Here is a 110,211-nt window from a genome sequence, read left to right as displayed (position 1 = left end):
ATACCGGCGACGACACGGGTCGTACAGATGGAACCGGGGCCCACGCCGACCTTGATGCCGTCGACACCGGCGTCGATCAGGGCCTGGGCGCCGTCGCGGGTGGCGACGTTGCCGCCGATCACGTCGACGCCGACGCTGGACTTGATCTTCGACATCCAGCTCAGCGCGTTGCTGTTGTGGCCGTGCGAGGTGTCGACGACGAGGAAGTCCACTCCGGCCTCGGCGAGCGCCTGGGCGCGCTCCAGGGCCTCGGGGCTGGCGCCGACGGCGGCACCGACGAGCAGGCGGCCCTCGGCGTCCTTGGCGGCGTTCGGGTACTTCTCCGCCTTGACGAAGTCCTTGACGGTGATCAGGCCCTTGAGGACGCCCGCCTCGTCGACGAGGGGAAGCTTCTCGATCTTGTGGCGGCGCAGCAGTTCCATGGCGTCGGTGCCGGAGATGCCGACCTGGCCGGTGACCAGCGGCATCGGCGTCATGACCTCGCGCACCTGGCGGCCGCGGTCCGACTCGAAGGCCATGTCACGGTTGGTGACGATGCCGAGGAGCTTGCCCGCCGGGTCGGTGACCGGGACGCCGCTGATGCGGAACTTGGCGCAGAGCGCGTCCGCCTCGGCGAGGGTCGCCTCCGGGTGCACGGTGATGGGGTCGGTGACCATGCCGGACTCGGACCGCTTCACCAGGTCGACCTGGTTGACCTGGTCCTCGACGGAGAGGTTGCGGTGCAGCACGCCGACGCCGCCGAGGCGGGCCATCGCGATCGCCATGCGGGACTCGGTCACCTTGTCCATGGCGGCCGAGAGCAGCGGGATGTTGACCCGGACGTTGCGGGAGATGCGGGACGAGGTGTCGACCGCGTTGGGGAGCACCTCGGACGCTCCCGGCAGCAGCAGCACGTCGTCGTAGGTCAGCCCGAGCGTCGCGAATTTGTCGGGCACTCCGTCGACGTTTGCAGTCATGACACCTTCCCCAAATGGCCTTGATCGGTGCGGATGTCCATGCTAACGGGAAGCAAGGGTCGCGAATTCCACGGATTCCACGGCTCGGATCCGCTCCGGGCTTCGTATGTTCGTACGGAAACGGCGCGCCGCCCGTTCAGGAAGGCGCCCCTGTCCAGCGCGCCCTACTGCTCGGCCAGCGCCCGCAGTCTGCTCAGCGCCCGGTGCTGGGCCACACGGACCGCACCGGGTGACATTCCCAACATCTGACCCGTCTCCTCCGCCGTCAACCCCACGGCGATGCGCAGCAGCAGCAGCTCGCGCTGGTTCTCGGGGAGGTTGGCCAGCAGTTTCTTGGCCCATTCGGCGTCACTGCTGAGCAGCGCCCGCTCCTCGGGGCCGAGCGAGTCGTCCGGCCGCTCGGGCATCTCGTCCGAGGGGACGGCCGTGGAGCCGGGGTGGCGCATCGCGGCGCGCTGCAGGTCGGCGACCTTGTGCGCGGCGATGGCGAAGACGAACGCCTCGAAGGGGCGCCCGGTGTCGCGGTAGCGCGGCAGGGCCAGCAGCACGGCTACGCAGACCTCCTGCGCGAGGTCCTCCACGAAGTGCCGGGCGTCGCCCGGCAGCCGGGACAACCGGGTGCGGCAGTAGCGCAGGGCCAGCGGGTGGACATGGGCGAGCAGGTCGTGCGTGGCCTGCTCGTCCCCTTCGACGGCACTGTGGACGAGCGCACCGATCGCCCCATGGGGATGAGCCGCCTCGTCGTCACGCATCGGTCCATGGTGCACTGGCGCCGTTGGATCCGTGGCATCGCGCTGGTTGTTGTGCACCGAAGCGTTATGAGCAGGTGCGCCGGAACCCATACCCTGCGCCCTCCCCTTCCGCTCGACCGACTCGTCCCCGAGAGACTCCACATCTCAAGGATGCGGCATCCGCGCCGAAACGAGCAGCGGGTACCGAGTGGACTGCGTGACCGACGTCCGCGACCGCGCCCCTGAAGGGGCGCGGGACGGTGTCACCATGCGGCTACCGCCGCGTGGGCGCGACCAGCCACGAACAGCCCGCACACAGCAACGGCCCGCAGGACCGAGCTCTCAGCGAACCAGACCCCAGCGAAACCCGAGCGCCACCGCGTGCGCCCGGTCCGAAGCCCCGAGCTTCTTGAACAGCCGCCGAGCGTGCGTCTTCACGGTGTCCTCGGACAGGAACAGCTCCCGCCCGATCTCCGCGTTGGACCGCCCGTGGCTCATCCCTTCGAGCACCTGGATCTCACGCGCGGTGAGCGTGGGCGCCGCGCCCATCTCCGCCGACCGCAGCCGGCGCGGCGCGAGCCGCCAGGTCGGGTCGGCCAGTGCCTGGGTCACCGTGGCCCGCAACTCCGCGCGCGAGGCGTCCTTGTGGAGGTAGCCCCGCGCGCCGGCGGCGACCGCGAGGGCGACCCCGTCGAGGTCCTCCGCGACGGTCAGCATGATGATGCGCGCACCGGGGTCCGCGGACAGCAGCCGCCGCACGGTCTCGACGCCGCCCAGTCCGGGCATGCGTACGTCCATCAGAATCAGGTCCGAACGGTCCGCGCCCCAGCGGCGGAGGACTTCCTCGCCGTTGGCCGCGGTCGTCACGCGCTCGACGCCGGGCACGGTCGCGACCGCGCGGCGGAGCGCCTCTCGGGCAAGCGGGGAGTCGTCGCAGACGAGGACGGATGTCATGGCCGCCCTCCGCAGCTGATGCACGTCACCTTGAGCCTCCAGGCTGGTACGAAATCGTCACCTGAGCGGTCGACCGACTCGGACGCCTGCCCGAGCACTTGTTGCTTCAACCGCCTCCGCACTCTCAACGACGGTCACCCGAAAGAGTTACGGGGCTGTGCACTGTCTTCGGCACTCTACGTGAGGGCGCGGACACGGTGCAGACATGCACGGCGAACCCACAACGTTTCATCACAACCCATACCCCATTCAGACCCTTTTCTTCCCATTTCCCGGTGTCTGAGGCTAGATTCGCAATGAGTCATATTTTCATCTCCTTAGATCGTAGATGTACGGTCGTGGACACCGTATCCGCCCAGAACGGCTACAAGGGGTCACGCAATGGCAGATTTCTCCCGCCTTCCCGGACCGAACGCGGACCTGTGGGACTGGCAGCTCCTGGCCGCCTGCCGCGGGGTGGACAGCTCGCTCTTCTTCCATCCGGAGGGCGAGCGCGGTGCGGCCCGGAGTGCTCGCGAGAACTCGGCCAAGGAGGTCTGCATGAGGTGCCCGGTGCGCGCGCAGTGCGCGGCGCACGCGCTCGCGGTGAGAGAGCCGTACGGCGTGTGGGGCGGGCTGACCGAGGACGAGCGCGAGGAGCTCATGGGGCGGGCGCGGCACCGGCTGGTGTCCGCGTCATCCGTCGGGAGCGGCGCATCGAACAGTTGAAGGAACGTTTCTCCAGGAAGGGCACGCGCACGCGTGCCCTTCCTGCTATGTCCGGCCCGCCGCGACCGCGAGCTGCTCCAGCGTCGCCGCCACCGCCGGCACCCGGGCCAGGTCGGGCAGGGTGAGCGCGACGATCTCCCGCCGGACCGGCGGTTCCAGCGTCACCGTGCGCGCGCCCCGTGGCCGTACGGACTCGACCGCGAGCTGCGGCAGGACGGCCACGCCGAGGCCCGCGCCCACCAGGCCGACCACCGCCGGGTAGTCGTCGGTCGCGAAGTCGATGCGGGGCGTGAAGCCGGCGCTCTCGCACACCTCGACCAACTGGCCGCGACAGCGCGGGCATCCGGCGATCCACGACTCCCCGGCGAGCTCCCCGATGGCGACCGACCCCGCGCGCGCGAGCCGGTGCCGCTCCGGTACGAGGGCGACGAGCCGGTCGGTCAGCAGGGGCCGTACGACGAGGTCGTCCCACTCGTCGCCGCCCGCGGCCCCCTCGTAGCGGAAGGCGAGCGCGAGGTCGCAGTCGCCCTCCCTCAACAGGCCGACGGAGTGCGGGGGTTCGGCCTCCTCCAGGGAGACCCGGGTGCCGGGGTGGGCGGCGCGCAGGGCGGCGAGGGCGGTGGGGACGAGGGTGGAGCTGCCGCTGGGGAAGGAGACGAGCCGGACCCGCCCGGCCCGCAGCCCGGCGATGGCGGCGACCTCCTCCTCCGCTGCCGTGAGGCCCGCGAGGATCCCGGAGGCGTGCCGCACCAGGGCCTGGCCCGCCTGGGTCAGGCGCATCTCCCGTCCGCCGCGGACGAGCAACGGCGTGCCCACGGAGGTCTCCAGGGCCTTCATCTGCTGGCTGACGGCGGGCTGGGTGCAGCCCAGCTCGCGGCCCGCGGCGGAGAAGGAGCCGGTGGCGGCGACGGCACGCAGGACACGGAGATGACGGGCCTCGATCACCCCTTGAGGATAAGCCGTGCTTTGACCTCGCGCCGAATAATGCGTGGCGCCTTTGGGTGCCGGTGTCCTACCGTGCCGCCATGAAGCTTCTGTCGGTGAATCTCGGTCGCGAGAAGGCCGTTTCGTACACGGACAACCCGGAGGGCGTCACCGGTATCGACAAGCGGCCGGTCGACGGGCCCGTGCGGGTGGCGGCGCCGGGCCCCAAGGGCATCGGCGGGAGCGCGCTCGCCGGGGACGCGGTGTGCAAGAAGAAGCACCACGGCGGCGACGACCAGGCGGTGTACGCGATGGCGCGCGAGGACCTGGACGCGTGGGAGGGCGAGCTGGGCCGCGCGCTGGCCGACGGCGCCTTCGGCGAGAACCTCACGACCGAGGGCATCGACGTCTCCGGCGCGCTGATCGGCGAACGCTGGCGCATAGGACCCGACGTGGTGCTGGAGATCACCAGCGCGCGCATCCCGTGCGGGACCTTCCAGGGCCACATGGGCGAGCCGCGCTGGGTCAAGCGGTTCACGCGGAAGGGCGCGCCGGGCGCGTATCTGCGGGTGATCCAGCCGGGCGAGATCCGTGCCGGGGACCCGGTCGAGATCGTGCACCGGCCGGACCACGAGGTGACGGTCGCCCTCGCGTTCCGGGCGATGACCACCGAACGGCCGCTCCAGCCACGGCTGTTGGCGGCGGGTGACGCGCTCCATCCGGAGCTGCGGAAGTCGGCGCTCGACTATGTGGAGAAGCACGGCGCCTGACGGGCCCCGGGCAAGCGGACGCTGTCGGTCCCGGTCATTAACCTTGCGCCATGACAACGGCATTGATTACGGGATCGACCGCGGGCATCGGTGCCGCGTTCGCACGACGGCTGGCGGCTGACGGGCACAACCTGGTGCTGGTGGCCCGCGACACCAAGCGGCTCCAGGACCAGGCGACCGAACTCCACGACCGGCACGGCATCGAGGCCGAGGTCCTCACCGCCGACCTCGCCACGGACCCCGGCATCGAGGCGGTCGCCGCCCGCCTCGCCGACCGCAGGTCCCCCGTCGACCTCCTCGTCAACAACGCCGGCTTCGGCAACAAGGGCCGCTATCTCGACGTCTCCATGGCCGACGAGCTGAAGATGCTCAAGGTGCACTGCGAGGCGGTGCTGCGTCTGACGTCGGCGGCGACGGAGGCGATGCGGGAGCGGGGCCGGGGCGGTGTCGTCAACGTCGCGTCGGTGGCGGCCTTCGTGCCGCGCGGGACGTACGGCGCCTCGAAGGCGTGGGTCGTGCAGTTCACGCAGGGCGCGGCGAAGGATCTGGCGGGCAGCGGGGTCCGTCTGATGGCCCTGTGCCCGGGGTTCGTGCGGACCGAGTTCCACCAGCGGGCCGGGATGGGCACGGACAACATCCCCGGCTGGATGTGGCTGGATGCGGACAAGCTGGTCGCCGCGGCCCTGACCGACCTGTCCCACGGCAAGACCCTGTCGATCCCGGACCCGCGGTACAAGGCCCTCATGGGGTTGGTGAAGGTGGCGCCGCGGGGGCTGCTGGGCGGGATCACGTCGAGGACGGGACGCAAGTACGGGCCGCAGTAGGGCCCGAAAAGGCGGACAATGGTGCTGTTCGAACCGGACCCAGGGGGGCCGGAGGTGATCGCGTATGACGTTCGTACAGCTCATCGACTGCAGGACCAGCCGTTTCGAGGAGATGAACCGGCTGATGGACACCTGGGTCGAGCAGACCAAGGGGAAGCGGACCGCGACGCACGCGGTGGTGGGCAAGGACCGGTCCGACACGTCGCACTTCGTCGAGATCGTGGAGTTCCCGTCGTACGAGGAGGCGATGCGGAACTCGGGGCTGCCGGAGACGGGGCGGATCTTCGAGGACATGGTCGCCCTGTGCGAGGAGACGCCCACCTTCACGGATCTGGACGTGGTGCGGGACGAGCAGCTCAACCCGGCGACCTCACGGCAGTTCTTCGAGCGGGCCGGGCGGTCCGAGACGGACGCCGTGTTCGAAGGGTTCTCCGACGACTACCTGGAGCATGTCCCGGGCAGCCCCGGCGACGTGGACCTGGAGGGTTCGCGCCAGGTGTATGCCGAGTGGAGCCAGGCCTTCGATCTCGCCTTCCGGGTCGAGGACCAGATCGCCCAGGGCGACCAGGTGTGCACCCGCTGGACCCTGGCCGGCCGGCACAAGGGCGACTTCCTCGGAATTCCGGCGACCGGCCAGAACATCACCATGACCGGCACCACCTGGCACCGGTTCCGGGACGGGATGATCTGCGAGGGCTGGTGGCAGTACGACCGGGCCGGGCTGCTGGAACAGCTGGGAGTGCTCGGGGAGTGACCCGCGAAGGGGAAGTGACCCGCAAGGGGGAAGTGACCCGCGAAGGGGAAGGGCCCCGGTCCGGCACGCGTGTGCGGATCGGGGCCCTTTGCGAGCGATGAGGCTCAGTGGGAGTGGCCGTGGCTGTGACCACCGGCGGCCGGCTCCTCCTCTTCCTTCTTCTCGACGACCAGGGTCTCGGTCGTCAGGAGGAGGGAGGCGATGGAGGCGGCGTTCTCCAGGGCGGAGCGGGTGACCTTGACCGGGTCGATGACGCCGGCCTTGACCAGGTCGCCGTACTCACCGGTCGCGGCGTTGAAGCCCTGGCCCTTGTCGAGCTCGGCGACCTTGGAGGTGATGACGTAGCCCTCCAGGCCGGCGTTCTCGGCGATCCAGCGCAGCGGCTCGACGACGGCCTTGCGGACCACGGAGACGCCGGTGGCCTCGTCGCCGGTCTTGCCCAGACCGCCTTCGAGCACCTTGGCGGCGTGGACCAGAGCGGAGCCACCACCGGAGACGATGCCCTCCTCGACCGCGGCGCGGGTCGCGGAGATGGCGTCCTCCAGACGGTGCTTCTTCTCCTTCAGCTCCACCTCGGTGGCGGCGCCGACCTTGATCACGCACACGCCGCCGGCCAGCTTCGCGAGGCGCTCCTGGAGCTTCTCGCGGTCCCAGTCGGAGTCGGTGTTCTCGATCTCGGCCTTGATCTGGGCGACGCGACCCTGGACGGCGGCGGAGTCACCGGCGCCGTCGACGATCGTGGTGTCGTCCTTGGTGACGGTGACGCGGCGGGCGGAGCCCAGCACCTCGAGGCCGACCTGGTCGAGCTTGAGGCCGACCTCCTCGGAGATGACCTCGGCGCCGGTCAGCGTCGCCATGTCCTGCAGCATCGCCTTGCGGCGGTCACCGAAGCCGGGGGCCTTGACGGCGACCGCGTTGAAGGTGCCGCGGATCTTGTTGACGACCAGGGTCGACAGGGCCTCGCCCTCGACGTCCTCGGCGATGATCAGCAGCGGCTTGGAGGCGCCCGCCTGGATGACCTTCTCGAGGAGCGGCAGCAGGTCCTGGATCGAGGAGATCTTGCCCTGGTTGATCAGGATGTACGGGTCGTCGAGGACGGCCTCCATACGCTCCTGGTCGGAGACCATGTACGGCGACAGGTAGCCCTTGTCGAAGGCCATGCCCTCGGTGAAGTCGAGCTCCAGACCGAAGGTGTTGGACTCCTCGACGGTGATGACACCGTCCTTGCCGACCTTGTCCATCGCCTCGGCGATGAGCTCGCCGACCTGGCTGTCCTGGGCGGACAGACCGGCGACGGCGGCGATGTCGGACTTCTCGTCGATCGGGCGGGCGGTCGCGAGGAGCTCCTCGGACACGGCCTTGACCGCGGCGTCGATGCCCTTCTTCAGGGCGGCCGGGGAGGCACCCGCGGCGACGTTCTTCAGGCCCTCGCGGACCAGCGCCTGGGCGAGCACGGTGGCGGTGGTGGTGCCGTCACCCGCGATGTCGTTGGTCTTGGTCGCCACCTCCTTCACCAGCTGGGCACCGAGGTTCTCGTACGGGTCCTCGATCTCGACCTCGCGGGCGATCGTGACACCGTCGTTGGTGATGGTGGGAGCGCCGAACTTCTTGTCGATGACGACGTTGCGGCCCTTGGGACCGATCGTCACCTTGACCGTGTCGGCAAGCTTGTTGACGCCGCGCTCGAGGGCGCGACGGGCGTCCTCGTCGAACTTCAGGATCTTCGCCATGGGAGCGTGAGCCCTCTCGGAAATCTAGGTGAAAAGAGACTGCGCCCCGGGCGCCCGGCTTGTTAGTGGTCGCGGGGGCCAGGGGCGCAGCTCAGAGAAATGCTGGGGTGAATTACTTCTCGATGATCGCGAGCACGTCGCGGGCCGAGAGGACGAGGTACTCCTCGCCGTTGTACTTCACCTCGGTGCCGCCGTACTTGCTGTACAGCACGATGTCGCCGGTCTGGACGTCGAGCGGCAGGCGCTCGCCGTTCTCGAAGCGGCCCGGGCCCACGGCCAGGACGACGCCCTCCTGGGGCTTCTCCTTGGCGGTGTCCGGGATGACCAGGCCAGAGGCGGTGGTCTGCTCGGCGTCGAGCGGCTGGACCACAATGCGGTCCTCGAGCGGCTTGATGGCAACCTTGGAGCTGGTGGTCGTCACGATCCGACCTCCCCCTTCGGAGATCTCACGGGGTTAACTGTCTGAGGTGGCGACCAGGTGGATCCGTCGTCGCGGGTGCCGGACCTGCCCGTCGCTGTGTTGGCACTCTCCAGGGGGGAGTGCCAGACCCGAGACTATGACTGCGATTAGCACTCGGTCAAGCGGAGTGCCAATCGCGTCTCCGGCGGGGGCAGCCGGGGGCCCTACAGATAGTCCTCCAGCCGCCCCACCGTCAGCCCCCCGCGCTGGATCTCGCGCAGCACCCTCGTCGTCCGTTCCGTCAGGGTCGGTCCCGTCGTCTCGCCCGACGCCACCGAGACGATGTCGCCCGCTCGCAGTGGCCGCTCCGGCGTGCCGTCCTGTGCCGTCACGCTCCACAGCACCAGCGCCGAGAGCCCGCAGTCGGCCGCCGCGCGCAGGGTCGTGCGGTCGTACGTGCCGTAGGGCGGCCGGAACAGGCGCGGCCGGATGCCGAAGCGGGAGCGCACCTTCTCCTGCTGGCCGCAGATCTCGGCGCGCTGGCCGGGGTACGGCAGGCCGCGCAGCGCGGGGTGGTCCAGGGTGTGGTTCTCGATGCTCGCGCCGACCGACTGGAGGTGCGCGAAGTGGCCGTACCCGGGGCCGACGACGCTGTCCGTGAGGAACATGCTGACGGGCAGCCGCAGTTCACGGACCAGGTCGACGAAGCGCGGGTCCTTCTCGGCGCCGTCGTCGTAGGTGAGGAAGACGACCTTGTCGGACGTCGGCACCCGCTTCACGACCGGTGGCAGACCCCCGGGAACCGCCGTCGTGCGCGCCGGCACCCGCGGGGGCGCGGGCAGCGGGTCCGTCAGGCCCCAGTGGCGGTACGGCCGGCCGTCCGTCCTCGCCGGGCCGTACGACCCCACCCGCTGGGCCGCCTTCATGCCCAGCCGTTCGATGGGGTCGACGGACTGGGCGCAGCCGGCGAGGAGTACGACGGCCAGCCCCGCGGCGGCCAGGGTCCGCGGTCTCACAGGTAGTCCTCGAGGCGTGCGACGGCGTACCCCTCGGCCGTGACCTTGGCCAGGAAGCGGCGGACCATGTCGGGCATGGTGCCCTTCCAGTCCTCGCGGCCCCGGAAGTGGCTGAGCACGATGTCGCCGGGATGGATCCTCTGATCCTCCTCGCGGTACTCCCAGTGGTCGACGAAGACCTCCTCGTTCCAGATCGGCGCGTACCTGATGCCGCAGGACTTCGCCGCGCGCAGGGTGTCCCCGTTGTAGTTGCCGTAGGGCGGCCGGAAGAGCGCGGGCCGTGTGCCGTAGTGCTTCTCGATGACGTCCTGCATCCCGCAGATCTCGCGCTTCTGGCGGGCGTACGACAGTCCCGGCAGGTAGGGGTGGTGGAGGGTGTGGTTGTCGAGCACGACCCCCCGGTCCCGCATCGTCCGGAAGTAGCCGTAGTCGTCCTTGACCAGGTAGTCGCTGAGGAAGGCGGTGTACGGGATCTTCAGCTCGCTCATCATCCGCAGGAACGCGGGGTCCTTCTCGGCGCCGTCGTCGATGGTGAGGAAGACGATCTTCTGCTCGGTGGGGATCGTGGTGAAGACCGGCGGCAGCCCCTTCTCCTCGTGGCCGTCGACCTCGAAGCCGTCGCGGGTGGTGATGCGGGGCTTGGTCACGGGCGCGGGCGGGGCCGTCAGCGGGGCCTGCTTCAGGCCCCACCGTCTGGCGGCGGCCAACCTGGTCTGCTCGGCGCGGAGTCTGGCGGCCCGGATGACGGTCTTGTCGGCCTGGAGTTCGGCGGCGGGGGCCGGTGGTGCCTTGAGGGGCGGCCGCGGGCGTACGTCGGTCCCGGCCGGGCGGGCGCAGCCGGAGAGCAGGGCGGCCACGGCCAGCAGGACGAGCCCGCCGCGGATCGGCACCACCAACGCACCGTTTTTGTAGTTTTGTCCTACTGTTCCCATGGGCCCGGATCCTCGCAGGTCACGGCCTCGCGCCCGGGCCGACACCGCCGCCGGAAGCGGACCGTCCACCGACTGGCCCACAATGACCCGGTGAACGACCTCGCCCCCCTCCTCACCCCCGAGGGCCGTGCCCTCCTCGACGAAGTGCGCGGCACCGCCCCCGCCGACGAACTCGCCGTCGCCACCCGGCTGCGCCGTGAGCACCCCGCCGAACTGGTCTCCGCGGCGCTCGGCCAGGCCCGGCTGCGGCAGCGGGCGGCGGCGAAGTTCGGAGCCGAGGACGCGGGGCGGATGTTCTTCACGCCGAACGGGGTGGAGCAGTCGACGCGGGCGAGCGTGGCCGCCTACCGGGCCGAGCGGCTGCGGGCCCTGGGCGTCACCTCCGTCGCGGACCTGTGCTGCGGGATCGGCGGGGACGCGATCGCGCTGGCCCGGGCCGGGATCCGGGTCCTCGCGGTGGACCGGGACCCGCTGACGGCGGCGGCCGCGCGGGCCAACGCGGACGCGCTGGGGCTCGCCGGCCTGATCGACGTACGGGAGGCGGACGTCACGGAGGTCGACACGGCCTCGTACGACGCCGTGTTCGTGGATCCGGCGAGGCGGGGCGGGCGTGGCCGCATCTTCGATCCGGAGGCCTACTCGCCGCCGCTGTCCTGGGCCGTGCGGGCGGCTCTCCGGGCCCCGCACGCCGCGTTGAAGGTCGCGCCCGGCATTCCGCACGAGGCGGTGCCCGCGCAGGCCGAGGCGGAGTGGATCTCCGACGGCGGGGACGTGAAGGAGGCGGTGCTGTGGTTCGGCACCGCGCCGGGGGCGGTCCGGGCGACCCTTCTGCCAGGACCGCGCACGCTGCTCGGGCGGGGCCTGCCCGACCCCGAAGTCCGTTCCGTGGGGCCGTACTTGTACGAGCCCGACGGCGCCGTCATCCGCGCCCATCTGGTCGCCGAGGTGGCCGAGGAGGTCGGGGGCGGTCTGATCGACCCGACGATCGCCTACGTCACCGCCGACGCGCTGCACGCGACCCCGTACGCCACGGCCTACGAGATCACCGACCGGCTCCCCTTCAACGTGAAGAAGTTGAAGGCGCTGCTGCGGGAGCGCGAGGTCGGGATCCTGACCGTGAAGAAGCGGGGGTCGGCCGTGGAGCCGGAGGAGCTGCGGCGCAAGGCCCTGCCCAAGCCGCAGGGGCCGCACTCGGCGACCGTGTTCCTGACCCGGGTCGCGGGGGCGCCGACCATGCTGATCGGCGCCCCCGCGCGGGCCGTCACGGGTGCCGGACCGTCCTGACCACGCTCACTGGCCGCACTCCCGTGCCCGGTCCAGGAGCAGCTCCCGCTCCCGTTCGTTGCGGGTCAGCGCGGCCGCCCGTTCGAACTCGGCCCGTGCCTCCGTCGTACGGCCGAGGCGGGCGAGGAGGTCGCCGCGCACGCTGGGGAGCAAGTGGTAGTCGAGCAGGGCGGGTTCGTCGGTGAGCGCGTCGGCGATCTCCAGGGCCGGGCCGGGGCCCTCGGCCATCGAGACCGCGACCGCGCGGTTGAGTTCGACGACCGGGGACGGGGTGCGGGCGGCGAGCAGGGCGTAGAGGGTGGCGATGGCCGGCCAGTCGGTCTCCTCGTAGGAGTACGCGTGCGCGTGGCAGGCGGCGATGGTGGCCTGGAGGACGTAGGGGCCGGGGGCGCCGGCGGCCGTGGCCTCGGCGCGGCCCAGGGCCTTGATGCCGCGGGCGATGAGCATGCGGTTCCAGCGGCTGCGGTTCTGGTCCTTGAGGAGGACGGCTTCGCCGCGCGGTCCGGTGCGGGCGGCCGTGCGGGACGCCTGGAACTCCAACAGGGCCGCCAGGCCGTGCACTTCGGGTTCCTTGGGCATGAGGGCGGACAGCAGCCGGGCCAGCCGCAGGGCGTCCTCGCAGAGGGAGGGGCGCAGCCAGTCGTCGCCCGCGGTGGCCGCGTACCCCTCGTTGAAGATCAGGTAGATGACGTCGAGCACCGAGCCGAGGCGGGCCTCGCGGTCGGGGCCGTAGGGCACCTCGAAGGCGATGTTCCTGGTGGCGAGGGTCCGCTTGGCGCGCACGATGCGCTGGGCGACCGTCGACTCCGGGACGAGGAAGGCGCGGGCGATCTCCGGGGTGGTCAGACCGCCGAGCAGGCGCAGGGTCAGGGCGGTACGGGCCTCCGCCGACAGCACCGGGTGACAGGTGGTGAAGACGAGCCTGAGCAGGTCGTCGTCGATGTCCTCGGGGTCGGACGGCTCCTCCGGCGGGGCGGTCTCCGTCAGGTCCCGCCCGATCTCGGCCAGCTTGCGGGCGTAGTTCTCCCGGCGGCGGACCAGGTCCACGGCCCGGCGCCGCGCGATGGCCGTCAGCCAGGCGCCCGGGTTGTCGGGGACGCCGTCGCGCGGCCACTGCTCCAGGGCGGCGACCAGGGCGTCCTGCGCGAGTTCCTCGGCGATGCCGACGTCCCGGACGACCCGGGTGACACCGGCGATGATGCGCGGCGACTCCATGCGGAAGACGGTCTCGACGACGGTCTCCACGGAGGTGCGGGCGTCGGTGTTGGGGGGCTGCGAGGTGGTCACAGCCCCCATTCGACACCGGTACGGCCGTACAGCCAAGGAAGACGGCCCGGCCCCCGGCCCCGGCCCCCTCGGCCCCCCTCGGCTCAGCCCTCCGCGATCTCCCGCACCTCGCAGGTGACCGTCCAGTGCTCCTCGTGCACCTTCAGGAAGCGCTTGGTCCACTCGATCGCCTCGGCCATGTCCTTGGCCTGGACGATCGCGTAGCCCCCGACGACCTCCTTCGCCTCGGTGAAGGGCCCGTCGGTCACCGACAGCTGCCCCTTCTCCCACCGCACCCGCGCGCCCTGCGCGGTCGGCGTGAGCCCCGCGGTGTCGAGCAGCACCCCGGCCTTCGTCATCTCCTCGATGAGCTCGCCCATGCGCTGCATCAAGGCGTCGCTGGGGCCCTCGGCGGGGGCGGTCTTCTCGTCGATCTGGACCATCGACAGGTAACGCGGCATGGTGACTCCTCGGTCGCTGCGGGCCGGTCCTTCCCGGCCTCTCACCAGTGCGTCGACCGGGAGAGGCCGGGATCGACAGACCCCGCGGATTTCTTCGGAGATTTTTTCCCGGCCCCTCAAGCATGGGCCTGACCTGCTACGACAGCGAGCCGCCGAAGAACGGCCGCTCGACCGGCGCCCCGACCGTGCGGGGTCCGAAGGTGAACGCCGCGTCCGTCACGATGCCGGCCGGGCGCCCGCGCAGCGACCAGACCGCGCCTTGGGCGTTCTCGCGGGGCGCCGCCGCGGCGAGGTCCGCGTAGCCGTTCCCGTTGATGTCGAGCAGGCTGACCGACCCACCGAAGGTGTCGTTCGCCTCCACGGCCCCCGGGACGCCCTCGGTGTCCTGGGTGAAGCCCTGGGAGCCCTTGCCGGTCAGGCCGCCGCGGCTGCCGTAGAGGACGTTGACCATGCCCGCCGCGTCCTTCTCGCCGAGCTTCTCGCCGGGCGAGCCCACGGCCACGTCGGCGTACCCGTCGCCGTTGACGTCACGGGCGGCCACCGCGTCGCCGAAACGGTCCTCCTCCTCCGTGGCGCCGGAGACCCCCTCGGTGTCCTGGCTGTACGACTTCCAGGTCGACTCCGGCTTCAGACCGGAGGCCGAGCCGAGGGCCACGGTGACCGCGGACTGGTTCGGGACGCCCTGGACGACGTCGTCGTAGCCGTCGTGGTTGACGTCGCCGAAGGCCACCTGGCCGCTGCCATCGGGGCCGTCGGCATAGGTGAAGGCGCCTCCGGACGCGTTGGCCAGGTAGAGCTGGGAGCCGATGCCGCCGTCACCGGTGTAGACGGTCAGCGCGATGTCGTCGCGGCCGTCGCCGTTGACGTCCCCGGCGGCCGCGTACATCACGTCGAAGGGCTCCACCCTGGGCGAGCCGAAGTCCTGCGTGGCGGTCGGCTTCCCGGCCCTGGAGATCGGGCCCCGCCAGACGGTGGCCTCGGTGCCGAGCGGGTCGTCGCCCGGGGCACGGCCGCCGCGGAACAGGACCAGGTCCGGCCAGCTGTCGCCGTCGAAGTCGCCCGCCTGGGTGGTCGCCGCCGGCACGGAGACCCCGCCGGACAGGCCCTCCTTGGCGCCCCAGACGACGACCGCGTCCCGGTTCGAGTCCGCCTGTCCGATGATCAGGTCGGTGCGCCCGTCGCCGTCCAGGTCCCCCGTGGACAGCTGGTAGCCGAAGTTCTCGCCCTCGGCGGGAGCGCCCGGGATCCCGCTGGTGGAACGGCTGATGATGGTGCGGCGGTCCTTGGTCAGGCCGTGCGGGCCGCCGTACATGACGGTGACGTAGCCCGCCCCCCGCTTGCCGCCGACGGTGGCGATCGGGGCGCCGACGGCGAGGTCCTTGTAGCCGTCGCCGTTGAAGTCGTTCTGGACGGCCTTCGATTCGGCCGCCGCGGCGCTGCCGGCGAGGGCCGGAATCCCGCCGAGCGCGAGGACACCGGCGATCAGCGGCACGGACCAGGCTCTGTACGAACGCGAGTTGGACATCGGAATTCCCCCTGGTTACTGCAGTGTGGTCACCGCAACAGACACCACTGGACGCCCGCTGGTTGCAGCAGGCGTCCAGTTTTTCGGTGAACACGTCAGCGAAAGCCTCAGCGGAGCGACTCCCACAGCTCGCTCGCCGCCGGCTCCTTCGCCACCACCCGGTTGGGGTCGGAGGGTGCGGTCACCACCGGCATGGTCACGGTCTTCACCTGGTCGCTCGACAGGCCCTTCAGGCTCTCGCCGAGGCTCATCAGCTCGGTCAGGGAGTCGAGGCCGGTGTCGGTGGTGAGGCTGCCGGTGAGGGCGTCGGCGACGGAGTACAGCTTGGCCGGGCTGGTCAGGAGGTCGGTGGCGGAGATCTGCTCCAGCAGGGCCTTCACCAGCTTCTGCTGCAGGCCGATGCGGCCGAGGTCGCTGCCGTCGCCTATGCCGTGCCGGGTGCGGGCGAGCGCGAGGGCCGTTCTGCCGTCCAGGTGGTGGGGGCCGGCCTTCAGGTGCAGGTGGCTGTCGTCGTCGTCGATGTCCTCGTCGGTGGTGACGGTGACTCCGCCGACGGCGTTCACCAGCTTCGCGAAGCCGGAGAAGTCGATCTCGATGTAGTGGTCCATGCGGACGTTCGTGATCGACTCGACGGTCTTGACCGCGCACACCGGACCGCCCACCGCGTAGGCGCTGTTGAACATCGCGCCGTAGGCCACCGCCGTGGAGCCGCCGTCGGGCAGCGGGCACGACGGGCGGGTGACGAGGGTGTCGCGCGGGATGCTGGCCACGGTGGCCGAGGTGCGGCCCGCGTCGATGTGCACGACCATCGCGGTGTCGGACCGGGCCCCGGTGCTGCTGCCGCCGCCGAGCTCCTGGTTCTCCTTGCCGCTGCGCGAGTCGGAGCCGAGGACCAGGATGTTGACGGCCTCGGTGGGCAGCGGAGCCTCCTGCGAGGCGGAGGGGGCCGGGGTCACCTTGGCGGGACGGTTGTCACCGAGCGCGCTGTCGATGTCGACGCTCTTGATGTTGCTGTTGAGATGCCAGTACGCCCACCCGGCCACCGCGCACCCCGCGGCCAGCGCACCCGCCAGGGTGAGGCCGACGACCTTCAGCACTCTCGGCCGCCGGCCCACTCGTCTTCCCTCGTCGTCTCCGCTCACAGGGAGGAACATAAGTCCGAATTATTACGAGGAACGCCTCGCGGACAGCTTTCTTCGGAAAATCTCAGACTTCTAGCCCAGGGTCACGGCCGGTACCGGATTGCTCCCGTTCCATGAGCCGTTGAAGCCGAAGGTCACCGAGCCGCCGTCCGGCACGGTGCCGTTGTAGGAGGCGTCGGAGCAGCTGACCGCGGTGCCCGACTGGGTGCAGGTCGCGTTCCAGGCCTGGGTGATCCGCTGCCCGGCCCCGTACGTCCAGCCGACCTTCCACGACGACAGCGCGGCACCCGAGCAGGAGATCTTCACCTGGCCGGTGAAGCCGGTGTCCCACTGGCTGGTCACGCTGTAGGCCGCGCCGCACGCACCCGTCGGCGGCGGTGTGGTCGTCCCGCCGAGCGCCTCCGCGATCGCGTGGTACGCCGGTTTCGGTGCGTAGTTCTCGTCGTACGGCGTCGCCGCACCCTGTCCCGGGAAGGTGCTCGGGATCCAGGAGTCGGAGTCGGTGAAGCCCCACACGGTGACGCCGACGCAGCGGGCGACCGCCACGCAGGCGTTCATGACGGCCTTGTAGTCGGCGGCCTGCTGGGTCAGCTTCGCGCTGTCGGAGGGCAGCGTCATCCGGATGTCCAGCTCGGTGATCGCCACGTCCACGCCGAGGTCGGCGAAGCGCTGGATGTTCTGCTGGAGCGTCGAGGGCACCTGGCCGACGATGAGGTGGGCCTGGAGTCCGACACCGTCGATCGGGACGCCCTGCTGCTTGAGGGACTTGACCAGGTTGTACAGGGCCGTGCTCTTCGCGTTGACGCCCTCGACGTTGTAGTCGTTGATGTACAGCTTGGCGGCCGGGTCGGCGGCGCGGGCGGCGGTGAGGGCGCGGGCGATGTAGCCGGTGCCGAGGCCGTTGTACCAGAGGCTCTGGCGGTAGGTGCCGTCCTCGTTGAAGGGTTCGTTGACGACGTCCCAGGCGGCGAGCCGGCCCTTGTACCGGCCCACCTCCAGCGCGATGTGGTCGTCGAGGAGCTGGCCGAGCTGGGCCGCGGTCCAGGTGCCGTTGGTCAGCCAGCCGGGGTTCTGGCTGTGCCAGACCAGGGTGTGGCCGCGCACCTGCTGCCCGTGGGCCTCGGCGAAGTTCACGATCTGGTCGGCCTCGGCCCAGTTGTAGCTGCCGCGGTTCGGCTCGACCGAGCCCCACTTCATGGCGTTGCCGGGGGTCAGCGAGTTGAACTGCGTCCCGGCCAGGTCGCCGTAGGTGCCGGTGAGCTTGGAGCCGGTGACGGCCGTGCCGATGACCTTGCCCTTGGCGGCGGCGAGGTCACGGAGCGGGGTGTCGGCGGCGTGTGCGGCGGGCGCGGTGGCCAGGAGCGCGCCCAGGAGGAGGAGCGGTAAGCCGGTTCTCAGAGATCTCATGCGGGTGCCTCCGAAAGTTTCGGTCGTACAACCGATTGGCTTCGGAGGAGTGTGGGCGCAGGCATATCATCCGTCAAGGTCACCCACCCCGAGCGGCGCGGGGAACCGCGCGACCAGCCACGACGGCCCCGCACCCGCCCGACCACCCGACCCGGCACCCCCTAGACGCCCCGCCCGGGCCCAGCGCAGCGCCCCGTCAAGGTCACCCACCCCGAGCGGCGCGAGGAACCGCGCGACCAGCCACGACGGCCCCGCACCGCCCGACCACCCGACCCGGCACCCCCTAGACGCCCCGCCCGGGCCCAGCGCAGCGCCCCGTACTGCTCCGCACCACCAGGCTCGTGGCCAGCTCCACCCGTGTCGCCGCCGGGTCGTCCCCCTCCCGGCCCAGGTCGAGCACCAGCTTCGCCGCGGCCTCGGCCATCTCGGTCAGCGGCTGCCGTACGGTCGTCAGCGGCGGCCCCACCCACGGCGCCACCGGAAGGTCGTCGAACCCGACCACGCTCAGGTCCTCCGGGATGCGCAGCCCCAGCTCGCGCGCGGCCTCGTACAGGCCGAGCGCCTGGAGGTCGTTGCCCGCGAAGACGGCCGTGGGCCGGTCCGGGCGGCGCAGCAGTTCCAGGCCCTGCCGGTAGCCGGTCTCGTGATGGAAGTCGCCGGCCATGATCAGCTCGGGGTCGACGGGCAGTCCCGCCGTCTCCAGGGCGGCCCGGTAGCCGTCGATCCGGGCGCGGCTGCACATCATGCGGGACGGTCCGGTGATCGCGCCGATCCTGCGATGCCCGAGCTCGACCAGGTGCCGGGTCGCGGCGAGCCCGCCCTGCCAGTTGGTGGCACCGATGGAGGGCACATCGGCGCCCGGATCGCCGGCCGGGTCCATCACCACGAACGGGATCGACCTGCTGTTGAGCAGCGCGCGCTGGGAGCCGTCGAGCCCGGACAGCACGAGCACCACGCCGTGCGGGCGGCGGGCGGCGACCTGGTCGGCCCAGGTGCGCCCGGGCGTGAGCCGCCCCGCGCTCTCGCTCAGGACCACGCTCAGCCCGGCGTCGCGGGCCACGTTCTCCACCCCCCGGATGACCTCCATCGCCCACGCGCTCTCCAGCTCGTGGAAGACCAGGTCGATCAGGGGGGAGCGGCTGGCCTCGGCACGCCGGCGCCGGTAGCCGTGCGCGCGCAGCAGATCCTCGACGCGGGCGCGGGTCGCGGGCGCGACATCGGCCCGGCCGTTGAGGACCTTCGAAACTGTCGGCGCCGAAACGCCGGCTTCCCGGGCGATCTCGGCGAGCGTGGCGGTCTGCGGCGACCGTCCAGCCGTCGAGGAAGTCGGGGAAGTCGTCCGGGTTTCAGCGGGCTCCGGGGGTGTCATGGCGGCGATCGTATCCCTGCGCGACCTCTTGACGAACCCTCCTGACGGCTCTAGGTTCCCAAAACATTCGGATCTCACATCGAAACATTCGCGAAGGTCGTCGACCCGACAGTCGAGCCCGACAGGAGTTACATGACCACCGCGCCTTGGCGTGACCCCGCCCTGACCGCCTCCGCCCGCGTCGACGACCTCCTCTCCCGGATGACCCTGGAGGAGAAGACCGCCCAGCTCTACGGCGTGTGGGTGGGCGCCGGTACGGACGGGGACGGAGTCGCCCCCCTCCAGAGCGAGATGACCGCCGACTACGACTGGGACGAGCTGATCACCCGAGGACTGGGCCAGCTCACCCGCTCCTTCGGCACCGCCCCCGTGGACCCGGCGCTGGGCGCGCAGGCACTGGCCCGCGCCCAGCGCCGTATCGCCGAGGCGGGCCGATTCGGCATCCCGGCGCTCGCGCACGAGGAGTGCCTGGCCGGCTTCACCACCTGGGGGGCCACCGCCTATCCGGTCCCGCTCGCCTGGGGCGCGAGCTGGAACGCCGAACTGGTCGAGGAGATGGCCGGTGCCATCGGCCGCGACCTGCGCTCGGTCGGCGTCCACCAGGGTCTGGCCCCCGTCCTGGACGTCGTCCGCGACCCGCGCTGGGGACGGGTCGAGGAGACGATCGGCGAGGACCCGTACCTGGTGGGCACGATCGGCGCCGCCTATGTCCGGGGCCTGGAGTCGGCCGGGATCGTCGCCACGCTCAAACACTTCGCCGGGTACGCCGCCTCGGCCGGCGCCCGTAACCTCGCGCCCGTGCGGGCGGGGGTGCGGGAGTTCGCCGACATCACCCTGCCGCCCTTCGAGTTCGCCCTGCGCGAGGGCGGGGCCCGCTCGGTGATGGCCGCGTACACCGACACCGACGGCGTGCCGGCCTCCGCCGACCCCGGCCTGCTGACCGAACTGCTGCGCGAGCAGTGGGGGTTCACCGGCACGGTGGTCGCCGACTACTTCGGCGTCGGCTTCCTGCAGACCCAGCACCGCATCGCCGGCACCGAGGCGGGCGCGGCCCACGCGGCGCTCGCGGCGGGCCTGGACGTCGAGCTGCCGACGGTGAAGTGCTACGGCAAGCCGCTCATCGAGGCGGTCCGCGCGGGCGAGGTCCCCGAGACACTGATCGACCGGGCGGCCCGCCGGGTCCTGCTCCAGAAGTGCGAGCTGGGCCTCCTGGACGAGGACTGGAACCCGGAGCCCGCCGAGCGGATCGACCTCGACTCGACGGCCAACCGCGCCCTGGCCCGGCGCCTCGCCGAGGAGTCGGTGGTCCTCCTCGACAACCCGGACGGCCTGCTGCCGCTGGCCCCGGACACCCGGATCGCGGTCGTCGGCCCCCGCGCCGCCGACGCCCTGGCCATGCTGGGCTGCTACTCCTTCCCCTCCCACGTCCTCACCCACCACCCCGACATCCCGATGGGCATCGAGATCCCCACGGTCCTTCAGGCGCTGCGCGCCGAACTCCCCGACGCCAAGGTGACGTTCACCGAGGGCTGCGGGGTCGACGACCCGGACACCGGGGGCTTCGAGGAGGCGGTGGCCCGCACGGCCGAGGCAGACGTCTGCGTGGCGGTGCTCGGTGACCGGGCCGGCCTGTTCGGGCGGGGCACCTCGGGCGAGGGCTGCGACGTGACGGACCTGCGACTGCCCGGCGTCCAGGGCCAGTTGCTGGACTCCCTGGTCGCGACCGGTGTCCCGGTCGTCCTGGTCCTCCTCACCGGCCGCCCCTACGCGCTCGGCCGCTGGCACGGGCGGCTCGGCGCGGTCGTCCAGGCCTTCTTCCCCGGCGAGGAGGGCGGCCCGGCGGTCGCCGGAGTCCTCTCGGGCCGGGTGAACCCCTCGGGCCGTCTCCCGGTGAGCGTCCCGCAGGTGCCGGGCGGCCAGCCGTGGACCTACCTCCAGCCGCCGCTCGGCCTCGCGGGCGGCGCGAGCAACCTGGACCCGACCCCGCTGTACGCCTTCGGGCACGGGCGCTCCTACACGGAGTTCGTGTGGGAGGACTTCGAGGGCTCGGCACCACGGATCACCACCGAGGGCTCCTACGACCTCGCGCTGACCGTGCGCAACACGGGCGACCGCGCGGGCGCCGAGGTCGTCCAGCTGTATCTGCACGACCCGGTGGCCTCGGTGACCCGCCCGGACGTCCGCCTGATCGGCTACCAGCGGCTGGAGCTGGACCCGGGCGAGTCCCGTCGGGTGACCTTCCGTTTCCACGCGGAGCTGTCGGCCTTCACCGACCGCAAGGGCCGCCGGATCGTCGAACCGGGCGACCTGGAGCTACGGCTCTCGGCGTCGAGCGCGGAGGTCCGGCACACGGCACTGCTGCACGTCACGGGCCCGGTACGGGAGGTGGGCCCGGACCGACGGCTGCGCTGCGACACGGAGGTGTCGGGGACGGGCTGAGATCGGACGGGGTGAGTTCGGCGCGGACCGGGGTGAGTTCGGCGCGGACCGGGGTGACAGGTCCGCGCCCAGCTCAGCGCGCTCAGCTCGGCCCAAGGCCGCCCCGCCTCACTCCTCCCCCACCGACTCGAACCGCCACCGGTGCACGGCCCGGCCGGCCAAGTCCCCGTCCGGCTCCGGGAGTTCGGGCAGCTCGGCGTCGTAGGCCGCGTCCCACCACGTGATGACCAGGACGCGGTCCTCGGGCGCCCGGAACGTCTCGCGCCGCAACGGCCGTACGGGAAGCTCCTGATCGCGGGCCCAGGCGAGCAGTTCCTCGCCGCGGCCCTCGGCCGCCCGGGCCTCCCACATCAGCGCGACCGTCACGAGTACAGGTTCTCCTTGCTGACCTCGTGGACGTGGTCGTGGCCGGGCACGTGCGGGTCGGTCACCGGCAGGGAGGAGTCGGCGGAGAGGTCCCAGCTGGAGGCGGGGCGGTTGCGGGCCACCATCTCCGCGCCCAGCGCCGCGACCATCGCGCCGTTGTCGGTGCACAACTTGGGCCGGGGCACCCGGAGTCGGATACCCGCCGCCTCGCAGCGCTCCTGGGCCAGCACCCGCAGCCGCGAGTTCGCGGCCACGCCGCCGCCGATCATGAGGTGGTCGACGCCCTCGTCCTTGCAGGCCCGCACGGCCTTGCGGGTCAGCACGTCCACCACCGCCTCCTGGAAGGAGGCCGCCACGTCACGCACCGGCACCTCCTCGCCCGCGGCCCGCTTGGCCTCGATCCAGCGGGCCACCGCCGTCTTGAGGCCGGAGAAGGAGAAGTCGTACGCCGGATCCCGCGGCCCGGTCAGTCCGCGCGGGAACGCGATCGCCGACGGGTCGCCCTCGCGCGCGTACCGGTCGATGACCGGGCCGCCCGGGAAGCCGAGGTTCAGCACCCGGGCGATCTTGTCGAAGGCCTCGCCGGCCGCGTCGTCGATGGTCGCGCCCATGGGGCGGACGTCGGAGGTGATGTCCGAGGACAGCAGCAGGGACGAGTGCCCGCCGGACACCAGCAGCGCCATCGTCGGCTCGGGCAGCGCCCCGTGCTCCAGCTGGTCGACGCAGATGTGGGAGGCGAGGTGGTTGACGCCGTAGAGGGGCTTGCCGAGGGCGTAGGCGTAGGCCTTCGCGGCGGAGACCCCGACGAGCAGGGCGCCGGCGAGTCCGGGCCCGGCGGTCACGGCGATGCCGTCGAGGTCCCTCGCGGAGACACCGGCCTCCTTCAGGGCGCGCTCGATGGTCGGCACCATCGCCTCCAGGTGGGCCCTGCTGGCCACCTCCGGCACCACGCCACCGAACCGGGCGTGCTCGTCGACGCTGGACGCGATGGCGTCGGCCAGCAGGGTGGTGCCCCGGACGATGCCGACGCCGGTCTCGTCACAGGAGGTCTCGATGCCCAGGACAAGCGGTTCGTCAGCCATTGATCTCGGTTCCTCGTACGGAAGTTGAAGGGTCGGTGAGTCGCATCACCAGGGCGTCCACGTTGCCCGGCTGGTAGTAGCCGCGCCGGAACCCGATGGCCTCGAAGCCGAAGCGCTCGTAGAGCTTCTGGGCGCGGATGTTGTCGATCCGGCACTCCAGCATCACTTCGGCGCACTCGAAGGCGGTCGCGGCCCGCAGCAGCTCGGTCAGCAGGGTCGCCCCGAGTCCGGTGCCCCAGTGGTCGCGGGCGACGGCGATCGTCTGGACGTCGGCGAGCTCCCCGGCGGAGGCGAGGCCCGCGTACCCCACGATCCGCTCGCCCTCCTCGGCCACCACGAACCGCCGGGTGGCCTCGGGGCCGCGGGAGTGCGCGAGTTCGGACCAGAACATGCCCCGGGACCAGGCGTCCTCCGGGAAGAGGTCCTTCTCCAGCTCCAGGACGGGGTCGATGTCCCACCACCGCATCTCGCGCAGCACGGGGGTCACGGGTGTGGTCACTTGGGGGTGACCACCTTGTAGTTCTTGGGGACCTGCGCGTCCGGCCGCCGCAGGTACAGCGGCCGGGGGGCGGGCAGTTCCTCCCCTGCCGCGATCCGCTCGGCGGCGAGGGAGGCGAGCGCGGCGGCCGTGACGTGCTCGGGCTCGCGGGCGTCGGGGAAGGTGTCGGGGTAGAGCAGCGCCCCGGCGCCGACCGCGGGCAGCCCCCCGACCTGCTCGGCGATGTCGGCGGGCCGGTCGACGGCGGGGTCGCTCACGCGGGTGCGGGGGTCGGAGTAGGTGGCCCAGTAGACCTCCTTGCGCCGCGCGTCGGTCGCCACGACGAAGGGGCCCTCGTCGAGGCCGGCCGCGTAGGCGAGTCCGTCCAGGGTGCACATCCCGTGCACCGGGATTCCGAGGGCGAGCCCGAAGGTGTCGGCGGTCATGAGGCCGACGCGCAGACCGGTGTAGGGCCCGGGGCCGATGCCGACGACGATCCCGGTGACCGCGTCCAGCTTCACCCCCGCGTCCGCGAGCACCCGGTCGACGGCCGGCAACAACAGCTCCCCGTGCCGGCGCGCGTCCACCTGACGGAACGAGGCGACGACGTCCCGCCCGTCATGCAGGGCGACGGTCACGGCGGGGGTGGCGGTATCCAGAGCGAGCAAGAGCACGCAAACAGCCTACGGCTCCCGAGGGCCCGGGGCCGCCGCAGGCCGCACAGGGGCGCGGAACCGCACGCCCCGCCACGACGGCACGGCACAGGACCGACAACCTGCTACCGTCGCCACAAATCAGGACCAACCACTCAAGAGGTGAACCGGTGGCGCCCAGCAACGCGGCCTTCGTGACCGCCCTCACCACGGCGGCTCTCGCGACGGTCGGCTTCCTCGCCTACCAGGCCTCCGCGACGGCCCCCATCAGGGCGCACGCCGGCACTGCCCCGGCGGTCGTCACCTCGAAGGCCGCCCGCGACCACCGGAACCCCACCGCCCTGCCCCCGGGCTCCGGCACCGGGGCCCGCGTCGTGTACTCCCTGGACGGCAGCCGGGTCTGGCTCGTCGGCCCCGGCAACAGGGTCACCCGTACGTTCGAGGTCGTTTCGGGGAACATCCACCCCGCTCCCGGCACCTACACGGTCACTTCCCGCTCGAACGCGGTGACCGGCACCGACGGCACCCCCATCGAACACGTGGTCCGCTTCGCCGGCGTCGACGGCGTGGCGATCGGCTTCAGCGCGGCCGTGAAGGAGCCGGCCGCCCCCTCCCCCGACGCCACCCCCGTGCGGACGGGCGGCATCAGGGAGTCCCGCGCGGACGGCGACGCGATGTGGTCCTTCGCGACGATCGGCGCGAAGGTGGTCGTGATCCGCTGAGCCCGCCTCAGGCCGCTTTCGGACGCTCGGCGGCCGCCGGCGCCGTCCCCGGGTCGGGCAGCCGAGGCGGTGTCGAGACGGCCTCCGCCGCCGCGCAGGACGCCAGCAGATCGCGCATGGACACGCCGCCGACGAGCGCGTACGGCTGTGGCTGGGGCCGGTTCTCGGTGGCCGACATGGACGCCTCCTGGAGTTCGGGGGCGGGCGTGGTTAGGTAGACCTAACTACGGACTGGGTACCATGTGACCACGCACAAGACGCCGAACGCAATATCTTGCCGACGTCTTGTCGGAACGTTCACGGAAACGCGCGCGGGAGAGCGAAGCCGACGCTCAGGCCGTGAGCACGCCGAGGTCCGCGGCGGACCACCGCTCGCCGACCGGCGTCAGCGTCACGTGCCGCACCTCGTCGGTGGTGTCACCGACCGCGCGGTGGATCTGTACCTGGAGCCGGTCGTCGGTCAGGTCCTCGACCTTGCCCTCGCCCCACTCCACGACGATCACCGACTCGGGCAGCGACACGTCGAGATCGAGGTCCTCCATCTCGTCGAGCCCGCCGCCCAGGCGGTACGCGTCGACGTGGACGAGCGGCGGCCCGTCGCCCAGGGACGGGTGGACGCGGGCGATCACGAAGGTCGGCGAGGTCACGGCCCCCCGTACCCCGAGCCCCTCACCGAGTCCGCGGGTCAGCGTCGTCTTGCCCGCGCCGAGCTCTCCGCTGAGCATCACGAGGTCCCCCGCGCGCAGCAGCTTGGCGAGCTTCAGGCCCAGCTCGCGCATCTGCTCGGGGGAGGTGACGGTCAGCTCGGTCTCAACCGGGTTGCGCGGTACTGCTTCCATAACCGCCAACGGTAGCCCCTGCGGGCACGGCACCCGCGCGGGTGAGCAGGTCGGCGAGGCGGTCGGTGACCACTTCCGGGTGTTCCAGCATGACCAGGTGCCCGGCGTCCGGGACCAGCACCAGCTCCGCCTCCGGCAGCAGGGAGGCGATCGCCTCGCTGTGCTCGCTCGGCGTCACCATGTCCCCCACCCCGGCCAGGACGAGCACCGGCTTGTCCACGAAGTGGGCGAGGGCGGCGGTCTTGTCGTGGTTGTCGAACGCCGGGTAGTACTCGGCGACCACGTCGATCGGGGTGCCCTCGATCATCCGCTCGGCGAACCGGACGACGGCCGGGTCGACGTCCCGGGAGGCGAAGGAGTAGCGCTTGATGATCCCGGCGAACAGGTCGGCGGTGGCCCGCCGCCCCTTCTCCACCAGGTCGGCCCGCTGCCCGAGCGCCTTGAGCACGCCCGGCAGCACCCGCCGTACGGCGTTGACGCCCGCGACGGGCAGCCCGAAGTTGACCTCGCCGAGCCGCCCGGACGACGTGCCGACCAGAGCCACCGCGACCACCCGGTCGCGGATCAGTTCGGGGTACTGGTCGGCAAGCGCCATGACGGTCATCCCGCCCATGGAGTGCCCGACGAGCACGATCGGCCCCTCGGGCACGGCCGCGTCGATGACGGCCTTCAGGTCGCGTCCCAGCTGCTCGATGTCGACCGGCACCCCGTCCTGCACCTGCCGCGCACCCCGCCCGGACCGCCCGTGGCTGCGCTGGTCCCAGTGCACGGTCCGTACGACGCCCCGGAGCGCCGCGCGCTGGAAGTGCCAGGAGTCCTGGCTGAGGCAGTAGCCGTGGCTGAAGACGACGGTGACGGGGGCGGGGGCCTTGCGCCCGAACAGCCTGCGCCGGCGCGGCGACAGCGGGGGCACGGCCTGAGGGTCGACGTCGTCGACCTCGTAGTACAGCTCGGTGCCGTCGTCGGCGTACGCCTTGCCGGGGGTGCCCCGCAACGCGCCGTACGGGCCGGTCGAGTCGAGGGCGAGGCGGGCCTTCTGCCGCATCCCGCGTCCGACGGTGAGCCGCTCGATCGCCACCCCGGCCGCGGCTCCTGCGGCGACCACGCCTATCGCGGCGCCCGCGATGCCGGTCGCCCGGCGCCAGCCGCCACCCGCCGCCGCAGCGGAGGCGAGGGCCACCGAGGCGGCGGCGTCGACGACGGCCTCCGGACTGCTCTCGCTCACGTACCGCTCCTGTTCGCTGGTTCGGGTGACCGTCAGGTCATACCGGTGTCGCGGGACTCGCTGTTCTCGCACGCACTGTGCGGTTACCCCGCTTGTTCCTCATTCACGTAGACGCGCGGAACGCGCGTTCCGATGCGGGTCACGATTTCGTACGCGATGGTGCCCGCGGCCTGCGCCCAGTCCTCGGCGGTGGGCTCGCCCCGGTCGCCGGGGCCGAAGAGCACGGCCCGGGTGCCGGTGGCGGGCTCGTCGCCGCCGAGGTCCACGACGAACTGGTCCATGGCGATCCGTCCGGCGACCGTGCGCCACTTGCCGTCGACCAGCACGGGTCCGGCGCCGGAGGCGTGCCGCGGGATGCCGTCCGCGTAGCCGACGGGCACCAGGCCGAGGGTCGTGGCGCCCGGGGTGACGTAGTGATGGCCGTAGCTCACGCCATGGCCGCCCGGGACGCGCTTGACCAGCGCGATCGACGCCGACAGCGTCATCACCGGGCGCAGTCCGAAGTCGGCGGGGCCGCCGATCTCCGGGCTGGGCGAGATGCCGTAGACCGCGATCCCGGTCCGGACGAGGTCGAAGTGGCTCTCCGGGAGGGTGAGGGTGGCCGGCGAGTTGGCGATGTGCCGCACCTCGGGGCGCACGCCCCGGCCCTCGGCGTACGCCAGCATCTCCCGGAAGAGGGTGAGCTGGGCGGCGATCGAGGGGTGCCCGGGCTCGTCGGCGCAGGCGAAGTGCGACCAGAGGCCGGTGACCCGCAGGAGCCCTTCGGATTCCGCGCGCAGGGCCTCGGCGACCAGCTCGGCCCAGTCCTCGCCCGGCTGGCAGCCGCCCCGCCCGAGTCCGGTGTCGGCCTTGAGCTGCACGCGCGCGGGGAGGCCGGCCCGCCGGGCCGCCTCGGTGACCTCCCGGAGGGCCCACATGCCGCTGACGGAGACGTCGAGGTCGGCCTCGATCGCCTCCCGCCAGGGCCCGCCGGGCGTCCACAGCCAGCACATGATCCGCCCCGGCAGCCCCGCCTCCCGCAGCGCGAGGGCCTCCTCCGGGGTGGCGGTCCCGAGCCAGCCCGCGCCCGCCTCGACCGCGGCGCGGGCGCAGGGCACCGCGCCGTGGCCGTACGCGTCGGACTTGACCACGGCCATGAGGGCGGCCCCCGACGCGCGGGCGCGCAGGGCCCGCACATTGGCCCGCAGCGCGGCCAGGTCGATCTCGGCGCGGGCGCGCAGCGGTGCGGTCGGGGCGGTTGCTGTCTCGTTCATGGCGCCCCCAGTGTCTCAGAGGCGACTGACACCACCGGTGAGCGCGTCCCCAGGGACGCACACGCGCGCGTGTCAGAGGCTCAGACCGTGCCGGGCCAGATACTTCACGGGGTCGATGTCCGAACCGTACGGGCGCCGGGCGCGCACCTCGAAGTGCAGGTGCGGGCCGGTGGCGCGCCCGGTGGCGCCGCTGCTGCCGATGCGGGTGCCGGCCTTGACCTTGGCGCCGCGCGCGACCGAGATGCGGTTCAGATGGCCGTAGACCACATAGCGCCCGTCGCTCATCTTGAGCGTCACGGCCTTGCCGTACGACCCCGACCAGCTGGCCAGGACGACGACACCGGTGCCCACCGCGTACACCGGGGTGCCCTTCGGCACGGCAAGATCCACTCCGGTGTGGTATCCGACCAGCCAGTTTCCGCGCACCCGGTAACGCATCGTCACCCTGGCCCGTTTCCGGATCGGGCGACTCCATTTCGCTGGTGCGAGGGCGCGGTCGTCGACCTCGATGTCCTCGGCGGCCGCCAGCAGATCCTCGTATTCCGCGTCGTAGTCGCTGCCGCAGTTCCCGCCGGGCTCGTCCTTCAGCTCTTCCCCGGGCTCCTCCTTCACCTCTTCCTTTAAGGGATCAGGGTCGTCCCCGCGGAAACCGAGAACGGGACTCCCCAGAACAACTGCCGCGCCGCCCAGCAACTCTCGCCGGGTGGTGCCGTGTATGTGTGGCTCATCCATGCGGCCAGCGAAACATCGCCCTTTCGGCTCCGCATATTCGACCGACGGGTATTGGTCCCATCAGGTACTAGTTCGCCGTCACTGGTCCGTTTGCCGGGCGCGGCCCTGCGTTCTCCCGGTGCGTCAGGCGTCCGTCACGTCCCGCCAGGCCGCCGGTACCGCCTCGGCCACGTCGTGCGCCCCCACCGGCGCCCCGTCCGCCGCGAACCGTCCGGCGAGGCCGTGCAGGTACGCGCCCACGCTGCCGGCGTCCAGAGCGCTCAGCCCGGACGCGAGCAGGGACCCGGCGAGACCGGAGAGGACGTCCCCGCTGCCGGCGGTGGCCAGCCAGGCCGTACCGGTCGGGTTCACGCGTACGGCCCCGCCGCCGGAGTCCGCGACCAGCGTGGTCGACCCCTTGAGCAGCACGGTCGCGTCGTACCGCCCGGCAAGCTCCCGCGCGGAGGCGAGCCGCGACCCCTCGACCTCCTCGCGCGCCACCCCGAGCAGCGCGGCGGCCTCTCCGGCGTGCGGGGTCATGAGGGTCGGCGCGCTGCGCGCGCGTACGGCGTCCCGGTCGGCGAGCCGCAGCCCGTCCGCGTCGATCAGCACCGGCACGTCGGACGCCAGCACCTCGCCGACGGCCGAGGCGTCGTCCCCGGCCCCCGGTCCGACGACCCACGCCTGCACCCGCCCGGCGTGGGTCGGCCCCCGGTCGGAGACGAGCGTCTCGGGGAAACGGGCGATCACGGCGTCCGCGGCGGGCCCGACGTACCGTACGGCTCCGGCGCCGCCCCGCAGCGCCCCGTACACGGCGAGCACGGCGGCCCCCGGATACCGCGCGGACCCGGCGGCGATCCCGACGACTCCGCGCCGGTACTTGTCGCTCTCACCGGTCGGCACCGGCAACAGCCGCCGTACGTCGGCGTGTTGGAGCGCCTCCAGCTCGGCCTCCGCCGGAAGCGCGAGCCCGATGCCGACGAGCCGCACCGACCCGGCGTACTCCCGCGCGGGATCGACCAGCAGCCCCGGCTTGTGCGTCCCGAACGTGACGGTGACGTCGGCCCGCACGGCCGCCCCGCGCACCTCCCCGGTGTCGGCGTCGACCCCGCTCGGCAGATCCACGGCGACGACGGCGGCGCGGGACCGCTCGGCGACCTCGGCGAGCCGGGCCGCGTCGGGCCGCAGGCCGCCCTTGCCGCCGATGCCGACGATCCCGTCGAGGACGAGGTCGGCCTGCTCGATGAGCCGCTCGGCGCCGCGGGTCCCGGTGGCAGGCCCTCCGCCCCCTACGGCCCGCCCGTCGCCGTCCACGGCCCGTCCCCCGGCCCGCCGCAGCGCGGCCAGCCCGTCGGCGTGGGCCCGCTCGGGCGCGAGCAGCACGGCGGTGACCCCGGCGCCCCGCCGCGCCAGACGGGCACCGGCGAAGAGGGCGTCCCCGCCGTTGTCCCCGCTCCCGACGAGCAGCACGACCCGGCGGCCGTACACCCGCCCCAGCAGATCCGCGCAGGCCGCGGCGAGCCCGGCGGCCGCCCGCTGCATCAGCGCGCCCTCCGGAAGCCGCGCCATCAACTCCCGCTCGGCGGCCCTGACCGTCTCCACGTTGTACGCAGTACGCATGGGGTCGAGTCTGCCCCGTTTCGCTGCCGATCTGTCACTTGGAGCGGTTGCGACGGGGTCGCACGGCTGTCACGAGCGATCACTCCGCATGCGATCGGCACAGCATCACCCCGGCCACTACCGGACATCAGCGACGGCGTTTGACGTACATGACGCCGACGAAGATCGCGGCTGCGACGAACATGCCGATAGCCAGGTAAGGGGACCACGACGGGCCGTCGGGCCGGTCATTGGCGAGGCCGACGAGTGCAAGCATGCGCAGTCTCCCTGAGGCGTGTCAGAAGATACGGGTTCGCAAAATCGCAGAAAATGTTCGTCACCGCCGTCGACTGAAGACGCGGCAAGTGTCATGTCTTTCTCCTTGCGGTCCGCAGAAAGTAGGCGGCGGCCGCGATCAGGGCCGCTCCGGGGAGCAGGACGACGAGCCCACGGCCGGTGCTGCCGTTCACCAGGTCGCTGGTGCCTGCGACCGCCAGGAGGGCACCGCATATCAGAGCGATTATGGAGAACACCGTTACAGCCAATACACGCATTTCGCTCCATCGGAAGTGCCGGGGCGGAGGAGGGCGGCACCGTAGACGTATGTCGTGCCCGCGGCAGCTCCCGCGGCCACCGCCGAGCAGCCGGTGAAACCGGCACCGAGGGAGAGGCCGAGTGTGGCGAAAGTGCCCGCTGCCGCGCCGGCCATGCACAGGCTTTCCAGCCCGATGCCCATCATCATGCCCATCTTGGTGGCATTCGCTCCCTGCGTGTCACCTGTCGCCGTCTGGTAGGCCAAGGTGACCCAGTCGCCGATTCCGGTGACACCGCCGAAGCTGAAAAGCCCCGTCGGATCGCTGTTGTTGATGAAGTCGCCGCCCGCGTACAGGTACGGGTTCCTCTCCTGGCCGGAGAGGGTCGTAGTAGCGGGCGCCCATCTTGTACACGCCCGTGGGGTCGAGGTAGGCGCCGCTGTAGCGGAACGGCTGCGGGACCGCCTCGGTGGTGGTCCCTCGGGGCAGCCCCGTCGGGCCGTAGGCGTACGTGTGCGTGCGCTTGCCCGCGTCGTCGACCAGGCCGAGCACGTTGCCGGTGGCGTCGGTGAGGTAGTAGTAGGACTTCCCCCCAGTCGTCATGGAGTTCAACGTGCCCGCCGGTTCACGGATGAATCCGGTGTCGACGCCGTTCGTCGTCGTGGACGCCAGCCCCAGTGCCGTGTGGTGGAACCAGGTCGAACCCAGCTTGGTGCGCTCGGAGTTGTCGGTGCCGGCGTGGACCAGGTCGTAGGCGGTGCCGGCGACGGTGATGCCGGAGAGCTGGCTGTAGTCGGTCCAGGTCTCGTTCGTGCGCGCGGAGGCGGCCACGCGTCCGCCGGCTGTTTCGTTGCCGAGTTTGTCGTACGACCACGGCGTGGCCGAGCCGGTCTGGCCGGTCAGCTGGCTTGCGTCGTTGTAGGTGAAGACCGCGCTGGCGGGGCAGGTGGCGGCGGTGCCGTCCTGGGAGGTGAGGTTGCCTGCCTTGTCGAAGCAGTACAGCCAGGACGCCTTGCGGGTGCCGGCCGAACCGCACACTGAGGGCGTTTCGGCGAGCGCGGCCGCAGCCGCATCCCTGGTCGCGGCCGCCGCCCATCCCGTGGAGGACGTTCGCGCGATGACCGATCCGGAAAGACCCGGCGGGCCCCTCGCCCCGACCGTCCGCTGGGCCGGGCGGCTGCTGTGCTGGAGCCTGGCCGCCGCCATGGCCGCGGCCGCCGTCGACATCACCGTCTCGCCGCACACCGGCTGGTGGCACACGTTCTGGACGCTTCCCTGGGACCTCACCTGCGCGTCGGCCGTGGCCTGGGCCGTGCTCCGCGCCCGCGAGAAGTCGACCGGCGGCGGGGGTCATGACCCCCGGAGCGAACAGGACATCCACACGGACTGGGACCAGGCCGCCTGAGAGCTGCCGACGCAGGGCGGCGTCGGTGGTCACCCCTCCGCGATCACCACGGCCGACGCGACTCCTGCGTCATGGCTCAGCGACACGTGCCAGGACCGCACGCCCAGTTCGGCGGCGCGGGCGGCCACCGTGCCGGTGACCCGTAGCCGGGGCTGCCCGCTGTCCTCGACGTAGACCTCGGCGTCGGTCCAGTGGAGGCCGGCCGGAGCGCCGAGCGCCTTGGCCAGGGCCTCCTTCGCGGCGAAGCGGGCGGCGAGCGAGGCGACTCCCCGGCGCTCCCCGCTGGGCAGCGTCAGCTCGCTGTGCAGGAACAGCCGCCGCGCCATCCCCGGCGTACGCTCCAGCGACGCCGCGAACCGCTCGATCTCGGCAACGTCGATACCGACCCCGATGATGCTCATCCGGGCACTTTACGATCCGTCCGGGTCCTCGGCGAACAGGTCCTCGGCCCGCTCGACCGTCCGGGAACGCTCCAGCCAGGCGTCCATCCGGTCGAGGTCGGTGCAACTGGTGATGCGCTCACGCACGCTGTCCGTGACGGGGATGCCGCGCACTTCCAGGACGTAGAGGATCCCCTTGGCTTCGCCTTCCGTCCTGCCCTCCAGGTAGGCCGTCTCACGAACGGTTCCCCGGCCGGGGAAGTAGCTGACGAACGACATGATCCGATTCCATTTCTCTCCGGCTGGGGTCTTGCCCGGGGTGACTTCCAGGAAGTCGAAGAAGTATTCGGCGGTGTCGGGATCGGTCTCCCGGAGTTCCTCAAGAGCGCTGCTGATCGCTTCCAGTACGGCGTCGCAGTCGGGGTCGCGGGCGTGCGCCAACGCCGAGAGCACGGCCAGGGCGAGGTTCTTCGCCGCGGTCCTGGCATCCGTAATCACCGGCAGGTTGTCGGGCCCTGCGACCAGCGGATACACCCGCAGAGCCGTCCAGCCGCGCGTGCCGCAGTCGAAGGGGCCGGCTGACACCCAGCACCTCGAACACCGACCATGCGCGCAACGTAGGTTGATCAGCGACCGGCCCACCCGGAAACGCGGAGTACGTTCACCCTTTCGAGCCGCGCCGAAACGTTAGCGACCATGATCACGTCAGATGCACAGGCCGAGGAGACCGCTCACCGTGGAGTTCGAGAAGACCCGCACAGCCACCCGATACCTCTATCTCGCCCGGCACGGTGAGGCGTTGCCGGACGAGAGCGGGCTGACCCGGGCCGGCCGACAGCAGGCCACGCTGCTCGGCCGACGCCTCCAGGACATCCCCTTCACGGCCGTCCACCACGGTCCGCTGCCGCGAGCGGCGCAGACCGCCCGGCTGATCCACGACCAGCTCAAGAACGTCCCCCTGCTCGTCTCGGAGGTCGCCGGCGACTACGTTCCCCACGTCCCCCGGCGAGACGAACTCCCCGCCGAATCCGCCGACCACTACCTCCGCTTCCTCGCCGGCACCACCGACGAGGAACGGAAGCAGGGCGCCGTACTGGCCCGCCGGGCGCTCGACCTGTTCACCGGACCGGTGGACGGCGAGGAGGACCGGCACGAGCTGGTCGTCACCCACAACTTCCTCGTCGGCTGGCTCGTCCGGGACGCCATGTACGCCCCCACGTGGCGCTGGCTCGGCCTCAACCACGCCAACGCGGCGCTCACGGTCATCCGTTACGCCCCCGGCCGAGCCGCGTCCGTCCTCGTCTCCAACGACATGCGGCACCTGCCCGCCGAGCTGCGCTGGACAGGCTTCCCTCCCGAGGAACAGATCTGAGCCCGCCGGTCAGGCGGCGGCCAGCTCACACCACACGAACTTCCCCCGGTTACCGTGCCTGGCCAACGGCTGCCCCCCCCCCACAGATCGGCACACGCCTTCACCAACGCCAGCCCCCTCCCCTCCTCCACCTCCCCCAACAGATCCCACTCCCCCGGCGGCTCCGGAGGTTCGGGGTCCGCGTCCCACGCGCCGATCCGCAACACCCCCGCGGACCAGCGCACTCGCAGGGCAGCGGGGCCTTTCGTATGGCGTACGGCATTGGAGACCAGCTCCGCCGCGAGCAGCTCCGCGGTGTCGGTGAGGCGGATCAGGCCGTGCAGGGTGAGGATCAGGCGGAGGGTACGGCGGGCGACGGTGACGGCTCGGAGGTCGTTCGGGATGTGGAGCGTGTACTCCCAGGGGGCGCTTTCGGGCATGCGAAGAACTCCGTTCATGTGAGGGATCGTTGCAGCGACGTGCTTGCACATCGCGTTCACTACGTCACTGACGGTAGGGCTTTCATGTAATACATGGCAAGCCGATCCCGTAATCTGCCCCCGAACGAGCCACGTCAGCAGGCATGTTGAACCGAGGAGCAAACGATGGTGCTGAGGCGCGAACCGACCGCACGCCAGATGCGCCTGGGAGTCGAACTGCGGCGGCTCCGCGAGGGGGCCGGCCTCACCACCATCGAGGCGGCGGCGCTCCTCGGGGCGAACCGAGTCCAGATCACCCAGATCGAATCCGGACTCGCGGGCGTGAGCGACGAACGGCTGCGCCGCCTCGCATCCCACTACGACTGCACGGACCAGGAGTTCGTCGACGCCCTGGTCGCGATGGCCACGGACCGGACACGCGGCTGGTGGGAGGAGTACCGAGGTCAGTTGCCCAACTCGTTCCTGGACCTCGCCGAACTGGAACACCACGCCGCGTACCTGCACGAGGTGGCGATCCTGTACGTACCGGGACTGCTCCAGACGGAGACCTACGCCCGGGCCGTCTTCTCGGCCAGGGTTCCCGAACTCACCCATGACGAGCTGGAGTTGCGCGTCGAGCACCGGATGAGACGCCAGCAGATCACCCTCGCGTACGAGTCGGTGATCCACGAGTCGGCCCTGCGGATCAGGGTCAGTGACCGTGCCGCCTCCCGGGCCCAGCTCCGCAGGCTCCTCGAACTCTCCGAAGCGGAGAACATCACCCTTCGCGTGATCCCCTTCGACCTGGACGGCTTCGCCTCGGCCGCCAGCACCATGACGTACGCCGGTGGCCCCCTTCCCAGACTGGACACCGTGGTGCGTGACGTCCCCCACGGCTCGGCCTTCATCGACTCCGAGGCCCAACTCACCGCTTTTCGAACGCGCTTCCGTAAGGTGGAAGCCGTATCACTCGACCCCGGGCAGTCGCGCGACTTCGTCAACCGGCTGGCGAAAGAGCTGTGAGGCCTCCCATGGAGAACTGGCGGAAGTCGTCCTACTCAGGTCCGGACGACGGCAACAACTGCGTCGAGATCGCAACCCACCCCACCCACATATCCATCCGCGACTCCAAGACCCCCACCACCGCCACCCTCACCTTCCCCCCCGCCCCCTTCACCGCCTTCCTCGACGCCCTCAAGCGCACCCCCGACACCCGGTAACCCCGTACGACACCTGCACCGCGATATCGGATACCGCCGGTCGGCCGACTACTCCACCGTGACCGACTTCGCCAGGTTCCTCGGCTGGTCCACCTCATTGCCCCGGGCGGTCGCCAGCTCACACGCGAACACCTGCAAAGGCACCGTCGCCACCAGCGGCTGCAGCAGCGTCGGCGTGGCCGGGATCCGGATCAGATGGTCGGCGTACGGCACCACCGCCTCGTCCCCCTCCTCCGCGATGACGATCGTCCGCGCTCCCCGGGCCCGGATCTCCTGGATGTTGGACACGATCTTGTCGTGGATCACCGAGCGCCCCCGCGGCGAGGGCACGACCACCACGACCGGCAGGTCCTCCTCGATCAGCGCGATCGGCCCGTGCTTCAGCTCGCCCGCCGCGAAGCCCTCGGCGTGCATGTAGGCGAGTTCCTTCAGCTTCAGCGCGCCTTCGAGGGCCACCGGATAGCCGACGTGCCGTCCGAGGAACAGCACGGTGTTCTTGTCGGCCAGCGACCGCGCCAGCGCCCGCACCGGCTCCATCGTCTCCAGCACCCGCTCGACCTCGCCGGAGATGTGCGACAGGTCCCGGATCACGGCGGAGATCTCGTCGCCCCACTTGGTCCCGCGCACCTGCCCCAGGTACAGCGCCACCAGGTAACACGCCACGAGCTGCGTGAGGAACGCCTTCGTCGACGCGACGGCCACCTCGGGCCCGGCGTGCGTGTACAGCACGGCGTCCGACTCCCGGGGGATCGTCGACCCGTTGGTGTTGCAGATCGCGAGCACCTTGGACCCCTGCTCGCGGGCGTGCCGCAGCGCCATGAGCGTGTCCATGGTCTCCCCGGACTGGGAGATGGCGATGACGAGGGAGCGCGGTCCGAGGATCGGGTCCCGGTACCGGAATTCACTGGCCAGCTCCACCTCACACGGAATCCGGGTCCAGTGCTCGATGGCGTACTTGGCGATCATCCCCGCGTGGAAGGCCGTACCGCAGGCCACGATGACGACCTTGTCGATCTCCCGCAGCTCGGCGTCGGAGATCCGGACCTCGTCCAGCGTCAGGGAGCCGGCCGCGTCGATACGGCCGAGCAGCGTGTCGGCGACCGCCTTCGGCTGCTCGGCGATCTCCTTGAGCATGAAGTAGTCGTAGCCGCCCTTCTCGGCGGCGGAGGCGTCCCAGTCGATGTGGAACGAGCGGACGTCGGCCGGCCGGCCGTCGAAGCCGGTGACGGTCACGCCGTCCCTGCGCAGCTCCACGACCTGGTCCTGGCCGAGCTCGATCGCGGAGCGGGTGTGGGCGATGAAGGCCGCCACGTCCGAGGCCAGGAACGCCTCCCCCTCCCCCACGCCGACCACCAGCGGCGAGTTCCGGCGGGCGCCCACGACCACGTCCGGCTCGTCCGCGTGGACGGCCACCAGCGTGAACGCCCCCTCCAGCCGCCGGCACACCAGCCGCATGGCCTCCGCGAGGTCGGCGGTCGCTGAGAACTCCTCGGCGAGCAGGTGCGCCACCACCTCCGTGTCCGTCTCGGAGGCCAGCTCGTGCCCCCGCTCCTCCAGCTCGGCCCGCAGCGCGGCGAAGTTCTCGATGATCCCGTTGTGGACGACGGCGACCCGCCCGGCGTTGTCCAGATGCGGATGCGCGTTGGCGTCCGTCGGCCCGCCGTGCGTGGCCCACCGCGTGTGCCCGATGCCGGTCAGCCCCGTCGGCAACGGCCGGTCCACCAGCTCCTTCTCCAGATTGACCAGCTTCCCGGCCTTCTTCGCCGCCGCCAGCCCGCCGTCCGCCAGCACCGCGACACCTGCCGAGTCGTACCCCCGGTACTCCAGCCGCTTCAGCCCGGCCATCACCACATCGAGCGCCGACTGCGACCCCACGTATCCCACGATTCCGCACATGCGCGGCAGCCTAGGCGGCGAAGCCCACCCGATCACGGCACTTCGTGCCCGAATTCGGATATCGCGGCGGCGGAGAACGACCACCCCGACTCCGGTGACGCGCCGTCAGCAGACAACCAGTTTCAGTCAACTATTGGTGAAGGGGACATTCGGGCGCCGCACTCATCCGCGACGACTTTTCGACAACTACGGCAAGCTGCACTGGAAGTCGGGCACCAAGATCCCCAGCGGAATCGACCGGCCCGAGTTCGAGAGGTGGAAGACGGCGTACTGGAAGAACAGGGCGAAGGACTTCTCATGACGAAGGCTCTGCGGGCGGCTGATCAAGTGATCAGCCTTGTGCGTGACAACGAGGATCTGGCCCAGCACGGCACCGGCTGTCCTCCGGAGATGATCGCCCGAGCGGAAGCGGAGATGGCACTCGTCTTCCCGCCCTCCTATCGGCGGCTCATCGAGGAGTTCGGCACATGGGAGGTGCCGCCCGCCGAGTTCCTCGGCCTGTACCGGACACCTGCCGGAGGGGAGGAACTGCTGGGCACTCCCGCCCACACCCGGGAGGACCGGGCCGCGCTGGGGCTTCCCCAGCACTTCATGGTCGTCATGCATGACGACGTCTGGGGCATCGTCGTCCTCGACACCTCCCGGCCCGACGAGGACGGCGAGTACCCCGTCCTTGCCTGGAACCCGGGAGTGCTCGACGGCGGGCTCATGGAGAAGATCGCGGACAGCTACGGCGAGTTCGCCCTCACGGAATGCCGGCAGAACCTGAGCTGACCCGCTGCGGAGCAGACTCCGGCCAGGGGCCGCCCATCTCGATGGGCGGCCCCCTTCACGTGCCACAACGAGTGCCGTCGCCGAAGCCGACCAGGTGACGTGATCATGCCGAGGTGGTCCCTCAGAGCCCGACGTGACCCACCCCACCCCCCACCCCGTTCAAACTCCGTTAACAATGGACTGTGATCTCTCCGGTCTCCCCGATGCCCCGGAGCGCCCACCGGCACAAGCCGGAGGCGACTCCTTACGTCGATCTCACCCGCTCAGAGTGGAGTGCGCTGCGCGAGAAGACGCCCCTCCCGCTGAACGCCGAAGAGGTCGAGAAGCTGCGCGGCCTCGGTGACGTCATCGACCTCGACGAGGTGCGGGACATCTACCTCCCGCTGTCCCGGCTGCTGAACCTCTACGTCGGCGCCACGGAGGGTCTCAGGGGCGCCCTGAACACCTTCCTCGGCGAGCAGGGCTCCCAGTCGGGCACCCCGTTCGTCATAGGGGTCGCGGGATCGGTCGCCGTCGGGAAGTCCACCGTCGCCCGGCTCCTGCAGGCCCTGCTCTCCCGCTGGCCCGAGCATCCGCGCGTGGAGCTGGTCACGACCGACGGCTTCCTGCTGCCCACCCGGGAGCTTCAGGCCCGCGGGCTCATGTCGCGCAAGGGCTTCCCGGAGTCGTACGACCGCCGGGCCCTGACCCGTTTCGTCGCCGACATCAAGGCGGGCAAGGACGAGGTCACCGCCCCCGTCTACTCCCACCTGATCTACGACATCGTCCCGGACCAGCGGCTCACCGTGCGCCGCCCCGACATCCTGATCGTCGAGGGCCTCAACGTGCTGCAGCCCGCCCTGCCCGGCACGGACGGCCGCACCCGCGTCGGTCTCGCCGACTACTTCGACTTCAGCGTGTACGTCGACGCGAGCGCCGAGGACATCGAGCGCTGGTACCTCAGCCGGTTCAGGAAGCTCCGGCAGACCGCCTTCCAGAACCCCGACTCGTACTTCAGGAAGTACACCCAGGTCTCCGAGGAGGAGGCCGTCGACTACGCCCGCACCCTCTGGCGCACCATCAACAAGCCCAACCTGGTGGAGAACATCGCCCCCACCCGCGGCCGCGCCACCCTCGTCATCCGCAAGGGCCAGGACCACAAGGTGCGCAAGCTCAGCCTCCGCAAACTCTGAGCGTCCGGGCCTGTTAGAAAGGCGTCATGCTGCATCTGCGCCTGATCACCCCGGCCGACAAGACCGACGACGTGGTCCGACTGATCGAGGGGACGGTCGGCACCACGCACCTCGTCGTGATGCCGGGCACCGCCCGCAATCCGGAGGGCGACGTCGTGATGTGTGACGTGGCGCGCGAGGCGGGTGACGAACTCCTCACCGAACTCCAGGGGTTGGGCCTCGACAACACCGGCTCCATCGCGGTCGAGAACATCGACCTGTCCCTGTCGAAACGCGCCGACAAGGCCGAGGCGGAGGCTCCCGGCGAAGGGGCGGACGCGGTCCTGTGGGAGCACCTGACCGAGGCCACGCACGAGGAGTCGACGCTCTCGGCCACCTACCTCGCCTTCATCACCCTGGCCACGATGATCGCGGCCTGCGGTGTGGTGCTCGACAACGCGGTCCTCATCGTGGGCGCGATGGCCGTGGGCCCGGAGTTCGGCCCGCTCGCCGGCATCTCCACCTCGATAGTGCAGCGCGCCCCCCGCCTGGCCCTTCGCTCACTGATCGCGCTCCTGGTGGGCTTCGCCGTGGCCATGGCGGTGACCGTGGGCTTCAGCCTCTTCATGGACGCGCTGGACCTGTTCAGCAAGGACCTGCTGGAGGCCGACCGCCCCCAGACCGGCTTCGTCTACGCCCCCGACGCCTTCTCCTTCATCGTCGCCGTCCTGGCCGGCGCCGCCGGCACCCTCTCCCTGACCTCGGCGAAGTCCGGTGCCCTGGTGGGTGTGGCCATCTCGGTCACCACGGTTCCCGCGGCCGCCAACGCGGCGGTGGCCCTCAGCTACGGCGACACCAAGCAGACCTGGGGTTCGACGGAACAACTCCTCCTGAACCTCCTGGGCATCATCCTGGCGGGAACGGTGACCCTGCTGCTCCAGAAATGGGCCTGGCGGAAACGCACCTGACGCACAAGCCCACTCGGCACCCGGAGATCAGCCGAGCGCCGACTTCACCGCGCCGGCAACCGACCCCGAGCCTCCGCCGCCCCAAGTCCCCGCTCGACCTCCGACACCGCCGCGGCGCCCTCAGGGCGCAGGGCGCACCCCGCCCGCAACCGACCGAGCCTCCGTCGCCCCGAGCTCCCGCTCGGCCTCGGCCACCGCTACGGCGCCCTTGGGGCGCGGGGAACTGCGCGACCAGCCCCCCACGCACCCGCACTCGCCCCCGCAGATCAGCCCAGCGCCGACTTCACCGCGTCAGCCAGCCGCCCCGCAACGGACCGCGCCTGATCGATGTCCGCCGCCTCGACCATGACCCGGACCAACGGCTCGGTCCCCGACGGCCGCAGCAACACCCGCCCCGTCGCCCCGAGTTCACGCTCGGCCTCGGCCACCGCCGCCGAAAGCTCCGCGGACGTCGACACCCGGGAGCGGTCCACGTCAGGCACGTTGATCAGCACCTGCGGCAGCCGCTCCATCACGGCGGCCAGTTCCTTCAGCGACCGCCCGCTCTCCGCGACGCGCGCCGCCAGCATCAGCCCGGTCAGCGTCCCGTCCCCGGTGGTGGCGTGGTCCAGGATGATGACGTGCCCGGACTGCTCACCGCCGAGGGCGTACCCGTGCTCCTTCATCTCCTCGAGCACATACCGGTCACCGACGGCGGTCTGGACGAGCCGAAGGCCCTCCCGCTCCAGCGCCAGCTTGAACCCGAGGTTCGACATGACCGTCGCGACGACGGTGTCGGACCGCAGCGCCGACCGGTCTCTCATCGCCAGCGCGAGCACGGCCATGATCTGGTCGCCGTCGACTTCCTCACCGGTGTGGTCGACGGCCAGGCACCGGTCCGCGTCCCCGTCGTGCGCGATGCCGAAATCGGCCCCGTGCTCGACGACGGCGGTCTTCAGCAGGTCGAGATGTGTGGAGCCGCAGCCGTCGTTGATGTTGAGGCCGTCCGGCTGGGCACCGATGGTGATGACCTCGGCGCCGGCTCGCGAGAACGCCTCGGGCGACACCCGGGCGGCGGCGCCGTGCGCCTCGTCGAGGACGATCTTCAGCCCGTCGAGCCGGTTCGGCAGTACGGCGATCAGATGGGCCACGTACTTGTCGAAGCCCTCGGTGTACTCGCGGACCCGGCCGACGCCTCCGCCGGTCGGCCGCTCCCAGGGCTCGCCGCCCTTGTGCTCCTCGTAGACGGCCTCGATGCGCTCCTCCAGCTCGTCGTCGAGCTTGTGCCCGCCCCGCGCGAGGAACTTGATGCCGTTGTCGGGCATGGCGTTGTGGCTGGCGGAGAGCATGACACCGAGGTCGGCGCCGAGCACACCCGTGAGGTACGCCACCGCGGGCGTCGGCAGCACGCCGACCTTCAGGACGTCCACACCGGCGCTCGCGAGGCCCGCGACCACGGCGGCTTCCAGGAACTCCCCGGACGCACGCGGGTCCCGTCCGACCACGGCCGTCGGCCGGTGGCCCTGGAACGTACCCGCCTCGGCCAGCACGTGCGCCGCCGCGACGGAGAGACCGAGCGCCATCTCGGCCGTCAGATCCGCGTTGGCGACACCGCGTACGCCGTCCGTGCCGAAGAGTCGTCCCACTTGTCCTCCTGAGGAAGCGTCAGTTACGGAGATCATCCGATCACATGAGCCTTTGAGCGCCTTGTGCCGTTATACGCCCAGGGCTGTGATAAACGAACGCCCCGGCGGCACTGTGGCGTGCCGCCGGGGCGAACGGACGTACTGCTGACTCGCGGGAACGAGCAGGTACGAGCAGAACAGGCAGCGAAGATTAACGCTTGCTGTACTGCGGGGCCTTGCGGGCCTTCTTGAGACCGGCCTTCTTGCGCTCGACCGCACGGTCGTCGCGGCGGAGGAAGCCGGCCTTCTTGAGGGCGCCGCGGTTGTTGTCCACGTCGGCCTCGTTCAGCGCGCGGGCGACACCGAGACGGAGCGCACCGGCCTGGCCGGAGACACCGCCACCCGCGATGCGGGCGATGACGTCGTAGCGGCCCTCGAGCTCGAGCACCTTGAAGGGCTCGTTGACTTCCTGCTGGTGCACCTTGTTGGGGAAGTAGTCCTCAAGGGTGCGACCGTTGATCTTCCACTTGCCGGTGCCCGGGACGATCCGGACGCGGGCGATGGCGTTCTTGCGACGGCCCAGGCCGGCGGCCGGCTGCGGGTCGCCGAAGCGGGACGCCATGGACTCCGAGGTGTACTCGCCCTCGACGGGGACCTCGGACTCGGTGGTGTAGCTGTCGATGTCGACGATCTCTTCGCCCTCGACGGGCGTCTCGACGGTGGTCTCGGCCACGATGCTCCTCAGATTCTCTTCAGTCTTAGGGGGTGGCCGGACTTACTGCGCGACCTGGGTGATCTCGAACGGCACCGGCTGCTGCGCAGCGTGCGGGTGCTGGTCGCCCGAGTAGACCTTCAGCTTGCTGATCATCTGACGGCCCAGGCTGTTCTTGGGGATCATGCCCTTGATGGCCTTCTCGACGGCCTTCTCGGGGTTCTTCGCCAGCAGCTCGTCGTAGCGGACGGAGCGCAGACCACCCGGGTAACCGGAGTGGCGGTACGCCAGCTTCTGGGTCTTCTTGTTGCCGGACAGGTGAACCTTGTCGGCGTTGATGATGATGACGAAGTCGCCCATGTCCATGTGCGGGGCATAGGTCGGCTTGTGCTTGCCACGGAGGAGGTTCGCGGCAGTGGTAGCCAGACGGCCCAGGACGACGTCCTGAGCGTCAATGACGTGCCACTGGCGAGTCACATCGCCGGGCTTGGGGCTGTACGTACGCACTTCGCAGCCTTCTTCTTCAGTGGATGGGTGCTGACACATGGCATCACTGAAGCGATCGTGCAGCTGGGGACGACAATGGCCGGGACACTGCCCGTATGCCGCCCACTGGTAACTGCTCCAGGGAACCTAGGTAAAGGCCTCTCGCGATGAGAACGAGCGAGCCGATACACAACGAAGAAGCAGGATACCCGGGGTCGCACGGACGGGTCAAAACGAGGCCCGCACGGCACCGGTGCGGCCGAGATGTGCACGGGTGCCGGAAAGGTCCCACGGCCCAGTGTCCACAGGCCCGACAGCACCTCCCGTCCCCCGTCTAAGATGCGCCCCATGAGCTTTGGGCAGCAGGGGGGACCCCCGTCCCAGTGGGATCCCTGGAAACCGCAGTCACAGCAGCCGTGGGGCAGCGGCGGGGGCGAGCAGACTCCGGACTGGGCGGCGCTCGCCGAGGCCTCCGAGATCCGCAACAGACGGCGCCGGCTGTTCTTCATCGTCGGCGGCGCGCTCGCCACGGTCGCGATAGGCACCGCGGTGGCGATGGCCGTCGTGTCGGCGAACGGCAGCGACGAGGCGAACAAGCCGACGTCCTCGCTGTCGGCCGCCGCGATCCCCAGCGCGACCGGGACCGCACCGTCCTTCGCGCCGACCAGCGCCCCGCCGCCGCTGGACCCGAAGGACTTCATCGCCAGCAAGGCGAAGGACACGGCCCCGCTCGGCGCGCAGATCCTCTTCCCGGGCACGCAGCTGACCATGGGCTCGACCGTGTACAAGAAGGGCACGACCTCCGACACGAAGAACTGCGCCGCGGCCGACGCCGTCCAGGCGAGCCTGGGCAAGATCCTCAAGGCCAACGGCTGCACCCAGTTCATGCGGGTCAGCTACACCAAGGACGGCGTCTCGGTGACGGTCGGCGTGGCCGTCTTCGACACCGAGGCCCGGGCGACGAAGGCGAAGAGCCAGGTCAACACCAAGAAGGACATCGTCAAGTCGCTGTCCGGCGGCGCGGTCAAGCCCTTCTGCAACTCCGCGATCTGCCGCACGACCTCGAACTCCTACGGCCGCTACGCCTACTTCACCATCGCCGGCTTCGCCAGCGGCAAGAACGTCACGGAGAAGGACACCGCGGTCTTCGGCATCGGCGACAACCTGGCCGAGTTCACCTTCCGCCAGATCCACCGCCGCGGCGAGGCACAGGCCTCCGCGGCCGCGAGCGAGTGACCCGGCGCGCCGAGGCGCGCCGGGTCCGGTTCGTTCAGGGCAGCTCGCGGTTCAGGACCGCTCCCAGGAGCCGCTCAGGGCGGGCTCGGGATACGGCGCGACGGGCTCCGGCAGGCCGCCGGCCGCTTGCCGGGTCCCGGCCGTCCTGAAGACCCAGGTGCGGTAGGACCAGAAGCGGAAGAGCGTCGCCACGCCGATGCCGAGGAACTTGCTGACGTTGGTGGCCAGCGTGCCGTCCCAGCCGAGCCCGTAGGTCGTGGCGTACAGGACCGAGTTCTCGATGACCAGTCCGATCGCGCTGAAGAGCAGGAAGAGGGTCAGCTCCTTCCTGCGGCTGTTGCGGTCCTCCTCGGCCCGCTTGCGGTAGGCGAAGTACCGCAGGCCGAGATAGTTGCTGAGGATCGCGACGACCGTGGCGAGGACGCTCGCCCGGACGGTCTGCCAGTCCGTGGCGGTCCTGATGAGGTTGAAGACCGCGAGGTTGACCACGAAGCCCGAGGCCCCGACCATGCCGAACTTCGCGATCTCGCGGTACAGCTTCCCCCACCGGGAGGGAAGCGCGTGACGTCCGCTGCTCACCGGCACACTCAGCCCCGTCGGTTGCGCAGTCGCAGCCGTACCGGCATCACCGCTGACTCGATCTGCGTCGAGAGGTTCATCTTGGAGACGCCCTCGGTGCGCTCCTCGAAGCGGATCGGGATCTCCACCGCGCTGTGCCCGGCCCGTACGGCCTTGAACTTCAGCTCGACCTGGAAGCTGTAGCCGGCGCTGTCCAGGGTCGCGAGGTCGATGTCCCGCAGGGTGGCGGCCGACCAGAGATTGAAGCCCGCGGTGATGTCCCGGATCTTGGTGCCGAGCACGGTCCGGGCGTAGCGGTTGGCGAAGCGGGACAGCAGGACGCGGTGCCTGCCCCACTCCTCGTCCAGCGAGCCGCCCTCCACGTAACGGCTGCCGACGACCAGGCCGACCCCGGACGCCACCGCCGTACCGAGCATGCGTGGGACCGCTTCCACGGGGTGGCTGCCATCGGCGTCCATCTGGACGACGTACGCGGCGCCCTCGTCCAGCGCGGCGCTCATGCCGGCGACGTAGGCGCGCCCGAGCCCGTCCTTCTCGGTCCGGTGCAGCACGCTCATCCGGCGCCGCCCGTCCCAGTTGTACTTCTCGGCGAGCTCCTCGGCGATCCGGCCGGTCCCGTCCGGACTGGAGTCGTCCACGATCTTCAGGTGGAGCCCGTCGAGCGGCAGTTGGAGCACCGCCTCGGCCATTCTCGGCAGGTTGGCGGCTTCGTTGTACGTGGGCATCACCACGGTGACAGCCACGTCCGCCCCCACGTCGTACGTCATCTTCTCTTTCCCCTCCCCAATTGACTGCTCCCCCCGCCGGACGCGGGTCGTCCCGCGTCCGGAACCCAACTCAGGTGTGCACCTTGCGCTTCGCGGCGTCGTCCTCGTCCTTGGACGGGTCGTCCGTCGCGGCGCGTGTCCTTTCGAGGAGCACGAGCTGGAGGTATCGCAGCTTCCGGGTCTTCACGACCTTGAAGCTCTTCTGGATCGCGGTCGCCGTCGTCTTCGGCATGCCGCTGAACGGCTGCCCGTCGAGCGTCGTCGACACGAGCCACAGCCGGTCGGCCTTGGCCAGGCACCTCGCGGCATCCGGGCATTCGAGCGCGCCGAACGACCCCAGCTCCTGCGGAGTGCGGTACATCAGCACGTCGCGCGGGCGGCCGGCGTCGTCCCGCAGTTCGTAGTCCATGGCCCGGCGCTCGGACATCACACCGCTGAAGACGATGCCGTCGCCCTTCTTCTGCCCGGCCTCGACCAGCTGGGCGGCGCCGCGGAAATCGGGCTCGCCCAGAGCGTTCTGCCGGGTCTCACGGATCCCGGGCAGCGACTGGAAGGCGATCCCGGCGACCGCCGCCGCCACGAGCACCCAGCCGAGGCCCCGCCGCGCCGCCCCTCCGGTACCGGCCTTCGCCCCGGCCACCGGCCCGGCGATCCGGACCACGGCGACGGCCGCGAGCAGGACCCAGGCGGGCGCGGTGAACAGCAGATAGCGCGGCAGGAAGAGGTGCAGCTGCGCGGCGGTGGCGTAGGTCGCGAGCGGCGGCAGCACGATCCAGACGGCCAGCGGAAGGGCACGCCGTCCCGCGAAGAACAGCCCGAGCGCGCCGAGCGCCATGACCGGCACGGCCACCGCCCAGGACCCGAAGAGGTTCTTGGGGAAGTCGAGCAGGTCCTTCAGCACCGGGTTGTTCCAGGCGATCTGTCCGCTCTGCCCCGAGCCGGCGACGGCCATGGGAATGACGAAGCACAGGCCCAGCGTGCAGGCCGCGGCGTAGGCCCAGCCCACGATCTTGTCGCCGGACCGCCGGGCGATGAGGATCATCACCAGATGCGCGCCGAGGACGGCCATCGAGGCCAGGTGGCTCCAGCCGATCAGCGGCACCGACAGCGTGTAGGCGACCCACACCTTGAACGACGGCTTGTCCAGCGCCCTGGCGAGCAGCAGGGTCGACAGCAGCACCGCGGCCACCGCGAAGGCGTACGGGCGGATCTCCTGCCCGTACCGCGTGGTGACCGGCACGACGGCGAAGGCGAGCCCCGCGAGCAGTCCCGCCTGGGTGGTGAACAGCCGCCTCCCGAGCAGGGCGAGCAGACCCGCGGAGGCCGCCATGGCCACCGCGCCGGGGACGCGCATCGCGGTCGGGGAGTCGCCGGCGACGGCGCTCCAGAGGTGCATGAACACGTAGTACGGCGTGAACACGACGTCGATCGAGCGGATCAGCAGGCTCAGGTCGTGGAAGGACAGCGTGGCCGCCCACCAGGTGGCGTGTTCGTCGCGCCACAGCTCGCGGTCACCGATCCGGTGCAGGATCAGGGCGAAGGCGAGCGCCGTGGGCACCAGGAAGACCACCGCGGTGGCGAGCCGGCCGCCCTTCGGGCCCTCGGGTTCCTCGTCGGCCGGCGCGTCCGCGGGCGGCTGCGGGTCGACCGGTTCCGGAGCGGCGGGCTCGGGAGCGTAAGCACCCTGCGCGCCCGGATACCCGCCCGGATCGGCGTACTGACCGGAAGCGCCGTACGCGCCCGGCTCGGCGTAGGTGCCCTGGCCGCCGGCGTACGTGCCCTGCCCGGCGTAGGCGCCCTGCCCGGCGTAGGGATCGTGGCCGCCCGGGGCGTCGGGGTACCCGCCACCGTACGGAGTGGGGGCGTGGGGACTCATCGTTTCACCCAAATCCGGTAGGCGTGCTCTCCGCTGCTCGTGGTGTACGGGAACACGGCCGCCAGCCGGTAGTGGGAGTTGTTCTTCAACCCCTCCTTCACCGCTTCGTACGTCACCGGGCTGACATCGCCGTGCATCACGATCGCGTCGAACTTTCCGTCACGGACGGCCTGCCGGAACGCGTCGGGGCCGGTGTACTGCTTGCCGTCCTTGCCGCGGTAGTCCATGAAGTAGGAGTTCTGCCACTGCGTCCAGTTGGTCTTGTCCCGCAGGTAGTAGGCGGGGACCTCCTGCTCCTCGGCGAGGTAGGTGCCCTTCCTGTCGACGACCGTGCGCAGGTACGAGGTCATCTGCGTGGAGTCCGGGAAGCTGTACGCCCGCTGGGCCTGCACCATGCCGAACACCAGGGTGGCGACGTAGAGCAGGATCCCGAGCTGTGGATGCCGGAAGTGCGGGCCGACCAGGCGGGCCATGCCGAGGCCGGCCAGCGGAGCTGCGAAGAACAGTCCGAAGCCGACGTGCTTGTAGAGCGAGATCTCGGTGTGGAGGTGGATCTGGTAGGCGGGGGCGAGCAGCGCGGTACCGGTCAGCAGCACGCCGAGCGCGGCGCGCCGCCAGCGCCCCGAGGTCTCGCCGCCGACCCACGGCATCTCCCCCATCCGCGCGCGCAGCACATAGGCGATCGTGCCGCCGAGCGCGGCCAGGAAGACCAGCCCGCCCCACTCCGCGCTGTGCTGGAGCATCGTCGCCGCCGTGTCCGTGCCCTTCGCGCGGTCGGTGGTGGTGGAGCTGATGCCGCCCAGCGGACCGGAGAACCAGTAGCCGATCCCGAGCAGGGCCACGATGCCGGTGCCCAGCACCACACCACGGCCCAGTGCGCGGACGCCGCGGTGCCGATGCGCGGTGATCACCGCGAGAACCACCAGGGTCGGGAGGTACAGACCGGAGGCGTACTTCACGCCGAACGCCAGTGCGGCCGGCGGTGCCGCGAGCAGCACGGCCAGGGCCTTCATCCGGTCGGTGCGCACCACCGCCCAGGCGGACAGTGCGAGCAGGAAGATGGCGGCGGCGTCGTAGGTGGCGAAGTTGCCGAGCACCATCGTCGACTGGAGCACCGAGAAGAGCGCGGCGGCGCCGAGCGCGGCGCGCAGGTTGAACAGCCGCCGGGTCAGCGCGTACAGCAGCGCGGTGGCGCCCAGCATGAACAGCAGGCTGACCACGCGTACCCCGGCGAGGCCGAACTGGCTGTCCACGGCACCGGCGAGCACCGGGTACAGCTTGGGGTGGCCGGAGAAGTAGGCCGCGAAGTCCACCGGCAGTTTGGTGCCGTGCAGCAGGTTGGCCAGCTCGTAGTGGCCCGCCGCGATGTAGAGCGCCTCGTCCTGGAAGGCGGTCCCGGTCAGCCGCAGGGAGAGCCCCGCCTGCACGAGCAGAATGCACAGCAGCACCCCGCGCCCGAGCAGCTTGCTGCGCCGCGTGTCCACCGCCCACGACGACTCCGCGACGGGCGGCAGCGTGTAGCCGGGCTTGTGCGGCTCGGGCTCCACGGCCGCGGGGGCCGCCGGTTCGGGCTCGACGGCGGTGTAGGAGGCGTACGGGTCGAAGGGCGCGAAGGTGTCGTACGCCTGCTGGTCGGTGTACGAGGACGTCCGGTCGTGGACGTCGAAGCGCCAGCTGCCGGTCTCGGTGAAGTAGCCGGGCTGGTAGCCGCCGGCCTGTTCCTGGTCCGGTGAGTGGGCCGGCTGCGCCTGCTGCGCGTACTGCCTGAGGCTCTCGCGCTGCGCGTACCGCCGCCCGCTGTCGTCGGTGTGACCGTACTGCTGACCGTACGCGTATTCGTCATGGAGCTCTGGGTCGTCCGCCCACGTGGGCGTGGTCCGATCGCTCATGGCTTCTTCACATCGAATCCGAACTCCGGGTTCGCGGCCTGCTCCTTGAAGGTCTTCTCGGACAGCGGACCGCTGTTGATGCGCCAGTCCGTCTCCTTGTCGAAGTTGAACCAGACGAACCCGATGACGTCGTCGCGCTCGGCGGTCCCCTGGAAGAGGGACTTGATGTCGGCGGGCTTGCGCTCACCGGCCTGCGCGGCGGTCTCCGCGATGATGAACGGTTTCTTCGTGAAGGTACGGATCTGTGTCATCGTCGGCCCGTACAGCGTCTGGTACGTGCTCGGCCCGGTGGCCCCGTAGTAGCCGATGACCCCGACCCAGTCGACGTAGTCGTCGCCCGGCCAGTACGGCTTGAGCTTCACGTCCGGCACCGGGTGGGTGACGTTCGGGCTCCACACCCAGATGACCTGGGTGGCGCCCTCGTCGTCGAAGATGTCGTGGACGTGCTTGTACGCGGCGGTGAACTGGGCCGCGGTGGCCTTCTTGGTGCCCCACGGGTACCAGAAGCCGTTCATCTCGTGCGCGAAGCTGATCGCCACGGGCAGGTTCAGTTCCTTGACGGACTGCGCGTACTCGCGGATGTACGCGTCCTGCTTGCCCGAGGCGATGTCCTTCAGGCTCGTCTTGAACGGCTCCCAGGCGATGAACGCCACCGCGCCGTAGTCCCAGGAGTTCTGCACGAGCCGCTGCTCGTACTGGTCGCCCCAGGCCGAGTAGAACTCCATCAGGTTGGGCTTCTTGCCGGCCCGCCTGGCGAAGTCCTCGACGGACGCCATCTTGGCGGGGGCACCGTCTGCGGCCAGACCCAGGTACTTCTTCCTCGGGTCCAGCAGCGGCCGCACGTCGTACGGCGGCTCGGGCTTCGCCGACTCGGCGGCCTCGGCCGTGCCGGTGGCGGCCGGATCCTCGCCCTGGCCGCGCTCGTACTGGGCACGGCCCTCGTCGGAGAACGTGCTGCACCCGGCCGACAGCGCGCCGACGAGCAGCACGGCGGCCAGCGCCCGCACGGGACGCAGGGCTCGTACCTGGCGTACGGAGAAAGTCATGCGGTCGCTTCCTGCACTTCCTGGGCGTGCGGCTGGACGAGAACACGGCCGACGACCATGGCGTAGAAGAGGCCGGCGGACAGCATCAGCGCGAAGTCCGGCGGATAGAGGGTGAGCATGCGCCAGGCGGCGACGAGGATCCAGGCCACGGCGGTGCCGCCGGTCCAGAGGATCATGCAGTTCCAGTAGCGGCGCATGCCGTTCTTCTTGGCGCCCGCCGAACCGGTGGGCTTCCAGCCCATGGGCCGGCCCCGCAGCACGTCCCAGACGGCGAAGACGTGCGACCAGCCGTACATGACGCGGACGGCCCAGGCCTCCAGCCGGTACGGCGCCCGGTGCCAGAGCGGCAGCACCAGCGTGACGTAGGCGACGCTGGGCAGCACCCAGAGGGTGGCCTCGGCGCGCATCAGGTCCGGGCGGAGGATCATCAGGCCGAGCGGGATGAGCGGCGTGATGAAGGTGGCGAGCGCGGTCTGGAGGTAGTAGAGGAAGCCCGAGACGTAGCAGAGCCGCGTCTTGAACTTGAGGTCCATCTCCCAGAACCGCTTGCTGGTGAGCAGCTCCAGGGAGCCCATGCACCAGCGGTACTGCTGGTTGTGGAACGCGCCGGCCGTGTCCGGGCACACGCCGGCGGACAGGGCGACGGGCACGTAGCGCAGCTTCCAGCCCAGCGCCCGCAGATCGAAGCCGGTGTACATGTCCTCGGAGTGCTCGATCAGCGTGATGCCGCCGGTCTGCTCCAGGGCCGCGCGCCGGTAGATCGCGCACGAACCCACGCAGATGGACCCGTCATGGTCCTCACGGGAGGTCTGGACGGAGCGGTAGAACTGCTCCTGCACGGCGCCCGCGCCTCGCTCGATCCAGTTCTGCGCGTCGACGATGCGGAAGAACTGGGGCGACTGGACGATGGCGACCTTCTCGTCGTCGTCCATGTGCGGCAGCAGCTCGTCGAGCAGGTCGGCGCGGGGCGCGAAGTCGGCGTCCAGGATGAGGATGTGGTCGCCGTCGGTCTTCTCGAAGGCGTGATTGAGGTTGCCGGCCTTCTTGAACCAGCCGCGGTTGGGCCGCACCACGTAGTGGAACCCGAAGTCGGCGGCCATGGCCCCGACCTCGTCCTCGGCGGCGTCGTCGAGGACGTACGTCTTCACGACGCCCTGATAGCTGCCGGCCAGCCGGTTCACATGGACCCAGGTGTTGTGGAGCACCTCCAGGGGCTCTCCGCACACCGGCAGGAAGATGTCCACGCTCGGATACCTGGCGGGCCGCCACGCGCGGACGAGCTGCTTGTGCCGCTTGATGTCGAAGTCCTTGCTGAGCCCGTCGAGGTACAGCGAGATCAGGTAGTCGGCGACGACGAAGGCGAGCAGCGGCATGGTCAGCCAGAACCACGGGCTGGACGCGGTGAAGAGGAACTGGCTCACCGCGAGGCAGGCGAAGCTGATGAGCGAACCCGCTGTCAGCACCCACAGGTGACGGCGGGTGTAGGAGTACTTCTCGACGTCGTCCGGCGGCTGCGGCAGGAGGCCGTGGGTCTCCACGACCCGCCTGCGCCGACGGGAGCGCACGGAAGCATCGACTGCACTTGTCATCAAACCCCCCAGGGCCGGTCGGCCCTGCCTACCCCACGTATGTTCGGCCATCCCCATAAATCGAACTCTCGACCGGACCGCGAAAGCATAACCGGCTTTTCGCTTTTCGTCTCAACCTTCTTGTTAAGTGAGGGTTTCATCACGGGTCACAGGGGTAACAGCGGTGCCGGTAGTGCGCAATCGGGTCAACTGATGGTAAGAACGACCACTCAGTCTTCACGTTTGTGCCGTACCTGTGACCGCTCCGGGCGCGGACATCAGAGGGGGGTCCCGATTTGCCCGGGTTTTCCATGCCCGCACGCGGTGGCCGTCACCGCAGCCGGCGGCGCACATGGCTGCTCTCCGTCGTGGCCGTGGCCACCGCGGCACTGATCGGCACGACGATCAGCCTGGTGGCGTCCTCGGCCCAGGCCGACCAGACCACCCAGGGCGTCGACAACCTGCGCACCAACTGGGACCAGAGCGAGTCGGCGCTCTCCCCCGCGGTCGTCCAGTCGTCCGCCTTCGGCCGGCTCTTCGCCACCAAGCTCGACGGGCAGATATACGCCCAGCCGCTGGTGCTGGACGACCAGGTGATCGCGGTCACCGAGAGCAACACGCTGTACGGCCTCGACCGCACCACCGGTGCGATCGAGTGGAGCAAGAACTACGGACCCGCGTGGCCGGCCTCCGCGATCGGCTGCGGTGACCTGGTGCCCAACGTGGGCGCGACCGCGACCCCCGTCTACGACTCGGCCACCGGCTCCCTCTACTTCACCACCAAGGTCGACGACGGCACCTCCACGCACCGCCACCCGAAGTGGCTGATGCACGCGGTCGACCCGGCCTCCGGAGCCGAGCGCGACGGGTGGCCGGTCACCATCGCCGGAAGCCCCGTCAACGACCCGGGCAACGCGTTCGACCCCTTCTACGAACAGCAGCGCCCTGGCCTGCTGTTGATGGACGGCGTCGTCTACGCGGGCTTCGGCGGCCACTGCGACGCGTGGCCCTACCGCGGCTATGTGGTCGGCGTGAGCACCACCCAGCACAGCATCACGTCGATGTGGGCCACGGTGACCGGTGCCAGCACGGGCGGCGCCGGCATCTGGCAGTCCGGTGGCGGACTGGTCTCCGACGGTTCCGGCCGGATCTTCTTCAGCACCGGCAACGGCATCAGCCCGGCCCCCGGGCCCGGCAAGACCGTTCAGGGCACCCTCGCCGAGTCCGTCGTACGCCTCCAGGTGGGCGCGGACAACAGCCTCAGCACCGCCGACTTCTTCAGCCCCAGCGACGCCTCCACCCTGGACCTCAACGACCAGGACATCTCCTCGGGCGCCCCCATGGCGCTGCCGGACGGCTTCGGCACCGCCGAACACCCCCATCTGCTGGTCCAGCAGGGCAAGGACGGCCGGGTGTTCCTGCTCGACCGCGACAACCTCGGCGGCATGGGCCAGGGCCCCCAGGGCGGTGACGCCGCGGTGAGCGTGTCCGGCCCCTACCAGGGCATGTGGGGACACCCCGCGTTCTGGGGCGGCGACGGCGGCTATGTCTACGTCGTCGGCAACCAGGGCCCGCTGCGCGCGCTCAAGTACGGCGTCCGCAACGGCGGTACGCCCGCGCTCACCCTCACCGGCCAGAGCCAGGACACCTTCGGCTACACCAGCGGCTCCCCCCTGGTCACCTCCGACGGCACGGACGAGTCCAGCGCCCTGGTGTGGATGACCTCCGCGAGCAACGCCTCCGGGGCCGACGGCGCCCTGCGCGCCTACAGCCCCACCCCCGACGGCAACGGCCACCTCCAGCTGCTGTGGTCGGCACCGATCGGCACCGCGACGAAGTTCAGCACCCCGACCGCCGAGCGCGGCAAGGTGTACGTCGGCACCCGCGACGGCGTGCTCTACGGCTTCGGCAGCCCCGCCAGGACCGCTCTGACCGCGGCCTCTCTCGACTTCGGCCAGGTCGCCGTGGGCGGCAGCCACCCGGCCGCCATGAAGCTGACCGCCACCCAGGACGTCAGCATCACCGGGCTCAAGGCCTCCGGGGCCTTCTCGGTCGACCCGTCCGCCGTACCCACCCCCGAGCAGCCCACGGCACTGGCGACGGACGCCACCCTGGACGTGCCGATCACCTTCGCCCCCACCACCACCGGCGGCATCAGCGGCACCCTGACCGCGAACCTGTCGGACGGCCAGAAGCTGGTCTTCGCACTCCACGGCGTCGGCACCCGGCCCGGACTCGGGGCGGCACCCGCCGCCCTGGACTTCGGCGAAGTGCCCACCGGCAGCACCTCGACACTGAACCTCCAGGTCACCAACACCGGCACCGAGCCGGAGACCATCGACTCGGTCGACTCGCCCGACGGCGTCTTCTCCACCTCGGGACTGCCGGGCGCCGGGACGGTCGTGCAGGCCGGTGGCTCGTTCGTGCTCTCGGTCACCTACACGCCGACCGACGACCAGGCCGACAGCGACCAGCTCGTGGTCACCAGCAGCGGCGGCGGCGACACCCACACCCTGAGCGTGCCGGTCAGCGCGACGGCCATCACGGGGCAGGGACACCTGGAGTTCTCCACGAGCTCACTGGACTTCGGCCAGGTCCCGGTCGGCAGCTCCAGGTCGCTGTCGTTCACCATCACCAACACCGGCAACATCCCGGTCACGGTGACCAAGGCCAAGGCACCGACGGGTGACTTCAACAGCCCGGTGCAGATGTCGGAGGGCCTGATCATCGGTCCCGAGCAGACCGCGGTGCAGAGCGTCACGTTCACTCCGCGCTCGGCTGCGGATCTGAGCGCCTTCTACGAGGTCACCGGCACCGGGACCGACGAGAACGGCAACGGCCAGGGCGCCATGTACGTCCCGGTCAAGGGCACCGGCACCGGCACCGCCACGACCACCTCGACCGCCGACGGACTGTGGCAGACCAACGGCTCGGCGGTGCAGGCCGACGGCGGCGGGGTCCAGCTGACCCCCGCCACCAACAACCAGGCGGGCTCGGCCGTCTACACCAAGCCGCTGCGCACCGACGGCCTGCGGGCCACCTTCACCGCGAAGTTCGGCCCCGGCAACGGCGGGAAGGGCATGACGCTCGCCCTCCTCGACCCGGCCCAGAACTCCGCGTCGGCGCTGGGCGAGAACGGTGACGGCCTCGGCATCGCGGGGCGGCCGGGCACGGTGATCGCACTCGCCAGCGGCTACAACGACACGGTCAAGGCACAGAACTTCGTGGGCGTCGGCCGCAGTTCGGCCGGCTCGTCGGCGATCGACTACCAGTCGGTGATCCCGCTCAGCACCGCACTGCGCCAGGGCACCCACCAGGTGGACATCCAGGTGGACGCCGGCCATGTGTACGTCTGGATCGACGGGGCGCAGGTGATGGACGCGACACCCACGCTGACGTCCACCGCGCTCCTGGCCTTCTCCGGTGCCACCGGCGACAGCGCCGACCTGCAGACGGTGAGCGGCCCGGTCGTCAGCGAGGCCGCGCCCCCGCCGACGGAGCCGAAGGCGACGACTTCGCTCCACCTCACCGCCCCGGGCACGGCGGTGCCGGGCCGGGCCCTGTCCGTCGGCGGCACCCTGGACTCGTCCTCGGCCCTGGCCGCGGGGCAGGTCGTCCACATCACGCGCAACGGAACGGCCCTGCGCGAGGTGACGACCGCGGCGGACGGCTCCTTCTCGTTCGCCGACACCCCGTCGGCGGAAGGCACCTACACCTACGCCGCGCGGTACGACGGCGACGAGACCCACGAGGCGGCGAACGCCACCGGACTCGTCCAGGCCGCCAAGCTGCCCACCACGGTCACCCTGTCGGCGCCGGCCACGTCCACCCGCGCCGGCGCCCTCACCGTCACCGGCCAGATCTCCGGCGCGCCCTTCGCCGCCGGTCAGGTCGTCAAGGTGACGAAGACCGACCTCGGGCACTCGTCCGGCGTGGCACTCGCCGACGCGAAGCTCGCCACGAACGGCTCGTTCACGATCAAGGACACCCCGCAGATCGGCGGCGCCAACACCTACAAGGCGGCCTACGCCGGTGACGTCTCGCACAAGGCCGGCAGCCGCACCGCCACCGTCCAGGTGTCCCGCGCCGCGACCTCCCTGACCGTCGCTACGGACCACTCCACGTACGACTACGGCCAGTCCGCGAAGATCACCGCTCACCTCGGTACGACGTACAACAGCCGTACGGTGGCGATCTACGCCCAGCCGTACAGCGGAACGAAGGTCCTGGTGAAGTCGGGGGCGGTGGACTCCCACGGCAACCTGACGGCGTCGTACAAGCTCTCCCGCAACACCACGTTCAGCGCGGTGTTCGCCGGCGACCACCGGTACGCCCCGAAGACCACGGCCCGCAGCGTGAACACCTATGCCAGGGTCTCGGAGAAGCTGTCCGGCTACTACACGAGCACCCAGTACGGGAGCACGCAGTACCGGGTGTACCACCGCACGGTGAAGGAGACCCTCGACGTCACCGTCAGCCCCAACAAGGCCGGCCAGTGCGTCCTCTACCGGGTGCAGCGGTACTACAGCGGGGCCTGGCACACACAGAGCACCAGCGGCTGCTCGGCCCTGAGTTCCACCAGCACCGGCCGGCAGCAGATGTCCCTCACCAACTCGGTCGACAACAGGTACCGGGTGGCCGCGCAGTACGTCCACAGCAGCCGTGACAACACCAACCTCAGCACCTGGGGCGCCTGGCAGTACTTCACCGTCAGGCAGTGAGCACGACCGCGGTCCTACGTCGGCGGCCGGTCAGCAACCGGCCGCCGGCAACGACCGCCGGTTCCGCGCTTCCCTGCTCCGCGCCGCCAGCAACTCGTCGGCGGGGTAACCGACTTCCTCCAGCGTCAGCCCGTGCGGCCGTACGACATGGACGGCGCTGTCCCGGACACCCGCGTCCAGCACCTTCCGGGGCCACTCCACACCCCGGTGCCCGTCCCCCACGAACAGCAGCGCGCCGACCATGGACCGCACCTGGTTGTGGCAGAAGGCGTCGGCCCGGACCTCGATCTCGACGACCCCGTCCGCCCGCCGCCGCACCCCGAAGTCCAGGATCTCGCGGATCGTCGTCGCGCCCTCACGCTTCTTCGCGTACGCCGCGAAGTCGTGCTCCCCGACGAGGGACTTGGCGGCCGCGTCCATGGCGGCGACGTCCAACTCCCAGTCGTGCCACAGCACATGGTTGCGCAGCAGGGGGTCCACGCCACCGGGCAGGTCCCCCACCCGGTAGACGTACCGCCGCCACAGAGCGGAGAACCGCGCGTTGAACCCGCCCGGAGCCTCCCGCACGGACCACACCCGCACGTCCTTCGGCAACCGCCCCGCCAGCCGCTTCAGCAGCTTCTCGCGATGCTCCCCCCACAGCCCCTCCGGCAGATCCACGTGCGCCACCTGCCCGCGCGCATGCACCCCGGCATCGGTCCGCCCGGCCACGGTCAGTTCGTACGTCACGTCCCTCGACCGGGTCACCGTCCGCAGCGCGTCCTCGATCTCACCCTGCACGGTCCGCCGTCCCCCGGCCTGCTTGGCCCATCCGGAGAAGTCGGTTCCGTCGTAGGAGAGGTCGAGGCGGACACGGACGTAACCGGGCTGTACTTCGTCGCTCACCCCTGGATCCTCTCAGGAACATCGAACCGGAATGCCAGACGGGCCCGCCCCCCGGAAGGGGCGGGCCCGTCACGACGCGGAAGCGTCAGGCGTCCTTGGACTCCTCGGCGGCGTCCTCGGCCTCGTCGGCCTTGGCCGTGTCGACCTTGGTCTCCTCGGCGGCCGGAGCAGCCTCGGTGTCCTTGGCGGCACGCTTGGTGGCGGCCTCGGCCTCACCCGTCGCCTGCTGCGCGACCGTCAGCGCCTCGACCAGCTCGATGACAGCCATGGGCGCGTTGTCGCCACGACGGTTACCGATCTTGGTGATGCGGGTGTAGCCACCGGGACGGTTCTCGTAGCGCGGGCCGATCTCGGTGAAGAGCGTGTGCACGACGCTCTTGTCCGTGATTACCTGGAGCACCTGACGGCGGTTGTGAAGGTCGCCCTTCTTCGCCTTGGTGACCAGACGCTCGGCGTACGGACGCAGCTTGCGCGCCTTCGCCTCGGTGGTGGTGATACGGCCGTGCTCGAAGAGGCTCTTCGCGAGGTTCGCGAGGAGCAGCTTCTCGTGCGCGGCGCTGCCGCCCAGACGGGCACCCTTGGTGGGCTTCGGCATGTCTTTCTCCTTGGTATCTGCCCCGGCCGTATCAGGTACCGGGGTCAGGAACCCGGTGAGCGGATGCTCACCGGCAACAACCGATCAGTACTGCTCGGTCTCCACGAAACCCGCGTCCGCGTCGTCGTCGGCGCCGAAGGCGTCGGCGGCGGCGGTCGGGTCGAATCCGGGCGGGCTGTCCTTCAGGGCCAGGCCCATGCCGGCCAGCTTCGCCTTGACCTCGTCGATGGACTTCGCACCGAAGTTGCGGATGTCCAGGAGGTCGGCCTCGGAACGCGCCACGAGCTCACCCACGGAGTGGATGCCCTCACGCTTGAGGCAGTTGTACGACCGAACGGTGAGCTCGAGCTCCTCGATCGGCAGGGCGAGGTCAGCGGCAAGGGCGGCGTCCGTGGGGGACGGGCCCATGTCGATGCCCTCGGCGTCGATGTTCAGCTCGCGGGCGAGACCGAACAGCTCGACCAGGGTCTTACCGGCGGAGGCCATGGCGTCACGCGGACGCATCGCCTGCTTGGTCTCGACGTCGACGATCAGCTTGTCGAAGTCGGTGCGCTGCTCGACACGGGTCGCCTCGACCTTGTACGTGACCTTGAGCACGGGGCTGTAGATGGAGTCGACCGGGATACGGCCGATCTCCTGGCCCACCTGCTTGTTCTGCACGGCGGAGACGTAACCGCGGCCACGCTCGACCGTGAGCTCCATCTCCAGCTTGCCCTTGCCGTTGAGCGTGGCGAGGACGAGGTCGGGGTTGTGCACCTCGACACCGGCCGGGGGCGCGATGTCGGCGGCGGTGACCAGACCCGGGCCCTGCTTGCGCAGGTACATCACGACCGGCTCGTCGTGCTCCGAGGAGACGACCAGCTGCTTGATGTTGAGGATCAGGTCGGTGACGTCCTCCTTGACGCCCGGCACGGTGGTGAACTCGTGCAGAACGCCGTCGATGCGGATGGACGTGACCGCCGCACCCGGGATCGAGGAGAGGAGCGTACGACGCAGGGAGTTGCCGAGCGTGTAACCGAAGCCCGGCTCCAGCGGCTCGATCACGAACCGGGAGCGGAACTCGTCGACGACCTCTTCGGTCAACGAGGGACGCTGAGCGATCAGCATGTGAATCCTTCAGTTCAGGGGCACCCACTATTTGATGCCCTGAGGCCACCAGGCGGAGCCTGACGGGTTACTACAAGGGTACGGGCGATACGCCCCTTACAGAGCCGTACCGCCCGAAACCACTGCCTGCGAACGCGACGCGTCAGACGCGACGACGCTTCGGCGGACGGCAGCCGTGCTGCGACATTGTGGGGGGCGACCCCCACACCCCCAGCCGACAGCCGAGCCGCCCTGAGCCGGTGCGTCAGACGCGACGACGCTTCGGCGGACGGCAGCCGTTGTGCGGCGTGGGCGTGACGTCCTGGATCGAGCCGACCTCGAGGCCGGTGGCCTGGAGGGAGCGGATCGCGGTCTCACGGCCGGAGCCGGGACCCTTGACGAACACGTCCACCTTGCGCATGCCGTGCTCCTGCGCGCGGCGGGCGGCCGACTCGGCGGCCATCTGCGCGGCGAAGGGGGTGGACTTGCGCGAGCCCTTGAAGCCGACGTGGCCGGCGGAGGCCCAGGAGATCACGTTGCCCGAGGGGTCCGTGATCGAGACGATCGTGTTGTTGAACGTGCTCTTGATGTGGGCGTGCCCGTGAGCGACGTTCTTCTTTTCCTTGCGGCGCACCTTCTTGGCAGCGCCCTGACGACCCTTGGGGGGCATCTACAAACTCCTACGGGGAGGTGGTCGGTCCTACAGCGAAGACCGCTGATGAAGCGTTGTCCGCTGAGGACTACTTCTTGCCCGGCTTCTTCTTGCCGGCGATGGCGCGACGCGGGCCCTTGCGGGTACGAGCGTTCGTGCTGGTGCGCTGACCACGGACGGGCAGACCACGGCGGTGCCGCAGACCCTGGTAGCAGCCGATCTCGACCTTGCGGCGGATGTCGGCCTGGATCTCGCGACGGAGGTCACCCTCGGTCTTGATGTTGTTGTCGACGTACTCACGAATCGCGACGAGCTGCTCCTCGGAGAGGTCGCGAACGCGGGTGTTCGGGTCGATACCGGTCTCCGCCAGCGTCAGCTGGGAGAGAGTCCGGCCGATGCCGAACACGTAGGTCAGGGCGACCTCCACGCGCTTTTCGCGCGGGATGTCAACACCGGAAACGCGTGCCACTTCAATGGCTCCTGGTGATCTTCGGAGGTCTTCCACAGAACCGGTTCCCAGCCGCCGTACCAGGTACGAACTGGGTCCCCGGCCTCCGAACCGGGGGTGTCAGACGAAGGACGTCTGGGCTCTGCGTATGAACAAATTCAGCTTGCGTCGCGCGAAACTCTGCGAGAGCAGAGGGTCGGTCGTGCGTCAGCCCTGGCGCTGCTTGTGGCGCGGGTTCTCGCAAATGACCATGACCCGGCCGTGACGGCGGATCACCCTGCACTTGTCGCAGATCTTCTTGACGCTCGGCTTGACCTTCATGGGATTGAGGTTCTCCGGGTCAGTGCCACCACCCCGCCGAAACGGGATGCGGGCAAGATCTACTTGTACCGGTAGACGATCCGGCCACGCGTCAGGTCGTACGGAGACAGCTCCACCACGACCCGGTCGTCAGGGAGGATACGGATGTAGTGCATACGCATCTTGCCGCTGATGTGAGCCAGGACCTGGTGGCCGTTCTGGAGCTCGACCTTGAACATGGCGTTCGGAAGAGACTCGACGACAGTGCCCTCGATCTCGATGGCACCTTGCTTCTTGGCCACGCTTCGCCCTTCGAATCGACTACCTTGATCGACTCTCGCCTACCACATGCGGACATGCGGGTGCACGAGAGCCGACGAGTCAGTCTACGTCAGCGTCTCCAGAAACACGAATCGAGGAAGGATGCCCCATAACGTAGATCATTAAGCAAGGGGGTCGGGAGCGGCGGTGACGCCGTGCTCGGCGAGCTTCGCCTTGCCCCCGTCGGGAGCCGTCAGCACCAGCGGGCCCTCGTCGGTCAGCGCCACCGAGTGCTCCCAGTGCGAGGACCAGGTGCCGTCCGTCGTGATGACCGTCCAGTCGTCCGACAGGACCTCCGTCTTCGGGGTGCCCAGGGACACCATCGGCTCGATCGCCAGGCAGAACCCGCTGACCAGCTTCGGCCCCTTGCCCCGGCGCCGGTCGACGTAGTTCAGCAGGTGCGGGTCCATGTGCATCTCGGTGCCGATGCCGTGGCCGCCGTAGTCCTCGATGATCCCGTAGCGGCCGCCGCCCGGCTTCGGCTGGCGGCGGATGTACGTCTCGATGGCCCGGGAGACGTCGACGAGCCGGTTGCCCTGCTTCATCGCCGCGATGCCGGCCCACATCGACTCCTCGGTGACCCGGGAGAGCTCGATCAGCTCGGGGGCGTGCCCGGAGCCCACGAAGGCGGTGTACGCCGCGTCGCCGTGCCAGCCGTCGATGATCGCGCCGCAGTCGATGGAGATGATGTCGCCGTCCTTGAGGACGACGTCGTCGGACGGGATCCCGTGCACCACGACCTCGTTCACGGAGGTGCAGATCGTCGCCGGGAAGCCGCCGTACCCGAGGAAGTTCGGCTTCGCGTCGTGCTCCGCGAGCACCTTGCGCGCGACCTGGTCGAGGTCCCTGGTGGTGGCCCCGGGCACCGCGGCCTCTCGGGTCGCCGCGTGGATGGCGGCGACGACCAGCCCCGCCTCGCGCATCTTGGCGATCTGCTCGGGGGTCTTGATCTGCACCATGCGGCGGGAGCCTTTCGAGGGAAGAGGGACGGGCGCCATCAACGATACGTGCACCCACACAGCAGCCGCGGCCCCCTCGGAAGGGAACCGCGGCTGTCGTACACGGTAGACCGCTGCGGAGGAACCGCTAGGCGGCGTCGTTCTCGTGCTGGAGCGCCTCCATGGCGCGGCCGGTGACGTCCTCCACCTTGCCGAGCGCCGAGATCGTGACCACCAGGCCCTGGGCCTTGTAGTAGTCGATGATCGGCTCGGTCTGGGTGTGGTAGACCTCCAGGCGCTTGCGCACCGTGTCCTCGGAGTCGTCGTCGCGCTGGTACAGCTCGCCGCCGCAGACGTCGCACACGCCGTCCTGCTTCGGCGCCTTGTACGAGACGTGGAAGACGTGCGCGGAGTCGTTGCGGCAGATCCGGCGGCCGGCGATGCGCTTGACGACCTCCGCCTCGGGTACCTCGAGGTCCAGCACCGCGTCCAGCTTCATGCCCTCGTGCTGCAGCATCTCGTCGAGCGACTCGGCCTGCGAGACGTTCCGCGGGAAGCCGTCGAGCAGGAAGCCGTTCACGGCGTCCGGCTGCTCCATGCGGTCCTTGGCCATCCCGATGGTGACCTCGTCCGGAACCAGGTTGCCCGCGTCCATGTAGGACTTCGCGAGCTTGCCGAGGTCCGTCTGCTGGCTGATGTTGGCGCGGAACAGGTCGCCCGTGGAGATGTGCGGGATCGACAGGTTCTGGGCGAGGAACGCGGCCTGCGTTCCCTTACCGGCACCCGGCGGCCCGACGAGGACGATACGCATCAGCGGAGGAACCCTTCGTAATTGCGCTGCTGGAGCTGGCTCTCGATCTGCTTCACCGTCTCGAGACCCACACCCACGATGATCAGGATGCTGGTCCCGCCGAACGGGAAGTTCTGGCTTGCCCCGAAGCCGACCAACGCCATCGTTGGCACAAGAGCGATCAGACCCAAGTACAGCGAACCCGGCCAGGTGATCCGGTTGAGTACGTAGCTCAGGTACTCAGCGGTCGGTCGGCCAGCCCGGATGCCCGGGATGAAGCCACCATACTTCTTCATGTTGTCGGCGACTTCCTCGGGGTTGAAGGAGATCGCCACATAGAAGAACGCGAAGAAAACGATGAGCAAGAAGTAGAGGGTGATGTAGATCGGGTGGTCACCCTTGACGAGGTTGGCCTGGATCCACGTCTTCCAGCCCGAGTTGCTGTTCGAGAACTGCGCGATCAGAGCCGGGATGTAGAGCAGCGACGACGCGAAGATGACGGGAATCACACCGGCCTGGTTGACCTTCAGCGGGATGTACGTCGACGTACCGCCGTAGGAACGACGGCCGATCATGCGCTTCGCGTACTGCACGGGGATACGGCGCTGGGCCTGCTCGACGAAGACCACCAGGCCGACCATGACCAGGCCGACCGCGATGACGGTGCCGAACTCGATCCAGCCGCCGGCCAGGGTGCCCTGCTTCTTGATGGCCCACAGCGCGGACGGGAAGGTGGCGGCGATCGAGATGAACATCAGGATCGACATGCCGTTGCCGATGCCGCGGTCGGTGATGAGCTCACCGAGCCACATGACGACGGCCGTACCGGCGGTCATCGTGATGACCATGACGATCGTGGTGAAGATCGCCCGGTCGGGGACGATGCTCGACGCGACGGTGCAGCCGGAGAAGAGGGCGCCGCTACGGGCGGTGGCCACCAGGCCGGTGCCCTGCAGGATGGCCAGCGCCACCGTGAGGTAACGGGTGTACTGCGTGATCTTCGCCGTACCGGCCTGGCCCTCCTTCTTGAGGGCTTCCAGGCGGGGGATCACCACGGTCAGCAGCTGCAGAATGATGCTCGCCGTGATGTACGGCATGATGCCGAGCGCGAAGATGGTGATCTGCAGCAGCGCGCCGCCGCTGAACATGTTGACCAGACCGAAGAGTCCCGTGTTGCCGGACGCCTGGTCCACACACTCCTGGACGGACTTGTAGTCGACGCCAGGGATCGGGATGTGGGTACCCACCCGGTACACCACGATGATGGCGAGCGTGAAGAGCAGCTTCTTGCGCAGGTCGGGCGTCTTGAACGCCCGGGCGAACGCGGTGAGCACGGTGCCTCCTGCGACCCCCGCGCTACTGCGTCAAGGGTGACGGTCTTGAGGTTCGACGAATATGTGGGAAAGCAGTGCAGGCCACCTTACCCGGGCCGCCGCCTGCCGTGGAACGACCAACCGGGGATACCTCGTTGTGAGGTATCCCCGGTGGGTACTGCTTCAGGTCATCGTGCTCAGACGAGCTCGGTGACCGTGCCGCCGGCGGCGGTGATCTTCTCCTTGGCGGAGCCGGAGACGGCGTCGACCGTCACCTGCAGCGCCACGGAGATCTCGCCCTGGCCGAGGACCTTGACGAGGCTGTTCTTGCGAACGGCACCCTTGGCCACCAGACCCTCGACGGTGACCTCGCCACCCTCGGGGTAGAGCGCGGCCAGCTTGTCGAGGTTCACGACCTGGAACTCGGTCTTGAACGGGTTCTTGAAGCCCTTCAGCTTCGGAAGACGCATGTGGAGGGGCATCTGGCCACCCTCGAAGCGCTCCGGAACCTGGTAACGGGCCTTCGTACCCTTGGTACCACGACCGGCCGTCTTACCCTTCGACGCCTCACCACGACCCACACGGGTCTTGGCGGTCTTGGCGCCCGGGGCGGGACGGAGGTTGTGGATCTTGAGCGGGTTGTTCTCCGCCATGATCAGTCGACCTCCTCGACCGTCACGAGGTGGCGGACGGTGTGCACCATGCCGCGGAACTCGGGGCGGTCCTCCTTGACGACCTGCGTGTTGATGCCCTTGAGACCAAGGGAACGCAGGGTGTCACGGTGGTTCTGCTTGCTGCCGATGTACGACTTCGTCTGCGTGATCTTGAGCTGAGCCATTACGCAGCACCAGCCCCGGCACGCGCACGGAGCAGAGCCGCGGGAGCGACGTCCTCGAGGGGCAGACCGCGGCGGGCCGCGATCTCCTCGGGACGCTGCAGGCCCTTCAGGGCCTCCACGGTCGCGTGCACGATGTTGATCGCGTTCGACGAGCCGAGCGACTTCGACAGCACGTCGTGGATACCGGCGCACTCCAGGACGGCACGCACGGGACCACCGGCGATAACACCGGTACCCGGCGAAGCCGGCTTGAGGAGCACGACGCCGGCAGCCTTCTCACCCGTGATCGGGTGCGGGATGGTGCCCTGGATACGGGGGACCTTGAAGAAGTGCTTCTTGGCCTCCTCAACACCCTTGGCGATGGCGGCCGGCACCTCCTTGGCCTTGCCGTAACCGACACCCACGGTGCCGTCACCGTCGCCCACTACGACGAGCGCAGTGAAGCTGAAGCGACGACCACCCTTCACAACCTTGGCGACGCGGTTGATCGCGACAACGCGCTCAACGTACGCGGTCTTCTCGGCGGCAGCAGCGCCGCCGTCACGGCCCTTCCGGTCCCGCCGCTCGCCGCCACCGGCACCGCCACCGCGGCGCTGGGGTCCAGCCATTGGAATTACCTCTCTCTTTTTCCGCTAGCTACGAACGGCTCAGAACTTCAAGCCGGCTTCGCGGGCGGCGTCCGCCAGGGCGGCGATGCGCCCGGCGTACTGGTTGCCACCACGGTCGAACACGACAGCCTCGACACCGGCGGCCTTGGCGCGCTCGGCGACCAGGGCACCGACCTGCTTGGCCTGCGCCGACTTGTCGCCCTCGCCACCGCGCACCGTGGTGTCCAGGGTGGACGCCGACGCCAGGGTGTGACCCTTGATGTCGTCGATCACCTGGGCCACGATGTGGCGGTTGGAGCGGGTAACGACCAGACGGGGACGCTCCGCCGTACCGGAGAGCCGCTTGCGGATCCGGATGTGACGGCGCTTGATCGCGGCGCGCTTGTAGGCGTCGCCCTTCAGGATCTTCTGTCCGTATGCCATGGCTTACTTACCCGCCTTTCCGACCTTGCGGCGGATGACTTCGCCCTCGTACTTGACACCCTTGGCCTTGTACGGGTCGGGCTTGCGCAGCTTGCGGATGTTGGCCGCAACCTCGCCGACCTTCTGCTTGTCGATGCCCTCGACCGAGAACCGGGTGGGGGCCTCCACCTTGAAGGTGATGCCCTCGGGGGCCTCGACGGTGATCGGGTGGCTGTAGCCGAGAGCGAACTCGAGGTTCGAACCCTTGGCCTGCACGCGGTAACCGACACCGCTGATCTCGAGCTTCTTCACGTAACCCTGGGTCACGCCGGTGATCATGTTCGCCACCAGCGTGCGGGACAGGCCGTGCAGGGCCTTGTTCTGACGCTCGTCGTTGGGGCGGGTGACGTTGAGAACGCCGTCCTCACCCTTGGCGATGTCGATCGGCGCAGCGATGGTGTGCGAGAGGGTGCCCTTGGGGCCCTTCACCGACACCGTACGGCCGTCGATGGTGACGTCCACGCCGGCGGGAACCGTGATGGGGAGCTTGCCAATACGCGACATAGCTGTTTCCTCCGATTCCTTTCCGCTACCAGACGTAGGCGAGAACTTCTCCGCCTACGCCCTTCTTGCCGGCCTGCTTGTCGGTGAGGAGCCCGTGCGACGTGGAGATGATCGCCACGCCCAGGCCGCCCAGCACCTTCGGCAGGTTGGTGGACTTCGCGTACACCCGGAGACCGGGCTTGGAGATCCGCTTGATGCCCGCGATGGAGCGCTCACGGTTCGGGCCGAACTTCAGCTCGAGAACGAGGTTCTTGCCGACCTCGGCGTCCTCGACCTTCCAGCCCGTGATGAAGCCCTCCTGCTGGAGGATCTCCGCGATGTGAGACTTGATCTTGGACGCCGGCATCGTCACGGAGTCGTGGTATGCCGAGTTCGCGTTCCGCAGACGCGTAAGCATGTCTGCGATCGGATCAGTCATGGTCATGAATTGGCCTTCGGCCTCTCTCGCCGGGGTTTCCAGGTGCCCATCCCTCTCCTCGATCCGAGACGAGGCGGGTGCGGTGCGGTGGACCTACGGCGTAGTAAGTCGTATGGGCGTCCAGGCGCCCAACCCTCCTAGCCTAAGCCATGGAGGGGTGGGCACCTGACACTGCCCTTTACTTACCGAGAGCTTCGGGAATCCCCAAGTAGGGGATTACCAGGAGCTCTTGGTCACGCCCGGCAGCTCGCCACGGTGAGCCATCTCACGAAGGCACACGCGGCACAGGCCGAACTTGCGGTACACGGAGTGGGGACGGCCGCAGCGCTGGCAGCGCGTGTAGCCACGCACGCCGAACTTGGGCTTGCGAGCAGCCTTCGCGATCAGAGCCTTCTTCGCCATCTCGCTCACGCCTCCTTGAAGGGGAAGCCGAGGTGACGAAGGAGCGCGCGGCCCTCAGCGTCGTTGGTCGCCGTGGTCACCACGGTGATGTCCATGCCCCGGGTACGGTCGATCTTGTCCTGGTCGATCTCGTGGAACATGACCTGCTCGGTGAGACCGAAGGTGTAGTTGCCACGGCCGTCGAACTGCTTGGGGGACAGACCACGGAAGTCGCGGATGCGCGGCAGCGCGAGCGACAGGGTGCGGTCCAGGAACTCCCACATGCGGTCGCCACGGAGCGTGACGTGGGCACCGATCGGCTGGCCCTCACGCAGCTTGAACTGCGCGATGGACTTACGGGCCTTGGTGACGGCCGGCTTCTGACCGGTGATCGTGGTGAGGTCGCGGATCGCGCCGTCGATCAGCTTGGAGTCGCGGGCGGCGTCGCCCACACCCATGTTGACCACGATCTTGACGAGGCCGGGGATCTGCATGACGTTCTCGTACTTGAACTCGTCACGCAGCTTGCCCGCGATCTCCTCGCGGTACTTCGTCTTGAGACGCGGAGTCGTGGTGGTAGCCATCAGATGTCCTCACCCGTCCGCTTGGCAACGCGGATCTTGTTGCCCTCGTCGTCGAAGCGGTAACCGACACGCGTGACGACCTTGTTGCCGTCCTTCTCAACGACCAGCTGGACGTTGGAGACGTGGATCGGCGCCTCGGTCGTGACGATGCCACCGGCCTGCGAACCGCGAGCGGTCGGGCCGGCCTTGGTGTGCTTCTTGACCCGGTTGACACCCTCGACCAGGACGCGGTCCTCGCGGGGGAAGGCCGCGATGACCTTGCCCTGCTTGCCCTTGTCCTTACCGGTGATGACCTGGACCAGGTCGCCCTTCTTGATCTTCATGCTTACAGCACCTCCGGCGCGAGCGAGATGATCTTCATGAACTTCTTCTCGCGCAGCTCACGGCCGACGGGGCCGAAGATACGGGTGCCGCGAGGGTCGCCGTCGTTCTTCAGAATGACGGCGGCGTTCTCGTCGAAGCGGATGTACGAGCCGTCCGGACGGCGGCGCTCCTTGACGGTGCGAACGATGACCGCCTTGACGACGTCACCCTTCTTCACGTTGCCACCGGGGATCGCGTCCTTGACGGTGGCGACGATGACGTCACCGATGCCCGCGTAGCGGCGACCGGAGCCACCGAGCACACGGATGCAAAGGATCTCCTTCGCACCAGTGTTGTCGGCGACACGCAGTCGCGACTCCTGCTGGATCACGTCTATCTCCTGTTTGTCTGCCGGTTCCCCGGGGGCCGTTCAGGAACGGCCCCCGGAGCCTGGCGGAACTGTCCTGCGAGGGGTGCCTCGCAGGAAATTACTTGGCCTTCTCGAGGATCTCGACGACGCGCCAGCGCTTGGTCGCCGACAGCGGGCGGGTCTCCGCGAGGAGGACCCGGTCGCCGACGCCGGCAGCGTTCTGCTCGTCGTGCGCCTTGAGCTTGTTGGTACGGCGGATGACCTTGCCGTACAGCGCGTGCTTGACGCGGTCCTCGACGGCGACGACGACGGTCTTGTCCATCTTGTCGCTGACGACGAGACCCTCACGGGTCTTGCGGAAGCCGCGGGCCTCTGCAGTCTGCTCAGTCACGTTGCTCTCACTCATCAGGCGCTCTCCACCGTCTCGATGCCCAGCTCGCGCTCACGCATCAGGGTGTAGATCCGCGCGATGTCCTTACGGACGGCCTTGAGCCGACCGTGGTTCTCGAGCTGACCGGTCGCCGCCTGGAAGCGGAGGTTGAACAGCTCTTCCTTGGCTTCGCGGAGCTTGTTCAGCAGCTCCTCGTCACCCAGTTCGCGCAGCTCGGACGCCTTGGTACCGGCCGACATCACGCTTCACCTGCCTCGCGCTTGACGATCCGGCACTTCATCGGCAGCTTGTGGGCTGCGCGAGTAAGCGCCTCACGGGCGATCTTCTCGTTGGGGTAGGACAGCTCGAACATGACCCGGCCCGGGTGCACGTTCGCGATCCACCACTCCGGCGAACCCTTACCGGAACCCATGCGGGTCTCGGCAGGCTTCTTCGTGAGCGGGCGGTCCGGGTAGATGTTGATCCAGACCTTGCCGCCACGCTTGATGTGGCGGGTCATCGCGATACGGGCCGCCTCGATCTGGCGGTTGGTCACGTACGCCGGCGTGAGGGCCTGAATGCCGTACTCGCCGAACGCGACCGTCGTACCGCCCTTGGCCTGACCACGGCGCTTCGGGTGGTGCTGCTTGCGGTGCTTGACCCTACGGGGGATCAGCATGTCGGTCAGGCCTCCGTTCCGGTGCTCTCAGCCGGAGCGGCGGCAGCGGGAGCCTCGGCCTTGGGGGCCTCGGCGCCGGCAGCCTGCTGCGGCTTACGACCGCGCCGCTCGCCGCCGCCACCACGGCCACCACGGGCCGGGCGGTCGGCGCCGCCGCCACCGCGGGCCGGGCGGTTACCCGCACGGGCGGCAGCGTTCTCAGCGCGGACCTCGGCGATGTTCTTGACATCGCCCTTGTAGATCCAGACCTTCACACCGATGCGGCCGAAGGTCGTCTTGGCCTCGAAGAAGCCGTAGTCCACGTTCGCGCGGAGCGTGTGCAGGGGCACACGGCCCTCGCGGTAGAACTCCGAGCGGGACATCTCGGCGCCGCCGAGGCGGCCACCGCACTGGATCTTGATGCCCTTGGCGCCGGCCTTCATCGCCGACTGCATGCTCTTGCGCATGGCGCGGCGGAAGGAGACGCGGGAGGAGAGCTGCTCGGCGACGGCCTGGGCAACCAGCTGAGCGTCGGTCTCGGGGTTCTTGACCTCGAGGATGTTCAGCTGGACCTGCTTGCCCGTGAGCTTCTCGAGGTCACCGCGGATGCGGTCGGCCTCGGCGCCACGGCGGCCGATCACGATGCCCGGACGAGCGGTGTGGATGTCCACACGCACACGGTCACGGGTGCGCTCGATCTCCACCTTCGAGATGCCGGCGCGCTCCATGCCGGACGTCATCATCCGACGGATGGCGACGTCTTCCTTGACGTAGTCCTTGTACAGCTTGTCGGCGTACCACCGGGACTTGAAGTCCGTGGTGACACCGAGCCGGAACCCATGCGGGTTAACCTTCTGGCCCATTACCGGGTTCCTTCCTTGCTGCTGACGACCACGGTGATGTGGCTGGTCCGCTTGCGGATCCGGTAGGCACGGCCCTGGGCGCGCGGCCGGAACCGCTTCAGGGTCGGGCCCTCGTCGACGTACGCCTCGGAGATGAAGAGGCTGTCGGCGTCGGTGTGGTCGTAGTTGTGCGCGGCGTTGGCGATGGCGCTGTCGAGCACCTTGCCGACGGGCACGGAGGCGGCCTGCGGAGCGAATCGCAGGACCGCCTGAGCCTCCGTGGCGTCCATGCCACGGATAAGGTCCACCACGCGGCGGGCCTTCATGGGCGTAACGCGGATGTACCGCGCCTGGGCCCTGGCTTCCATGGTTGTCCCTCTCAGTTACTTACGTGTCTGAATGCGATCCGCGTTTAGCGGCGCTTCGACTTCCGGTCGTCCTTGACGTGACCCCGGAAGGTGCGCGTCGGCGAGAACTCGCCGAGCTTGTGGCCGACCATCGACTCGGTGACGAACACCGGGATGTGGGTCTTGCCGTTGTGCACCGCGATCGTGTGGCCGAGCATGGCCGGGACGATCATCGAGCGACGGGACCAGGTCTTGATGACGTTCTTGGAACCGGCTTCGTTCTGGGCGTCCACCTTCTTGATCAGGTGGTCGTCGACGAAGGGCCCCTTCTTGAGACTGCGCGGCATCTAAACCCGCTCCTAGCGCTTCTTGTTCGTCTTGCGGCGGCGGACGATGTACTTGTTCGAAGCCTTCTTCGGCGAACGAGTACGACCCTCCTTCTGACCCCAGGGGCTGACCGGGTGGCGACCACCGGAGGTCTTGCCCTCACCACCACCGTGGGGGTGGTCAACCGGGTTCATCGCCACACCGCGAACGGTCGGGCGGACGCCCAGCCAGCGCTTGCGGCCGGCCTTACCCCAGTTGATGTTGCTCTGCTCGGCGTTGCCGACCTCGCCGACCGTGGCGCGGCAGCGCTGGTCGACCAGGCGGATCTCACCGGAGGGCATACGAAGGTGGGCCATCGTGCCCTCCTTCGCCAGCAGCTGCACGGAGGCACCGGCGGAGCGGGCGAACTTGGCGCCGCCACCGGGACGGAGCTCGATCGCGTGGATCGTGGTACCGACCGGGATGTTGCGGAGCGCCAGGTTGTTGCCCGGCTTGATGTCGGCCCCGGGACCGTTCTCGACGCGGTCACCCTGCTGCAGGTTGCGCGGGGCGAGGATGTAGCGCTTCTCGCCGTCCGCGTAGTGCAGCAGCGCGATGCGCGCGGTGCGGTTGGGGTCGTACTCGATGTGCGCGACCTTCGCCGGCACGCCGTCCTTGTCATGGCGACGGAAGTCGATGACACGGTAGGCGCGCTTGTGTCCGCCACCCTGGTGGCGAACGGTCACACGACCGGCGTTGTTACGGCCGCCCTTGCTGTGCAGCGGGCGGACCAGCGACTTCTCCGGCGTGGACCGCGTGACCTCGACGAAGTCGGCGACGCTGGAGCCACGACGGCCCGGCGTAGTCGGCTTGTACTTGCGGATTCCCATTTCTCAGTCCTCGTCCGATATCGGACGATCCGACCCGCTTACGCGGACGGACCGCCGAAGATGTCGATACGGTCGCCCTCGGCAAGGGTCACGATCGCGCGCTTGCTGTCGGCACGCTTGCCGAAGCCGGTGCGGGTCCGCTTGCGCTTGCCCTGGCGGTTGATCGTGTTCACCCCGGTGACCTTGACCGAGAAGACCGCCTGGACGGCCTGCTTGATCTGGGTCTTGTTGGCGCCGGGGGCCACGATGAACGTGTACTTGCCCTCGTCGAGAAGCGCGTAGCTCTTCTCGGACACGACCGGCTTCAGCAGGACGTCACGGGGGTCCGTGAAGGCCTTGCTCGCCGGCGTGACGACGGTGTTCTTGCCCTCGGCGGCGTGGCGGCGCGCCTTGGCGACGCGCGCGGCCTTGGCGGCCTTCGCAGCCTTGGAGGCGATGCTCGGGTGACGCGTAGCCATCAGGCCTCGCTCCCTTCGGTGTCGTTGGCCTTCGGGCCGGACACGAAGGACTCGAAGGCGGCCTGGGTGAAGACCACGTCGTCCGAGACGAGAACGTCGTACGTGTTCAGCTGGCCCGGCTCCAGGATGTGGACCTGGGGCAGGTTGCGGGCGGACAGCCACGCGGCCTCGTCGGCGCGGTCGACGACCAGGAGCAGGTTCTTGCGCTCCGAGATCTTGCCGAACAGCGTCTTGGCGGCCTTCGTCGACGGGTTCTCACCCTCGACGACGCCGGAGACGACGTGGATGCGGTTGTGGCGGGCCCGGTCGGTGAGGGCGTGGCGCAGGGCCGCGGCCTTCATCTTCTTCGGGGTCCGCTGCGAGTAGTCACGCGGCACGGGGCCGTGGACGACGCCACCGCCGGCGAACTGCGGCGCACGGGTCGAACCCTGGCGGGCGCGGCCGGTGCCCTTCTGGCGGTACGGCTTCTTGCCGCCACCACGGACCTCGCCACGCGTCTTGACCTTGTGCGTGCCCTGACGGGCGGCGGCCAGCTGCGCGACGACGACCTGGTGGATCAGCGGGATGCTGACCTTCTCGACGTCGAAGATCTCGGCCGGGAGCTCTACGGTCCCGGCGGTGTCGCCGGAGGGCGACAGAATGTCAATGGTGCTCATAGTCCTCAGGCCCCCTTGGCCGCGGTGCGGACCAGGACGAGGCCGCCGTTCGGACCAGGAACCGCGCCCTTGATGAGCAGCAGGCCCTTCTCCGCGTCAACGGCGTGAACGGTCAGGTTCTGGGTGGTGACCCGCTCGTTGCCCATGCGACCCGCCATGCGGAGGCCCTTGAACACGCGGCCCGGGGTGGCGCAGCCACCGATGGAACCGGGAGAGCGGTGCTTGCGCTGGGTGCCGTGACCGGCGCCGAGGCCCTTGAAGTTGTGACGCTTCATGACACCGGCGAAGCCCTTGCCCTTGCTCTTGCCGGTCACGTCGACCTTGATGCCGGCCTCGAACACCTCAGCGGTGATCTCCTGGCCGAGGGTGTACTCGCTGGCGTCAGCGGTACGGATCTCGACGAGGTGGCGGCGGGGAGTGACGTCGGCCTTGGCGAAGTGGCCCTTGAGGGGCTTGTTCACCTTGCGCGGGTCGATCTCGCCGAACGCGATCTGGACGGACTCGTAGCCGTCGACGTCGTTCGTACGGACCTGGGTCACGACATTGGGGCCGGCCTTGACGACGGTGACCGGAACAACACGGTTGTTCTCGTCCCACACCTGCGTCATGCCGAGCTTCTCGCCCAGGATGCCCTTGATCTGCTTAGCCATCGTTCAGATCACCGGCCTCAGAGCTTGATCTCGATGTCGACACCGGCCGGGAGGTCGAGTCGCATCAGAGAGTCAACGGTCTTGGGGGTCGGGTCGAGGATGTCGATCAGGCGCTTGTGCGTGCGCATCTCGAAGTGCTCGCGCGAGTCCTTGTACTTGTGCGGCGACTTGATGACGCAGTACACGTTCTTCTCAGTGGGCAGCGGCACCGGGCCTGCGACCGACGCACCAGTGCGCGTCACCGTCTCGACGATCTTCTTCGCCGAGGAGTCGATGACCTCGTGGTCGTAGGCCTTGAGCCGGATGCGGATCTTCTGTCCCGCCATGGCTACTCGTTAGTCCTGTCTCTCTATAGCTCTGGAACCCGGTGTTCCCTTGACTTCCGCCGACCCACGCGGTCGGGTGTGTCGCACCCTCACTGACACAGATGTCCCTTGTTCGAACATCTTTTGCCTGAGAAAGAGGTTCACCGGGTGCCTGGTCGGCGCCGCACTGACACTTCCCGAAAGATTCCCGTACGTCCGTCCCAGCGCTGCCTTACGGCAGTTGGAACGACGAGTACTGTGGGACTCGCTTCCGGTCCTCCCGGCGGGAGGCGCGCAGCATCAACACTCGACCGAGCAACCCCGCTAGTCTGCCATACGGGGCAGGGGCCTGGCCAATCGAGCCGGAGACAATACCCCGAGAGTGACGCAGGTCAAACACAAGCCCGACACGGGAAGCCGTCCGCGGCGGCTCGGCGCATGCGCGGCCTGATCGTCGACGCGGCCCCGGACTGAGCAGGGGCCGGTCAGCGCTCCCCCTGGTGTCAGCGCACGTCCACGTGGTCCCCGCCGCTCGTCGCGGCGCCCGTCGTGTCGTTGCCGCCGTACGACCAGCGCCACGTCCCGTCCTTCGAGGCGGTGACCGTGGTCTTCAGGGCGCCGGTGCTGCTCGTCGTGACCTTCTTGACCGTGACGAAGGCGCTGGTGCCCGTCGCGCGGAACTGGAGGCTGACCGAACGGCCGCCGTAGCCGCCGTACTTCTTGGTCGCCCAGTCCGCCCGGGTCAGCTTGCCCGTGACGGTGATCCGCTTGCCCTTGACCACCGGTTCCGGAGCGGCGTCCACGGTGACCTTCGCCGCCCGCTTGAGCCGGACCGTCAGGGACCGGGTCTCCCGTTCGTGGGCCGCGAGGTTGCCGTTGGCCTTGAACAGGAGCAGGGAGACGCCGGTCTTCCAGGTGGTGGCGTCGGCGTTGGAGTCGACCTCGTCATGGCTCCGGTCGGGGTCGATGTACAGGGACCCCTCGCACTCGGCCTTCCGGTCGCTCTGCTCGTAGCAGGTGTAGCCGCCGGGCCCGATGTAGTTCTCCATGGAAGCGGCCAGGTCCTGCGGCAGGGCGCCCCGGTAGAGGAAGGGGTTCGCGTCGTACCGGGACGGGTCGCTCGTGCTGTACCCGGACGGCAGGGTGATCTTGAAGGTGAGGGACGGCTCCACCACCTTCGAGGTGCCCACGACGATCGGCTTGCCGCCGTTGATCACGATGTCCGACACCGTGATGCCGGTGTCACCGGCCTGGGCCGCCGGGGCGTTCAGGAGGATGAGGGCCAGCGCCCCCACGAGCGCGACCCCGGTGGCCGTACGTCTGCCAGTGGTCATTACCACCTCTTTCGCGGTGCGGAAAAGAAGCGGCAGACTATCTCATGACCTGTGCATGACTCCCACATGGGTCACGGCCAGTCCACCAGCACCGCGAACACCCCGTACACGACCGGCACCAGCACCGGTGCCGCCAGGGCAAGCCCCACCCGGCGGGCCGTGTTGCGGCGTTCCCACGGCAGGGCCCAGCCCGCCGCCAGCAGGAACAGGGCGATGCCCAGGCCCGCGAGCAGCACCGGGAAGGCGATGCCGAAGCTCGAGTCGAAGCGGTCGGCCTCGGGGGCCGTGCAGGAGTCGCAGGCCATCGCCGAGAAGCCGCCGAAGAAGTAGGCCAGCAGACACGCGGGCACGGTGAGGAGCGTCGAGAGCAGCGGGGCGACCCAGGCGCCGGTGGCGCGGTCGTCGTCGAGCGTGAGGTCCGGCATGGGTCCATCACAACGCCCCGCCACGCATGGCCGCATGAGCGTTCGTACTCAGAAAGCACGGTCGTCGTACGGACGTTCAGGCGCTCGCGTTCCGCAGCCGCGCGAACGACGTGTCCAGGCCCCGCTTCAGCAGCCGTGCCACCGGCCGCTCCACGAACCGGTGCACCAGCCAGCTCAGCAGCATGAAGCCGGCGATGACGGAGACGACCAGGAGGCGGGCGTCCATCGTGTCGCGCAGGCGGTTGATGACCGCCGTACCCGCCGCGTAGTGCATGAGATAGAGGGGGTACGTCAGGGCCCCCGCGGTCACCAGCCACTTCCAGCGGACGCGGTCCGTGGCGCCGAGGGCGATGGCGACCATGGCGAGCAGGAACACGGTGAAGATCGCCACGCTCCCCCGCCACCCCGACACATGCTCGACCTCGTCGATCCGGATGCCCAGTTCGCGCTGGCCCATCAGCCAGGCCATCGCGAGGATCCCCCACAGCAGCAGGTCCTGGCCGAAGCGGTGCATCAGGTAGAGGGAGAGGCCCGCGATGAAGTACCAGGCGCCCTCCGGGTTCGCGACCAGTGCCAGCAGGGGGAGCTTGGCGATCGGGGCGAGCATGGCCGCGGCGCCCCACACACAGCAGAAGACGACGACCTTGCGGTAGGTCAGGCCGCTCCAGACCACCACCAGGAAGAGGAGGTAGAAGCGGAGCTCGGACCAGAGGGTCCAGTAGACGCCGTCGACGTTCATGACGCCCGAACCGGACTGGAGCATCGTGAAGTTGAGGAGGACGTCACGGGTGCGCAGGCGGTCCCACACGCCCGGCAGGGCGACCAGGACGGCCGTGGTGAAGACGATGGCGAACCAGTACGCCGGGTACAGCCGGATCACCCGGGAGGTGAAGAACTGCCGTGGGGTACGGCCCCAGCAGGACATGCAGATCACGAAGCCGCTGATCACGAAGAAGATCTCGACGCCGATCCAGCCGTAGGAGGCGAACCGGAACACCGTCGGCATGATGTCGGAGACCGGGCGGTCCCAGATGCGGTTGCCGGGCCGGTCGACGCGGTTGGTGCCGGCGTAGTGGTGCACGGCGACCATCAGGGCGGCGAGGAGCCGGATGCCGTCGATGGCGTACAGCCGACGGCCGGCGCGGTCGCGTACGGCGGCGTGCCGGGCGGCGGGTGCGGGCCGGCCCGGCGGGGCGGGCACGGTGAGGGGCGGAAGCGGCTGCTGCAGGCCGCCGACGACCCTTCGCGGTATCGACCTTCTGCGCTCCGCATCCTGCATCGACACCTGCGTGTCCGTCCGTCCTCACGAGGGAATCCCGGGCCGGGAGTGGCCACCGGACGCTTCAGGCTACGACCCTCACAACCACCCCACAGCGGCCAGACAAGAACATTCCTCGCACCGCGGCGGGGAGTTGCCGCAAACCTCGCCGGACCGCTGCGAAGAGTTCCCCGAGGCTTCACTTGACGTCTTGCCGCGACGCCACGTACGCCCCGATGATCTCGGTCATGAGTGACACCGTCTACTCGGTCATCCCGACCGACCCGCACTGGCAGCCCGACCGCGATGCCGGCGACCGTGCCACGGCGCTCGTGACCCGCCTCGCCCCCGAGGACGACGGCGGGTTCGACAGCGAGATCGACGCCGACTGGTACGACACGGTCACCGCCGTCGACTGCGGCGAGAACCTGATGAAGATCGGCTGTCCGGCCTGCGGGGCGGCGATCGACCCCGAGTGGTACCGGGATCTGATCGAGGCCCACGCCGACGACGGGTTCGCCACCCTCGCCGTGATGGTCCCCTGCTGTGGGGCGGGAACCTCGCTGGACGCCCTGGACTACGACTGGCCCTGCGGGTTCGCCCGGTTCGAGATCGCCGTGTGGAATCCGGACCGGGAGCCGTTCGACGAGCGGGAGTTGAGCGCGATCGGGGAGGTTCTCGGCCACCCCGTGCGGCAGATCCGCGCCCACATCTGAGACCGGCCGGCATCTGCGGCCGGACAGGCGAAAGGGCCCGCACGACCGAAGTCGTACGGGCCCCTTCTGAGACCTACGGGTCTCGGAGACCTACCGGGTCAGAACAAGATCAGGCGGTGATCTTGGTGACCTGGCCGGCGCCGACCGTCCGGCCACCCTCACGGATGGCGAACTTCAGGCCCTCTTCCATGGCGACGGGCTGGATGAGCTCCACCTTCATCTCGGTGTTGTCACCCGGCATGACCATCTCGGTGCCCTCGGGGAGGGTCACGACGCCGGTCACGTCCGTCGTACGGAAGTAGAACTGCGGACGGTAGTTGTTGAAGAACGGCGTGTGGCGGCCACCCTCGTCCTTGGAGAGGATGTAGGCCTGGGCCTCGAACTGGGTGTGCGGCGTGACCGAACCCGGCTTGATGATGACCTGGCCGCGCTCGACGTCCTCGCGCTTGATGCCACGGAGGAGCAGACCGACGTTCTCACCGGCCTGGCCCTCGTCGAGCAGCTTGCGGAACATCTCGATGCCGGTGACCGTGGTGGTGGTCTTCTCGGTCTTGATGCCGATGATGTCGACGGTCTCGTTGACCTTGAGGACACCACGCTCGATACGACCGGTGACGACGGTGCCACGACCGGTGATCGTGAAGACGTCCTCGATCGGCATCAGGAACGGCTTGTCGACGTCACGCTCGGGCTGCGGGATCGCCTCGTCGACGGCGGCCATCAGGTCCAGGACCGACTGGCCCCACTCCTTGTCGCCCTCGAGCGCCTTGAGCGCCGAGACCTTGACGACGGGAACGTCGTCGCCCGGGAACTCGTACTCGGAGAGGAGCTCACGCACCTCGAGCTCGACGAGCTCCAGGATCTCCTCGTCGTCCACCATGTCGGCCTTGTTCAGGGCGACGACGATGTAGGGAACGCCGACCTGGCGGGCCAGGAGCACGTGCTCCTTGGTCTGCGGCATCGGGCCGTCGGTGGCGGCGACCACGAGGATGGCGCCGTCCATCTGCGCCGCACCCGTGATCATGTTCTTGATGTAGTCCGCGTGACCGGGGCAGTCGACGTGGGCGTAGTGACGCGTCTCGGTCTGGTACTCGACGTGCGCGATCGAGATGGTGATACCGCGCTGGCGCTCCTCGGGAGCCTTGTCGATCTGGTCGAACGCCGAGGCCTCGTTCAGGTCGGGGTACGCGTCGTGCAGCACCTTGGTAATGGCGGCCGTGAGGGTCGTCTTACCGTGGTCGATGTGACCGATGGTGCCGATGTTGACGTGGGGCTTAGTCCGCTCGAACTTCGCCTTCGCCACGGGGTCCTCCTGTGGAGTGGTTCTGAACGCCTTGCTTCATCGGCGCCAGGTGATCTTTGCTGGAAAGCCTCGGCCCGGGGGCACTCTCCCACAAACGCGGGTGAATGCCCCTCCGGGCTCCGGAGTCAAGCCTAAAGCGTGCGAACGCGGTGCGTTACTCGCCCTTGGCCTTCGCGATGATCTCCTCGGCGACGTTCCGCGGAACCTCGGCGTAGGAGTCGAACTGCATCGAGTAGCTTGCGCGACCCGACGTCTTGCTGCGGAGGTCTCCGACGTAGCCGAACATCTCCGAGAGGGGCACGAGGCCCTTCACGACGCGGGCACCGGCCCGCTCCTCCATGGCCTGGATCTGACCACGGCGGGAGTTGATGTCGCCGATGACCTCACCCATGTAGTCCTCGGGCGTGGTGACCTCGACGGCCATCATCGGCTCGAGCAGCACGGGGGACGCCTTGCGCGCGGCCTCCTTGAAGGCCTGCGAGCCGGCGATCTTGAACGCGAGCTCGGAGGAGTCGACCTCGTGGTAGGCACCGTCGAGAAGCGTGACGCGGACGCCCGTCATCTCGTACCCGGCGAGGATGCCGAACTGCATGGCCTCCTGCGCACCGGCGTCCACCGAAGGGATGTACTCCTTCGGGATACGGCCACCGGTCACCTTGTTCACGAACTCGTACGAGGCGTCGCCGCCCTCGATGGGCTCGATCGCGATCTGCACCTTGGCGAACTGACCGGTACCACCGGTCTGCTTCTTGTGGGTGTAGTCCACGCGCTCGACGGCCTTGCGGATCGTCTCACGGTAGGCGACCTGCGGCTTGCCGACGTTGGCCTCGACCTTGAACTCACGGCGCATACGGTCGACCAGCACCTCGAGGTGCAGCTCGCCCATACCACCGATGATGGTCTGGCCGGTCTCCTCGTCCGAGTGGACCTGGAAGGAGGGGTCCTCCTCCGCGAGACGCTGGATGGCAACACCCAGCTTCTCCTGGTCACCCTTGGACTTGGGCTCGATGGCGACCTGGATGACCGGCGCCGGGAAGTCCATGGACTCCAGGATCACCGGCTGCTTGTCGTCGGACAGCGTCTCACCGGTGGTGGTCTGCTTCAGGCCCATGACGGCGACGATGTCGCCGGCGCCCACCGACTCGATCTCCTCACGCTTGTTCGCGTGCATGCGGTAGATCTTGCCGATGCGCTCCTTCTTGCCCTTGACCGAGTTCAGCACCGCGGTGCCGGACTCCAGGCGACCGGAGTAGATCCGGACGAAGGTGAGCTTGCCGAGGTGCGGGTCGCTCATGATCTTGAACGCCAGCGCGGACAGCGGCTCCTCGTCGGACGGCTTGCGCTTGACGACCAGCTCGGGGTCCTTCACGTCGTGGCCCTCGATGGCCTCGACGTCGAGCGGGGTCGGCAGGTAGCGCACGACCGCGTCGAGCAGGGGCTGGACGCCCTTGTTCTTGAACGCGGTGCCACAGAACACCGGGGTGACCGTGGTGTCCTTCGACTTGCCGGACGCGATGGTGATACGACGGATCGCGGCGTACAGCTGCTCCACGGAAGGCTCCTCGCCCTCCAGGTACAGCTCCATGATCTCTTCGTCGTTCTCCGCCACGGCCTCGATGAGCTTGCCGCGGTACTCCTCGGCAGCCTCGGTGTGCGTGGCCGGGATGTCGACGGTGTCGTACATCTCGCCCTTGGCCGCCTCGGCGGACCACACGAGCGCCTTCATGGTGACGAGGTCGACGACACCCTTGAAGTCGGCCTCGGCGCCGATCGGCAGCTGCATGACGAGCGGCTGGGCGCCCAGGCGGTCCGAGATCATGTCCACGCAGCGGTGGAACTCGGCGCCGGTACGGTCCAGCTTGTTGACGAAGCAGATACGGGGCACGCCGTAACGGTCGGCCTGACGCCACACCGTCTCGGACTGCGGCTCCACGCCGGCGACGCCGTCGAACACCGTCACGGCGCCGTCGAGAACGCGGAGCGAACGCTCCACCTCGACGGTGAAGTCGACGTGACCCGGGGTGTCGATGATGTTGATGGTGTGGTCGACGCCCTCAAGCGGCCAGTGACAGGTGGTGGCAGCAGAGGTGATCGTGATGCCACGCTCCTGCTCCTGCTCCATCCAGTCCATGGTGGCGGCGCCGTCGTGGACCTCACCGATCTTGTACGAAACGCCGGTGTAGAACAGGATCCGCTCGGTGGTGGTCGTCTTGCCCGCGTCGATGTGGGCCATGATCCCGATGTTGCGGACCCTGGCCAGGTCAAGCGAAGTGGTAGCCATAAGGCTTCAGTCTTCTCTCGGTCTCGATGGGGTCTGCGACTACCAGCGGTAGTGCGCGAAGGCCTTGTTGGACTCGGCCATCTTGTGCGTGTCCTCGCGCTTCTTGACGGCCGCACCGAGGCCGTTCGAAGCGTCGAGAAGCTCGTTGAGCAGACGCTCGGTCATGGTCTTCTCGCGACGGGCGCGGGAGTAACCGACCAGCCAGCGCAGCGCCAGCGTGTTGGCGCGGCCGGGCTTGACCTCGACCGGCACCTGGTAGGTGGCGCCACCGACACGGCGGGACTTGACCTCAAGGGTGGGCTTGATGTTCTCGAGCGCGCGCTTGAGCGTGATGACCGGGTCGTTGCTGGTCTTCTCGCGCAGGCCCTCCATGGCGCCGTACACGATGCGCTCGGCGGTGGAGCGCTTGCCGTTCAGCAGCACCTTGTTGATCAGGGAGGTGACAAGAGGAGAACCGTAGACCGGGTCGATGATGACCGGGCGCTTCGGGGCGGGGCCCTTACGAGGCATTCTTACTTCTCCTTCTTGGCGCCGTAGCGGCTGCGGGCCTGCTTGCGGTTCTTGACACCCTGGGTGTCGAGCGAACCGCGGATGATCTTGTAGCGAACACCGGGCAGGTCCTTCACACGGCCGCCGCGCACGAGCACGATGGAGTGCTCCTGCAGGTTGTGTCCCTCACCCGGAATGTAAGCAGTGACCTCGATCCCGCTGGTCAGACGCACACGCGCGACCTTACGCAGGGCCGAGTTCGGCTTCTTCGGGGTGGTCGTGAACACACGCGTGCAGACGCCCCGACGCTGAGGGGAACCCTCGAGTGCGGGCGTCTTGTTCTTCTCGACCTTGTCCTGCCGGCCCTTGCGGACCAGCTGCTGGATCGTAGGCACTACTTCTCCGGTTTCTGTGTGCCGAATGGTGAAGCTAACCTGAAACACGCTCCGACCCACGCGGTCGGGTGTGTCGAATCCGGCGGACTCCCGCCGCAAGGCGAAAAGGGCGCAGATTACGGTGGCCGCTCACGGCCCCCCTAGTGCGGTTCAAGGCACGCACGGGAGCCAGGGCACACCCCAGGCACAAGGTCTGAGCGTACCCAGCTCATTCGCTGCGGTCAAAACAGATGGACGGCGACACCATCGAGGGGCGGCCGATGTCAAGCCCCTACGCCGTGGACGATCTTCGATTTCACATGGTGCACACGTGGGAGCGGCCCCTCCCGGCGCTCACCCGGAGGCGAGCCCCACGGCGACCAGCAGCGTCAGCAGGACCGACCACGCGGCGATCGACAGCCAGCCGAACACCAGCCCGGTCAGCGCGAGCCCGTCACCGCTCTCCCCGGTCCGCTCGATCTCGGTCCGCGCCGTGTGCCCGAGGATCACGGCCGGAATCCCGGTGAACCCGAAGGTCGGCACGCACAGCAGCCCGCACACCGCGGCTCCGACCGCCTTCCCGTTCGCCCGCGGCCGCGGGGCGGGCAGGAACGTCCGCGGTACGGCGGTGAAGGGCGCCGGCTGCGGCACCGGCCCGAGCGGCAGATCGGACACGAGCAGCGCCAGCTCCCCCACGGTCCGCGCGCCGTAGGCCCGCTCCACCCGCTTGTCGAACTCCCCCTTCTCCAGCCGCCCCTCGCCGTACCCGGCGCGCAGCACGTCGACGGCCCGCTCACGGTCGGCGTGGGAGGCGAGCATGGCGGAGGAGGCCGGCTGCGGGGCGGCGTATCCGGGCCAGGGGTGTGCGACGGGGGCGTGCGCGTCGGACCACGGGCGGGTGGCCGGGACGTCCCTGCCGGACCACGGCCTCGCACCGGAGGCCTCGGGCCCCTGCCGTGGAGCGCCTCTGTCCTGCCCGTCACCCGGCACACCGCTGCCCGGCGACTCACCCTCGCCCTCCCAGGGCGGCCACGACGACTGCGACACGGAGCACCTCCCGAACCCCCGAGGTTCCTCCATGATGCGCCATTACGTGCCTTTGTCGACGGTACGTGGCGGCCCGGGCGGTGAAATCCGGCATATCTGGGGGTCCTGTCCCCCGCTCGTGGCCGGTTTGCGCTCTTTCACTCTCCGCGACTCTTCGCTTTCAGTACGTTGATCCGTCAACTGCCGGACATCGGGGGATGTAAATGACCACGGGGACTCCCGCCTACACGCCGGACGACGGTGGCCTGGACGACCGGGTGCCGTTCCTGGCCCGGCTGGAGGCCGAGGAACGCTCGGCGCTGCTGGCCCTCGGCCGGCCGCTGGACTTCACCCCCCGCATGGTTCTGGTCCGCCAGCACGAGCCCTCCGCGCACGTGCTCTTCCTCGTGTACGGCTGGACGAAGGTGACCGCCTCCGCCGCCAACGGCTACGAGGCCCTGCTGGCCCTGCGCGGCCCCGGCGACATCGTCGGCGAGTCGGCCGCGCTGACCGGACGCCTGCGGTCGGCGACGGTGACCGCGCTGGAGCCGGTGCGGGCGCTGGCGGTGGAGCGGGACCGCTTCAAGGAGTTCCTGGGCCGCTCCCCCGCCGTCTCCTTCGCCCTCCTCGGCCTCACCGCGGACCGCACCCGCGCGGCCGACCGGCGCCGGCTGGAGTTCGCGTCGATGAGCGTGCGGGAGCGCTTCGCCGTGCTGCTCCTCGACCTGACCCGCACCCACGGCCGCCGCACCCCCGAGGGCATCGAACTGTCCGTGCCGCTCAGCAAGCAGGAGCTGGCCGGGTCGGTCGGGGCGTCCCGGGAGATGGTCCAGCGGCTGCTCAGAGAGTTGCGGGACAAGGGGGCCGTGGTCACGGGCCGCCGCACGATGCTGATCATGCGGCCCGACATCCTGCGGCGCATAGCCGCCGCGGGCCCGGCATCAGGCATCCCGTCCCCGGCGGGCCCGCTGGACGACTGAGCACCCGCGCCCGGCCCGTCACACCAGCCCTTCTGTAAACACGGTCACACTCCGAGTGCGTCATCCGCCCTCACCGCGCGGGCCCCGCCGGCATCACGCTGCTTCTCTGCACGGCACCCCCCTCGGAGAGGCGATCATGAGCGACCCCGTGAGCCGCACGATCCTGCTGCTCGACATCGAGAGGTACAGCGACCGGGACGACGTGGAGCAGGCGTATCTGCGGCGCATGCTCTACGACATCACCGACCGCACGCTGGAGAGCGCGGGCATCGAGGAGACCCGTCGGCTGCGCGCCGACCGCGGGGACTCGGTGATGGAGCTGATCGACGCGAGCGCGTCCGTCACGGCGTTGCTGCGGGCCCTGCTCACGGAGGTGCCAGCCCGGCTCAGGGCGGTCAACCGCATGGCGTCCAGCTCCGCGCAGATCCGGCTGCGCGGTGTCGTCGCCGCCGGTTATGTCGCCGTCGACGGGCACGACGGCTGGGTCGGCTCCGACCTCAACCACGCCTGCCGGCTGCTGGACGCGGACGTCCTGCGCGCGGCCCTGCGCGAGCGCCCCGGCGACTTCGCGCTGTGCGTCTCGGAGTCCCTGCACGCGGGAGTCGTACGCCATGACCATCCCGGCGTCCCGGCCGACGAGTTCCACCAGGTGACGGTCGCCAGCAAGAACGGCCCGCTGAAGGCGTGGCTGCACGGACCGGTGCCCCAGGGCGCGGGTGCCGAGGACCACGGTGACACGGGGGCGGGGCAGGCGCGGGGCGGATCGGGGGACCGCCCCGCGCCACCGGCCCCCGGCCCGGCCACCCACGAGGAGCGCGTCCCCTCACAGGGCGGGTCACCCGAGGAGCGGGTCCCGCGGCAGGGTGGGGCGCCCGAGAGCCGCCCGGCGCCGGACGGAACACGGGGAGCCCCGGCGCCGGGTGCCGTCTTCACCTTCCACGGCGGTTCACCGTCGTTCGGCGGCAGCCTGGTCGGCCACGACCAGCACGGCGTCAGCGGCGGCCAGGTCACCGGTGACGTCCACCTCGGTGGGAGTGAGCGGGGTGAGGGCGCGTGAGCGGACAGGAGGAGCCGGAGAGAACACCGTCCGGCGGCGCATCCGAGCCCAAGGACCGGAAGAACCCCAAGGGTGAGCCGAAACAGGACGGCTCGGCGGCGGCCGACGACGCCGCGCAGGCCGGCCCCGGCGAGGACGCCGAGGAGCGCGACCAGCCGCAGAACGCCTGGGACGCCCGGCGCGACCTGATCGACCACAGCCCCCGCAGCATGAACGTCGGCGACCGCTCCCGCTTCGGCGGCAGCCTGGTCGGCCACGACCAGCACGGCGTCAGCGGCGGCCGGGTCACCGGCGACGTCATCATGGGCAGCAAGACGGAGATCCACTACGCGATACCCGGCTTCTCCGCCCCCGGCGCGGCCTCCGGCGAGGTCCCGCGGATCACCCTGGAGCGGCTGGCCGAGACCTTCGTCGCCGACGAGGAGGTCATGGCCGACCTGCTGGCGCGGCTGCGCCGGGACCGGGTCCTGGTGCTGTCCGGCGCCCGCTTCACCGGCCGCCACACCGCCGCCCTGATGCTGCTGCACCGGCTGGGCGCCGCCCCCGTGCGCACCCTGGTGCGGGACACCGAGCCGGCCTCTCTCGCCGACCGTTTCAGCCCCGAGGACCGGGCCCGCGGCTATCTCCTGGCCGACCTCGACACCCGCCGCGACCGCCCCCTGCGCGAACCGCACGTGCTCGCCGCGAAGGAGCGGCTCGTCGAGCAGGACGCCTATCTGGTCGTCACCGTCGGCCCCGCCGCCGTACTGGAGGACGTGCCGAAGGCCGAGTGGCGGGCGCCGCGCGCGGCCGACGTCCTCGCCGCGCATCTGCGCACCCGCACCGACGAGGAGACCGCCGCCAAGCTGCTGGGCCTGCCGGACGTGGTCGAGTTCCTGGAGCGCGGGCATCAACTGCGTGAAGTCGCCGCTTTCGCAGGGCAGTTGGGCCGGTACGCGGCCGGTGAGGTCGACGCCGACGCGATCGCCCAGTTCTCGCTGATGTCCCTGGAGAACCAGGTCCAGGAGTGGTTCGAGGAGGACGAGAGCGCGATCCACCTGCGGGACAAGGCGTTCCTGGTCGCGCTCGCCGCCTTCGACGGCGGCCCGTACGCCCTCACCGCCGAGCTGAGCGACCTGCTGTACCGCTTCCTGCAGGAGACCGAGAACCCGGCCCAGGTCGCCGAGGTCCCGGTCTTCGGCACACACATCGGCAAGCGCCTCCAACTCGCCCGCGCCCGCGGGTACGAGGAGGACGAGCGCACCGAGTGGGGCCCGGTCACCCAGCGGAAGGCCGCGTTCCGCGACGAGCGGGCCGCACTCGTCCTGCTGCGCGAGCTGTGGACGGGCCACCCCTCCGCCCGCCCGGCCCTCATCGGCTGGCTGCGCCGTCTCGCCGACGACGGCCGCCCCCTGGTCCGCACCCGCGCCGCGTCCACCGTCGCCGTCCTGGCCCGCACCGACCTGCCCTCCGCGATGGCCCTGATCATCGAGCCCTGGGCCACCTCCAAGCTTTTCCGGCACCGGCTGGTCGCCGTGAACTCCCTGACCCTCGCCCACCTCATCGACACGCCCAACATCCCGCGCATCCTCGACGACTGGTGCGAGGGCGACGACGAACGGCGGCGCTGGGTGGGCGTGCGGTCGTACGGACTGATCGGCTCCGAACGCCCCGAGCAGGCGCTCGCCGCGCTGCGCAAGGCCGTACGACGGCTCTACGGCGACAGTCCCAAGGACCTCGACGACGAGATGGGCCGCGAACTCGCCGAGGCGGTGGGCCTGTTGCTGCTCTCCTCGGCGGAGGAGCAAGCCCTCGCGGAGCTGCGGGAGCATCTCGACGACGACCGCGCGGTGCGCGACCTCACGCTCGCCGGTTTCGTCAACGCCTGTGGACGCACCCAGGCCGACGAGCGGTACGGCATCCCGCCGGTCCTCGACTGGTACGCCCGCGCGGTGGCCGCGGGCAGCGCTGCCGCGTACGGCATCCCGCACCTGTGGCGGGCCGCGCTGTCCGACCAGCGCACCACCCGGCACGCGCTCGACGTGCTGCGCGCCTGGGTGCTGATCGCGAACCGCGCCACGGCCACCGAGTGGGCGCTGGCCGCCCTGCTCCCGACGCTCGTGGCGACCCCCGAGGACCACCAGCGGCTGAGCCACCTGCTGCGCACCATGCCCGGCGAGGACGGAGACCCGCCGCCCCCGGTCGCCGCCCGTCTGCTGACCACCCTTCCCACCCGCTGACCCACGTCAGGAACACACCTTCGGGTACGTCCGAGGAGCCCCGCCCATGCCTACCTTCCGCCAGCCCGAGTGGCAGCAGCCGGCCGACCGGCACACCCAGATCGTCGACCCCGTCCTCACCGTGCGGCAGCTCTCACGCTTCGAGTTCAGCCTCAAGTCGTACGTCCGCATCGACCACGCCCTCGTCTTCGCCACCGCCAAGGGCGGCTACGAGGCGTATCTGCCGCCGCGGCGGCCGACGCGCGGGGACATCGCGGCGAACCACTACACGGCCGTGTACGAGGTCGACATGGGCGTGCATCCGCACACGTCCGACCTCACGCTTCCCAGCGACAACGACGCCTTCGAGTTCACGGCCGTGGTCGACCTCTCCTGGCAGGTCCTCGACCCGGCTCGGTTCGTGGCGAGCGGCCACCGGGACGTACCCGGCCTGCTCCTCGGCGAACTCCAGCAGGCGGCCCGCCCGGTGACACGCCGGTTCGCCATCGCCGACAGCGCGGCCGCCGAGGTGGAGCTGCTGGAGCGGATGAAGCTGCTGGGCCCGCTCGGCGCGCCGGCCGGCCTCCAGGTCACCTGGACGCTCCGCCTGCGCCGCGACCAGGCCAACATCGAGCACGAGCTGCGCAAGCAGGCCATCGACCACTCCGCCGACGAGCAGATCCGCGCGGCGCAGCGGGGCATGCAGATCGACGTCGAGTTCGACCGCCGGGAGCGCCAGCAGGACGCGTTGCAGATCGAACGGGCCCTCCAGTACGGCACCCACCAGCAGGAGCTGCTCCTCCAGCAGCAGCGCTGGCAGCATGCGCAGGCGCTGCTCGCCGGCCAACAGCAGCTGGAGTTGCAGCAGTTGGAGGCAGAGAAGATCAACTTCTATGCCTGGCACCTCCAGCAGGGCGGTGTCCACCAGTGGGCCCTGCACCTGGCCCAGCACCCGGAGGACTCCCGCCTGGTCATGTCCAGCATGCGGGAGGACCAACTCCGCATGATCCAGGCCCAGATGGACCTGGTCCAGCAACTGCTGAGCGGCGACGCCGCCGAGAACTGGGAACTGGAGGGCCCGAAACAACTGGCCCTGCGCACGGTCAACGACATCCTCACCCAACGCCTCCCGGGGGTCCCCCAGGTACCGCCTGCGCTGCCGGAAGGGGCGGGGACGGGGTACCCGGGGGCGGCGGCGGGTCCCGGACCGACCGCGCCCGCGGGCAGTGCGACACCGGCCCCCGGCGAACCCCCCACGGCCGCACCGGCGCAGCTCAACGGGGGACAAGCTCTGTCCGGGCACCCGCCGACACCGGGCCCGTACACGGCCGGGCAGACGACACCCGGAGGACTGCTGCACACCCCGACACCGGGGTCGTACGCGCCGGGCCAGACTCCGGCACCGGGGCCGTACGCGCCGGGTCAGCCTCCGGCACTGGGGCCGTACGCGCCGGGCCAGACTCCGGCACCGGGGCCGTACACACCAGGCCAGACCCCAGTACCGGGACCGTACGCACCGGGCCAGACCCCAGTACCGGGACCGTACGCACCGGGCCAGACTCCGACATCGGGGCCGTACACACTGGGTCAGACCCCGGCGCCGGGACCGTACACACCGGGGCGACCCCCAACGCCCGGCTCCCACCTCGGCGTACCTCCGGGCGCCCCCGGCACGCCCGGCGCCCCGTACCCAGGCGCTCCGGGCCAGACGCCTGCCGGCCACTCGACGCCTCCCATGGGCATGCTGGCCCACCCCACGGCACCCCCCGCCCCGCCCGGCCCTCCGGGCGGCACCACGCTGCCTCCGCAGGGCCCCTTCTCGGGCACGCCCTCCCCAGCACCCACCATCCCCCCGCCCCCGGCACACACCCCGGCCACCGCCACGCAGCCGACGGCAACCCCGGCAGCCTCACCCCCGCCCAGCCCTCCCGGCACCACGCTGCCTCCGCAGGGCCCCTTCTCGGGCACGCCCTCCCCAGCACCCACCATCCCGCCCCCGGCACACACCCCGGCCGACCCGCACCCTGCCGACCCGGCACACACCCCGTCCTCCCCGACGGACTCACCGCACCCGGCGCCCCCATCCCCCCTTCCCGCCCCCGCTCCCACCCCCTGGCAGCGCCCGCCCGGCTACGGCCAGACCCCGACCCTGCCCGCTCAGGACGTCCCGGAGACGCCCGCCGCCGCGGCGGACCAGAACGGCGGCGAGCCCGTGGAGGCGGAGGGTGGCACCGCATGACCACCCTCGGCTCCACCCCTGCGCCGGCCCCGCCCCCCGACCCGGGCAGCGCGCCCCTCTCCCCCGCGGCCTCCGAGCTCGTCCCCCTCTGCGAGCGTCTCCTCGCCGAGTTGCGGGGCGAGGTCGGCCGGGCCGACAGCAAGGCATCCGTCCTGGTCGCCGCTCTCGGGATGACCGCCGGGGTGTTCAGCGGTCTGCTCGCCGGGCGGGACTGGACCCCGGCCGAACTCTCCGCCACGGGCACCGCGTTGTGGTGGGCCGGGACGGCGGCGCTCGGTCTCTCCCTGTTCGCCCTGCTGCTGGCCGTGCTCCCCCGCTACCGCTCCGACGGGTGGGCCCCCGGCCGCCCCCTGTCCTACTTCGGTGACATCCAACAGGCCGTCCGGCTGGGCCGGTTGGAGACCGCGCTCGGTGACACCCGGCGCGACCCCACCACCGGTCTGACCGCGGCCCTCACCGAGATGAGCCGCATCGCCGCTCGCAAGCACCAGTGGATCCGCACCGGTCTGATCGCCTTCTGCACCGGCACGGTCCTGCTGCCGGCGTCCCTGCTGATCGGCTGACCCGCCGCACGACATCCGTCCCCGCTCCGAAGGAAAGCACGATGACCCAACAGCCACCGGAGTACCCCGAGTACCCCGCCCCGGCCCAGCCTCAGGCCGCCCAGCCCCAGGTCGCTCCGCAGTACCCGCAGCACCCGCAGTACCCGCAGCAACCCCCGGCCCACCCCGCGGCCCCACCCACCTACCCCGGAGCCACCGCGCCCATAGCCCCGCAGTACCCCTACGCCCAAGCCGCTCCCCAGAGCCCCCCGATCCCCCAGCCCTCGCAGCCCCCTCAGCCCCCGGCCGCTCCCCCCGCTCCCCCGCCCTCCGAGGACCCCACCCACCCGCACCACATCAACACCGACGCCCGCCGCATCCACCTCTCCCACCAGCAGCGCCACACCGACGCCACCGCGGTCGGCAACCTTCTCGTCTACCTGCCGAACTTCCTGTGCAGTCTCATCGTCGTCGGCATGGTCTCCGCCCTCTTCGGCAAGCTCGCGATCCTGGTGATCGTGCTCTGGCTCGCCAGCGGCGCACTCGTCTTCCACCGCCCCACCGAAAGCGCCCTCGCGCGCCGTCTGCTCCATCTGCGCTACCCCACTCCACAAGAACGAGCCAAAATCGAACCGGTCTGGCGTGAGGTCACCGCCCGCGCGGGCGTCGAGGGCCGTAACTACGAGCTCTGGGTCGAGGACAGCGACAGCCTGAACGCGGTCGCCGCGGCCGGCCACATCGTCGGCGTCACCCGCTTCGCCATGAACGAGCTCCCCAACGGCGAACTGGCCGCCGTCATGGCCCACGAACTCGGCCACCACGTCGGCGGCCACGCCTGGTCCGGGCTCCTCGGCTACTGGTACGCGCTGCCCGGCCGGGTCGCCTGGCGGGTGCTGAAGGCGTTCTCCGTCTTCGTCTTCCACGTCTCGCGCGCGTTCGGCTGCTTCGGCGTCGCCTTCTTCGTGATGCTCATCGGCGGCATCGCCCTGGCCACGGTCAGCACGCTCTACGGCCTCCCGCTGCTCATCCTGGCCATGCCGTACGCCCTCGCCGCCGTCGGCCGCCGCGCCGAACTCCGCGCCGACGAGCACGCGGCCGCCCTCGGCTTCGCCCCGATGCTGGCCTCCGTACTCGAGAAGCTGCACCAGCAGGAGCGGCACGAGCAGGCCGCGGCCACCGCGCTGAACGGCGGGGCGCCCGTCGAGGAGAGCGCGCTGAGCAAGCTGCTCTCCTCCCACCCGGACTACCACACGCGGCTGCACCACCTGCAGCCGTACCTCCAGCCGCAGCGGCCGTACTGAGAACCGCAGAAACGCCGGAGGGCGGCCACCCCGAAAGGTGACCGCCCTCCAACTCGAGCTACGTGCTTACTGGTTGTACGGCCCGTAGTCGTAGTCCTCCAGCGGAACAGCCTGGCCGGACCCGGTGCCGAACGGCGAGTAGTCGATGTCGTCGTAGCCGACGGCCGAGTACATCGCGGCCTTGGCCTCCTCGGTCGGCTCGACCCGGATGTTGCGGTAGCGGGACAGGCCCGTACCGGCCGGGATGAGCTTACCGATGATGACGTTCTCCTTGAGGCCGATGAGGCTGTCGGACTTGGCGTTGATCGCCGCGTCCGTCAGGACTCGGGTCGTCTCCTGGAAGGAGGCGGCCGACAGCCAGGATTCCGTCGCCAGCGAGGCCTTGGTGATACCCATCAGCTGCGGACGACCGGAGGCCGGGTGACCGCCCTCCTGGACCACACGACGGTTCTCGGTCTCGAACTTCGAGCGCTCGACCAGCTCGCCGGGCAGCAGCTCGGCGTCGCCGGACTCGATGATCGTCACACGGCGCAGCATCTGCCGGATGATGATCTCGATGTGCTTGTCGTGGATCGACACACCCTGCGAGTTGTAGACCTTCTGGACCTCGCCGACCAGGTGGACCTGGACGGCACGCTGGCCCAGGATGCGCAGCACGTCGTGCGGGTTGGTGGCACCCACGGTGAGCTTCTGGCCCACCTCGACGTGCTCGCCCTCGCTGACCAGGAGTCGGGCGCGCTTCGAGATCGGGAACGCCGTCTCGTCGCTGCCGTCGTCCGGCGTGATGACGATCTTCTTGGTCTTCTCGGTCTCCTCGATCCGCACGCGGCCCTGGGCCTCGGAGATCGGGGCGACACCCTTCGGGGTACGGGCCTCGAAGAGCTCGACGACACGCGGCAGACCCTGGGTGATGTCGTCACCGGCCACACCACCGGTGTGGAAGGTACGCATCGTCAGCTGGGTGCCGGGCTCACCGATGGACTGGGCGGCGATGATGCCGACCGCCTCACCGATGTCGACCAGCTTGCCGGTGGCCAGCGAGCGGCCGTAGCACATGGCGCAGGTGCCGACGGCGGACTCGCAGGTCAGGACCGAGCGGGTCTTGACCGTCTCGACACCGTGCTTGACCAGCTCGTCGATGAGCACGTCACCGAGGTCGGTACCGGCCGGGGCCAGCACCTTGCCGTCGACGACGATGTCCTCGGCGAGGCAGCGCGCGTACACGGAGGTCTCGACGTCGTCCGCCTTGCGCAGGACGCCGTCGGCGCCGCGCTCGGCGATCGCGAGCTTGAGGCCGCGGTCGGTGCCGCAGTCCTCCTCGCGGATGATGACGTCCTGCGAGACGTCCACCAGACGACGGGTCAGGTAACCCGAGTCGGCGGTACGCAGGGCGGTGTCCGCCAGACCCTTACGGGCACCGTGCGTGGAGATGAAGTACTCCAGCACGGACAGGCCCTCACGGAAGGACGCCTTGATGGGACGCGGGATCGTCTCGTTCTTGGCGTTCGACACCAGACCGCGCATACCGGCGATCTGCCGCATCTGCATCATGTTTCCTCGGGCACCCGAGTCAACCATCATGAAGATGGGGTTCGTCTTGGGGAAGTTCGCGTTCATCGCCTCGGCGACCTCGTTGGTCGCCTTGGTCCAGATCGCGATGAGCTCCTGAGTGCGCTCTTCCTTGGTGATCAGACCGCGCTCGTACTGCTTCTGGACCTTCTCGTCCTGTGCCTCGTAGCCCTTGACGATCTCCTTCTTCGCCTCGGGAACGACGACGTCGGAGATGGCCACGGTGACACCGGAACGGGTCGCCCAGTAGAAGCCGGCCGCCTTCAGGTTGTCGAGCGTCGCCGCCACGATGACCTTGGGGTAGCGCTCGGCCAGGTCGTTGACGATCTCGGAGAGCTGCTTCTTGCCCACCGAGTAGTCGACGAACGGGTAGTCCTCGGGCAGCAGCTCGTTGAAGAGCGCGCGGCCCAGGGTGGTGCGCAGGCGGAAGCTGTCCCCCTGCTGCCACTCCGGCTCGCCCTCCTCCTGCGCCGGCGGCGTCCAGCCACGCGGCGGGATGGTGCCCACCGGGAAGCGGATGTCGATCGGCGACTGGAGCGCCAGCTCGCCGGCGTCGAACGCCATGATCGCCTCGGCCGTGGAGCCGAACGCGCGGCCCTCGCCCTTGGTGTCACGCAGTTCGCCGTCGGTGGTGAGGAAGAACAGACCGAGGACCATGTCCTGGGTCGGCATCGTCACCGGACGGCCGTCGGCGGGCTTGAGGATGTTGTTCGAGGACAGCATCAGGATGCGGGCCTCGGCCTGCGCCTCCGCGGACAGCGGAAGGTGCACGGCCATCTGGTCACCGTCGAAGTCCGCGTTGAACGCGGTGCAGACGAGCGGGTGGATCTGGATGGCCTTGCCCTCGACCAGCTGCGGCTCGAAGGCCTGGATGCCGAGGCGGTGCAGGGTGGGAGCACGGTTCAGCAGAACCGGGTGCTCGGCGATGACCTCTTCGAGGACGTCGTACACGACCGTGCGGCCGCGCTCCACCATGCGCTTGGCGCTCTTGATGTTCTGCGCGTGGTTCAGGTCGACCAGGCGCTTCATCACGAACGGCTTGAAGAGCTCCAGCGCCATCGCCTTGGGCAGACCGCACTGGTGCAGCTTCAGCTGCGGGCCGACGACGATGACGGAACGCGCCGAGTAGTCGACTCGCTTGCCGAGCAGGTTCTGACGGAATCGACCCTGCTTGCCCTTCAGCATGTCGCTGAGGGACTTCAGCGGGCGGTTACCGGGACCGGTGACCGGACGGCCGCGACGACCGTTGTCGAAGAGGGCGTCAACAGCCTCCTGAAGCATGCGCTTCTCGTTGTTGACGATGATCTCGGGCGCGCCGAGGTCGAGGAGCCTCTTCAGACGGTTGTTGCGGTTGATCACACGGCGGTACAGGTCGTTCAGGTCGGAGGTCGCGAAGCGGCCACCGTCCAGCTGCACCATCGGGCGGAGGTCCGGCGGGATGACCGGGACGCAGTCGAGGACCATGCCCTTGGGGCTGTTGGAGGTCTGCAGGAAGGCAGACACGACCTTCAGCCGCTTCAGCGCACGGGTCTTCTTCTGGCCCTTGCCGGTACGGATGATCTCGCGGAGACGCTCGGCCTCCTCGTCGAGGTCGAAGGACTCCAGGCGCTTCTGCAGCGCCGCGGCACCCATCGAACCGTCGAAGTACGTGCCGAAGCGGTCACGCAGCTCGCGGTAGAGCAGCTCGTCACCTTCGAGGTCCTGGACCTTGAGGTTCTTGAAGCGGGTCCACACCTCGTCGAGACGGTCGATCTCGCGCTGCGCACGGTCACGCAGCTGCTTCATCTCACGCTCGGCACCCTCGCGCACCTTGCGGCGCACGTCGGCCTTGGCGCCCTCGGCCTCCAGCTCGGCCAGGTCGCTCTCCAGCTTCTTGGCGCGGGCCTCGAGGTCGGCGTCACGACGGTTCTCGACCTGCTGACGCTCCACGGAGACGTGCGCCTCCAGGGAGGGCAGGTCGCGGGTGCGGCGCTCCTCGTCGACGTACGTGATCATGTACGCCGCGAAGTAGATGACCTTCTCGAGGTCCTTGGGAGCCAGGTCGAGCAGGTAGCCCAGACGCGACGGGACGCCCTTGAAGTACCAGATGTGCGTGACGGGGGCGGCCAGTTCGATGTGGCCCATCCGCTCACGACGCACCTTGGCGCGAGTGACCTCGACGCCGCAGCGCTCACAGATGATGCCCTTGAAGCGGACGCGCTTGTACTTGCCGCAGTAGCACTCCCAGTCCCGGGTCGGACCGAAGATCTTCTCGCAGAAGAGTCCGTCCTTTTCGGGCTTGAGGGTGCGGTAGTTGATGGTCTCGGGCTTCTTGACCTCGCCGTGGCTCCACTGACGGATGTCGTCAGCGGTGGCCAGACCGATCCGGAGCTCATCGAAGAAGTTGACGTCGAGCACTATGCGTCAATCCCTCTCAGGGTTGTAAGTCTTAGGGGTCTGATACGGGGGTCCAGGGGCCGGCCGGAGGTTCCTCACCAGGTCCTCCGGCCGGACTCCCGTCAGACCTCTTCGACGCTGCTCGGCTCGCGCCGGGACAGGTCGATGCCGAGCTCTTCCGCCGCGCGGAAGACGTCCTCGTCGGTGTCGCGCATCTCGATGGACATGCCGTCCGAGGACAGCACCTCCACGTTGAGGCACAGGGACTGCATCTCCTTGATGAGCACCTTGAAGGACTCGGGGATGCCGGGCTCGGGAATGTTCTCGCCCTTGACGATGGCCTCGTAGACCTTCACGCGGCCGGTGACGTCGTCGGACTTGATGGTCAGCAGCTCCTGGAGGGCGTAGGCGGCGCCGTATGCCTCCAGCGCCCACACCTCCATCTCACCGAAGCGCTGGCCACCGAACTGGGCCTTACCACCCAGCGGCTGCTGGGTGATCATCGAGTACGGACCGGTCGAGCGGGCGTGCAGCTTGTCGTCGACCAGGTGGTGCAGCTTGAGGATGTACATGTACCCGATCGAGATCGGGTCCGGGAACGGCTCACCGGAGCGGCCGTCGAACAGCCTCGCCTTACCGGTCGGCTGCACCATGCGCTCGCCGTCCCGGTTCGGGATGGTGTGCTGGAGCAGACCGGCCAGCTCGTCCTCGCGGGCACCGTCGAAGACCGGGGTCGCGACGTTGGTGCCGGGGGCGACGGAGTCGGCGCCGATCACCTGGAGGCGCTGCGCCCAGTCCTCGGCGAGACCGGAGACGTCCCAGCCGCGGCTGGCGAGCCAGCCGAGGTGGATCTCCAGGACCTGTCCCGGGTTCATTCGGGACGGCACACCCAGCGGGTTGAGGATGATGTCGACCGGGGTCCCGTCCTCGAGGAACGGCATGTCCTCGATGGGCAGGATCTTGGAGATGACACCCTTGTTGCCGTGCCGGCCGGCGAGCTTGTCACCGTCGGTGATCTTGCGCTTCTGCGCCACGTACACGCGCACCAGCTGGTTCACACCGGGGGGAAGCTCGTCGCCCTCCTCGCGGTCGAAGACGCGGACGCCGATGACCTTGCCGATCTCGCCGTGCGGGACCTTCAGCGAGGTGTCACGGACCTCACGGGCCTTCTCACCGAAGATCGCGCGGAGCAGGCGCTCCTCCGGCGTCAGCTCGGTCTCACCCTTGGGCGTGACCTTGCCGACGAGGATGTCGCCGGCGACGACCTCGGCACCGATGCGGATGATGCCGCGCTCGTCGAGGTCGGCGAGGACCTCCTCGGAGACGTTCGGGATGTCCCGGGTGATCTCCTCGGGGCCGAGCTTGGTGTCACGGGCGTCGACCTCGTGCTCCTCGATGTGGATCGAGGAGAGGACGTCGTCCTGCACGAGGCGCTGCGACAGGATGATCGCGTCCTCGTAGTTGTGACCCTCCCACGGCATGAACGCCACGAGCAGGTTCTTGCCCAGCGCCATCTCGCCGTTCTCGGTGGCCGGACCGTCGGCCAGGACCTGGCCCTCGATGATCCGGTCGCCCTCGTTGACGATGACCTTCTGGTTGACCGAGGTGCCCTGGTTGGAGCGGGCGAACTTGGCCAGGCGGTACGTGATGTACGTGCCGTCGTCGTTGGCGGTTGTGATGTAGTCCGCGGAGACCTCCTGGACCACACCGGCCTTCTCGGCCTTGACCACGTCGCCGGCGTCGACCGCGGAGCGGTACTCCATGCCGGTGCCGACGAGCGGCGCCTCGGACTTGATGAGGGGCACGGCCTGACGCATCATGTTCGCGCCCATGAGGGCACGGTTGGCGTCGTCGTGCTCGAGGAACGGGATCATGGCGGTCGCGACCGACACCATCTGGCGCGGCGAGACGTCCATGTAGTCGACGTCGTCACCGGGGACGTAGTCGACCTCGCCGCCACGACGGCGGACCAGGACGCGGTTCTCGGTGAAGCGCAGGTCGTCGTCGAGCGTGGCGTTGGCCTGCGCGATGACGAACCGGTCCTCTTCGTCGGCCGTGAGGTAGTCGACCTCGTCGGTGACGACACCGTCGGTGACCCGGCGGTACGGCGTCTCCACGAAACCGAACGCGTTGACGCGGCCGTAGGAGGCGAGCGAACCGATCAGACCGATGTTCGGGCCTTCAGGGGTCTCGATCGGGCACATGCGGCCGTAGTGGGACGGGTGCACGTCACGGACCTCGAAGCCGGCCCGCTCACGGGAGAGACCACCCGGGCCAAGAGCCGACAGACGGCGCTTGTGGGTGAGACCCGACAGCGGGTTGTTCTGGTCCATGAACTGCGACAGCTGGCTGGTGCCGAAGAACTCCTTGATGGAGGCGACGACCGGCCGGATGTTGATCAGGGTCTGCGGCGTGATCGCCTCGACGTCCTGGGTCGTCATGCGCTCACGGACGACGCGCTCCATACGAGCCAGACCCGTGCGGACCTGGTTCTGGATGAGCTCGCCGACGCTGCGCAGACGACGGTTGCCGAAGTGGTCGATGTCGTCGGTCTCGACGACGATGTTCGTGCCGCTGTCGCCGACCGTCTCGGTCTCGCCCGCGTGCAGCTTCACCAGGTACTTGATCGTCGAGATGATGTCCTCGACGGTCAGGATGCCCGCGTCGAGCGGAGCCTCCGCACCCAGCTTCTTGTTGACCTTGTAGCGGCCGACCTTGGCGAGGTCGTAGCGCTTCGGGTTGAAGTACAGGTTCTCAAGAAGCGTCTGCGCGGCCTCACGCGTGGGGGGCTCGCCCGGACGCAGCTTGCGGTAGATGTCGAGCAGCGCGTCGTCCTGGCCCTGGGTGTGGTCCTTCTCCAGGGTGGCGCGCATCGACTCGTACTCGCCGAACTCCTCGAGGATCTGCTCGGTGGTCCAGCCGAGAGCCTTCAGGAGCACGGTGACGGACTGCTTGCGCTTGCGGTCGATGCGGACACCGACCATGTCGCGCTTGTCGATCTCCATCTCCAGCCAGGCACCCCGGGACGGGATGATCTTGGCGGAGAAGATGTCCTTGTCGGACGTCTTGTCGATGGAGGAGTCGAAGTAGACACCCGGCGAGCGGACCAGCTGCGACACCACGACACGCTCGGTGCCGTTGATGACGAAGGTGCCCTTGTGGGTCATGAGCGGGAAGTCGCCCATGAAGACCGTCTGGGACTTGATCTCGCCGGTCTCGTTGTTGGTGAACTCGGCCGTCACGAAGAGCGGGGCCGCGTACGTGAAGTCGCGGTCCTTGCACTCGTCGATGCTGTTCTTCGGCGGCTCGAAACGGTGGTCACGGAACGTCAGCGACATCGACCCGGAGAAGTCCTCGATCGGGGAGATCTCCTCGAAGATCTCCTCCAGACCGGACTTGGTGGGGACGTCCTGACCTGACTCCAGAGCCTCCTCGACCCGACTCTGCCAAGCGGTGTTCCCGAGCAGCCAGTCAAAGCTCTCGGTCTGCAGCGCGAGCAGGTTGGGAACCTCGAGAGGCTCCTTGATCTTTGCAAAAGAGATGCGCAGCGGGGCGGTGCTGGCGGCGTTGTTCGTATTCGCGGTCGAGGCAGTGCGCGAGGCGGCCAAGAGGGGGTCCTTCCGAGGGCTCGGACTCACTACGCGCTCCCCGGGCCCTCCTCCGCGGCACAGAGGACAGGTTTCTCCGATTTGGCCAAAAGGCCAGGTCGAAGATGGTCCGGTCGTCGATGCTGAGGCGAGGGCAGACCCCTGGTGACGGGCAGGGGACAGCTAACAGGCAGCGCAAAGGGTCAGTGTAGCCACTTGGCGCACTGATGTCCAGTCCCGCTTTTCTGCCCAGTCTTCAAAAACTCTCGCTGCCCTCAACGCCCTCGGCATGGTGCCCTCAACGCACGTTGATACTGCCCTCTTCGTCGCCGATCCATGCCTCGGATTCGGACCGTTCTGGCGACGCGTCCTGAGAATTGCGCGCTGCGTGCGGTTCGTCAAGGCCCCCCTGCCCGAACCTGGGGTTCCGGGAGACACGACGAAGATCACCATACCCCTCGCCCTCGAGGCCGCAAGGCAACCGTGACCGCGCCTCCAGGAACGCCGAAGAGCGACCACCCGGATGGATGATCGCTCTTCGGTGCTTGCGCGTTACAGGTCCAGTAGGACCTGTGAGGTGTTACTTGACCTCGACCGAGGCGCCGGCGCCCTTGAGGGACTCGGCGGCCTTCTCGGCGGCCTCCTTGGCGACCTTCTCGAGAACGGGCTTCGGGGCGCCGTCCACGAGGTCCTTGGCCTCCTTCAGACCCAGGGAGGTCAGCTCACGCACGACCTTGATGACCTGGATCTTCTTGTCGCCGGCACCCGTGAGGATGACGTCGAACTCGTCCTGCTCCTCAGCGGCCTCGGCCGGGGCGCCGGGGGCGGCGGGGCCGGCAACGGCGACGGCCGCGGCGGCGGTGACGTCGAACTTCTCCTCGAAGGCCTTCACGAACTCGGAGAGCTCGATGAGGGTCATCTCCTCGAACTGCGCGAGCAGGTCTTCCTGGCTGAGCTTCGCCATGAGGGCGATCCTTCCACTAATTCGGCTGGTGCCGGATGTACATGTCTGGCGGGCGTACGTTCGGCCCGCTACGACCGCTTCCTGGGGCGGGCTGCCTCAGGCGGCGGTCATGATGCGAGCCGAGTTACTCGGCACCGCCCTGTTCGCCCTGCTTGGCACGGAGCGCGTCCACGGTGCGGACGAGCTTCGACGGGAGCGCCTGGAAGACCTGAGCAGCCTGAGTCTGCTTGCCCTTGAAGGCACCCGCCAGCTTGGCGAGCAGAACCTCGCGGGACTCGAGGTCCGCAAGCTTCTTGATCTCGTCGGCGGACAGCGCCTTGCCGTCAAGGACACCGCCCTTGATGACGAGGTTCGGGTTGTCCTTGGCGAAGTCACGAAGACCCTTCGCCGACGTCACCGGGTCACCGGTGATGAAGGCAACCGCCGTCGGACCGTTGAACAGGTCGTCGAGCGTCGAGATCCCGGCCTCGTTGGCCGCGATCTTGGTCAGCGTGTTCTTCACCACGGCGTACTGGGCGTCTTCACCGAGCGAACGACGCAGCGTCTTGAGCTGCGCCACGGTGAGACCCCGGTACTCGGTCAGCACGGCGGCGTTCGAGCTGCGGAACTGCTCCGTCAGCTCGGCCACCGCGGCAGCCTTGTCGGGCCTTGCCATAGAGCGTCGGCCTCCTTCCGGGTGATGAGGACCGCTCAGAAGGGGCTGCACAAAACGAAACGCCCCGGCGCAGGCGCACGGGGCGTGGCTCGACCGGAATCACATACTCAATGCACGTGATCCTGGGAGCAACTTCCACAGTCACCTGCGCGGGTCGTCCGCAGTTTTCAGCGGATCCTTCGGCCACCGCCCCCTCTTGCGAGGACACGGCAACGACCAGCGGTCTTTGGCTTCTGTAGGAGCGTACGTGACCGGATCCCTGTCAAGCAAATCCGGTCCTACGACGCTCAGCTGCTCTGGAGTTCCTTCATCATCTCGGCCAGGTCCGCGGTCTCCGCGGCGGGCGGCGCCGTGACGGTGACCGGCTTGTTGTAGTCGAGGAAGGTGAAGGTCATGTCGAACGTGCCCTTGTCGGCGTCGCCCAGCATGCGGAACTGCTTGGCGTGGTTCTCGCCGTCGACCCACATGTCCATCGTGAACTTGTCCAGGCCCAGCTTCTCCAGCTGCTCGGTGCTCTTCTCACGCTGCTCACGGACCGCCTTGTCGGCGTCCTTGAAGGTGGCCTTGAGCTCGGCCAGCGTGACGTCGCCCGAGTAGTGGGTCGTCTTGACCCCGTCGACGGTCTCGGTGCCGACCTTCTTCACGTTCTTGGCGCCGTTGAGGAAGGAGGACATGGAGGCCGGGTTCTGGTCGGCCTGGCCGGCGCCGGGCGCGGTGGCACCGAGGCCACCGTCCTTGCCGAGCGAGGACAGGTCGAACTTCATCCACTTCTTGCCGTCCATCTCCTTGGCCATGTCGGCGTTGCCGCCGATGTACATGGCCTTGTCGACGAGCCGGATCTCGGCGGAGCCCTGGCCGTCCGCGGTCATCTTCATGCTCATCGCGATGTCGGGCTTGGTGCGCATGGAGGCCTCGGCATTGACCTGCCCCTGGCCGGGCATCTCGCCCTTCATGCGGTAGTGGAAGGAGGTGATGTCCTCCGTGTTCTTCGCCGCCTTGGCGACCGCCGCGGCGGGCGTCATCTCCGGCGACTCCTCGCCCCCCTTGGAACAGCTCACCGCACCCGCGGCGAGGGCCACTGCGGCGAGACCGGCGCCGAGGGCCCGGCGGTGCGTGGAACGTCGTACAGAGGTAGCCATTGATTCCCCCCAAGGAACACATGGTCGATTCACAGCAAGACAGCGAGCCTATCCGAGAGGGGCCGGAGCGGTCCGTGAATTCCCTGCGCCTCAGGAGGGGTTGGTGCCCGACTGTGACAGGAGGGTCTTGAAGTCCGCGGTGTCGGCGGCGGGCGGCTTCCGTACGGCGACCTTGACGCCGTAGTCGCTGTAGTGGGCGGTCTGGGTCACCCTGCCGTTCGTCGTGCTGGTCTTCTCGACCTTCTTGACCAGGAGGTTCTTCTGATCGATCCAGATGTCGAGGCTCTCGGCGGTGACGCCGGCGTCCTGGAGGCGCTGCCGTAGCCCGGTGTCGGTGACGTCCCCGACCTCGACGGTGCCGGAGTAGTGCGTGGTGGCCCGGCCGTCCACGGTCTCCCGGCCGAGCGCGCGCACGTCCGCGGAGTCCAGCAGCAGCCGCACCGACTGGCCGGGAGTGGTGGAGCGCATCTGGTCGGCGAGGTCGGCGCCGCCGCCGAGGCTCTTCAGGTCGTCGTAGGCGTACCTGAGCCAGTGCTTGCCGCCCGTCTTCGCGGCGAAGGTGTCGCCCATGCGCGCGTAGTAGGCGTCGGAGAGGTAGCGGGCCTCCATGGAGGTGACGCCGAGCCCGCGCATCGTCTCGGCCGCGGTGCCGCCGGTGTAGTCGATGGTGAGGGCGCCGGAGAGGCCGTCGTGCCAGGCGAGGACGCCGTCGGCGGTGAGGGAGAGCTGGGTGCCCATCACGGTGCTGGATCTCACCCGGGCCGTCTCGGCCCGCTCGGTGGAGCGCTCCGCGGTGCGCAGGGCCGGGAGGGGGGCGGGAGCCGAGGCCGTGCGCCTGTCCTGCTCCGGCCTGCCGGAGGAGTCGGAGGACGTACAGGCGGCGAGTCCCGCCAGTGCGGCGGCCGTCGTGAGCCAGACCGTCGTCCTCTTCATGCGTCCCCCTGGTGCAAGTGCCCTGCTCGCACGCTAACCCAGAGCAGCGGGCCCGCACATGGGAACGGGCCCCGCACCTCGGAAGGTGCGGGGCCCGTGAACCTGCCGGTGTCTCAGACCGCGGCCGGGTCCTCCTCGACGAGGAGGTTGCGGGTGCGGTTGGAGTCCAGCGGAATGCCGGGGCCCATCGTGGTGCTGATGGCGGCCTTCTTGATGTAGCGACCCTTGGCGGCGGACGGCTTCAGACGGAGGATCTCCTCCAGCGCCGCGCCGTAGTTCTCCACCAGCTTGGTGTCGTCGAACGACGTCTTGCCGATGATGAAGTGCAGGTTCGAGTGCTTGTCGACGCGGAACTCGATCTTGCCGCCCTTGATGTCGTTGACAGCCTTGGTGACATCGGGGGTGACGGTGCCGGTCTTGGGGTTCGGCATGAGACCACGGGGACCGAGCACGCGGCCGAGGCGGCCGACCTTGCCCATGAGGTCCGGGGTGGCGACGACGGCGTCGAAGTCCAGACGGCCCTTCGACACCTCGTCGATGAGCTCGTCGGCGCCGACGATGTCGGCGCCCGCGGCACGAGCGGCCTCGGCACGGTCACCGGTCGCGAAGACCAGGACCCGGGCGGTCTTACCGGTGCCGTGCGGGAGGTTCACGGTGCCACGGACCATCTGGTCGGCCTTGCGCGGGTCTACACCCAGACGGAAGGCGACCTCGACGGTGCCGTCGAACTTCGACGTGGAGGTCTCCTTGGCGAGACGGACGGCCTCGAGCGGGGCGTACAGCTTCTCCCGGTCGATCTTCTCGTCCGCAGCGCGAAGGGCCTTGCTGCGCTTGCTCACAACTGCTCCTGTGTGTTTTAAGGAGTCGTGGTACGGGCCGAGCAGGCCCTGCCACTTCTGCTTGGTGTACGGGGGGTGGGGCTCAGCCCTCGACCGTGACGCCCATGGAACGCGCGGTACCGGCGATGATCTTCGCGGCGGCGTCCAGGTCGTTGGCGTTGAGGTCGGGCATCTTGGTGGTGGCGATCTCGCGGACCTGCGCCTGGGTGATCTTGGCGACCTTGGTCTTGTGCGGCTCGCCGGAGCCCTTCTCGATGCCCGCGGCCTTGAGGATCATCTTCGCGGCCGGCGGCGTCTTGGTGATGAAGGTGAAGGAGCGGTCCTCGTAGACCGTGATCTCCACCGGGATCACCCAGCCACGCTGCGACTCGGTCGCGGCGTTGTACGCCTTGCAGAACTCCATGATGTTGACGCCGTGCTGACCCAGCGCGGGGCCGACCGGCGGAGCCGGGTTGGCGGCACCGGCCTGGATCTGGAGCTTGATGAGCCCCGTGACCTTCTTCTTCTTGGGAGGCATAGCTCTCCGGGTCCTTTCGATTCGGGTCCTGCCTGTGAACGGGGACCACCCGAACGCAGGCATACCGCACAACGATAGCGGGTATAGATGCGCGGCCAAAAACCGAGCAGGTCAGGCAAGCTGGGAACAGCCCGCCTGACCTGCCCGGAAGCCTTCTGTGAAGAACTAGTTCTTCTGGATCTGGTCGAAGCTCAGCTCGACCGGCGTCTCACGACCGAAGATCTCCACCAGACCCTTGACCTTCTTGGAGTCGGCGTTGATCTCGTTGATCGTGGCCTGGAGGGTGGCGAAGGGACCGTCGGTGACGGTGACCGAGTCGCCGACCTCGAAGTCCAGGACCTGGACCTCGACCTTGCGGGCCGGAGCCGGCTTGCCCTCGGCCTCGGCGGCCTCGCGGGCGGCCTTCTCCTCGGCCTCCGGGGCGAGCATCTTGACGATCTCGTCCAGGGTCAGCGGGTACGGGTCGTAGGCGTTGCCCACGAAGCCGGTCACGCCGGGGGTGTTGCGGACGACGCCCCAGGACTCGTTCGTCAGGTCCATGCGGACGAGAACGTAGCCGGGGAGCTTGTTCTGGCGGATCGTCTTGCGGTCGCCGTTCTTGATCTGGACGACCTCTTCCTGCGGCACCTCGGCCTGGAAGATGTAGTCCTCGACGTTCAGCGAGACGGCGCGCTGCTCGAGGTTGGTCTTCACGCGGTTCTCGTAACCGGCGTAGGTGTGGATGACGTACCACTCGCCGGGAAGGGTCCGCAGCTCCTCGCGCAGGGCGGCGACGGGGTCGACCGGCTCGGCCGGCTCCTCCTCGGCTTCCGCCTCTTCCTCGTCCTCGACGGCCTCGACGTCGCCGCCGGACTCGTCCTCGGACTCGTCCTCGGTGTGGAGCGCGGCTTCCTCGGCGGGCTCGCCCGCCTCGGCGTCGGCAGCCTCGACCTCGTCCAGGTCCTCGTCCGCGCCCTCGACGATGTCGAGCTCGTCGTCGACAGACTCGTCGGGCTCGATGGCGTCGTTCAGGTTCTGGTCAGACACGGTGGCTGCTTCTTCCTGGATACATGGGGTGGAACATGCGAAAAGGGGCGCCGGTAACCTCGGCGCCCTTCGCTCTGTGCTCAGCCGAATACGTACTTGGCGGCGTGGTTGAGTCCATAGTCAATCACGGTCACCAGACCGATCATGACGAGCACGAAGACGATCACCACGGTCGTGTACGTCGTCAGCTGGTTCCGCGACGGCCAGACGACCTTGCGGAGTTCGGCGACGATCTGCCGGTAGAAGGTCGCAAGACGCTTCAGCGGGCCCTTCTTGGCACGCTTGCCGCCCTTGCGGGCCTTCTTCTTGGACTCCGGCACTTCGTCCTGGGCGCCAGGCGTGTCGATGGAGCCCACGGCATCCGCCATTCGTCCTCACCTGTTCCCGGGTCGTGGCCGTGCCGCGCCCGGTTGGAGCCGCACGGCGGTGCATTGCTGTACGTACATGCGCACACATCCTGGCGAAGGTGTGTGTAGCAGGGCCGGAGGGACTTGAACCCCCAACCGCCGGTTTTGGAGACCGGTGCTCTACCAATTGAGCTACGACCCTTTGTGTGTCCCCCAACGTACCGCATCCGACCGGGTGCTCGGTGTGCACCTGGACGCGCGGCTGCTGAAGGCCAACGAGGTGAGAGTGTACGTGGTCCGCGGCCCCTCGTCGAACAGAAAGCGCCCGCTGGGGGCTTGGGGGCGGAAGATCGCCCAGCGTGCGGCACGAAACCGGACGGTTGTTCAGCCCTTGTTCAGTCTGTGAAACCCGTGTGCCGGGGAAGTTTCCGGTCTGGAACGATGGGCCCCATGAGCGCTGCAACCCCTCCCACCGAGCGCCGGGTCTCCGCCCGAGTCGGCGCGATCTCCGAGTCCGCCACCCTCGCCGTGGACGCCAAGGCCAAGGCCCTCAAGGCCGCGGGGCGGCCGGTGATCGGCTTCGGCGCCGGTGAACCGGACTTCCCGACCCCGGACTACATCGTCCAGGCCGCCATCGAGGCCTGCTCGAACCCGAAGTACCACCGCTACACGCCGGCCGGCGGCCTCCCCGAGCTGAAGGCCGCGATCGCCGCGAAGACGCTGCGCGACTCCGGCTACGAGGTCGACCCGTCCCAGATTCTGGTGACCAACGGCGGCAAGCAGGCGATCTACGAGGCCTTCGCCGCGATCCTCGACCCGGGCGACGAGGTCATCGTCCCGGCGCCGTACTGGACGACGTACCCGGAGTCGATCCGGCTGGCCGGCGGTGTCCCGGTGGAGGTGGTCGCCGACGAGACGACCGGCTACCGGGTCTCCGTCGAGCAGCTGGAGGCGGCCCGCACCGAGAAGACCAAGGTCGTCCTCTTCGTCTCCCCCTCCAACCCGACCGGCGCCGTCTACAGCAAGGCCGACGCCGAGGCCATCGGCCGCTGGGCCGTCGAGCACGGCCTGTGGGTGCTCACCGACGAGATCTACGAGCACCTCGTCTACGGCGACGCGAAGTTCACCTCGCTGCCCGCGCTCCTGCCCGAGCTGCGCGACAAGTGCATCGTGGTCAACGGTGTCGCGAAGACGTACGCCATGACGGGCTGGCGGGTGGGCTGGATCATCGGCCCGAAGGACGTCGTCAAGGCCGCGACCAACCTCCAGTCGCACGCCACGTCCAACGTGTCGAACGTCGCCCAGGCCGCCGCCCTCGCCGCGGTCTCCGGCAACCTCGACGCGGTCGCGGAGATGCGCACGGCCTTCGACCGGCGCCGCAAGACGATCGTCCGCATGCTCAACGAGATCGACGGCGTGCTCTGCCCGGAGCCCGAGGGCGCCTTCTACGCCTACCCGTCGGTCAAGGCCCTGCTCGGCAAGGAGATCCGCGGCAAGCGCCCGCAGGACACCGTCGAGCTGGCCGCGCTGATCCTGGAGGAGGCCGAGGTCGCGGTCGTCCCGGGCGAGGCCTTCGGCACGCCGGGCTACCTGCGGCTGTCGTACGCGCTCGGTGACGAGGATCTCGTCGAGGGTGTCAGCCGGATCCAGAAGCTGCTGGCGGAGGCGCGCGACTGAGGTCGCCGCCGAAGGGACCAGGTACTCACGTGAGTACCTGGTCCCTTTTTTTGTGCGAGCAAGACCACTAAAGGGGAAAGTGGTACCGGGACGCCCGTGACGTACGGCAGGATCCTGGGATGGAGCGTGTACGTGATGTCTCTGAGCTGCCGAAAGCCCATCTGCACCTGCACTTCACCGGCTCGATGCGCCCGGGGACGGTTCTGGAGCTGGCCGACAAGTACGGCGTACGGCTGCCCGAGGCGCTGACCGAAGCACTGACCAGTGGGGAACCGCCGAAGCTGCGGGCGACGGACGAGCGGGGCTGGTTCCGTTTCCAGCGGCTGTACGACGCGGCCCGCTCATGTCTGCGCGAGCCCGACGACATCCGGCGGCTGGTGCGGGAGGCCGCCGAGGAGGATGTGCGCGACGGCTCGGGGTGGCTGGAGATCCAGGTCGACCCGACGTCGTACGCCCCCCGGCTCGGCGGGCTGATCCCGGCGCTGGAGATCATCCTGGACGCGGTGGAGACGACCTCGCGCGAGACAGGGCTCGGGATGCGGGTGCTGGTGGCCGCGAACCGGATGAAGCATCCGCTGGACGCGCGCACCCTGGCCCGGCTGGCGGTGCGGTACGCGGACAAGGGCGTGGTCGGGTTCGGGCTCTCGAACGACGAACGCCGGGGCATGGCGCGGGACTTCGACCGGGCCTTCAACATCGCGCGCGAGGGCGGCCTGCTGTCGGCGCCGCACGGCGGCGAGCTGGCGGGACCGTCGTCGGTACGGGACTGTCTCGACGACCTGGACGCCAACCGCATCGGGCACGGGGTGCGCGCGGCGGACGACCCGCGGCTGCTGAAGCGGCTGGCCGACCGGCAGGTGACGTGCGAGGTGTGCCCGGCGTCGAACGTGGCGCTCGGGGTGTACGAGAAGCCGGAGGACGTGCCGCTGCGGAAGCTGTTCGAGGCGGGGGTGCCGATGGCGCTGGGCGCGGACGACCCGCTGCTGTTCGGGTCCCGGCTGGCCGCGCAGTACGAGATCGCCCGGCGGTACCACGGCTTCACGGACGCGGAGCTGGCGGAGCTGGCCCGCCAGTCGGTACGGGCCTCGGCGGCCCCGGAGGACATGAAGACCAAGCTGCTGTCTGGGGTGGACGACTGGCTCAGCGGGCCGGTGTCCTGACGTCGGCTACAGGCTCACGCCCACCGTCACGGGTTCGTTGACCAGCGTGATGCCGAAGGTGTCCCGTACGCCTGCCACGACCTCTCGGGCCAGGGCCAGGAGGTCCTCCGTGGTGGCGTCGCCCCGGTTGGTGAGGGCCAGGGTGTGCTTGGTGGAGATGCGGGCGGGGCCGGTGCCGTAGCCCTTGGTGAAGCCGGCCTTGTCGATGAGCCAGGCCGCGGAGGTCTTGGTGCGGCCGTCGCCCGCGGGGTAGGCGGGGGGTTCGGCGTCCTCGCCCAGGTGGTGCTTCACGCGCGCGTGGAACTCGGCGAACTGGGTGGCCGTGAGGATGGGGTTGGTGAAGAAGGAGCCTGCCGACCAGGTGTCGTGGTCGTCGGGGTCCAGGACCATGCCCTTCCCCGCGCGCAGCTTCAGGACGGTCGCGCGGGCGTCGGCGAGGGGGACGCGGTCGCCGGGGTCCACGCCCAGGGTGCGGGCGGTCTCGGCGTACTTGACCGGCGCGGAGAGGCCGTCGGCGTCCTCCAGGTCGAAGTGGACGCGCAGGACGACGTAGCGGGTGGGGTCTTCCTTGAACCGGCTGTGGCGGTAGGAGAAGGCGCAGTCGTCGTTGGTGAGGGTGACGGTTTCGCCGGCGCGGCGGTCGTAGGCGATGACCTCGGTGATGGTGGAGGACACCTCCTGGCCGTAGGCGCCGACGTTCTGGATGGGGGTCGCGCCCGCGGAGCCGGGGATGCCGGCGAGGCACTCGACACCGGCGAGTCCGGCGTCGACGGTGCGGGCGACGGCGTCCGTCCATACTTCGCCGGCGGCGAGCGTGAGGTGGGTGCCGGTGAGTTCGTAGCCCTTGGTGGCGATGACGAGTGCGGTGCCGTCGAAGCCCTTGTCCCCGATGACGAGGTTGGACCCGCCGCCGATGACCAGCAGCGGCGTGCCGGTGGCGTCGGCCTCGCGGACGACCTCGATCACCTCGGCGTCGGTCGTCGCGGTGACGAGCCGGGTGGCGGGGCCGCCGAGGCGGAAGGTGGTCAGGGGGGCGAGGGGGGCGTCTTGTCGTACCTGCACGCGGTACAGGGTACGGGGGCCTCCGGCGGTTGGGCGGTTGTGTGTGCGGGTTGGTGGGGGCGGGCGTTTTTGCGCAGTTCCCCGCGCCCCTGAATGCCTGCGGCGGCCTGTTTCGGTTCGGTGGGGGCGTGTGTAGCGCGTGCGGTGGGTTGTGGGTCGGGGCCGGGGTGGGGGGTATCCGTCCTCGGTCCGGCGGCTCGGTCTCTTGAGTAGTGCTCGGTAACGGACGCCGGCCGCTGCGGGCGGACACCCCCCACCCCGTCCCCTTCCCGCCGTACGCGGCCAACGGCCCACGGTCCATTCCGACGCAGGGTGACCGCAACCCCCCCAGGGGCGCGGGGAACTGCGCGCCCAGCCCCCACCGGCCCGCACCCACCCGACAACCGCACCCGGCACCCCCATAGGCGCCCCGCCCAAGCCCAGCGCAGCGGCCCCGCGGGGAACTGCGCGACCAGCCC

The 110,211-nt window shown here is 69.5% G+C and carries 116 protein-coding genes, 1 tRNA gene and 1 pseudogene (1 of these 118 only partly in view); 26 read left to right on the top strand and 92 right to left on the bottom strand.

What is annotated here, in order from left to right; genetic code table 11:
- The 3 genes from guaB to ACFYZ8_RS42695 all read right to left on the bottom strand — a co-directional run.
- On the bottom strand, window positions 1-956 hold the 5' portion of the coding sequence (guaB, locus tag ACFYZ8_RS42705; protein WP_359031314.1) for an IMP dehydrogenase. Its footprint begins 547 nt before the window's first position; only the first 956 of its 1,503 coding nucleotides appear in the window; it begins with the start codon at window positions 954-956; the stop codon falls past the left edge of the window.
- 164 nt (window positions 957-1,120) lie between these two features.
- A complete protein-coding gene (locus tag ACFYZ8_RS42700) occupies window positions 1,121-1,708 on the bottom strand; it encodes a sigma-70 family RNA polymerase sigma factor (RefSeq protein WP_007384137.1) in 588 nt (195 codons plus the stop codon).
- Between the two features lie 321 nt (window positions 1,709-2,029).
- Entirely contained in the window at window positions 2,030-2,641 is a 612-nt protein-coding gene (locus ACFYZ8_RS42695; RefSeq protein ID WP_003948568.1) for a response regulator transcription factor, read from the bottom strand.
- Between the two features lie 381 nt (window positions 2,642-3,022).
- Here ACFYZ8_RS42695 and ACFYZ8_RS42690 point away from each other — a divergent pair, with 381 nt between their 5' ends.
- Entirely contained in the window at window positions 3,023-3,349 is a 327-nt protein-coding gene (locus ACFYZ8_RS42690; RefSeq protein ID WP_123762557.1) for a WhiB family transcriptional regulator, read from the top strand.
- A 45-nt stretch (window positions 3,350-3,394) separates the two neighbouring features.
- Here the strand turns inward: ACFYZ8_RS42690 and ACFYZ8_RS42685 are convergent, their stop codons facing one another.
- Window positions 3,395-4,294 (bottom strand): LysR family transcriptional regulator, encoded by a 900-nt coding sequence (locus ACFYZ8_RS42685; protein ID WP_359031315.1) that lies wholly within the window; start codon window positions 4,292-4,294, stop codon window positions 3,395-3,397.
- Between the two features lie 80 nt (window positions 4,295-4,374).
- Here ACFYZ8_RS42685 and ACFYZ8_RS42680 point away from each other — a divergent pair, with 80 nt between their 5' ends.
- The 3 genes from ACFYZ8_RS42680 (at window position 4,375) to ACFYZ8_RS42670 (ending at window position 6,621) form a co-directional block, all read left to right on the top strand.
- The gene (locus ACFYZ8_RS42680; RefSeq protein WP_388541924.1) at window positions 4,375-5,043 is read left to right on the top strand and encodes an MOSC domain-containing protein; all 669 of its coding nucleotides are present in this window, start codon (window positions 4,375-4,377) and stop codon (window positions 5,041-5,043) included.
- Between the two features lie 50 nt (window positions 5,044-5,093).
- Complete coding sequence (locus ACFYZ8_RS42675; protein WP_359031317.1) at window positions 5,094-5,867, top strand: SDR family oxidoreductase; 774 nt, start codon at window positions 5,094-5,096, stop codon at window positions 5,865-5,867.
- Window positions 5,868-5,931: 64 nt separating this feature from the next.
- Window positions 5,932-6,621, top strand: a complete 690-nt coding sequence (locus ACFYZ8_RS42670) for an ester cyclase (protein ID WP_388541922.1) — start codon at window positions 5,932-5,934, stop codon at window positions 6,619-6,621.
- 104 nt (window positions 6,622-6,725) lie between these two features.
- On the opposite strand, the gene groL is transcribed toward ACFYZ8_RS42670, so the two are convergent.
- The 4 genes from groL to ACFYZ8_RS42650 all read right to left on the bottom strand — a co-directional run bounded on the left by groL (window position 6,726) and on the right by ACFYZ8_RS42650 (window position 10,699).
- On the bottom strand, window positions 6,726-8,351 hold the full coding sequence (groL, locus tag ACFYZ8_RS42665; RefSeq protein ID WP_359031319.1) for a chaperonin GroEL: 1,626 nt from the start codon (window positions 8,349-8,351) through the stop codon (window positions 6,726-6,728).
- 112 nt (window positions 8,352-8,463) lie between these two features.
- Window positions 8,464-8,772: a co-chaperone GroES gene (gene groES / locus ACFYZ8_RS42660; RefSeq protein ID WP_028807844.1), complete on the bottom strand. Its 309-nt coding sequence runs from the start codon at window positions 8,770-8,772 to the stop codon at window positions 8,464-8,466.
- Between the two features lie 203 nt (window positions 8,773-8,975).
- Window positions 8,976-9,767 (bottom strand): polysaccharide deacetylase family protein, encoded by a 792-nt coding sequence (locus tag ACFYZ8_RS42655; protein WP_388541918.1) that lies wholly within the window; start codon window positions 9,765-9,767, stop codon window positions 8,976-8,978.
- Window positions 9,764-10,699, bottom strand: a complete 936-nt coding sequence (locus ACFYZ8_RS42650; RefSeq protein ID WP_388541915.1) for a polysaccharide deacetylase family protein — start codon at window positions 10,697-10,699, stop codon at window positions 9,764-9,766. The genes ACFYZ8_RS42655 and ACFYZ8_RS42650 overlap by 4 nt, the downstream gene beginning before the upstream one ends.
- A gap of 90 nt (window positions 10,700-10,789) precedes the next feature.
- Here ACFYZ8_RS42650 and ACFYZ8_RS42645 point away from each other — a divergent pair, with 90 nt between their 5' ends.
- On the top strand, window positions 10,790-11,983 hold the full coding sequence (locus ACFYZ8_RS42645; protein WP_359031322.1) for a methyltransferase domain-containing protein: 1,194 nt from the start codon (window positions 10,790-10,792) through the stop codon (window positions 11,981-11,983).
- Window positions 11,984-11,989: 6 nt separating this feature from the next.
- On the opposite strand, the gene ACFYZ8_RS42640 is transcribed toward ACFYZ8_RS42645, so the two are convergent.
- From ACFYZ8_RS42640 to ACFYZ8_RS42615, 6 genes are all read right to left on the bottom strand, one after another.
- Window positions 11,990-13,270, bottom strand: coding sequence for an RNA polymerase sigma factor (locus ACFYZ8_RS42640; RefSeq protein WP_359031323.1), 1,281 nt, complete (start codon window positions 13,268-13,270; stop codon window positions 11,990-11,992).
- A gap of 83 nt (window positions 13,271-13,353) precedes the next feature.
- Window positions 13,354-13,710, bottom strand: a complete 357-nt coding sequence (locus ACFYZ8_RS42635) for a YciI family protein (protein ID WP_037719081.1) — start codon at window positions 13,708-13,710, stop codon at window positions 13,354-13,356.
- A gap of 136 nt (window positions 13,711-13,846) precedes the next feature.
- On the bottom strand, window positions 13,847-15,235 hold the full coding sequence (locus ACFYZ8_RS42630; RefSeq protein ID WP_388541912.1) for an FG-GAP and VCBS repeat-containing protein: 1,389 nt from the start codon (window positions 15,233-15,235) through the stop codon (window positions 13,847-13,849).
- Between the two features lie 107 nt (window positions 15,236-15,342).
- Window positions 15,343-16,389: an LCP family protein gene (locus tag ACFYZ8_RS42625; RefSeq protein WP_388541910.1), complete on the bottom strand. Its 1,047-nt coding sequence runs from the start codon at window positions 16,387-16,389 to the stop codon at window positions 15,343-15,345.
- 60 nt (window positions 16,390-16,449) lie between these two features.
- A complete protein-coding gene (locus tag ACFYZ8_RS42620) occupies window positions 16,450-17,784 on the bottom strand; it encodes an endo-1,4-beta-xylanase (RefSeq protein ID WP_388541907.1) in 1,335 nt (444 codons plus the stop codon).
- A gap of 283 nt (window positions 17,785-18,067) precedes the next feature.
- A complete protein-coding gene (locus ACFYZ8_RS42615; RefSeq protein ID WP_359031327.1) occupies window positions 18,068-19,153 on the bottom strand; it encodes a LacI family DNA-binding transcriptional regulator in 1,086 nt (361 codons plus the stop codon).
- Between the two features lie 132 nt (window positions 19,154-19,285).
- Between ACFYZ8_RS42615 and ACFYZ8_RS42610 the strand changes: the two genes are divergently transcribed.
- Window positions 19,286-21,592: a glycoside hydrolase family 3 N-terminal domain-containing protein gene (locus tag ACFYZ8_RS42610; RefSeq protein WP_388541904.1), complete on the top strand. Its 2,307-nt coding sequence runs from the start codon at window positions 19,286-19,288 to the stop codon at window positions 21,590-21,592.
- 108 nt (window positions 21,593-21,700) lie between these two features.
- Here the strand turns inward: ACFYZ8_RS42610 and ACFYZ8_RS42605 are convergent, their stop codons facing one another.
- The 4 genes from ACFYZ8_RS42605 to tsaB are packed head-to-tail and all read right to left on the bottom strand — an operon-like array spanning window position 21,701 to window position 24,192.
- Entirely contained in the window at window positions 21,701-21,958 is a 258-nt protein-coding gene (locus ACFYZ8_RS42605) for a hypothetical protein (protein WP_359031329.1), read from the bottom strand.
- Window positions 21,955-23,040, bottom strand: a complete 1,086-nt coding sequence (gene tsaD / locus ACFYZ8_RS42600; protein ID WP_359031330.1) for a tRNA (adenosine(37)-N6)-threonylcarbamoyltransferase complex transferase subunit TsaD — start codon at window positions 23,038-23,040, stop codon at window positions 21,955-21,957. The genes ACFYZ8_RS42605 and tsaD overlap by 4 nt, the downstream gene beginning before the upstream one ends.
- Window positions 23,033-23,539: a ribosomal protein S18-alanine N-acetyltransferase gene (gene rimI / locus ACFYZ8_RS42595; protein WP_359031331.1), complete on the bottom strand. Its 507-nt coding sequence runs from the start codon at window positions 23,537-23,539 to the stop codon at window positions 23,033-23,035. Before rimI ends, tsaD begins: the two co-directional genes overlap by 8 nt.
- Window positions 23,536-24,192, bottom strand: a complete 657-nt coding sequence (gene tsaB, locus ACFYZ8_RS42590; RefSeq protein WP_359031332.1) for a tRNA (adenosine(37)-N6)-threonylcarbamoyltransferase complex dimerization subunit type 1 TsaB — start codon at window positions 24,190-24,192, stop codon at window positions 23,536-23,538. The genes rimI and tsaB overlap by 4 nt, the downstream gene beginning before the upstream one ends.
- 149 nt (window positions 24,193-24,341) lie before the next feature.
- Here tsaB and ACFYZ8_RS42585 point away from each other — a divergent pair, with 149 nt between their 5' ends.
- Window positions 24,342-24,893, top strand: coding sequence for a hypothetical protein (locus tag ACFYZ8_RS42585; RefSeq protein WP_388541900.1), 552 nt, complete (start codon window positions 24,342-24,344; stop codon window positions 24,891-24,893).
- Between the two features lie 7 nt (window positions 24,894-24,900).
- Here ACFYZ8_RS42585 and ACFYZ8_RS42580 read toward each other — a convergent pair whose 3' ends face one another.
- The 10 genes from ACFYZ8_RS42580 to ACFYZ8_RS42535 form a co-directional block, all read right to left on the bottom strand.
- On the bottom strand, window positions 24,901-25,071 hold the full coding sequence (locus ACFYZ8_RS42580) for a hypothetical protein (RefSeq protein ID WP_359031334.1): 171 nt from the start codon (window positions 25,069-25,071) through the stop codon (window positions 24,901-24,903).
- A 154-nt stretch (window positions 25,072-25,225) separates the two neighbouring features.
- On the bottom strand, window positions 25,226-25,732 hold the full coding sequence (gene tsaE, locus ACFYZ8_RS42575; RefSeq protein WP_359031335.1) for a tRNA (adenosine(37)-N6)-threonylcarbamoyltransferase complex ATPase subunit type 1 TsaE: 507 nt from the start codon (window positions 25,730-25,732) through the stop codon (window positions 25,226-25,228).
- On the bottom strand, window positions 25,704-26,957 hold the full coding sequence (locus tag ACFYZ8_RS42570; protein WP_388541896.1) for an alpha/beta fold hydrolase: 1,254 nt from the start codon (window positions 26,955-26,957) through the stop codon (window positions 25,704-25,706). The genes tsaE and ACFYZ8_RS42570 overlap by 29 nt, the downstream gene beginning before the upstream one ends.
- Before the next feature lie 83 nt (window positions 26,958-27,040).
- Complete coding sequence (gene alr, locus ACFYZ8_RS42565; protein ID WP_359031337.1) at window positions 27,041-28,210, bottom strand: alanine racemase; 1,170 nt, start codon at window positions 28,208-28,210, stop codon at window positions 27,041-27,043.
- A gap of 72 nt (window positions 28,211-28,282) precedes the next feature.
- Window positions 28,283-28,942 (bottom strand): M23 family metallopeptidase, encoded by a 660-nt coding sequence (locus tag ACFYZ8_RS42560; protein ID WP_388541893.1) that lies wholly within the window; start codon window positions 28,940-28,942, stop codon window positions 28,283-28,285.
- Between the two features lie 123 nt (window positions 28,943-29,065).
- Window positions 29,066-30,541 (bottom strand): NAD(P)H-hydrate dehydratase, encoded by a 1,476-nt coding sequence (locus ACFYZ8_RS42555; protein ID WP_388541890.1) that lies wholly within the window; start codon window positions 30,539-30,541, stop codon window positions 29,066-29,068.
- Window positions 30,542-30,668: 127 nt separating this feature from the next.
- Entirely contained in the window at window positions 30,669-30,797 is a 129-nt protein-coding gene (locus ACFYZ8_RS42550) for a hypothetical protein (RefSeq protein WP_388541887.1), read from the bottom strand.
- Window positions 30,798-30,888: 91 nt separating this feature from the next.
- The gene (locus tag ACFYZ8_RS42545) at window positions 30,889-31,053 is read right to left on the bottom strand and encodes a hypothetical protein (protein ID WP_388541884.1); all 165 of its coding nucleotides are present in this window, start codon (window positions 31,051-31,053) and stop codon (window positions 30,889-30,891) included.
- Between the two features lie 2 nt (window positions 31,054-31,055).
- Window positions 31,056-31,268 (bottom strand): hypothetical protein, encoded by a 213-nt coding sequence (locus tag ACFYZ8_RS42540; RefSeq protein WP_388541881.1) that lies wholly within the window; start codon window positions 31,266-31,268, stop codon window positions 31,056-31,058.
- A 25-nt stretch (window positions 31,269-31,293) separates the two neighbouring features.
- Window positions 31,294-32,091: a hypothetical protein gene (locus ACFYZ8_RS42535; RefSeq protein WP_388541879.1), complete on the bottom strand. Its 798-nt coding sequence runs from the start codon at window positions 32,089-32,091 to the stop codon at window positions 31,294-31,296.
- Window positions 32,092-32,170: 79 nt separating this feature from the next.
- Between ACFYZ8_RS42535 and ACFYZ8_RS42530 the strand changes: the two genes are divergently transcribed.
- Entirely contained in the window at window positions 32,171-32,458 is a 288-nt protein-coding gene (locus tag ACFYZ8_RS42530; protein ID WP_388541876.1) for a hypothetical protein, read from the top strand.
- A 29-nt stretch (window positions 32,459-32,487) separates the two neighbouring features.
- Here ACFYZ8_RS42530 and ACFYZ8_RS42525 read toward each other — a convergent pair whose 3' ends face one another.
- Both ACFYZ8_RS42525 and ACFYZ8_RS42520 read right to left on the bottom strand, forming a co-directional pair.
- Complete coding sequence (locus ACFYZ8_RS42525) at window positions 32,488-32,859, bottom strand: holo-ACP synthase (RefSeq protein ID WP_388541874.1); 372 nt, start codon at window positions 32,857-32,859, stop codon at window positions 32,488-32,490.
- 9 nt (window positions 32,860-32,868) lie between these two features.
- On the bottom strand, window positions 32,869-33,423 hold the full coding sequence (locus tag ACFYZ8_RS42520) for a hypothetical protein (protein ID WP_388541871.1): 555 nt from the start codon (window positions 33,421-33,423) through the stop codon (window positions 32,869-32,871).
- Between the two features lie 151 nt (window positions 33,424-33,574).
- Here ACFYZ8_RS42520 and ACFYZ8_RS42515 point away from each other — a divergent pair, with 151 nt between their 5' ends.
- Window positions 33,575-34,210: a histidine phosphatase family protein gene (locus ACFYZ8_RS42515; RefSeq protein WP_388541868.1), complete on the top strand. Its 636-nt coding sequence runs from the start codon at window positions 33,575-33,577 to the stop codon at window positions 34,208-34,210.
- Window positions 34,211-34,219: 9 nt separating this feature from the next.
- Here ACFYZ8_RS42515 and ACFYZ8_RS42510 read toward each other — a convergent pair.
- Window positions 34,220-34,629 (bottom strand): annotated as a pseudogene (locus ACFYZ8_RS42510) (ATP-binding protein).
- Window positions 34,630-34,794: 165 nt separating this feature from the next.
- Here ACFYZ8_RS42510 and ACFYZ8_RS42505 point away from each other — a divergent pair.
- Entirely contained in the window at window positions 34,795-35,631 is an 837-nt protein-coding gene (locus ACFYZ8_RS42505) for a helix-turn-helix domain-containing protein (RefSeq protein WP_388541865.1), read from the top strand.
- A gap of 8 nt (window positions 35,632-35,639) precedes the next feature.
- Window positions 35,640-35,828, top strand: a complete 189-nt coding sequence (locus ACFYZ8_RS42500) for a DUF397 domain-containing protein (protein ID WP_388541862.1) — start codon at window positions 35,640-35,642, stop codon at window positions 35,826-35,828.
- Between the two features lie 48 nt (window positions 35,829-35,876).
- Here the strand turns inward: ACFYZ8_RS42500 and glmS are convergent, their stop codons facing one another.
- Window positions 35,877-37,724: a glutamine--fructose-6-phosphate transaminase (isomerizing) gene (gene glmS, locus ACFYZ8_RS42495; RefSeq protein ID WP_388541860.1), complete on the bottom strand. Its 1,848-nt coding sequence runs from the start codon at window positions 37,722-37,724 to the stop codon at window positions 35,877-35,879.
- Window positions 37,725-37,857: 133 nt separating this feature from the next.
- Between glmS and ACFYZ8_RS42490 the strand changes: the two genes are divergently transcribed.
- The 4 genes from ACFYZ8_RS42490 (at window position 37,858) to ACFYZ8_RS42475 (ending at window position 40,617) form a co-directional block, all read left to right on the top strand.
- Window positions 37,858-38,025, top strand: a complete 168-nt coding sequence (locus tag ACFYZ8_RS42490; protein WP_359031347.1) for an HNH/ENDO VII family nuclease — start codon at window positions 37,858-37,860, stop codon at window positions 38,023-38,025.
- Window positions 38,022-38,498, top strand: coding sequence for an SMI1/KNR4 family protein (locus ACFYZ8_RS42485; RefSeq protein WP_388541857.1), 477 nt, complete (start codon window positions 38,022-38,024; stop codon window positions 38,496-38,498). The genes ACFYZ8_RS42490 and ACFYZ8_RS42485 overlap by 4 nt, the downstream gene beginning before the upstream one ends.
- A gap of 203 nt (window positions 38,499-38,701) precedes the next feature.
- Window positions 38,702-39,670 carry a type I pantothenate kinase gene (gene coaA / locus ACFYZ8_RS42480; RefSeq protein ID WP_388541854.1) on the top strand — a complete coding sequence of 323 codons (969 nt, stop codon included), beginning with the start codon at window positions 38,702-38,704 and terminating at the stop codon, window positions 39,668-39,670.
- Between the two features lie 26 nt (window positions 39,671-39,696).
- The gene (locus ACFYZ8_RS42475) at window positions 39,697-40,617 is read left to right on the top strand and encodes a DUF389 domain-containing protein (protein ID WP_388541851.1); all 921 of its coding nucleotides are present in this window, start codon (window positions 39,697-39,699) and stop codon (window positions 40,615-40,617) included.
- Between the two features lie 266 nt (window positions 40,618-40,883).
- On the opposite strand, the gene glmM is transcribed toward ACFYZ8_RS42475, so the two are convergent.
- From glmM to rplM, 3 genes are all read right to left on the bottom strand, one after another.
- Window positions 40,884-42,242 (bottom strand): phosphoglucosamine mutase, encoded by a 1,359-nt coding sequence (gene glmM, locus ACFYZ8_RS42470; RefSeq protein ID WP_359031351.1) that lies wholly within the window; start codon window positions 42,240-42,242, stop codon window positions 40,884-40,886.
- A 190-nt stretch (window positions 42,243-42,432) separates the two neighbouring features.
- Window positions 42,433-42,954, bottom strand: coding sequence for a 30S ribosomal protein S9 (rpsI, locus tag ACFYZ8_RS42465; protein WP_031038459.1), 522 nt, complete (start codon window positions 42,952-42,954; stop codon window positions 42,433-42,435).
- 42 nt (window positions 42,955-42,996) lie between these two features.
- Window positions 42,997-43,440, bottom strand: coding sequence for a 50S ribosomal protein L13 (rplM, locus tag ACFYZ8_RS42460; protein ID WP_359031352.1), 444 nt, complete (start codon window positions 43,438-43,440; stop codon window positions 42,997-42,999).
- 327 nt (window positions 43,441-43,767) lie between these two features.
- Here rplM and ACFYZ8_RS42455 point away from each other — a divergent pair, with 327 nt between their 5' ends.
- Window positions 43,768-44,655: a hypothetical protein gene (locus tag ACFYZ8_RS42455; RefSeq protein WP_359031353.1), complete on the top strand. Its 888-nt coding sequence runs from the start codon at window positions 43,768-43,770 to the stop codon at window positions 44,653-44,655.
- Window positions 44,656-44,706: 51 nt separating this feature from the next.
- Here ACFYZ8_RS42455 and ACFYZ8_RS42450 read toward each other — a convergent pair whose 3' ends face one another.
- The 6 genes from ACFYZ8_RS42450 to ACFYZ8_RS42425 form a co-directional block, all read right to left on the bottom strand.
- Window positions 44,707-45,234, bottom strand: coding sequence for a GtrA family protein (locus tag ACFYZ8_RS42450; RefSeq protein WP_359031355.1), 528 nt, complete (start codon window positions 45,232-45,234; stop codon window positions 44,707-44,709).
- Window positions 45,235-45,242: 8 nt separating this feature from the next.
- The gene (locus tag ACFYZ8_RS42445; protein WP_359031356.1) at window positions 45,243-46,001 is read right to left on the bottom strand and encodes a polyprenol monophosphomannose synthase; all 759 of its coding nucleotides are present in this window, start codon (window positions 45,999-46,001) and stop codon (window positions 45,243-45,245) included.
- A gap of 70 nt (window positions 46,002-46,071) precedes the next feature.
- Window positions 46,072-47,877 (bottom strand): glycosyltransferase family 39 protein, encoded by a 1,806-nt coding sequence (locus ACFYZ8_RS42440; RefSeq protein WP_388541847.1) that lies wholly within the window; start codon window positions 47,875-47,877, stop codon window positions 46,072-46,074.
- Entirely contained in the window at window positions 47,874-49,766 is a 1,893-nt protein-coding gene (locus ACFYZ8_RS42435; RefSeq protein ID WP_359031358.1) for a glycosyltransferase family 39 protein, read from the bottom strand. Before ACFYZ8_RS42435 ends, ACFYZ8_RS42440 begins: the two co-directional genes overlap by 4 nt.
- The gene (locus tag ACFYZ8_RS42430; RefSeq protein WP_359031359.1) at window positions 49,763-50,812 is read right to left on the bottom strand and encodes a glycosyl hydrolase; all 1,050 of its coding nucleotides are present in this window, start codon (window positions 50,810-50,812) and stop codon (window positions 49,763-49,765) included. Before ACFYZ8_RS42430 ends, ACFYZ8_RS42435 begins: the two co-directional genes overlap by 4 nt.
- Window positions 50,809-52,185 (bottom strand): glycosyltransferase family 2 protein, encoded by a 1,377-nt coding sequence (locus tag ACFYZ8_RS42425; RefSeq protein ID WP_359031478.1) that lies wholly within the window; start codon window positions 52,183-52,185, stop codon window positions 50,809-50,811. The genes ACFYZ8_RS42430 and ACFYZ8_RS42425 overlap by 4 nt, the downstream gene beginning before the upstream one ends.
- Window positions 52,186-52,691: 506 nt before the next feature.
- Between ACFYZ8_RS42425 and ACFYZ8_RS42420 the strand changes: the two genes are divergently transcribed.
- Window positions 52,692-57,101 (top strand): choice-of-anchor D domain-containing protein, encoded by a 4,410-nt coding sequence (locus tag ACFYZ8_RS42420; protein ID WP_388541843.1) that lies wholly within the window; start codon window positions 52,692-52,694, stop codon window positions 57,099-57,101.
- Between the two features lie 30 nt (window positions 57,102-57,131).
- On the opposite strand, the gene truA is transcribed toward ACFYZ8_RS42420, so the two are convergent.
- The 34 genes from truA to ACFYZ8_RS42250 form a co-directional block, all read right to left on the bottom strand.
- On the bottom strand, window positions 57,132-57,986 hold the full coding sequence (gene truA / locus ACFYZ8_RS42415) for a tRNA pseudouridine(38-40) synthase TruA (protein WP_359031361.1): 855 nt from the start codon (window positions 57,984-57,986) through the stop codon (window positions 57,132-57,134).
- A gap of 85 nt (window positions 57,987-58,071) precedes the next feature.
- Entirely contained in the window at window positions 58,072-58,581 is a 510-nt protein-coding gene (rplQ, locus tag ACFYZ8_RS42410) for a 50S ribosomal protein L17 (protein WP_359031362.1), read from the bottom strand.
- 84 nt (window positions 58,582-58,665) lie between these two features.
- A complete protein-coding gene (locus tag ACFYZ8_RS42405) occupies window positions 58,666-59,688 on the bottom strand; it encodes a DNA-directed RNA polymerase subunit alpha (protein ID WP_003966937.1) in 1,023 nt (340 codons plus the stop codon).
- Between the two features lie 244 nt (window positions 59,689-59,932).
- Window positions 59,933-60,337, bottom strand: coding sequence for a 30S ribosomal protein S11 (gene rpsK, locus ACFYZ8_RS42400; protein WP_003956432.1), 405 nt, complete (start codon window positions 60,335-60,337; stop codon window positions 59,933-59,935).
- A 70-nt stretch (window positions 60,338-60,407) separates the two neighbouring features.
- Window positions 60,408-60,788: a 30S ribosomal protein S13 gene (rpsM, locus tag ACFYZ8_RS42395; protein WP_037680379.1), complete on the bottom strand. Its 381-nt coding sequence runs from the start codon at window positions 60,786-60,788 to the stop codon at window positions 60,408-60,410.
- A 186-nt stretch (window positions 60,789-60,974) separates the two neighbouring features.
- Entirely contained in the window at window positions 60,975-61,088 is a 114-nt protein-coding gene (gene rpmJ / locus ACFYZ8_RS42390) for a 50S ribosomal protein L36 (protein ID WP_003998809.1), read from the bottom strand.
- 59 nt (window positions 61,089-61,147) lie between these two features.
- Complete coding sequence (gene infA, locus ACFYZ8_RS42385; protein ID WP_003948620.1) at window positions 61,148-61,369, bottom strand: translation initiation factor IF-1; 222 nt, start codon at window positions 61,367-61,369, stop codon at window positions 61,148-61,150.
- A 141-nt stretch (window positions 61,370-61,510) separates the two neighbouring features.
- On the bottom strand, window positions 61,511-62,347 hold the full coding sequence (gene map, locus ACFYZ8_RS42380) for a type I methionyl aminopeptidase (RefSeq protein WP_359031363.1): 837 nt from the start codon (window positions 62,345-62,347) through the stop codon (window positions 61,511-61,513).
- 127 nt (window positions 62,348-62,474) lie between these two features.
- The gene (locus ACFYZ8_RS42375) at window positions 62,475-63,137 is read right to left on the bottom strand and encodes an adenylate kinase (protein ID WP_359031364.1); all 663 of its coding nucleotides are present in this window, start codon (window positions 63,135-63,137) and stop codon (window positions 62,475-62,477) included.
- Window positions 63,137-64,450, bottom strand: coding sequence for a preprotein translocase subunit SecY (gene secY / locus ACFYZ8_RS42370; protein ID WP_359031365.1), 1,314 nt, complete (start codon window positions 64,448-64,450; stop codon window positions 63,137-63,139). The genes ACFYZ8_RS42375 and secY overlap by 1 nt, the downstream gene beginning before the upstream one ends.
- A gap of 176 nt (window positions 64,451-64,626) precedes the next feature.
- A complete protein-coding gene (rplO, locus tag ACFYZ8_RS42365) occupies window positions 64,627-65,082 on the bottom strand; it encodes a 50S ribosomal protein L15 (RefSeq protein ID WP_003974249.1) in 456 nt (151 codons plus the stop codon).
- Window positions 65,083-65,084: 2 nt separating this feature from the next.
- Window positions 65,085-65,267, bottom strand: coding sequence for a 50S ribosomal protein L30 (gene rpmD, locus ACFYZ8_RS42360; RefSeq protein ID WP_005481207.1), 183 nt, complete (start codon window positions 65,265-65,267; stop codon window positions 65,085-65,087).
- The gene (gene rpsE / locus ACFYZ8_RS42355) at window positions 65,267-65,875 is read right to left on the bottom strand and encodes a 30S ribosomal protein S5 (RefSeq protein ID WP_030671799.1); all 609 of its coding nucleotides are present in this window, start codon (window positions 65,873-65,875) and stop codon (window positions 65,267-65,269) included. Before rpsE ends, rpmD begins: the two co-directional genes overlap by 1 nt.
- 39 nt (window positions 65,876-65,914) lie before the next feature.
- A complete protein-coding gene (gene rplR / locus ACFYZ8_RS42350) occupies window positions 65,915-66,298 on the bottom strand; it encodes a 50S ribosomal protein L18 (RefSeq protein WP_352389235.1) in 384 nt (127 codons plus the stop codon).
- Between the two features lie 3 nt (window positions 66,299-66,301).
- Window positions 66,302-66,841, bottom strand: a complete 540-nt coding sequence (gene rplF / locus ACFYZ8_RS42345) for a 50S ribosomal protein L6 (protein WP_359031366.1) — start codon at window positions 66,839-66,841, stop codon at window positions 66,302-66,304.
- 25 nt (window positions 66,842-66,866) lie between these two features.
- Window positions 66,867-67,265 (bottom strand): 30S ribosomal protein S8, encoded by a 399-nt coding sequence (rpsH, locus tag ACFYZ8_RS42340; RefSeq protein ID WP_007384075.1) that lies wholly within the window; start codon window positions 67,263-67,265, stop codon window positions 66,867-66,869.
- A gap of 210 nt (window positions 67,266-67,475) precedes the next feature.
- Window positions 67,476-67,661, bottom strand: a complete 186-nt coding sequence (locus ACFYZ8_RS42335; protein WP_003948630.1) for a type Z 30S ribosomal protein S14 — start codon at window positions 67,659-67,661, stop codon at window positions 67,476-67,478.
- A gap of 5 nt (window positions 67,662-67,666) precedes the next feature.
- Window positions 67,667-68,224: a 50S ribosomal protein L5 gene (gene rplE / locus ACFYZ8_RS42330; RefSeq protein WP_007384074.1), complete on the bottom strand. Its 558-nt coding sequence runs from the start codon at window positions 68,222-68,224 to the stop codon at window positions 67,667-67,669.
- Window positions 68,224-68,547 (bottom strand): 50S ribosomal protein L24, encoded by a 324-nt coding sequence (gene rplX / locus ACFYZ8_RS42325; RefSeq protein WP_003992365.1) that lies wholly within the window; start codon window positions 68,545-68,547, stop codon window positions 68,224-68,226. The genes rplE and rplX overlap by 1 nt, the downstream gene beginning before the upstream one ends.
- A 2-nt stretch (window positions 68,548-68,549) precedes the next feature.
- Window positions 68,550-68,918, bottom strand: a complete 369-nt coding sequence (gene rplN / locus ACFYZ8_RS42320; RefSeq protein WP_003998823.1) for a 50S ribosomal protein L14 — start codon at window positions 68,916-68,918, stop codon at window positions 68,550-68,552.
- A gap of 97 nt (window positions 68,919-69,015) precedes the next feature.
- Window positions 69,016-69,303 carry a 30S ribosomal protein S17 gene (gene rpsQ / locus ACFYZ8_RS42315; RefSeq protein ID WP_007384073.1) on the bottom strand — a complete coding sequence of 96 codons (288 nt, stop codon included), beginning with the start codon at window positions 69,301-69,303 and terminating at the stop codon, window positions 69,016-69,018.
- Window positions 69,303-69,527 (bottom strand): 50S ribosomal protein L29, encoded by a 225-nt coding sequence (rpmC, locus tag ACFYZ8_RS42310; protein ID WP_005481220.1) that lies wholly within the window; start codon window positions 69,525-69,527, stop codon window positions 69,303-69,305. Before rpmC ends, rpsQ begins: the two co-directional genes overlap by 1 nt.
- Window positions 69,527-69,946, bottom strand: a complete 420-nt coding sequence (rplP, locus tag ACFYZ8_RS42305; protein ID WP_004927269.1) for a 50S ribosomal protein L16 — start codon at window positions 69,944-69,946, stop codon at window positions 69,527-69,529. The genes rpmC and rplP overlap by 1 nt, the downstream gene beginning before the upstream one ends.
- Window positions 69,947-69,951: 5 nt before the next feature.
- Window positions 69,952-70,788 (bottom strand): 30S ribosomal protein S3, encoded by an 837-nt coding sequence (gene rpsC, locus ACFYZ8_RS42300; RefSeq protein WP_359031368.1) that lies wholly within the window; start codon window positions 70,786-70,788, stop codon window positions 69,952-69,954.
- On the bottom strand, window positions 70,788-71,135 hold the full coding sequence (rplV, locus tag ACFYZ8_RS42295) for a 50S ribosomal protein L22 (protein ID WP_003974262.1): 348 nt from the start codon (window positions 71,133-71,135) through the stop codon (window positions 70,788-70,790). Before rplV ends, rpsC begins: the two co-directional genes overlap by 1 nt.
- A 44-nt stretch (window positions 71,136-71,179) precedes the next feature.
- Window positions 71,180-71,461, bottom strand: coding sequence for a 30S ribosomal protein S19 (gene rpsS / locus ACFYZ8_RS42290; RefSeq protein ID WP_007384069.1), 282 nt, complete (start codon window positions 71,459-71,461; stop codon window positions 71,180-71,182).
- A 12-nt stretch (window positions 71,462-71,473) separates the two neighbouring features.
- Entirely contained in the window at window positions 71,474-72,310 is an 837-nt protein-coding gene (gene rplB / locus ACFYZ8_RS42285) for a 50S ribosomal protein L2 (protein WP_007384068.1), read from the bottom strand.
- A 38-nt stretch (window positions 72,311-72,348) separates the two neighbouring features.
- A complete protein-coding gene (gene rplW, locus ACFYZ8_RS42280; RefSeq protein WP_031040143.1) occupies window positions 72,349-72,768 on the bottom strand; it encodes a 50S ribosomal protein L23 in 420 nt (139 codons plus the stop codon).
- Window positions 72,768-73,424: a 50S ribosomal protein L4 gene (gene rplD / locus ACFYZ8_RS42275; protein ID WP_164423752.1), complete on the bottom strand. Its 657-nt coding sequence runs from the start codon at window positions 73,422-73,424 to the stop codon at window positions 72,768-72,770. The genes rplW and rplD overlap by 1 nt, the downstream gene beginning before the upstream one ends.
- Window positions 73,425-73,429: 5 nt before the next feature.
- Window positions 73,430-74,074 carry a 50S ribosomal protein L3 gene (gene rplC, locus ACFYZ8_RS42270; protein ID WP_020135811.1) on the bottom strand — a complete coding sequence of 215 codons (645 nt, stop codon included), beginning with the start codon at window positions 74,072-74,074 and terminating at the stop codon, window positions 73,430-73,432.
- Between the two features lie 17 nt (window positions 74,075-74,091).
- Window positions 74,092-74,400, bottom strand: a complete 309-nt coding sequence (gene rpsJ, locus ACFYZ8_RS42265; RefSeq protein WP_003948644.1) for a 30S ribosomal protein S10 — start codon at window positions 74,398-74,400, stop codon at window positions 74,092-74,094.
- 482 nt (window positions 74,401-74,882) lie between these two features.
- On the bottom strand, window positions 74,883-75,713 hold the full coding sequence (locus ACFYZ8_RS42260; RefSeq protein WP_388541829.1) for a hypothetical protein: 831 nt from the start codon (window positions 75,711-75,713) through the stop codon (window positions 74,883-74,885).
- Between the two features lie 71 nt (window positions 75,714-75,784).
- Complete coding sequence (locus tag ACFYZ8_RS42255; RefSeq protein ID WP_359031370.1) at window positions 75,785-76,138, bottom strand: hypothetical protein; 354 nt, start codon at window positions 76,136-76,138, stop codon at window positions 75,785-75,787.
- 76 nt (window positions 76,139-76,214) lie between these two features.
- Window positions 76,215-77,417 carry an acyltransferase family protein gene (locus tag ACFYZ8_RS42250; protein ID WP_388541968.1) on the bottom strand — a complete coding sequence of 401 codons (1,203 nt, stop codon included), beginning with the start codon at window positions 77,415-77,417 and terminating at the stop codon, window positions 76,215-76,217.
- Between the two features lie 227 nt (window positions 77,418-77,644).
- Here ACFYZ8_RS42250 and ACFYZ8_RS42245 point away from each other — a divergent pair, with 227 nt between their 5' ends.
- Window positions 77,645-78,112, top strand: a complete 468-nt coding sequence (locus ACFYZ8_RS42245; RefSeq protein ID WP_388541826.1) for a hypothetical protein — start codon at window positions 77,645-77,647, stop codon at window positions 78,110-78,112.
- Window positions 78,113-78,221: 109 nt separating this feature from the next.
- Here ACFYZ8_RS42245 and tuf read toward each other — a convergent pair whose 3' ends face one another.
- The 5 genes from tuf to ACFYZ8_RS42220 all read right to left on the bottom strand — a co-directional run bounded on the left by tuf (window position 78,222) and on the right by ACFYZ8_RS42220 (window position 83,606).
- On the bottom strand, window positions 78,222-79,415 hold the full coding sequence (tuf, locus tag ACFYZ8_RS42240) for an elongation factor Tu (protein WP_007384061.1): 1,194 nt from the start codon (window positions 79,413-79,415) through the stop codon (window positions 78,222-78,224).
- A 154-nt stretch (window positions 79,416-79,569) separates the two neighbouring features.
- Complete coding sequence (gene fusA, locus ACFYZ8_RS42235) at window positions 79,570-81,696, bottom strand: elongation factor G (RefSeq protein WP_359031373.1); 2,127 nt, start codon at window positions 81,694-81,696, stop codon at window positions 79,570-79,572.
- Between the two features lie 39 nt (window positions 81,697-81,735).
- Window positions 81,736-82,206, bottom strand: coding sequence for a 30S ribosomal protein S7 (rpsG, locus tag ACFYZ8_RS42230; protein WP_007384059.1), 471 nt, complete (start codon window positions 82,204-82,206; stop codon window positions 81,736-81,738).
- A gap of 2 nt (window positions 82,207-82,208) precedes the next feature.
- Window positions 82,209-82,580, bottom strand: coding sequence for a 30S ribosomal protein S12 (rpsL, locus tag ACFYZ8_RS42225; protein ID WP_003948652.1), 372 nt, complete (start codon window positions 82,578-82,580; stop codon window positions 82,209-82,211).
- A 333-nt stretch (window positions 82,581-82,913) separates the two neighbouring features.
- A complete protein-coding gene (locus ACFYZ8_RS42220) occupies window positions 82,914-83,606 on the bottom strand; it encodes a DUF1707 and DUF4190 domain-containing protein (RefSeq protein ID WP_388541822.1) in 693 nt (230 codons plus the stop codon).
- Window positions 83,607-83,809: 203 nt separating this feature from the next.
- Between ACFYZ8_RS42220 and ACFYZ8_RS42215 the strand changes: the two genes are divergently transcribed.
- The 6 genes from ACFYZ8_RS42215 (at window position 83,810) to ACFYZ8_RS42190 (ending at window position 91,902) form a co-directional block, all read left to right on the top strand.
- On the top strand, window positions 83,810-84,565 hold the full coding sequence (locus tag ACFYZ8_RS42215; protein WP_359031376.1) for a Crp/Fnr family transcriptional regulator: 756 nt from the start codon (window positions 83,810-83,812) through the stop codon (window positions 84,563-84,565).
- Window positions 84,566-84,701: 136 nt separating this feature from the next.
- Window positions 84,702-85,622 carry a hypothetical protein gene (locus tag ACFYZ8_RS42210; protein ID WP_388541820.1) on the top strand — a complete coding sequence of 307 codons (921 nt, stop codon included), beginning with the start codon at window positions 84,702-84,704 and terminating at the stop codon, window positions 85,620-85,622.
- The gene (locus ACFYZ8_RS42205; protein WP_388541817.1) at window positions 85,619-87,841 is read left to right on the top strand and encodes a hypothetical protein; all 2,223 of its coding nucleotides are present in this window, start codon (window positions 85,619-85,621) and stop codon (window positions 87,839-87,841) included. Before ACFYZ8_RS42210 ends, ACFYZ8_RS42205 begins: the two co-directional genes overlap by 4 nt.
- A 46-nt stretch (window positions 87,842-87,887) precedes the next feature.
- Complete coding sequence (locus ACFYZ8_RS42200; RefSeq protein ID WP_388541814.1) at window positions 87,888-90,059, top strand: hypothetical protein; 2,172 nt, start codon at window positions 87,888-87,890, stop codon at window positions 90,057-90,059.
- Window positions 90,056-90,622: a Pycsar system effector family protein gene (locus tag ACFYZ8_RS42195; protein WP_388541811.1), complete on the top strand. Its 567-nt coding sequence runs from the start codon at window positions 90,056-90,058 to the stop codon at window positions 90,620-90,622. Before ACFYZ8_RS42200 ends, ACFYZ8_RS42195 begins: the two co-directional genes overlap by 4 nt.
- Window positions 90,623-90,663: 41 nt before the next feature.
- Window positions 90,664-91,902, top strand: coding sequence for a M48 family metalloprotease (locus tag ACFYZ8_RS42190; protein WP_388541808.1), 1,239 nt, complete (start codon window positions 90,664-90,666; stop codon window positions 91,900-91,902).
- Window positions 91,903-91,968: 66 nt separating this feature from the next.
- Here ACFYZ8_RS42190 and ACFYZ8_RS42185 read toward each other — a convergent pair whose 3' ends face one another.
- From ACFYZ8_RS42185 to ACFYZ8_RS42135, 11 genes are all read right to left on the bottom strand, one after another.
- The gene (locus tag ACFYZ8_RS42185; protein ID WP_359031381.1) at window positions 91,969-95,868 is read right to left on the bottom strand and encodes a DNA-directed RNA polymerase subunit beta'; all 3,900 of its coding nucleotides are present in this window, start codon (window positions 95,866-95,868) and stop codon (window positions 91,969-91,971) included.
- Window positions 95,869-95,969: 101 nt separating this feature from the next.
- On the bottom strand, window positions 95,970-99,455 hold the full coding sequence (rpoB, locus tag ACFYZ8_RS42180) for a DNA-directed RNA polymerase subunit beta (RefSeq protein ID WP_359031382.1): 3,486 nt from the start codon (window positions 99,453-99,455) through the stop codon (window positions 95,970-95,972).
- A gap of 559 nt (window positions 99,456-100,014) precedes the next feature.
- Window positions 100,015-100,398 carry a 50S ribosomal protein L7/L12 gene (gene rplL, locus ACFYZ8_RS42175; RefSeq protein ID WP_359031383.1) on the bottom strand — a complete coding sequence of 128 codons (384 nt, stop codon included), beginning with the start codon at window positions 100,396-100,398 and terminating at the stop codon, window positions 100,015-100,017.
- A 124-nt stretch (window positions 100,399-100,522) separates the two neighbouring features.
- On the bottom strand, window positions 100,523-101,053 hold the full coding sequence (rplJ, locus tag ACFYZ8_RS42170; RefSeq protein WP_356588025.1) for a 50S ribosomal protein L10: 531 nt from the start codon (window positions 101,051-101,053) through the stop codon (window positions 100,523-100,525).
- Window positions 101,054-101,340: 287 nt separating this feature from the next.
- Window positions 101,341-102,192 (bottom strand): LppX_LprAFG lipoprotein, encoded by an 852-nt coding sequence (locus ACFYZ8_RS42165; RefSeq protein WP_359031384.1) that lies wholly within the window; start codon window positions 102,190-102,192, stop codon window positions 101,341-101,343.
- A 90-nt stretch (window positions 102,193-102,282) separates the two neighbouring features.
- Window positions 102,283-103,125 (bottom strand): hypothetical protein, encoded by an 843-nt coding sequence (locus ACFYZ8_RS42160; RefSeq protein ID WP_388541803.1) that lies wholly within the window; start codon window positions 103,123-103,125, stop codon window positions 102,283-102,285.
- A 113-nt stretch (window positions 103,126-103,238) separates the two neighbouring features.
- Window positions 103,239-103,964: a 50S ribosomal protein L1 gene (gene rplA, locus ACFYZ8_RS42155; protein ID WP_007384045.1), complete on the bottom strand. Its 726-nt coding sequence runs from the start codon at window positions 103,962-103,964 to the stop codon at window positions 103,239-103,241.
- A gap of 82 nt (window positions 103,965-104,046) precedes the next feature.
- Window positions 104,047-104,481 (bottom strand): 50S ribosomal protein L11, encoded by a 435-nt coding sequence (rplK, locus tag ACFYZ8_RS42150; protein ID WP_359031386.1) that lies wholly within the window; start codon window positions 104,479-104,481, stop codon window positions 104,047-104,049.
- 165 nt (window positions 104,482-104,646) lie between these two features.
- Window positions 104,647-105,507 carry a transcription termination/antitermination protein NusG gene (gene nusG / locus ACFYZ8_RS42145; RefSeq protein ID WP_359031387.1) on the bottom strand — a complete coding sequence of 287 codons (861 nt, stop codon included), beginning with the start codon at window positions 105,505-105,507 and terminating at the stop codon, window positions 104,647-104,649.
- Between the two features lie 80 nt (window positions 105,508-105,587).
- Window positions 105,588-105,875, bottom strand: a complete 288-nt coding sequence (secE, locus tag ACFYZ8_RS42140) for a preprotein translocase subunit SecE (RefSeq protein ID WP_123991094.1) — start codon at window positions 105,873-105,875, stop codon at window positions 105,588-105,590.
- Between the two features lie 108 nt (window positions 105,876-105,983).
- Window positions 105,984-106,056: transfer RNA gene (locus ACFYZ8_RS42135), tRNA-Trp, on the bottom strand.
- A 248-nt stretch (window positions 106,057-106,304) separates the two neighbouring features.
- Here ACFYZ8_RS42135 and ACFYZ8_RS42130 point away from each other — a divergent pair.
- Window positions 106,305-107,531: a pyridoxal phosphate-dependent aminotransferase gene (locus tag ACFYZ8_RS42130; RefSeq protein WP_388541799.1), complete on the top strand. Its 1,227-nt coding sequence runs from the start codon at window positions 106,305-106,307 to the stop codon at window positions 107,529-107,531.
- A 119-nt stretch (window positions 107,532-107,650) separates the two neighbouring features.
- Entirely contained in the window at window positions 107,651-108,691 is a 1,041-nt protein-coding gene (locus ACFYZ8_RS42125; RefSeq protein WP_388541796.1) for an adenosine deaminase, read from the top strand.
- A gap of 6 nt (window positions 108,692-108,697) precedes the next feature.
- Here ACFYZ8_RS42125 and ACFYZ8_RS42120 read toward each other — a convergent pair whose 3' ends face one another.
- Complete coding sequence (locus ACFYZ8_RS42120; RefSeq protein ID WP_359031390.1) at window positions 108,698-109,753, bottom strand: UDP-N-acetylmuramate dehydrogenase; 1,056 nt, start codon at window positions 109,751-109,753, stop codon at window positions 108,698-108,700.
- Window positions 109,754-110,211: the final 458 nt, after the last annotated feature.

The organism is Streptomyces sp. NPDC001668, from assembly GCF_042893155.1.
Classification (GTDB): Bacteria; Actinomycetota; Actinomycetes; order Streptomycetales; family Streptomycetaceae; genus Streptomyces.
The sequence above is the reverse complement of the archived record's forward strand: the minus strand, read 5'-3'. Positions and strand labels throughout refer to the sequence as shown.

Excerpts from the sequence above, each read along its gene's own strand:
- ACFYZ8_RS42440 (WP_388541847.1), bottom strand. The coding sequence starts at position 47,877 with ATGAGTCCCCACGCCCCCACTCCGTACGGTGGCGGGTACCCCGACGCC.
- ACFYZ8_RS42260 (WP_388541829.1), bottom strand. The coding sequence starts at position 75,713 with ATGACCACTGGCAGACGTACGGCCACCGGGGTCGCGCTCGTGGGGGCG.
- ACFYZ8_RS42435 (WP_359031358.1), bottom strand. The coding sequence starts at position 49,766 with ATGAGCGATCGGACCACGCCCACGTGGGCGGACGACCCAGAGCTCCAT.
- ACFYZ8_RS42670 (WP_388541922.1), top strand. The coding sequence starts at position 5,932 with ATGACGTTCGTACAGCTCATCGACTGCAGGACCAGCCGTTTCGAGGAG.
- ACFYZ8_RS42500 (WP_388541862.1), top strand. The coding sequence starts at position 35,640 with ATGGAGAACTGGCGGAAGTCGTCCTACTCAGGTCCGGACGACGGCAAC.
- rplD (WP_164423752.1), bottom strand. The coding sequence starts at position 73,424 with ATGAGCACCATTGACATTCTGTCGCCCTCCGGCGACACCGCCGGGACC.
- rpsH (WP_007384075.1), bottom strand. The coding sequence starts at position 67,265 with ATGACCATGACTGATCCGATCGCAGACATGCTTACGCGTCTGCGGAAC.
- rplV (WP_003974262.1), bottom strand. The coding sequence starts at position 71,135 with ATGGAAGCCAGGGCCCAGGCGCGGTACATCCGCGTTACGCCCATGAAG.
- ACFYZ8_RS42200 (WP_388541814.1), top strand. The coding sequence starts at position 87,888 with ATGCCTACCTTCCGCCAGCCCGAGTGGCAGCAGCCGGCCGACCGGCAC.
- tsaE (WP_359031335.1), bottom strand. The coding sequence starts at position 25,732 with ATGGAAGCAGTACCGCGCAACCCGGTTGAGACCGAGCTGACCGTCACC.
- ACFYZ8_RS42190 (WP_388541808.1), top strand. The coding sequence starts at position 90,664 with ATGACCCAACAGCCACCGGAGTACCCCGAGTACCCCGCCCCGGCCCAG.
- ACFYZ8_RS42620 (WP_388541907.1), bottom strand. The coding sequence starts at position 17,784 with ATGAGATCTCTGAGAACCGGCTTACCGCTCCTCCTCCTGGGCGCGCTC.
- rplF (WP_359031366.1), bottom strand. The coding sequence starts at position 66,841 with ATGTCGCGTATTGGCAAGCTCCCCATCACGGTTCCCGCCGGCGTGGAC.
- groL (WP_359031319.1), bottom strand. The coding sequence starts at position 8,351 with ATGGCGAAGATCCTGAAGTTCGACGAGGACGCCCGTCGCGCCCTCGAG.
- rplE (WP_007384074.1), bottom strand. The coding sequence starts at position 68,224 with ATGGCTACCACCACGACTCCGCGTCTCAAGACGAAGTACCGCGAGGAG.
- ACFYZ8_RS42610 (WP_388541904.1), top strand. The coding sequence starts at position 19,286 with ATGACCACCGCGCCTTGGCGTGACCCCGCCCTGACCGCCTCCGCCCGC.
- rpsK (WP_003956432.1), bottom strand. The coding sequence starts at position 60,337 with ATGCCCCCCAAGGGTCGTCAGGGCGCTGCCAAGAAGGTGCGCCGCAAG.
- ACFYZ8_RS42430 (WP_359031359.1), bottom strand. The coding sequence starts at position 50,812 with ATGACTTTCTCCGTACGCCAGGTACGAGCCCTGCGTCCCGTGCGGGCG.
- rpsG (WP_007384059.1), bottom strand. The coding sequence starts at position 82,206 with ATGCCTCGTAAGGGCCCCGCCCCGAAGCGCCCGGTCATCATCGACCCG.
- rplB (WP_007384068.1), bottom strand. The coding sequence starts at position 72,310 with ATGGGAATCCGCAAGTACAAGCCGACTACGCCGGGCCGTCGTGGCTCC.
- rpmC (WP_005481220.1), bottom strand. The coding sequence starts at position 69,527 with ATGTCGGCCGGTACCAAGGCGTCCGAGCTGCGCGAACTGGGTGACGAG.
- ACFYZ8_RS42650 (WP_388541915.1), bottom strand. The coding sequence starts at position 10,699 with ATGGGAACAGTAGGACAAAACTACAAAAACGGTGCGTTGGTGGTGCCG.
- rplX (WP_003992365.1), bottom strand. The coding sequence starts at position 68,547 with ATGAAGATCAAGAAGGGCGACCTGGTCCAGGTCATCACCGGTAAGGAC.
- ACFYZ8_RS42540 (WP_388541881.1), bottom strand. The coding sequence starts at position 31,268 with ATGGGCATGATGATGGGCATCGGGCTGGAAAGCCTGTGCATGGCCGGC.
- ACFYZ8_RS42375 (WP_359031364.1), bottom strand. The coding sequence starts at position 63,137 with ATGCGTATCGTCCTCGTCGGGCCGCCGGGTGCCGGTAAGGGAACGCAG.
- ACFYZ8_RS42255 (WP_359031370.1), bottom strand. The coding sequence starts at position 76,138 with ATGCCGGACCTCACGCTCGACGACGACCGCGCCACCGGCGCCTGGGTC.
- fusA (WP_359031373.1), bottom strand. The coding sequence starts at position 81,696 with ATGGCTACCACTTCGCTTGACCTGGCCAGGGTCCGCAACATCGGGATC.
- rplJ (WP_356588025.1), bottom strand. The coding sequence starts at position 101,053 with ATGGCAAGGCCCGACAAGGCTGCCGCGGTGGCCGAGCTGACGGAGCAG.
- rpsC (WP_359031368.1), bottom strand. The coding sequence starts at position 70,788 with ATGGGCCAGAAGGTTAACCCGCATGGGTTCCGGCTCGGTGTCACCACG.
- ACFYZ8_RS42695 (WP_003948568.1), bottom strand. The coding sequence starts at position 2,641 with ATGACATCCGTCCTCGTCTGCGACGACTCCCCGCTTGCCCGAGAGGCG.
- rpsS (WP_007384069.1), bottom strand. The coding sequence starts at position 71,461 with ATGCCGCGCAGTCTCAAGAAGGGGCCCTTCGTCGACGACCACCTGATC.
- rpsQ (WP_007384073.1), bottom strand. The coding sequence starts at position 69,303 with ATGAGTGAGAGCAACGTGACTGAGCAGACTGCAGAGGCCCGCGGCTTC.
- ACFYZ8_RS42250 (WP_388541968.1), bottom strand. The coding sequence starts at position 77,417 with ATGCAGGATGCGGAGCGCAGAAGGTCGATACCGCGAAGGGTCGTCGGC.
- rpsJ (WP_003948644.1), bottom strand. The coding sequence starts at position 74,400 with ATGGCGGGACAGAAGATCCGCATCCGGCTCAAGGCCTACGACCACGAG.
- ACFYZ8_RS42555 (WP_388541890.1), bottom strand. The coding sequence starts at position 30,541 with ATGCGTACTGCGTACAACGTGGAGACGGTCAGGGCCGCCGAGCGGGAG.
- ACFYZ8_RS42580 (WP_359031334.1), bottom strand. The coding sequence starts at position 25,071 with ATGTCGGCCACCGAGAACCGGCCCCAGCCACAGCCGTACGCGCTCGTC.
- ACFYZ8_RS42615 (WP_359031327.1), bottom strand. The coding sequence starts at position 19,153 with ATGACACCCCCGGAGCCCGCTGAAACCCGGACGACTTCCCCGACTTCC.
- tsaD (WP_359031330.1), bottom strand. The coding sequence starts at position 23,040 with ATGGCTGACGAACCGCTTGTCCTGGGCATCGAGACCTCCTGTGACGAG.
- rplR (WP_352389235.1), bottom strand. The coding sequence starts at position 66,298 with ATGGCATACGGACAGAAGATCCTGAAGGGCGACGCCTACAAGCGCGCC.
- rplQ (WP_359031362.1), bottom strand. The coding sequence starts at position 58,581 with ATGCCGAAGCCCACCAAGGGTGCCCGTCTGGGCGGCAGCGCCGCGCAC.
- ACFYZ8_RS42165 (WP_359031384.1), bottom strand. The coding sequence starts at position 102,192 with ATGGCTACCTCTGTACGACGTTCCACGCACCGCCGGGCCCTCGGCGCC.
- alr (WP_359031337.1), bottom strand. The coding sequence starts at position 28,210 with ATGAACGAGACAGCAACCGCCCCGACCGCACCGCTGCGCGCCCGCGCC.
- ACFYZ8_RS42455 (WP_359031353.1), top strand. The coding sequence starts at position 43,768 with ATGAGCTTTGGGCAGCAGGGGGGACCCCCGTCCCAGTGGGATCCCTGG.
- ACFYZ8_RS42550 (WP_388541887.1), bottom strand. The coding sequence starts at position 30,797 with ATGCTTGCACTCGTCGGCCTCGCCAATGACCGGCCCGACGGCCCGTCG.
- ACFYZ8_RS42505 (WP_388541865.1), top strand. The coding sequence starts at position 34,795 with ATGGTGCTGAGGCGCGAACCGACCGCACGCCAGATGCGCCTGGGAGTC.
- rpmD (WP_005481207.1), bottom strand. The coding sequence starts at position 65,267 with ATGGCTCAGCTCAAGATCACGCAGACGAAGTCGTACATCGGCAGCAAG.
- ACFYZ8_RS42635 (WP_037719081.1), bottom strand. The coding sequence starts at position 13,710 with ATGCCGCGTTACCTGTCGATGGTCCAGATCGACGAGAAGACCGCCCCC.
- ACFYZ8_RS42680 (WP_388541924.1), top strand. The coding sequence starts at position 4,375 with ATGAAGCTTCTGTCGGTGAATCTCGGTCGCGAGAAGGCCGTTTCGTAC.
- ACFYZ8_RS42245 (WP_388541826.1), top strand. The coding sequence starts at position 77,645 with ATGAGTGACACCGTCTACTCGGTCATCCCGACCGACCCGCACTGGCAG.
- rplK (WP_359031386.1), bottom strand. The coding sequence starts at position 104,481 with ATGCCTCCCAAGAAGAAGAAGGTCACGGGGCTCATCAAGCTCCAGATC.
- ACFYZ8_RS42405 (WP_003966937.1), bottom strand. The coding sequence starts at position 59,688 with ATGCTGATCGCTCAGCGTCCCTCGTTGACCGAAGAGGTCGTCGACGAG.
- ACFYZ8_RS42675 (WP_359031317.1), top strand. The coding sequence starts at position 5,094 with ATGACAACGGCATTGATTACGGGATCGACCGCGGGCATCGGTGCCGCG.
- ACFYZ8_RS42530 (WP_388541876.1), top strand. The coding sequence starts at position 32,171 with ATGACCGATCCGGAAAGACCCGGCGGGCCCCTCGCCCCGACCGTCCGC.
- ACFYZ8_RS42425 (WP_359031478.1), bottom strand. The coding sequence starts at position 52,185 with ATGCCGCTGCTCGCCTTCGTCGTCGCCGACTACCTGATCTCGCTGTAC.
- ACFYZ8_RS42475 (WP_388541851.1), top strand. The coding sequence starts at position 39,697 with ATGCTGCATCTGCGCCTGATCACCCCGGCCGACAAGACCGACGACGTG.
- ACFYZ8_RS42125 (WP_388541796.1), top strand. The coding sequence starts at position 107,651 with ATGGAGCGTGTACGTGATGTCTCTGAGCTGCCGAAAGCCCATCTGCAC.
- rplP (WP_004927269.1), bottom strand. The coding sequence starts at position 69,946 with ATGCTGATCCCCCGTAGGGTCAAGCACCGCAAGCAGCACCACCCGAAG.
- ACFYZ8_RS42700 (WP_007384137.1), bottom strand. The coding sequence starts at position 1,708 with ATGCGTGACGACGAGGCGGCTCATCCCCATGGGGCGATCGGTGCGCTC.
- coaA (WP_388541854.1), top strand. The coding sequence starts at position 38,702 with ATGCCCCGGAGCGCCCACCGGCACAAGCCGGAGGCGACTCCTTACGTC.
- secE (WP_123991094.1), bottom strand. The coding sequence starts at position 105,875 with ATGGCGGATGCCGTGGGCTCCATCGACACGCCTGGCGCCCAGGACGAA.
- map (WP_359031363.1), bottom strand. The coding sequence starts at position 62,347 with ATGGTGCAGATCAAGACCCCCGAGCAGATCGCCAAGATGCGCGAGGCG.
- ACFYZ8_RS42420 (WP_388541843.1), top strand. The coding sequence starts at position 52,692 with ATGCCCGCACGCGGTGGCCGTCACCGCAGCCGGCGGCGCACATGGCTG.
- ACFYZ8_RS42525 (WP_388541874.1), bottom strand. The coding sequence starts at position 32,859 with ATGAGCATCATCGGGGTCGGTATCGACGTTGCCGAGATCGAGCGGTTC.
- ACFYZ8_RS42335 (WP_003948630.1), bottom strand. The coding sequence starts at position 67,661 with ATGGCGAAGAAGGCTCTGATCGCGAAGGCTGCTCGCAAGCCCAAGTTC.
- ACFYZ8_RS42485 (WP_388541857.1), top strand. The coding sequence starts at position 38,022 with ATGACGAAGGCTCTGCGGGCGGCTGATCAAGTGATCAGCCTTGTGCGT.
- rplW (WP_031040143.1), bottom strand. The coding sequence starts at position 72,768 with ATGGCTACGCGTCACCCGAGCATCGCCTCCAAGGCTGCGAAGGCCGCC.
- rplO (WP_003974249.1), bottom strand. The coding sequence starts at position 65,082 with ATGGCGGAGAACAACCCGCTCAAGATCCACAACCTCCGTCCCGCCCCG.
- ACFYZ8_RS42630 (WP_388541912.1), bottom strand. The coding sequence starts at position 15,235 with ATGTCCAACTCGCGTTCGTACAGAGCCTGGTCCGTGCCGCTGATCGCC.
- ACFYZ8_RS42690 (WP_123762557.1), top strand. The coding sequence starts at position 3,023 with ATGGCAGATTTCTCCCGCCTTCCCGGACCGAACGCGGACCTGTGGGAC.
- ACFYZ8_RS42215 (WP_359031376.1), top strand. The coding sequence starts at position 83,810 with ATGACCACGGGGACTCCCGCCTACACGCCGGACGACGGTGGCCTGGAC.
- ACFYZ8_RS42210 (WP_388541820.1), top strand. The coding sequence starts at position 84,702 with ATGAGCGACCCCGTGAGCCGCACGATCCTGCTGCTCGACATCGAGAGG.
- ACFYZ8_RS42195 (WP_388541811.1), top strand. The coding sequence starts at position 90,056 with ATGACCACCCTCGGCTCCACCCCTGCGCCGGCCCCGCCCCCCGACCCG.
- rplL (WP_359031383.1), bottom strand. The coding sequence starts at position 100,398 with ATGGCGAAGCTCAGCCAGGAAGACCTGCTCGCGCAGTTCGAGGAGATG.
- ACFYZ8_RS42130 (WP_388541799.1), top strand. The coding sequence starts at position 106,305 with ATGAGCGCTGCAACCCCTCCCACCGAGCGCCGGGTCTCCGCCCGAGTC.
- rpsE (WP_030671799.1), bottom strand. The coding sequence starts at position 65,875 with ATGGCTGGACCCCAGCGCCGCGGTGGCGGTGCCGGTGGCGGCGAGCGG.
- ACFYZ8_RS42445 (WP_359031356.1), bottom strand. The coding sequence starts at position 46,001 with ATGACGTACGACGTGGGGGCGGACGTGGCTGTCACCGTGGTGATGCCC.
- glmS (WP_388541860.1), bottom strand. The coding sequence starts at position 37,724 with ATGTGCGGAATCGTGGGATACGTGGGGTCGCAGTCGGCGCTCGATGTG.
- rpmJ (WP_003998809.1), bottom strand. The coding sequence starts at position 61,088 with ATGAAGGTCAAGCCGAGCGTCAAGAAGATCTGCGACAAGTGCAGGGTG.
- ACFYZ8_RS42560 (WP_388541893.1), bottom strand. The coding sequence starts at position 28,942 with ATGGATGAGCCACACATACACGGCACCACCCGGCGAGAGTTGCTGGGC.
- ACFYZ8_RS42160 (WP_388541803.1), bottom strand. The coding sequence starts at position 103,125 with ATGAAGAGGACGACGGTCTGGCTCACGACGGCCGCCGCACTGGCGGGA.
- rplC (WP_020135811.1), bottom strand. The coding sequence starts at position 74,074 with ATGGCTAAGCAGATCAAGGGCATCCTGGGCGAGAAGCTCGGCATGACG.
- ACFYZ8_RS42625 (WP_388541910.1), bottom strand. The coding sequence starts at position 16,389 with ATGTTCCTCCCTGTGAGCGGAGACGACGAGGGAAGACGAGTGGGCCGG.